The organism is Streptomyces sp. DT2A-34 (assembly GCF_030499515.1).
Classification (GTDB): domain Bacteria; phylum Actinomycetota; class Actinomycetes; order Streptomycetales; family Streptomycetaceae; genus Streptomyces.
In genome coordinates this window covers 1,365,761-1,481,103 of the sequence record NZ_JASTWJ010000001.1, presented here as the reverse complement: position 1 = coordinate 1,481,103, position 115,343 = coordinate 1,365,761, and the positions used below count along the sequence as shown (strand labels likewise).

At 71.2% G+C, this 115,343-nt stretch carries 93 protein-coding genes and 3 pseudogenes (2 of these 96 running past the window's edge); 50 read left to right on the top strand and 46 right to left on the bottom strand.

Going from position 1 to position 115,343, the window contains the following annotated elements; genetic code table 11:
• Positions 1–717 carry the 5' portion of a Gfo/Idh/MocA family oxidoreductase gene (locus tag QQM39_RS06405; protein ID WP_301995654.1) on the bottom strand. Its footprint begins 306 nt before the window's first position, so the window shows 717 of its 1,023 coding nt (coding positions 1–717); it begins with the start codon at positions 715–717; the stop codon falls past the left edge of the window.
• 129 nt (positions 718–846) lie between these two features.
• Between QQM39_RS06405 and QQM39_RS06400 the strand changes: the two genes are divergently transcribed.
• The 5 genes from QQM39_RS06400 (at position 847) to QQM39_RS06380 (ending at position 8,613) form a co-directional block, all read left to right on the top strand.
• A complete protein-coding gene (locus QQM39_RS06400; protein ID WP_302003498.1) occupies positions 847–1,584 on the top strand; it encodes a GntR family transcriptional regulator in 738 nt (245 codons plus the stop codon).
• Between the two features lie 180 nt (positions 1,585–1,764).
• Positions 1,765–2,919, top strand: coding sequence for an ROK family glucokinase (locus tag QQM39_RS06395; protein ID WP_301995653.1), 1,155 nt, complete (start codon positions 1,765–1,767; stop codon positions 2,917–2,919).
• Entirely contained in the window at positions 2,916–3,497 is a 582-nt protein-coding gene (locus tag QQM39_RS06390; protein WP_301995652.1) for a sugar kinase, read from the top strand. The genes QQM39_RS06395 and QQM39_RS06390 overlap by 4 nt, the downstream gene beginning before the upstream one ends.
• 110 nt (positions 3,498–3,607) lie before the next feature.
• Positions 3,608–6,430 carry a DEAD/DEAH box helicase gene (locus tag QQM39_RS06385; RefSeq protein ID WP_301995651.1) on the top strand — a complete coding sequence of 941 codons (2,823 nt, stop codon included), beginning with the start codon at positions 3,608–3,610 and terminating at the stop codon, positions 6,428–6,430.
• Complete coding sequence (locus tag QQM39_RS06380; RefSeq protein WP_301995650.1) at positions 6,427–8,613, top strand: SWIM zinc finger family protein; 2,187 nt, start codon at positions 6,427–6,429, stop codon at positions 8,611–8,613. Before QQM39_RS06385 ends, QQM39_RS06380 begins: the two co-directional genes overlap by 4 nt.
• A gap of 419 nt (positions 8,614–9,032) precedes the next feature.
• On the opposite strand, the gene QQM39_RS06375 is transcribed toward QQM39_RS06380, so the two are convergent.
• A complete protein-coding gene (locus QQM39_RS06375; protein ID WP_301995649.1) occupies positions 9,033–9,617 on the bottom strand; it encodes a DUF485 domain-containing protein in 585 nt (194 codons plus the stop codon).
• A gap of 79 nt (positions 9,618–9,696) precedes the next feature.
• Between QQM39_RS06375 and QQM39_RS06370 the strand changes: the two genes are divergently transcribed.
• Positions 9,697–9,825, top strand: coding sequence for a hypothetical protein (locus QQM39_RS06370; protein ID WP_301995648.1), 129 nt, complete (start codon positions 9,697–9,699; stop codon positions 9,823–9,825).
• Positions 9,826–10,052: 227 nt separating this feature from the next.
• On the opposite strand, the gene QQM39_RS06365 is transcribed toward QQM39_RS06370, so the two are convergent.
• The 8 genes from QQM39_RS06365 to QQM39_RS06330 form a co-directional block, all read right to left on the bottom strand.
• Positions 10,053–11,513: a cellulase family glycosylhydrolase gene (locus tag QQM39_RS06365; RefSeq protein WP_301995647.1), complete on the bottom strand. Its 1,461-nt coding sequence runs from the start codon at positions 11,511–11,513 to the stop codon at positions 10,053–10,055.
• A gap of 27 nt (positions 11,514–11,540) precedes the next feature.
• Positions 11,541–12,833: an IS256 family transposase gene (locus tag QQM39_RS06360; RefSeq protein WP_301994513.1), complete on the bottom strand. Its 1,293-nt coding sequence runs from the start codon at positions 12,831–12,833 to the stop codon at positions 11,541–11,543.
• Positions 12,834–13,259: 426 nt separating this feature from the next.
• Positions 13,260–13,751 (bottom strand): hypothetical protein, encoded by a 492-nt coding sequence (locus tag QQM39_RS06355; RefSeq protein ID WP_301995646.1) that lies wholly within the window; start codon positions 13,749–13,751, stop codon positions 13,260–13,262.
• A 206-nt stretch (positions 13,752–13,957) separates the two neighbouring features.
• Positions 13,958–16,219, bottom strand: coding sequence for a hypothetical protein (locus tag QQM39_RS06350; RefSeq protein ID WP_301995645.1), 2,262 nt, complete (start codon positions 16,217–16,219; stop codon positions 13,958–13,960).
• Between the two features lie 54 nt (positions 16,220–16,273).
• Complete coding sequence (locus QQM39_RS06345) at positions 16,274–17,035, bottom strand: hypothetical protein (protein ID WP_301995644.1); 762 nt, start codon at positions 17,033–17,035, stop codon at positions 16,274–16,276.
• A 156-nt stretch (positions 17,036–17,191) separates the two neighbouring features.
• Positions 17,192–17,851 carry a Crp/Fnr family transcriptional regulator gene (locus tag QQM39_RS06340; RefSeq protein WP_301995643.1) on the bottom strand — a complete coding sequence of 220 codons (660 nt, stop codon included), beginning with the start codon at positions 17,849–17,851 and terminating at the stop codon, positions 17,192–17,194.
• Between the two features lie 43 nt (positions 17,852–17,894).
• Positions 17,895–18,386: a hypothetical protein gene (locus QQM39_RS06335; RefSeq protein WP_301995642.1), complete on the bottom strand. Its 492-nt coding sequence runs from the start codon at positions 18,384–18,386 to the stop codon at positions 17,895–17,897.
• Between the two features lie 501 nt (positions 18,387–18,887).
• A complete protein-coding gene (locus QQM39_RS06330; protein ID WP_301995641.1) occupies positions 18,888–19,976 on the bottom strand; it encodes a hypothetical protein in 1,089 nt (362 codons plus the stop codon).
• A gap of 746 nt (positions 19,977–20,722) precedes the next feature.
• Here QQM39_RS06330 and QQM39_RS06325 point away from each other — a divergent pair.
• The 4 genes from QQM39_RS06325 (at position 20,723) to QQM39_RS06310 (ending at position 24,640) form a co-directional block, all read left to right on the top strand.
• Complete coding sequence (locus QQM39_RS06325; RefSeq protein WP_301995640.1) at positions 20,723–21,757, top strand: IS110 family transposase; 1,035 nt, start codon at positions 20,723–20,725, stop codon at positions 21,755–21,757.
• A 32-nt stretch (positions 21,758–21,789) separates the two neighbouring features.
• Positions 21,790–23,088, top strand: coding sequence for a 4-carboxymuconolactone decarboxylase (gene pcaC, locus QQM39_RS06320; RefSeq protein ID WP_301995639.1), 1,299 nt, complete (start codon positions 21,790–21,792; stop codon positions 23,086–23,088).
• A gap of 80 nt (positions 23,089–23,168) precedes the next feature.
• A complete protein-coding gene (locus QQM39_RS06315; protein ID WP_301995638.1) occupies positions 23,169–23,804 on the top strand; it encodes an MBL fold metallo-hydrolase in 636 nt (211 codons plus the stop codon).
• Between the two features lie 56 nt (positions 23,805–23,860).
• The gene (locus QQM39_RS06310; protein ID WP_301995637.1) at positions 23,861–24,640 is read left to right on the top strand and encodes an exodeoxyribonuclease III; all 780 of its coding nucleotides are present in this window, start codon (positions 23,861–23,863) and stop codon (positions 24,638–24,640) included.
• A 109-nt stretch (positions 24,641–24,749) separates the two neighbouring features.
• On the opposite strand, the gene QQM39_RS06305 is transcribed toward QQM39_RS06310, so the two are convergent.
• Entirely contained in the window at positions 24,750–26,516 is a 1,767-nt protein-coding gene (locus QQM39_RS06305; protein ID WP_301995636.1) for an SGNH/GDSL hydrolase family protein, read from the bottom strand.
• Between the two features lie 216 nt (positions 26,517–26,732).
• Here QQM39_RS06305 and QQM39_RS06300 point away from each other — a divergent pair, with 216 nt between their 5' ends.
• Both QQM39_RS06300 and QQM39_RS06295 read left to right on the top strand, forming a co-directional pair.
• Entirely contained in the window at positions 26,733–27,140 is a 408-nt protein-coding gene (locus QQM39_RS06300) for a DUF6278 family protein (RefSeq protein ID WP_301995635.1), read from the top strand.
• 137 nt (positions 27,141–27,277) lie between these two features.
• The gene (locus QQM39_RS06295; protein ID WP_301995634.1) at positions 27,278–28,021 is read left to right on the top strand and encodes an amino acid ABC transporter ATP-binding protein; all 744 of its coding nucleotides are present in this window, start codon (positions 27,278–27,280) and stop codon (positions 28,019–28,021) included.
• Positions 28,022–28,246: 225 nt separating this feature from the next.
• On the opposite strand, the gene QQM39_RS06290 is transcribed toward QQM39_RS06295, so the two are convergent.
• Both QQM39_RS06290 and QQM39_RS06285 read right to left on the bottom strand, forming a co-directional pair.
• Positions 28,247–29,815, bottom strand: a complete 1,569-nt coding sequence (locus QQM39_RS06290) for an alpha/beta fold hydrolase (RefSeq protein WP_301995633.1) — start codon at positions 29,813–29,815, stop codon at positions 28,247–28,249.
• Between the two features lie 116 nt (positions 29,816–29,931).
• Positions 29,932–30,690: a hypothetical protein gene (locus QQM39_RS06285; protein ID WP_301995632.1), complete on the bottom strand. Its 759-nt coding sequence runs from the start codon at positions 30,688–30,690 to the stop codon at positions 29,932–29,934.
• A 119-nt stretch (positions 30,691–30,809) separates the two neighbouring features.
• Between QQM39_RS06285 and ggt the strand changes: the two genes are divergently transcribed.
• A complete protein-coding gene (gene ggt / locus QQM39_RS06280; RefSeq protein ID WP_301995631.1) occupies positions 30,810–32,609 on the top strand; it encodes a gamma-glutamyltransferase in 1,800 nt (599 codons plus the stop codon).
• Positions 32,610–32,660: 51 nt separating this feature from the next.
• On the opposite strand, the gene QQM39_RS06275 is transcribed toward ggt, so the two are convergent.
• From QQM39_RS06275 to map, 7 genes are all read right to left on the bottom strand, one after another.
• Complete coding sequence (locus QQM39_RS06275; RefSeq protein WP_301995630.1) at positions 32,661–35,216, bottom strand: ATP-dependent Clp protease ATP-binding subunit; 2,556 nt, start codon at positions 35,214–35,216, stop codon at positions 32,661–32,663.
• A 140-nt stretch (positions 35,217–35,356) separates the two neighbouring features.
• A complete protein-coding gene (locus QQM39_RS06270) occupies positions 35,357–37,201 on the bottom strand; it encodes an ABC transporter ATP-binding protein (RefSeq protein ID WP_301995629.1) in 1,845 nt (614 codons plus the stop codon).
• Positions 37,198–37,623 carry a lasso peptide biosynthesis B2 protein gene (locus QQM39_RS06265; protein WP_301995628.1) on the bottom strand — a complete coding sequence of 142 codons (426 nt, stop codon included), beginning with the start codon at positions 37,621–37,623 and terminating at the stop codon, positions 37,198–37,200. Before QQM39_RS06265 ends, QQM39_RS06270 begins: the two co-directional genes overlap by 4 nt.
• Positions 37,620–37,874: a lasso peptide biosynthesis PqqD family chaperone gene (locus QQM39_RS06260; RefSeq protein ID WP_301995627.1), complete on the bottom strand. Its 255-nt coding sequence runs from the start codon at positions 37,872–37,874 to the stop codon at positions 37,620–37,622. The genes QQM39_RS06265 and QQM39_RS06260 overlap by 4 nt, the downstream gene beginning before the upstream one ends.
• Before the next feature lie 30 nt (positions 37,875–37,904).
• Positions 37,905–39,749: a lasso peptide isopeptide bond-forming cyclase gene (locus tag QQM39_RS06255; protein ID WP_301995626.1), complete on the bottom strand. Its 1,845-nt coding sequence runs from the start codon at positions 39,747–39,749 to the stop codon at positions 37,905–37,907.
• A 25-nt stretch (positions 39,750–39,774) separates the two neighbouring features.
• Positions 39,775–39,885: a keywimysin-related RiPP gene (locus QQM39_RS06250; protein ID WP_107102704.1), complete on the bottom strand. Its 111-nt coding sequence runs from the start codon at positions 39,883–39,885 to the stop codon at positions 39,775–39,777.
• A 343-nt stretch (positions 39,886–40,228) separates the two neighbouring features.
• Positions 40,229–41,005: a type I methionyl aminopeptidase gene (gene map, locus QQM39_RS06245; protein WP_301995624.1), complete on the bottom strand. Its 777-nt coding sequence runs from the start codon at positions 41,003–41,005 to the stop codon at positions 40,229–40,231.
• A gap of 65 nt (positions 41,006–41,070) precedes the next feature.
• Here map and QQM39_RS06240 point away from each other — a divergent pair, with 65 nt between their 5' ends.
• From QQM39_RS06240 to QQM39_RS06200, 9 genes are all read left to right on the top strand, one after another.
• A complete protein-coding gene (locus QQM39_RS06240; protein WP_062700034.1) occupies positions 41,071–41,331 on the top strand; it encodes a helix-turn-helix domain-containing protein in 261 nt (86 codons plus the stop codon).
• Between the two features lie 132 nt (positions 41,332–41,463).
• Positions 41,464–43,338 carry a hypothetical protein gene (locus QQM39_RS06235; protein ID WP_301995623.1) on the top strand — a complete coding sequence of 625 codons (1,875 nt, stop codon included), beginning with the start codon at positions 41,464–41,466 and terminating at the stop codon, positions 43,336–43,338.
• Positions 43,339–43,530: 192 nt separating this feature from the next.
• A complete protein-coding gene (locus QQM39_RS06230; RefSeq protein ID WP_301995622.1) occupies positions 43,531–44,373 on the top strand; it encodes a nitrilase-related carbon-nitrogen hydrolase in 843 nt (280 codons plus the stop codon).
• Complete coding sequence (locus QQM39_RS06225) at positions 44,370–45,653, top strand: aspartate aminotransferase family protein (RefSeq protein WP_301995620.1); 1,284 nt, start codon at positions 44,370–44,372, stop codon at positions 45,651–45,653. The genes QQM39_RS06230 and QQM39_RS06225 overlap by 4 nt, the downstream gene beginning before the upstream one ends.
• A 23-nt stretch (positions 45,654–45,676) precedes the next feature.
• Complete coding sequence (locus tag QQM39_RS06220; RefSeq protein ID WP_301995619.1) at positions 45,677–47,245, top strand: PucR family transcriptional regulator; 1,569 nt, start codon at positions 45,677–45,679, stop codon at positions 47,243–47,245.
• Positions 47,246–47,400: 155 nt separating this feature from the next.
• Positions 47,401–48,243 carry a nitrilase-related carbon-nitrogen hydrolase gene (locus tag QQM39_RS06215; protein ID WP_301995618.1) on the top strand — a complete coding sequence of 281 codons (843 nt, stop codon included), beginning with the start codon at positions 47,401–47,403 and terminating at the stop codon, positions 48,241–48,243.
• Between the two features lie 31 nt (positions 48,244–48,274).
• A complete protein-coding gene (gene hydA / locus QQM39_RS06210) occupies positions 48,275–49,678 on the top strand; it encodes a dihydropyrimidinase (RefSeq protein ID WP_301995617.1) in 1,404 nt (467 codons plus the stop codon).
• 11 nt (positions 49,679–49,689) lie between these two features.
• Positions 49,690–50,712, top strand: coding sequence for a TIGR03842 family LLM class F420-dependent oxidoreductase (locus tag QQM39_RS06205; RefSeq protein ID WP_301995616.1), 1,023 nt, complete (start codon positions 49,690–49,692; stop codon positions 50,710–50,712).
• Between the two features lie 155 nt (positions 50,713–50,867).
• Entirely contained in the window at positions 50,868–52,415 is a 1,548-nt protein-coding gene (locus QQM39_RS06200) for an NCS1 family nucleobase:cation symporter-1 (RefSeq protein WP_301995615.1), read from the top strand.
• Positions 52,416–52,445: 30 nt separating this feature from the next.
• Here QQM39_RS06200 and QQM39_RS06195 read toward each other — a convergent pair whose 3' ends face one another.
• Together QQM39_RS06195 and QQM39_RS06190 are read right to left on the bottom strand one after the other, a co-directional pair.
• Complete coding sequence (locus QQM39_RS06195) at positions 52,446–53,108, bottom strand: hypothetical protein (protein WP_301995614.1); 663 nt, start codon at positions 53,106–53,108, stop codon at positions 52,446–52,448.
• Positions 53,109–53,258: 150 nt separating this feature from the next.
• Positions 53,259–54,266 (bottom strand): carboxymuconolactone decarboxylase family protein, encoded by a 1,008-nt coding sequence (locus QQM39_RS06190; RefSeq protein WP_301995613.1) that lies wholly within the window; start codon positions 54,264–54,266, stop codon positions 53,259–53,261.
• A 167-nt stretch (positions 54,267–54,433) separates the two neighbouring features.
• On the opposite strand from QQM39_RS06190, the gene QQM39_RS06185 reads away from it, so the two are divergent.
• From QQM39_RS06185 to QQM39_RS06165, 5 genes and pseudogenes are all read left to right on the top strand, one after another.
• Complete coding sequence (locus QQM39_RS06185; protein WP_301995612.1) at positions 54,434–55,537, top strand: sensor histidine kinase; 1,104 nt, start codon at positions 54,434–54,436, stop codon at positions 55,535–55,537.
• Positions 55,534–56,223, top strand: coding sequence for a response regulator transcription factor (locus QQM39_RS06180; protein WP_301995611.1), 690 nt, complete (start codon positions 55,534–55,536; stop codon positions 56,221–56,223). Before QQM39_RS06185 ends, QQM39_RS06180 begins: the two co-directional genes overlap by 4 nt.
• A 25-nt stretch (positions 56,224–56,248) precedes the next feature.
• Positions 56,249–56,536 (top strand): annotated as a pseudogene (locus QQM39_RS06175) (Uma2 family endonuclease); the annotation flags it as partial.
• 82 nt (positions 56,537–56,618) lie between these two features.
• Positions 56,619–58,445, top strand: coding sequence for a gamma-glutamyltransferase family protein (locus QQM39_RS06170; protein WP_301995610.1), 1,827 nt, complete (start codon positions 56,619–56,621; stop codon positions 58,443–58,445).
• Positions 58,446–58,613: 168 nt separating this feature from the next.
• On the top strand, positions 58,614–59,459 hold the full coding sequence (locus QQM39_RS06165) for an inositol monophosphatase family protein (protein WP_301995609.1): 846 nt from the start codon (positions 58,614–58,616) through the stop codon (positions 59,457–59,459).
• Here the strand turns inward: QQM39_RS06165 and QQM39_RS06160 are convergent.
• Positions 59,395–59,997 (bottom strand): hypothetical protein, encoded by a 603-nt coding sequence (locus tag QQM39_RS06160; protein ID WP_301995608.1) that lies wholly within the window; start codon positions 59,995–59,997, stop codon positions 59,395–59,397. The genes QQM39_RS06165 and QQM39_RS06160 overlap by 65 nt on opposite strands.
• Positions 59,998–60,094: 97 nt before the next feature.
• Between QQM39_RS06160 and QQM39_RS06155 the strand changes: the two genes are divergently transcribed.
• From QQM39_RS06155 to QQM39_RS06100, 12 genes and pseudogenes are all read left to right on the top strand, one after another.
• On the top strand, positions 60,095–61,507 hold the full coding sequence (locus tag QQM39_RS06155; protein WP_302003497.1) for an NAD(P)/FAD-dependent oxidoreductase: 1,413 nt from the start codon (positions 60,095–60,097) through the stop codon (positions 61,505–61,507).
• A 162-nt stretch (positions 61,508–61,669) separates the two neighbouring features.
• Positions 61,670–62,788 (top strand): SCO3242 family prenyltransferase, encoded by a 1,119-nt coding sequence (locus tag QQM39_RS06150; protein ID WP_301995607.1) that lies wholly within the window; start codon positions 61,670–61,672, stop codon positions 62,786–62,788.
• Positions 62,789–62,823: 35 nt separating this feature from the next.
• Positions 62,824–63,684, top strand: a complete 861-nt coding sequence (locus tag QQM39_RS06145; protein WP_301995606.1) for a sugar phosphate isomerase/epimerase — start codon at positions 62,824–62,826, stop codon at positions 63,682–63,684.
• 63 nt (positions 63,685–63,747) lie between these two features.
• Complete coding sequence (locus tag QQM39_RS06140) at positions 63,748–64,455, top strand: EboA domain-containing protein (RefSeq protein WP_301995605.1); 708 nt, start codon at positions 63,748–63,750, stop codon at positions 64,453–64,455.
• 2 nt (positions 64,456–64,457) lie between these two features.
• A pseudogene (locus QQM39_RS06135) lies at positions 64,458–65,312 on the top strand (TatD family hydrolase).
• 7 nt (positions 65,313–65,319) lie between these two features.
• Positions 65,320–66,477, top strand: coding sequence for a metabolite traffic protein EboE (gene eboE, locus QQM39_RS06130; RefSeq protein ID WP_301995604.1), 1,158 nt, complete (start codon positions 65,320–65,322; stop codon positions 66,475–66,477).
• On the top strand, positions 66,474–67,895 hold the full coding sequence (locus QQM39_RS06125) for an alkaline phosphatase family protein (protein ID WP_301995603.1): 1,422 nt from the start codon (positions 66,474–66,476) through the stop codon (positions 67,893–67,895). Before eboE ends, QQM39_RS06125 begins: the two co-directional genes overlap by 4 nt.
• Entirely contained in the window at positions 67,892–69,079 is a 1,188-nt protein-coding gene (locus QQM39_RS06120; protein ID WP_301995602.1) for a cytochrome P450, read from the top strand. Before QQM39_RS06125 ends, QQM39_RS06120 begins: the two co-directional genes overlap by 4 nt.
• Positions 69,080–69,115: 36 nt before the next feature.
• On the top strand, positions 69,116–69,625 hold the full coding sequence (locus QQM39_RS06115) for an O-acetyl-ADP-ribose deacetylase (RefSeq protein WP_301995601.1): 510 nt from the start codon (positions 69,116–69,118) through the stop codon (positions 69,623–69,625).
• Between the two features lie 68 nt (positions 69,626–69,693).
• The gene (locus QQM39_RS06110; protein WP_301995600.1) at positions 69,694–77,835 is read left to right on the top strand and encodes a type I polyketide synthase; all 8,142 of its coding nucleotides are present in this window, start codon (positions 69,694–69,696) and stop codon (positions 77,833–77,835) included.
• Positions 77,832–79,373: an FAD-dependent monooxygenase gene (locus QQM39_RS06105; RefSeq protein ID WP_301995599.1), complete on the top strand. Its 1,542-nt coding sequence runs from the start codon at positions 77,832–77,834 to the stop codon at positions 79,371–79,373. Before QQM39_RS06110 ends, QQM39_RS06105 begins: the two co-directional genes overlap by 4 nt.
• A gap of 107 nt (positions 79,374–79,480) precedes the next feature.
• Positions 79,481–79,927, top strand: a complete 447-nt coding sequence (locus QQM39_RS06100) for a hypothetical protein (protein ID WP_302003496.1) — start codon at positions 79,481–79,483, stop codon at positions 79,925–79,927.
• Between the two features lie 42 nt (positions 79,928–79,969).
• On the opposite strand, the gene QQM39_RS06095 is transcribed toward QQM39_RS06100, so the two are convergent.
• Positions 79,970–80,332: a metalloregulator ArsR/SmtB family transcription factor gene (locus QQM39_RS06095; protein WP_301995598.1), complete on the bottom strand. Its 363-nt coding sequence runs from the start codon at positions 80,330–80,332 to the stop codon at positions 79,970–79,972.
• A 154-nt stretch (positions 80,333–80,486) separates the two neighbouring features.
• Here QQM39_RS06095 and QQM39_RS06090 point away from each other — a divergent pair, with 154 nt between their 5' ends.
• Positions 80,487–81,968 (top strand): DNA-3-methyladenine glycosylase 2 family protein, encoded by a 1,482-nt coding sequence (locus tag QQM39_RS06090; protein ID WP_301995597.1) that lies wholly within the window; start codon positions 80,487–80,489, stop codon positions 81,966–81,968.
• Positions 81,969–81,981: 13 nt separating this feature from the next.
• The gene (locus QQM39_RS06085) at positions 81,982–82,470 is read left to right on the top strand and encodes a methylated-DNA--[protein]-cysteine S-methyltransferase (RefSeq protein ID WP_301995596.1); all 489 of its coding nucleotides are present in this window, start codon (positions 81,982–81,984) and stop codon (positions 82,468–82,470) included.
• 10 nt (positions 82,471–82,480) lie between these two features.
• Here QQM39_RS06085 and QQM39_RS06080 read toward each other — a convergent pair whose 3' ends face one another.
• Together QQM39_RS06080 and QQM39_RS06075 are read right to left on the bottom strand one after the other, a co-directional pair.
• The gene (locus tag QQM39_RS06080) at positions 82,481–82,849 is read right to left on the bottom strand and encodes a VOC family protein (RefSeq protein ID WP_301995595.1); all 369 of its coding nucleotides are present in this window, start codon (positions 82,847–82,849) and stop codon (positions 82,481–82,483) included.
• A 44-nt stretch (positions 82,850–82,893) separates the two neighbouring features.
• The gene (locus tag QQM39_RS06075) at positions 82,894–83,619 is read right to left on the bottom strand and encodes a Sir2 family NAD-dependent protein deacetylase (RefSeq protein ID WP_301995594.1); all 726 of its coding nucleotides are present in this window, start codon (positions 83,617–83,619) and stop codon (positions 82,894–82,896) included.
• A 77-nt stretch (positions 83,620–83,696) separates the two neighbouring features.
• Between QQM39_RS06075 and QQM39_RS06070 the strand changes: the two genes are divergently transcribed.
• Positions 83,697–83,897, top strand: a complete 201-nt coding sequence (locus QQM39_RS06070; protein WP_302003495.1) for a DUF2191 domain-containing protein — start codon at positions 83,697–83,699, stop codon at positions 83,895–83,897.
• A gap of 13 nt (positions 83,898–83,910) precedes the next feature.
• Here the strand turns inward: QQM39_RS06070 and QQM39_RS06065 are convergent, their stop codons facing one another.
• On the bottom strand, positions 83,911–84,405 hold the full coding sequence (locus QQM39_RS06065; protein WP_301995593.1) for an NUDIX hydrolase: 495 nt from the start codon (positions 84,403–84,405) through the stop codon (positions 83,911–83,913).
• A gap of 79 nt (positions 84,406–84,484) precedes the next feature.
• Positions 84,485–85,564, bottom strand: coding sequence for an ADP-ribosylglycohydrolase family protein (locus QQM39_RS06060; RefSeq protein ID WP_301995592.1), 1,080 nt, complete (start codon positions 85,562–85,564; stop codon positions 84,485–84,487).
• Positions 85,565–85,799: 235 nt separating this feature from the next.
• Here QQM39_RS06060 and QQM39_RS06055 point away from each other — a divergent pair, with 235 nt between their 5' ends.
• Entirely contained in the window at positions 85,800–86,918 is a 1,119-nt protein-coding gene (locus QQM39_RS06055) for a glycerate kinase (protein WP_302003494.1), read from the top strand.
• A gap of 206 nt (positions 86,919–87,124) precedes the next feature.
• Here QQM39_RS06055 and pssA read toward each other — a convergent pair whose 3' ends face one another.
• The 8 genes from pssA to QQM39_RS06015 form a co-directional block, all read right to left on the bottom strand.
• Positions 87,125–87,940, bottom strand: a complete 816-nt coding sequence (pssA, locus tag QQM39_RS06050; RefSeq protein ID WP_062710457.1) for a CDP-diacylglycerol--serine O-phosphatidyltransferase — start codon at positions 87,938–87,940, stop codon at positions 87,125–87,127.
• Between the two features lie 22 nt (positions 87,941–87,962).
• Positions 87,963–88,622 carry a phosphatidylserine decarboxylase gene (locus QQM39_RS06045; RefSeq protein WP_301995591.1) on the bottom strand — a complete coding sequence of 220 codons (660 nt, stop codon included), beginning with the start codon at positions 88,620–88,622 and terminating at the stop codon, positions 87,963–87,965.
• Between the two features lie 170 nt (positions 88,623–88,792).
• Complete coding sequence (locus tag QQM39_RS06040; protein WP_031475707.1) at positions 88,793–89,998, bottom strand: acyl-CoA dehydrogenase family protein; 1,206 nt, start codon at positions 89,996–89,998, stop codon at positions 88,793–88,795.
• Positions 89,999–90,000: 2 nt separating this feature from the next.
• Entirely contained in the window at positions 90,001–90,528 is a 528-nt protein-coding gene (locus QQM39_RS06035; protein ID WP_301995590.1) for a MaoC family dehydratase, read from the bottom strand.
• Positions 90,529–90,533: 5 nt separating this feature from the next.
• Entirely contained in the window at positions 90,534–91,499 is a 966-nt protein-coding gene (locus QQM39_RS06030; RefSeq protein WP_007385825.1) for a CoA ester lyase, read from the bottom strand.
• Positions 91,496–93,544, bottom strand: a complete 2,049-nt coding sequence (locus QQM39_RS06025; RefSeq protein ID WP_301995588.1) for a protein meaA — start codon at positions 93,542–93,544, stop codon at positions 91,496–91,498. Before QQM39_RS06025 ends, QQM39_RS06030 begins: the two co-directional genes overlap by 4 nt.
• Before the next feature lie 17 nt (positions 93,545–93,561).
• Complete coding sequence (gene ccrA, locus QQM39_RS06020) at positions 93,562–94,899, bottom strand: crotonyl-CoA carboxylase/reductase (RefSeq protein WP_302003493.1); 1,338 nt, start codon at positions 94,897–94,899, stop codon at positions 93,562–93,564.
• 337 nt (positions 94,900–95,236) lie between these two features.
• A complete protein-coding gene (locus QQM39_RS06015; protein ID WP_301995587.1) occupies positions 95,237–95,752 on the bottom strand; it encodes a hypothetical protein in 516 nt (171 codons plus the stop codon).
• 152 nt (positions 95,753–95,904) lie between these two features.
• Here QQM39_RS06015 and QQM39_RS06010 point away from each other — a divergent pair, with 152 nt between their 5' ends.
• Positions 95,905–96,966, top strand: coding sequence for an FAD-dependent oxidoreductase (locus QQM39_RS06010; protein ID WP_301995586.1), 1,062 nt, complete (start codon positions 95,905–95,907; stop codon positions 96,964–96,966).
• A gap of 194 nt (positions 96,967–97,160) precedes the next feature.
• On the opposite strand, the gene QQM39_RS06005 is transcribed toward QQM39_RS06010, so the two are convergent.
• From QQM39_RS06005 to QQM39_RS05995, 3 genes are all read right to left on the bottom strand, one after another.
• Positions 97,161–97,379 (bottom strand): hypothetical protein, encoded by a 219-nt coding sequence (locus tag QQM39_RS06005; RefSeq protein WP_301995585.1) that lies wholly within the window; start codon positions 97,377–97,379, stop codon positions 97,161–97,163.
• 451 nt (positions 97,380–97,830) lie between these two features.
• Entirely contained in the window at positions 97,831–98,643 is an 813-nt protein-coding gene (locus tag QQM39_RS06000) for a TetR family transcriptional regulator (protein ID WP_301995584.1), read from the bottom strand.
• A gap of 208 nt (positions 98,644–98,851) precedes the next feature.
• On the bottom strand, positions 98,852–100,669 hold the full coding sequence (locus QQM39_RS05995) for a 3-hydroxyacyl-CoA dehydrogenase family protein (RefSeq protein WP_301995583.1): 1,818 nt from the start codon (positions 100,667–100,669) through the stop codon (positions 98,852–98,854).
• Positions 100,670–101,046: 377 nt separating this feature from the next.
• On the opposite strand from QQM39_RS05995, the gene QQM39_RS05990 reads away from it, so the two are divergent.
• Entirely contained in the window at positions 101,047–101,622 is a 576-nt protein-coding gene (locus QQM39_RS05990) for an adenylosuccinate lyase (RefSeq protein WP_301995582.1), read from the top strand.
• 85 nt (positions 101,623–101,707) lie between these two features.
• On the opposite strand, the gene QQM39_RS05985 is transcribed toward QQM39_RS05990, so the two are convergent.
• The 4 genes from QQM39_RS05985 to QQM39_RS05970 all read right to left on the bottom strand — a co-directional run bounded on the left by QQM39_RS05985 (position 101,708) and on the right by QQM39_RS05970 (position 105,509).
• Positions 101,708–102,241, bottom strand: coding sequence for a GNAT family N-acetyltransferase (locus QQM39_RS05985; protein ID WP_301995581.1), 534 nt, complete (start codon positions 102,239–102,241; stop codon positions 101,708–101,710).
• Between the two features lie 40 nt (positions 102,242–102,281).
• Entirely contained in the window at positions 102,282–102,680 is a 399-nt protein-coding gene (locus QQM39_RS05980) for a RidA family protein (RefSeq protein ID WP_301995580.1), read from the bottom strand.
• Positions 102,681–102,745: 65 nt separating this feature from the next.
• On the bottom strand, positions 102,746–104,323 hold the full coding sequence (locus tag QQM39_RS05975; RefSeq protein ID WP_301995579.1) for an alpha/beta hydrolase: 1,578 nt from the start codon (positions 104,321–104,323) through the stop codon (positions 102,746–102,748).
• 136 nt (positions 104,324–104,459) lie between these two features.
• Positions 104,460–105,509, bottom strand: coding sequence for an Rv2578c family radical SAM protein (locus QQM39_RS05970; protein WP_301995578.1), 1,050 nt, complete (start codon positions 105,507–105,509; stop codon positions 104,460–104,462).
• 231 nt (positions 105,510–105,740) lie between these two features.
• Between QQM39_RS05970 and QQM39_RS05965 the strand changes: the two genes are divergently transcribed.
• The 4 genes from QQM39_RS05965 to QQM39_RS05950 all read left to right on the top strand — a co-directional run bounded on the left by QQM39_RS05965 (position 105,741) and on the right by QQM39_RS05950 (position 112,259).
• Positions 105,741–106,184 (top strand): SRPBCC family protein, encoded by a 444-nt coding sequence (locus tag QQM39_RS05965; RefSeq protein WP_301995577.1) that lies wholly within the window; start codon positions 105,741–105,743, stop codon positions 106,182–106,184.
• 183 nt (positions 106,185–106,367) lie between these two features.
• Positions 106,368–108,755, top strand: a complete 2,388-nt coding sequence (locus tag QQM39_RS05960; protein WP_301995576.1) for an MFS transporter — start codon at positions 106,368–106,370, stop codon at positions 108,753–108,755.
• Positions 108,756–108,941: 186 nt separating this feature from the next.
• Positions 108,942–111,380, top strand: coding sequence for a SpoIIE family protein phosphatase (locus QQM39_RS05955; RefSeq protein WP_301995575.1), 2,439 nt, complete (start codon positions 108,942–108,944; stop codon positions 111,378–111,380).
• A gap of 153 nt (positions 111,381–111,533) precedes the next feature.
• Positions 111,534–112,259 (top strand): class I SAM-dependent methyltransferase, encoded by a 726-nt coding sequence (locus QQM39_RS05950; protein ID WP_301995574.1) that lies wholly within the window; start codon positions 111,534–111,536, stop codon positions 112,257–112,259.
• A gap of 90 nt (positions 112,260–112,349) precedes the next feature.
• Here QQM39_RS05950 and QQM39_RS05945 read toward each other — a convergent pair whose 3' ends face one another.
• The 3 genes from QQM39_RS05945 to QQM39_RS05935 form a co-directional block, all read right to left on the bottom strand.
• A complete protein-coding gene (locus tag QQM39_RS05945) occupies positions 112,350–114,215 on the bottom strand; it encodes a hypothetical protein (protein ID WP_301995573.1) in 1,866 nt (621 codons plus the stop codon).
• Positions 114,212–114,904 (bottom strand): hypothetical protein, encoded by a 693-nt coding sequence (locus QQM39_RS05940; protein WP_301995572.1) that lies wholly within the window; start codon positions 114,902–114,904, stop codon positions 114,212–114,214. The genes QQM39_RS05945 and QQM39_RS05940 overlap by 4 nt, the downstream gene beginning before the upstream one ends.
• 119 nt (positions 114,905–115,023) lie before the next feature.
• A complete protein-coding gene (locus QQM39_RS05935; protein ID WP_302003950.1) occupies positions 115,024–115,164 on the bottom strand; it encodes a hypothetical protein in 141 nt (46 codons plus the stop codon).
• Positions 115,165–115,198: 34 nt separating this feature from the next.
• Between QQM39_RS05935 and QQM39_RS05930 the strand changes: the two are divergent.
• Positions 115,199–115,343, top strand: a pseudogene (locus QQM39_RS05930) (ABC transporter substrate-binding protein); its annotated part runs 71 nt beyond the window's last position; the annotation flags it as partial.

The following is a 115,343-nucleotide window of genomic DNA, read 5'->3' as shown; positions in this document are numbered from 1 at the left end:
CAGCTCCATGCGTACGTCGTACCCGGCGCCGTTCAGCCGCGTCGCCGTGGCCGTGGCGAGTGTGCCGTCGTCCAGGGTCAGCACCACCGCGGCCGTGTCCACGTCGCCCGCTTCGCGGAACATCGCGGGCCCGGCGTCCGACCCGGCCGCGTACACGTCGACGACCTCGCGCCCGGTCACCCAGCGCAACACGTCGAAGTCATGGATCAGCGTGTCCCGGTACAGCCCGCCGGACAGCGGCAGCCACTCGACCGGCGGCGGCTTCTGGTCGCTGCTGAGCGCCCGCACGGTGTGCAACCGCCCGAGCCGCCCGGACCGCACCGCCTCGCGCGCGCCCACGTACCCCGGGTCGAAGCGGCGCTGGAAACCCATCTGCAGAATCGTCCCGGCCGTCTCCACCTCCCCGATCGCTTGCAGCGTGCCCGGCAGATCGAGCGCTATGGGCTTCTCGCAGAACACCGGAAGCCCCGCCCGTGCTGCCCGACCGATCAGTTCGGCGTGGGCCGACGTCGCCGTGGTGATCACCACCGCGTCCACGCCCCACCTGAAGATCTCGTCCACTCCGGGCGCCGCCGTCTCGCCCAGGCGCCGCGCCAGTTCCTGGGCCCGCGCGCCGTCCGCGTCCGTGAGGATCAGGGAGCCGACCTCGCGATGGCGGCTCAGCGTGTTGGCGTGAATCGTGCCGATGCGGCCCGTACCGATGACCCCGATGCGCATGGAAACAAAGTGGGGGTTCAGTGCGTACGCTGTCAATGAATATGTCAGGACAATCGAACTACACTACTTCCCGTCAACAACGCGTAGAGCTACGCTCGGCCCGTGCCGAAACCAGAAGTGGATCCGACCGTGGAACTCGAGCTCAGTGTGGACCGGAGCAGTCCGGTGCCCTTGTACTTCCAGCTTTCCCAGCAGCTCGAAGCCGCGATCGAGCACGGAGCGCTCACGCCCGGCAGCCTGCTGGGCAACGAGATCGAACTCGCCGCACGCCTCGGCCTGTCCCGGCCGACCGTCCGCCAGGCCATCCAGTCGCTGGTCGACAAGGGTCTGCTGGTGCGCCGCCGAGGCGTCGGGACGCAGGTCGTGCACAGCCAGGTCAAGCGCCCGCTGGAGCTCAGCAGCCTCTACGACGACCTGGAGTCGGCCGGCCAGCGCCCGGCAACCAAGGTGCTCGTCAACACCGTCGTTCCGGCGTCCGCCGAGGTCGCGGCGGCGCTCGGGGTGGCCGAGGACAGTGACGTACACCGGGTCGAGCGGCTGCGCCTGGCGCACGGCGAGCCGATGGCGTACCTGTGCAACTTCCTGCCGCCCGCCCTGATCGACCTGGACACCCCGCAGCTGGAGGCCACCGGCCTGTACCGCCTGATGCGCGCCGCCGGCATCACCCTGCACAGTGCCCGCCAGACCATCGGCGCCCGCGCGGCCACCGCCGTCGAGGCCGAGCGACTGGCCGAGGAGGAGGGCGCCCCGCTGCTCACGATGCAGCGGGTGACGTTCGACGACACGGGCAGAGCGGTCGAGTACGGCACGCATACGTACCGACCGAGCCGCTACTCCTTCGAGTTCCAGCTGCTCGTACGGTCATGAGCGCACGGTTGGTTGCAATGTCCGGACAATGCGACCCGGTGACGTGAGGTGAGGTGCCCTCCAAGGGCGCGGGGAACTGCGTGACAGGCCACATACGGCCTGCACACCGCAAACTTCGTGAACCAGCCCATTGTTTCCCCGTACGGCACCCATACCGACGGTGAGGCAGAATCGGGCCTGATGAGCACCTACCGCGACCTCACAGCCGCCCCGATCGGCTCCCGCCGCGCGCCAGCGCTCCGCACGGTCGGTACCCGGGAACGCCGCTCGCACCTGTCGGCACCCCGGGTGCCGACCGTGGGCATCGACATCGGCGGCACCAAGGTGATGGCGGGCGTCGTGGACGCCGACGGCAACATCCTGGAGAAGCTCCGCACGGAGACCCCGGACAAGTCCAAGAGCCCCAAGGTTGTCGAGGACACGATCGTCGAGCTGGTCCTGGACCTGTCCGACCGTCACGATGTGCACGCCGTCGGCATCGGCGCGGCCGGCTGGGTCGACGCCGACCGCAACCGCGTCCTGTTCGCGCCCCACCTGTCCTGGCGCAACGAGCCGCTGCGCGACCGCATCGCGGGCCGCCTCGCCGTGCCCGTCCTGGTCGACAACGACGCCAACACGGCCGCCTGGGCCGAGTGGCGCTTCGGCGCCGGCCGCGGCGAGGACCACCTCGTCATGATCACGCTGGGTACCGGCATCGGCGGCGCGATCCTGGAGGACGGGCAGGTCAAGCGCGGCAAGTACGGCGTCGCCGGCGAGTTCGGCCATATGCAGGTCGTGCCCGGCGGCCACCGCTGCCCGTGCGGCAACCGCGGCTGCTGGGAGCAGTACAGCTCCGGCAACGCGCTGGTCAGGGAGGCGCGCGAGCTGGCCGCCGCCGACTCGCCGGTGGCGTACGGGATCATCGAGCACGTCAAGGGCAACATCAACGACATCACCGGCCCGATGATCACCGAGCTGGCCCGCGAGGGCGACGCCATGTGCATCGAGCTGCTGCAGGACATCGGGCAGTGGCTCGGCGTCGGCATCGCCAACCTCGCGGCCGCCCTGGACCCGTCCTGCTTCGTGATCGGCGGTGGCGTGTCGGCCGCCGACGACCTGCTGATCGGCCCCGCCCGGGACGCCTTCAAGCGCCACCTCACCGGCCGCGGCTACCGCCCCGAGGCCCGCGTCACGCGGGCCCAGCTCGGCCCCGAGGCCGGCATGGTCGGCGCCGCCGACCTGGCCCGCCTGGTCGCCCGCCGCTTCCGCCGCGCCAACCGGCGCCGGGTGGAGCGCTACGAGCGCTATGCGCGGTTCACCGAGGCCCGCCGGTCGTCGTCCCAGGATTCGGCGTGACCGTGACCGTACCCCGCCAGCCGGACTCTCCCGACGAGCCGCAGCAGCCGGCCGAGGACCGCCGCCACATGATCCGCCGCAGGGCGATCACCCTGCTCATCATCGTGCTGCTCATCGGTGTACCGGCCGGCTATCTCGTGATCTCCGCCAACCAGAGCCGCGACAGCGGCAAGGACAAGGAGGCGAAGTACTCGGCGACCGGCCTCACCGCGGGCTGGCCGTCGAGGGTGCAGCGCCGGCTGTACCAGATCCCGGTCCCCGACCCGTCGTACCAGGTCGCGTACTACGAGACGAACAACTGGAAGACCAGCCGTCTCTACGTCCAGTTCCAGACGGCCGACAAGAACATGGACTGGTTCCTGAAGACCATCGGCGTCAGCCGGAGCGACCTGAAGCCGGACGCCATCACCATCAGCGCCCGCGACCAGAAGATCACCGGCTGGGACTTCAAGCGCCCCGGACCGTGGTACGGCTTCGTCCACAAGCAGAAGAACCCGGCGCCCACCCAGGACGTCGTCGTGAACATGTCCGACCCGGCCAATCCGTTCGTGTACGTCGTCTCGCGCACAGTCCCTTGATCACCCCATGAGGTCTCCGGCCCGCGCCGGGTGCCGGGGCCGATTGTCAGACCCCGCCCGTAGAGTCGAAGACGGTTGATCCGACTCATGGGCGGGAGGTGACAGGACGTATGGGCGACATGGCCGCGGTGGCCGAGCGTGCGGGGGAGGCCGTCCCCGTCCGACTCGCGGCTGTCTTCCTGCCCGCTCCCCTCCCGCGCGAGGGGCGGATGGCCTTCTGGGACCCGGAGGGCGGCCCGCTGCCCGCCGAGGACACGGAGCTCACCGTCGTACGGCGTCATGGAGCCGGAGTCCGCCGCAGGACCACCCCCGCGCTGTCCCTGCCGCTCGCCGACGCACTGCCACTGCTCGTGCGCGCCCGGCGCGACCCGGCCGCCCACCCCGCCACCGCCTGCTGGGGAGCCGCCGCGCTGCACGCGCTCCGGCTCACCGCCCGCGGCCGGCTGCTGCCCGGCCTCACATCCACCGGCCACGACGCCTGGCGGGCCGGCCCGCTCGACCCCGACGACATCGCACACCTGCGAGCGGTCGCCGCGGCCCTGCCGTACGAGGGCCACGCGGTGCCCCTGACCGGCCCGGGCCCGCTGCGGCTGCCCGAGCCGGAGGCGCTGATGCGCGCCTTCCTGGACGCGGTCGCGGACACCCTGCCCCGCACCCCCGCCGCACCGCACGCCTCGGGAAAGCCCTTCGCCGCGCGCGAGGCCCAGCGCCTGCCCGACGCCCACGACTGGGCGGCCGAGGTCGCCGCCGGCATGGACGCGGGCGTGCGCATCTCGCTCCGCCTCGACCTGTCGGCGTACGACCTCTTCGACGGCGGGGGCGACGGCGTGCGCAGCGCGGGCGCGGCGATCGTCCAGGTGCACAGCCTCGCCGACCCCACCCTGGTGGCCGACGCGGCTGCCCTGTGGTCGGGCGAGGCGGAGGCGGCGTTCGGGCCACGCGCGCGGGTGGACGCCGCGCTGGCGGTGCGGCGCGCGGCCCGGGTGTGGGCCCCGCTTGACCGGCTGTCCGAGCAGGACGTGCCCGATGTACTGGCCCTGTCCGACGAGGAGTTGGGCGACCTGCTGGGCGTGGCGGCGACCCGGCTCGCGGCGGCCGGGGTGGCGGTGCACTGGCCCCGGGACCTGGCGCAGGACCTGAGCGCCGCCGCGGTCGTGCGGCCGGCGCCGGGCTCGGCGACCGACGGCACCGGCTTCTTCGAGAGCGAGGAACTGCTCCAGTTCCGCTGGCAGTTGGCGATCGGCGGCGACCCGCTCACCGAGGGCGAGATGGACGCGCTCGCCGAGGCGCACCGCCCGGTCGTCCGGCTGCGGGACCGCTGGGTTCTGGTCGACCCGGCCCTCGTCCGCAAGGCCCGCAAGCGCGAACTGGGCCTGCTCGACCCGGTCGACGCGCTGTCCGTCGCCCTCACCGGCAGCGCCGAGGTCGACGGCGAGACGGTCGAGGCGGTACCGGCCGGCGCCCTGGCGGCCCTGCGCGACCGCCTGACGGCGGGTGTCCGCCCGGCCGAACCGCCGCCGGGACTGCGGGCGACCTTGCGGGACTACCAACTCCGGGGCCTGGCATGGCTGGACCTCATGACCTCCTTGGGGCTCGGCGGCTGCCTGGCCGACGACATGGGGCTCGGCAAGACGATCACGGTCATCGCCCTGCACCTGAAGCGCGCCCGGACGGCCCCGACCCTGGTGGTCTGCCCGGCCTCACTGCTCGGCAACTGGCAGCGGGAGATCACCCGTTTCGCACCCGGCGTCCCCGTCCGCCGCTTCCACGGCCCGGACCGCACCCTGGAGGACATGGACGGCGGCTTCGTCCTCACGACCTACGGCACGATGCGGTCGACGGCACCCACGCTGGCCCAGCACACCTGGGGCATGGTCGTCGCCGACGAGGCACAGCACGTCAAGAACCCGTACTCGGCGACGGCGAAGGCCCTGCGCACGATCCCGACTCCCGCGCGCGTGGCGCTGACCGGCACACCGGTCGAGAACAACCTCTCCGAGCTCTGGGCACTGCTCGACTGGACGACACCGGGCCTGCTCGGCCCGCTGAAGTCCTTCCGCGCCCGGCACGCGCGCGCGGTGGAGAACGGCGAGGACGAGGAGGCGGTGGCCCGGCTGGCCCGCCTGGTCCGCCCGTTCCTGCTGCGCCGCAAGAAGTCCGACCCAGGCATCGTCCCGGAGCTGCCACCCAAGACGGAGACGGACCACCCGGTCCCGCTCACCCGGGAACAGGCCGCGCTCTACGAGGCGGTGGTGCGCGAGTCGATGTACGCGATCGAGACGGCGGAGGGCATGGCGCGCAGGGGCATGGTGCTCAAGCTCCTGACGTCCCTGAAGCAGATCTGCGACCACCCGGCGCTGTACCTGAAGGAGACCGAGGCGGCGGCGACCGAGCGGCCGGCCGCCCGCTCCGGCAAGCTGGCCCTGCTGGACGAACTGCTGGACACCTTGCTGGCCGAGGACGGCTCGGCGTTGGTCTTCACGCAGTACGTGGGGATGGCCCGGCTGATCGCCTCCCACCTCGCCGCGCGGGCGGTCCCGGTGGACCTGCTCCACGGCGGCACGCCGGTCCCGGAACGCGAACGCATGGTGGACCGCTTCCAGAGCGGCGCGACGCCGGTCCTGGTCCTGTCCCTCAAGGCGGCGGGCACCGGCCTGAACCTGACCCGCGCGGGCCATGTCGTCCACTTCGACCGTTGGTGGAACCCGGCCGTCGAGGAACAGGCCACCGACCGCGCCTACCGCATCGGCCAGACCCAGCCCGTCCAGGTCCACCGCCTCATCACCGAGGGCACGGTCGAGGACCGCATCGCGGAGATGCTCGAGTCGAAGCGGGCCCTGGCCGACGCGATCCTCGGCTCCGGCGAATCGGCCCTGACGGAACTGACGGACCGTGACCTGTCCGACCTCGTGTCGCTGCGGAGGACGTCATGACGGGGCCGGTGGAGCGGGGGAGTGCGGCTGGCGGGGCGAGCCCTGAAGCTGCTCCGAGTGGCGCCGAGCGTTCGGATCCGGCGCGATCGTCCGAGGTCCGCCCGGCTGACGCGGCACGCCGGGCGCTGCGGGCCGCGCGGGAGCGACGCGAGGGGGCGGCGGGGGGTTCCTCCGAGGGCCGGGACCTGCCGCAGGTGGAGGCTGTCGGCGAGTCGGTTCCGGACAACGGCGAGCGGGATGAGCGCCCAAGGGCTCGGCCGGGTGACGCGGCCCGGGCGGCACTGCGCCGCGCCGGCGCCGAGACCGGCACGTCCGGCATGTCCGGCACATCTGGCACGACCGGTGCGGAAGCGGACCGCTCCGGCACCGAAGCACGGCCCGTCCCGCACACGCCCGACCCCGCATCCGATCGGCGTGGGGCGCGTCCCGCCGATGTCGCCCGTGAGGCGTTGCGGGCAGCCCTCGGGGAGAGGCGGCAGGCCCGGGCGGACGAAGAAGAGGGCGGGGACAAGGAGCGCACGCGTCGGCCGCGACGTCCGGCCCCGGTCGATCCCGGGGTTCGAAGGGGTTCCGCCGACGGGGCAGCCGCTCTCCGTGCGCGTGAGGTAAGGGAGTTCCTCGCCGAGGCCTTCCGGATGCCGCCCATGGACGAGTCGCATGCGGACGAGTCGCATGCGGACGAGTCGCATACGGACGAACCCTATGCGGACGAGCCGTATGCGGATGAATCGGCGACGCCCGATCCGGACACTCGGCACCGAAGCGACCCGGCTCGCCGCGCCCCCGACTCGCCCTCCACGCCGGCCCCGCAGTCCCCCACCTTCCCGGCACTCACCGACTCCGACTCAGCACAGGCGGGGCCACCCCCAGCACCCTCGGCGCAGTCCGTTCCCGCCACACCCCGGGTCCCCCGATCCATGGCAGCCCCGGTCCGGGACGGTGAACTCCGCCGTACCTTCCCGGCGTTCGCGCCCCGCCCGTCGGACGACGTCCGCTTCGCCGAGACCTGGTGGGGCGATGCCTGGGTGGCCGCCCTGGAAGAGGGTGCCCTCGATCCCAAGCGGCTCGCCCGCGGACGCGGCTACGCGCAGGAGGGGCACGTCGATGCCATCACCGTGACGCCGGGGCTCGTCCTGGCGTATGTGCGGGGCAGCCGTCCGCGGCCGTACCGCGTGCAGGTGCGGTTGCGGACGCTCGGTGACCGTGACTGGGCGCGGTTCCTGGACGCCGCGGCCGACCGGCCGGGACACATCGCGGCGTTGCTCGACAAGGAGATGCCCCACTCCCTCGCCGAGTGCGGGGTACCCCTCCTGCCGGGCCCCGGCGAGCTCGACCCCCAGTGCAGCTGCCCCGACCGCGGGCACCCCTGCAAGCACGCCGCCGCCCTCTGCTACCAGACCGCACGCCTGCTGGACGCCGACGCCTTCGTACTGCTCCTGCTGCGCGGCCGAGGTGAGCGCGAGCTGCTCGACGCCCTCTCACGCCTGAGCGCCGCCCGCGCGGCCCGTGCCGCACAGGAGCGGGAACCGGCGCCCCTCCCGGGCGTACGCGCCACCGACGTCCTGGCCCCGGACCGCCAACTCCCCCCGCTTCCAGCCCCCTTGCCGGCGCCGCCGCACCCCGAGCAGCCTCCCGTCTACCCGGCGGCACCGGGCGGCCCGGACCCCTTCGCGCTGGACCAGCTGGCGACGGACGCGGCCGTCCGCGCGCACGCTTTGCTCAGCACCGGCCGTGATCCGGTCGCCGAACTGACCCTGTGGCAGGACGCGGTACGACTCGCCGCGGCCCGCCCGGGCTCCGGCCTCACCGCTGCCACCCGTGCCCTGTACGCCTCCCTCGCCTCCGCAGCCGACCGCACTCCGGCAGAGCTGGCGCGTGCGGTCGCCGCCTGGCGCCAGGGCGGCCTCGAAGGCCTCGCCGTCCTCGAAGAGCCCTGGGACCCGCCGGCCGGCCGCTTCGACCGTGCCCGCCCGCTCCTCCTCGCTGCCGACCTCCCCGCCTTCCGCCCTTGGCGCAACCACCTCACGCACCCCCGCGGCCATGTCCAACTCCGCCTCGGCCGCGAGGGCCTCTGGTACCCGTACGAATCGGAACCGGGCCACGACGACTGGTGGCCGCGCGGCACACCGGACCTCGACCCGGTCGGTGCCCTGACCGGCCTGGGCGCTTCGCCGGAAGGCTGACACGGTCGACTGCCGCGGCCCGCAGCGGCAACCTCGGGGGGCCTCTCGGGCCGGAGGGCCCGCCGGCCGTCCAGTTCTGCTCGGTGCTGGGCGGGCTGCGGCGCAGACGGACCCGTTTCGGGGCCACTGTCCGCGGCTGAGCCGTACCGGCGTGACGTGAAGGCCATGTGAGGGTTTCTCGCTGATGTGCGGGAGCCAGGTGTGAGGACGTGGGGCCCAGTAGGGGCCCGGCGCTCAGAGAAGGCGGTTAGCGTGGAGCGGTGAGGGAGACGAAGACCCCTGCCCTCCAGTACCGCTTCGACGGCCCGGAAGACGCCCCGGTCCTCATCCTCGGCCCCTCGCTCGGTACGACGTGGCACAGGTTGTAGAGACCGTCCAGGGGCGTCTACGCCAGTCCAGCGCGGGCATGAAACCGCAGGTCAGGCCCTCCTGGTCCGGTAGGGGCCGCCCAGTTGGTGATGGCTGTGTGATAGGCGGGTGATACGGCGAGGCCCTGCCGAGGACCATCCTGGTGGGGTCTGTGTGCGAAGCCGTGAGACGACGAAGCCGCACCGGAGCTCTCCGGTGCAGCTTCGTCGTAGGCCGTCTGCTCCTGGCGTACGGGGTGCTGTCCGAGGCCGGCTGGAACCCGGGCGACTCCCCGCATGGACCTTCAGCTCCTGAGTGACGGGGTCGACGTGGGCGGCGCAGTAGCGGGTGTACCAGTGAACGGCTGCTGCGGTGGCTGCGCACAGCGCCAGGCCACCCGCGAGGCCGACGGACAGCCGGCCGATCAGGACCAGGCCCATGAACTCGGGTGCCAGGGCGGCGAGGACGGCGTTGAGCAGGAAGAGACCGAGGACAGCGCCCGTGACGGACCAAACCGGCCTGAGCCGTCTGGCGCGCAGCGCGAGCAGATCGGCCACGGGGTCGTCGACCCGCTCGTCCCGGAGGTTCCAGCCCTCTCCGCCTCGTTCGTGCCAGGGGTCGCGGCGGTCGGGATGCGGGGTAGCGCCATGTGTCATGAGGGCTACGTTTCCGTCTGGGGCGGCTGGCCTGCGGGTACCACGCATCCTGGGCGGGCCCGCGGACGCCGGGTGCCCGATGAGTCTCGCCCTCGAACTGGTCGCCGCCCCTTCCTTCCACGTCTTCACCGTCTTCGCGCCCTTCGTCTGCTGCGCGCTGTTCCTGGCCGTGCTGGTCAGGACAGCCTGTCTACGACGGCTGTCCTGACCTCGGGGCCTACGTGAACTGGCGAACCTGCCCACCCAGGCTGCATCGGACGTCTCACGACTCTTGATGCTCAAGCGACGCCCGATCTCACGGGCGATCGGAGTCGCCCTGGACCGAGCAGGAGGCGTGGGAGCCCCTTGGTCGAAAGCCGCCCGGGCCGAGTTGTGCCGTGGGGACATCCGGCCGGGGCGGCGTCGTGCGCAGCTGGGCAGCCGCTGGGTGGTCGGTCAGGGGGTCGCGTAGGGGTCCTGGCTGATCAGGTGCGCCTTCAGACCCTCGCCGACGCCGGGCTCCGGGGTGCCCGCCCAGTCCTTGATGAGCACGCCACCGGTGCTGCAGCCCCACGGGTTCCAGGTCCACGCGAGATAACCGATGCTGTGGGCGTCAGCCCAGTCCACCAACCGCTGCATGTAGTCGAAGCCGCAGTTGTCCTGGCCGAACTCACCGATGACGACCGGTACCTTTTGTGCGAGCGGCGCGACCTGACTGTCCCAGCAGGATGCGGTCGCACAGGCGTTGAAGCTGTACGCATGCCATGACGCGGCGATGTTGTTCAGCGGGTCGGTCGGCATGTGCGTCAGCCACTCGCGCATGTCGTTGGCCCACTCCAGGCCACCCAGGATGAGGATGTTGGTCGCGCCGGTGGCCCGGACCGCGTCGACCAGGTCCTGCATGCCGGCCGTCTCATACGGGAGGCCCGTGCAGGTACCGCCGTCTCGCCAACACCGCCAGCCGGCGGTCTTGTCCCAGTCGCCGGCGATCTCCGGGTACGGCTCGTTGAACAGATCGAAGACGACGGCGTCATTGCCCTTGAAGGCGTTGGCGACACCGGTCCAGAACTGGGGGGCGTACTGCGCGTCCGGCATCGGTTTCTGGCACGTCGCGGTGGTGTCCTTGCAATGCCAGTCCGGCCCATTGGTATAGGCGCCCCGCGTCCAGTGCAGGTCGAGGATCGGGGTGATGCCATTGGCCACCAGCAGGTCGACGTAGTCTCTGACGCCCTGCTGGTAAGTGGTTCCACTGGGCGAGCCGTTGATGCCGAGCCAGCATTCCTCGTTCAACGGCAGGCGTACCGCGTGGATGTTCCAGGTCTTCATCGCGTCGACGGAAGCCTGGTCGACCGGGGCGCCGTCCCACAGCCCCTTGCCCTGCACACAAGCGTATTCACCGCTGGAGCGGTCCACGCCCAGCAGCCGGTACGGCTTGCCGCTCGCGGTGACGATCTTGTTGCCGGAGACCTTCAGCTCCGGGGCCGGACCACTGGGGCCGCTGGTCGGAGTGGCGGTGGGGCTGGGGGACGGGGATGTCACCGAGCCGGTACAGGTCACGCCGTTGAGCGCAACCGATGCGGGTTCCGGATTGGCGCCCTTCCACGCACCGGTGAACCCGATGGAAGCCGACCTGCCCGTATCCAGCGCCCCGTTCCAGTCGAGGCTGGTGGCGGCCACGCGGGTTCCGGACTGTGTCCACGTGGCACTCCAGCCGTTGCTGACCTTCTGGTCGGAGTTCGGGAAGTCGAACGTCACGGTCCACCCTTGTACGGGGGAGCCGAGATTTGTGATGGCCAGGTCTGCGGTGAACCCTCCCGGCCATTCGCTCTGCACCTTGTACGCGACCGAGCAGCCGGTGGTGGCTGCCGATGCGGGCAGGGTGGCGATGGCAACGCCACCCAGGATCGGGTCTGTCAAACGAACGGTGTAACTGGGGTGGTTGGGTTAGTGGCGGGCCGCTGAGAGCCGGCCGTCGAAGGTGATGTCGAAGGCGTTCAACGCGGTCTTCCAGCGCATGGTCCATCGGGCTTGGCCCTTGCCGGTGGGATCGAGGGACATGATGGCCATGTAGACGCACTTCAAGGCGGCCTGCTCGTTCGGGAAGTGTCCGCGGGCCTTGACTGCCCGCCGGATGCGGGCGTTGACCGACTCGATCGCGTTCGTGGTGCAGACGATGCGGCGGATCTCGGTGTCGAAGCGCAGGAACGGAGTGAACTCCTCCCACGCGTTCTCCCAGAGTTTGACGATCGCCGGATACTTCCTGCCCCAGGCGTCGGCGAACTCCGCGAACCGGTCCAGGGCGGCCTCCTCGGTCGGCGCGGTGTAGACGGGCTTGAGGAGCCTGGCGATCTTGTCCCAGTCCTGGCGGGCGGCATAGCGGAAGGAGTTCCGCAGCAGGTGGACCACGCAGGTCTGCACGATGGTGCGGGGCCAGACCGTCTCCACCGCCTCGGGCAGTCCCTTGAGCCCGTCGCAGACGAGCATCAGCACGTCAGCGACGCCGCGGTTCTTGATCTCGGTGAGGATGTGCAGCCAGTGCTTGGCACCCTCCCCGCCGTCGCCGGCCCACAGGCCCAGAATCTCGCGCCGGCCCTCGACGGTCACGGCCAGGGCCACGTAGATGGGCCGGTTGGCGACTGCGCCGTCGCGGATCTTCACGTGGATGGCGTCGATGAAGACCACCGGGTAGACGGCGTCGAGTGGGCGGCTTTGCCATTCGGCCATGCCCTCGAGGACCTTGTCGGTGATGGTGGAGATGGTCTGCCGCGAGACCTCGGCGCCGTAGACCTCGGCCAGGTGGGCCTGGACCTCGCCGGTGGTCAGGCCCTTCGCGGCAAGCGAGATCACCATCTCGTCGACGCCGGTCAGGCGCTTCTGCCGCTTCTTGACGATCTTCGGCTCGAACGAGCCGTCCCGGTCTCGGGGCACGGCTATCTCCACCGGCCCAACCTCGGTCAGCACGGTCTTGGAGCGTTTGCCGTTGCGGGAGTTGCCGCCGTCCTTGCCCGCCGGATCGTGCTTGTCATAGCCGAGGTGGTCGGTGATCTCGCCCTCCAGGGCGGACTCCAGCAGCCGCTTGGTCAGCTGCTGGAGCAGCCCGCCCTCACCGGTCAGCTGCAGACCCTCTGCCTGCGCCCGGCTCACCAACTCGTCGATCAGCTGGTCGTCGACGGCCTTCGCCGACACAGCCGCCGCCGACTCGCCGACCTCGTGCTCGGCCACGTTCTCACTGGTCATCGGTGCATCTTCCATGATCGGGAGTTACACCGAACGATTTACAGTCCCTCCCGACGCGCATAAGGCTGTCCTCGGAGCCTGGGAGCGTCTTGACGCTGCGCTGACCATTGCCGCATGAACATCCCTTCGCCCTGTCCTCATGGACAGGGCGAAGACGTCTGTGTGCTTGTGGAAACCTTGGTCAGGGGCGTCGGTCGGTCGGCTCGTCCAGCCTGGGCGGGGCCAAGGGCGACTCAGCCCTGGATACCTGGTCGGGTGTGGTGGCTTGGTGGCCGTGGAGTCGATAGACCATTTCGTCGGGACAACGGTCCAGGCGGGCCTGGCGCCAGGCGACGTCGTAAGACAGAGGGGTTGCGCTGCGCCGTTGAATAAGCAGGGCTCGTAGGCTCGTCAGGGGGGCCAACAGTATCCGCCACAGGGCGAGCTTCATGGGTGCGCCCTTCGGGATGCTCCTTCAGACCCGGACCTGTCCACTGGCGCGATGCTGTTGGGGAGACTGCCGCCGTTGAGAGCCTTGAGGGAGTCGGACAGTACGAGCATGGCCTGCTGTCGCTTCTCGATGTCCGTGAACCCTTGGCCGACCTGCTCCCACTGCTGCAGGAGTGGGAACCACCAGCGGTCGCAGGAGCAGATCAGACGAGCAAGGCGCTGGAGTTCGGCAACGTGATCGTCGCCCAGCGCTCCTGGGGTGTGGTGCTCCAGTTGGTCCAGGACGACGAGGTCGGGGTGGTCGTAGAGGTTCTCCTTCAAAAAGCGGAGGCGGCGGATGCGTTGCTCGTCCGCCGTCCGCTGTGCCAGTAACTCCTGTGCTGCGGTGGGCAGACCGAGAGCCGCGTGGACGGCCAGCAGGCAGTAGTTCGGCGCACGGCGAGGCAACTGGCCGAGGGCGGCGTTGATGGCGTCCTGTGCGGCGGGCACGTCCGAGGCTCCCAGACGCGCCGCTGCCTCGGTGGCCGTGGCATGCACTGCGGCGCGTACTGTCTCCTCCACGTTGGGAGGTACGCGTCGGCGTGGTCGCCAGGTGATCGTGTACACGGCCTCCAACGAGATGCCGTCGGTGGCGCTGGGCAGGAGGCGCGGCTGGACGGATGTACTCGTACGGACGGCGCGGTGCCACGGCCGCCTCATGCGATGTTCTCTTCGAGCGGGAAGACCGTGCGCAGACGGCTGTCGACGAGGTGGTTGTAGAAGTCGTCAGCCACGCTGACGCCTTCAGCTGTGGAAATGCCACGCAGCTCGTTCATGAGCTTCATGCCGGCCTCGAACATGTTGTGGCCGCGTAGCGCCGGCAGAAGTTGTTCGCGCAACTGCGTGTAGGCGCCGGGGTCGCCGGCGCAGGAGCGGATCCAGTCCGTCAGACGCGAGATGACCTGGGCAGCGGTGTCCGCAGAGGAGAGCAGGTCGTGGACGGCTCGCTGTACGTCGATGTTTGGGGGAGGGGAGCACACGAGCCACGGCTTGCCGTCGCGGCGTACGGTCATCAATGCGAGGAAGGCCAGTCCGCCGCCACGTGCGGAGACCTTGCCCTGTTGCCAGCCGTGGACCTCACCGGCCAGTCGCTGGGCCACGGTGGGGTGCTGGACCAGAGCGTCAAAGGCATCCAGGACTTGGCTGACTACGGCGTGGTCGTTGTTCTTGTGCGCCACGCGGCGCAAGCGCACCATCGCCCGCTTGGCCAGAGATGTGTCGACGGAGGAGTCCTCCAGGATGCGTCGGCACAGTGCAACCACGGCGGGCGCGTAGCTTTTCTGCTCCGCCCACCCGTAGAGCGCCTCCCACGCCAGGCGTCCGACATGTTCGTTGCGCACGGCGCTTTCCATGACCGCACCGAGCACCTGTGGGTGACTGCCGCCGACGAGTTCGCCCAGTGTCGTGAGGTAGTCCACCGTTCCGTGCCGGACAGTGAGCTCGGCCAGCGCGGCCACTGCGTGGTCTTCCGAATCGGCGCTCTGGGCTGTCGCGACCAGCCAGGTTAGCAAGGGCTTGCGCATGAGGTCGTAGTTGTCCCAGACGTATTCCAGGATCGCGCGTCCGTAGGCGGGCCGGTCGAAGACCACCGTGTCCTGCATGTCGACTCGGCCCCCGACATCCTGGATACGCCGACGCATGCCCCGTCCGGCCAGGGCACTGACGGTTGGTGAGGATCCTGTTGCTGCGCCAGGAGCGTCGGTGCTGCGCCCGATGGCTTCCAGCAGAGCGGCTGCACTGTGCGCGACGACGGGCATGGGTGCGGACTGCTGCACGGCCAGGGCCAGCAGCAGACAACGGTCCTCCACGGTGAGTGAGGGGTTGTCGTGGGTGTGCAAGCTGTTCGTCTCGCCGAACAGGCTGTCGAGTTCACCGCGCCAATCGGTCAGCGCCGCGATAATGCGTTCTTCCAGAGTGCTCTGGGTTTCACTCTCGCCGTCGGCCTGTGCGAGCGACTGCTGGGAGGTGGTGTGGGTATGTTCCTTCCAGGCCATCGCGACGGTGTGTGCGGCTCGAACTGCGGCCACCGCCGTCAGTCCGCGCAAGGAGGCGGTGGCCTTGGGGAGGGACCGCAGGGATGTGACCAGCTGGCTGTAGCCGTAGCCGTTCAGATGCGCTTCGACCACGTCCTGGGCATCGGGCGCCTCATGTAGACGAACCACTTGGATGCCATCACGATCGCTGAGGCGGTGATCCTTCCACAGGTCCTGTGCCACGGTCAGTACCAGGTAGGAGCGGCAGTCGCGGAGGTGGGTGGCGTGTTGTGACAGCGCGTTCAGGAAGTCGGCCGATACCTGGTCGTTCTCGGGGTGTTTGAGGTCAAGCTGGTAGGCGTGCGCCTTCTCCAGCGGCAGGCGGCCCTTGGTGGGGGTCTGCCAGTCCGCGTCCAGCTTGACCACGGTGGTGTTGTTAGCGGTGTGCTCGGCCAGCAGCCGCAGAGCGAGGGTTGTTGAGCCGCATGAGCGGGGCGCCACAATGATCGTCACCGGTTGGCGAGGGCGGCTGGTGACAGGATTGATGATCTGCTGCCAGGCCGTGTCCCAGTGCGAGCTGCGAACGAACGGCTGATCGAGCAGCTGCTCGCGACTTTGTTCAACGCCTTCCAGTAAGTCGCGCTTTCGGGTCTCCAGGATCAGCTCTTCGATGACGTTGGCGACGACGTCGGCATCCCCGTACAGGTGTGTCGCTGCGCCGGCGGTTTCGTGCAGGCGCGGCGCGGCCTGGACGGCATCCGCCGATGGGTAAGCGGGGGACGGGCTTGGGCTGCCGAGGCCCGCTTCCGGCTGATCGGGAGCCCCGGTGGCGGGTCGCCACCGGCGCGGCAGCCAGCTGCCGGAGCCGTTGGACTGGTTCTCGCCGGCCTCGCTGGTCGGCGGGTTGGTGTCGGACCGGGTGGGGTCGAACGGTACGTCAGACATTCGGGAACTCCAGGGTGAGTGACGGAGGAGCGGCAGAGCGGGAGGCTGGGCGCCTCACCGCTGGCGACGGTCGATCCGCACGTTCTTGATGCGATTGGCGATCGTGGGGTCACTGACCTGACCGTGGAACTGGATGGTGCCGCCGCTACTGACAGCCGGTGTTGTCGGCGCATCGCTCAGCTGCGCGGTAGAGGGGGGAGTAGACGCCGGCGGCGCGGCATCGGTGAGGTAGGGACGTACGGCCGGGCCGGTCAGACCCGGCACATGAATCCGGCAGGGCTGCTCGAAGCCGGGCTTGTCGCTGACGCGGGCAACTGCCCCGAGGAAGTGGTGCTGACCCAGATCCGGCGTGCGTCCCGCGTGTACGGTGCGCTGGTAGACGACCTCGGAGAGCGCGGCCGCGAGGAAGGCACCGCTGTCCTTCGCGGCGGACAGTGCCTGGCGGGTTGCCTGACTGTCGAGCAGCCGGGCGGTCTCGTTGATGGCGTTACCGCGGTGGTCGGGGACGGACAGAGGGCCTACGTGCACGCTGGCCCGCAGTCGCAGGAGCGGACTACTGGCCAGCCGCTGCTGTTCGTAGCGCACCAACGCTGCGTTGAGTCGGCCCAGTAGCGGGTCCACGAGCCGTGCCAGCACCGAGGGCGGGAACAGCAGGATCGCCCCGTCGCCGCTGTCCTTGTAGCCGCCAGGAAGTTCCTTCGGGTCGGGCAGCTGACATTCGGCGAGCACGGTTGCCACGATGTCGTCCACGTCGCAACGGGCGGCGGCCATCTTCGCTTCGGCGATCTGGCTGTACTTCTCCATGTCGATCGCCACGAGGGCGAGTTCAGCGGGCACGTCCAAGGGCTCTGCATGCAGCGGCACATTCATCGGGCACCGTCCTTTCAGCGCAGGCGGTCGGGAGAGTGTCCATGCTGATCTGGAGGCGTGCCCACCGCTGCCCAGCAGTGGGCACGCACGAAGTGCGGCCTGTCACTCCTGCGTACGCGCGTGCGACTGAATCGAATGGATGTCGCGAACGAGGAGCCCTCCACCTGAAGTGGTGCGAACCCAGTCCTGCTCGCGCCAGGGCTTGAGGGCGTTGACCACCGCATTGCGGGAGGCGCCGATCATCTGAGACAGCTCTGTCTGTGTCAGCCGTACTGCGAGATCCGACGCTGAACTGGATGCGGCTTCGACCAGTCGGGACAGGGCTGATGCCAGGCGTAGTGGCACAGAGGCGGTGGCCAGTTCGAGCCGGACGGCTTCCGATTCCCTGACTCGGGCAATGGCATGGCGCAGCAGAGGGGCGAGCAGATCATGCTCCTCGACGAACGTGAGGAAGGCGCCAGCAGGGATGATGCGGATGTGGCAGGTCTCCGCGGCGATGACTGTGGCGGTGCGTGGCTGGGAGTCCAAAACGGCCAGCTCTCCGAGTAACTCGCCGGCGCCGCGCACGGCAAGGAGTGTTCTTCCCCCGCAGTCCCCGGCAAGAGTGATCAGCGTTGACCCGGATTCCAGCACGATCACGTGTGTTGCTGGATCCCCCTGGCGGAGTAGCACACTCCGAGCGGGCCTGATGCGCTGCGGCGCGAGCGCCTTCAGTTGTGCCCATAACTCGTCACCGATCACCGTGGCATGCGGCTGATACACACGTCCCCCTGCTGCGCGGCCCCGACATCCTTAGGTGATCGTCTCAACTAGCCAGAATGTTGCTCAATAGGCATATTCCAGCCATCGAGAGAGCTGCTAGGGCAAAATCCACGGCCAGGCGGGCCGCTCGCAGCTTCCTGTCCGCCAGCCAGGCAAGCACCTGCAGCCGGTGGGCCTCGACATGCCGTTCAAGCTCCCCACGCGCGGCAGCACTCACACCGACCCGGTCGCTGACGACCGCCTCGCTCATCAGCTCGGCGCGTAATCCCGACCTCGGGACTACGGGTCGCAGGGTGAGCAACGCAGCCCCAATCGCGGCAATCAGTAGCAGGCACATCAGTACTAGGGAGATGACCGCGAGCAGGGGCATGCCATCTGCGCTCGACAGCACGGCAACCCCTGCGGCCAGCAAACCACCGGCTATTCCACACAACGCCGTGGCTTTCGTATCCGCCCGCTGTACCTCGACAAGGGCACGCTCGGCATGCCCTTGGAGTCGTTGCACCTCCGACGCAAGTCCCCATGGCTCGTGCATACCGCCCACACCCTCCGCAGCCGTCGTGTGCTTGTCATGGCAGTGGCCAGCTTGCTCGCGGTCGCCAAGGCGTGTTGCCTACCGCAGGGCACGAGGAGCGCTGGGTTCCTCACTCCGACCATCTGAAGGTGGTAGCCATGGCAGTGTCGGTGTCGGCGAGTCGGCACAGACGTAGGAGCACACGGTCGAGTTCGATGTCAGCCGATAGGCGGGTGTCACGACGGGGAGGCCACGGAGAGCTCTGCCCCGGCGTGCCCGCGGGCTGAGCAGCGGCCCGCCTTGAGAGGTCCGGGCCCGGGCGGTAGTGACGCTCATTTGACGCTCGGCCCCGTGGAGCCCGTTCGGCGGGCCCAAAATGCGGGTTTGACCTGTAGGTCCTCTCTCGTTCTCCGATCCTGACATGCCTTCGATGACCCACCACGTCGGTGTGCCGCGATTGAACCGGTCGCGAAGAGCTCCTGAACTGCGGTTGCGTGTGCGCACACTGTGCGGTGCGGGCGTTCAGTAGGTGGGGCCGTAAGGGCTCCAGTGCCCGAGGAAGGGTTTCAGGTCGTCGGCTCGTGGCTTGGGAATGTCGGGCAGCCGGGGCGGTGTGTTCAATGGGTCGAGGCGCTCAACGGTGGCCGCTGCCCAGCTGATCCATTCCTCGGCTTCGGTTCTGGCTTGGCCCGGAGGCATGGCCTCGACTCGTGTGCGTACGGCGCTCACGTATTTGGTCAGTCGGGTGGCATGGCGCCATGCCGCTTCCTGAGCTTCTAGGTGCCGGACGCGGTACGCCTCCGCGTACCGGATGCGGGCTTGTTCCATGGCGGCTTCCCAGCGGATGCGCTTCTGGCGTGCCGCTTCGGCCTCGTCCTGGCGTCTGCGTTCGGCGGCTTCGCCGCGAAGCGTGACCTCTGGTGCGATCTCGACGAGCTGCTCTTCGAGGGCGTGGCCGGGAGCGTCGGCCCATTCGCTCGCCCGGTGTGGCTGGCCGCCGCTGAGGATGATGCGGAGGCGTTCGGATGGGGTGTAGTCGAAGCGGGGGATCCTTACCCAGGTGTTCTTCTTGGCGTCGGCGAGTTCCTTCTCGGTGGCGACGTGCTCGGTCCGGTCCTGCTCCTGGAGGACGAGAAACCCCACGGTCTGGCCCTGTGCGGTGATGGTGAAGTGGGGATTTGCCCTGCGGCGGCGATGAGGTGGGGGTGCGAAGCCGGTTTGGCCGGCCGAGCAGGTGTGTCCGTCGGCCTCGGCAACGGTGATCAATGCCTGGATAAGTCGGAGAGCGCGTATTTGGACGGGCTTGGTCAGGCCGAGCGGCTGGCGTTCGTTCTGCATGGCCCGGATTACGGCGTGCGGCCGAGTGAGCCGCGAGGGCACGGGGACGGGGGCGAGGACGGCAAGGCGCCAGGCGGGGATGTCGACGAGTTTGATCTCGTACCCGTCACGGCACCAGCTTCCGTACAGCTCCTTCGTCTCCGGAATCCTTCCGGATCTGCGTGCGGCGGCGACGCGGGACGGCCACTTTTCCAAGTCGGGACCGCTGCCGCTCTTGACGATCCTGCCGCCGACCTCCCCGAGCTCCTGTAATAGCTGCTCCGTGAACGTCACACGAGGCTGTGAGGGAGGGCCTGGCTTCCGCTCGCCGGCCGGAGTCGCCTGCGCTCGGGTGACCTGGGGGCGTGGAATGGCGGCCTGGGTCTTCCGCGGGCGTGATCCGCGGGGAGGGTATGTGCCGTGTGCCAGGTAGTGCTGGCCGGCGCTCGTCAGGGCGACGCTCCACTGCCCGCTTTTCCGGGAGACCGTCACCAGGCCCCGGTTGTGCAGTGCCTGACAGGTGGTCTTGTAGGAGCTGGTCTCCCATACGCCGGCAGGGCACCCGGTCCCCACCCACTGCAACACGGAGAGCTGCCGCTCATTGACCCGTCGTTCCAATGGTCCGCCTTCGACTCGAAGTGTCGTACGACGGCGGCATGGTGCCAGTTCTGTTCGTCGGCGACGGGCGGTTCGAGTCAATTCGCTCGAACGAGCGGGCTGACGTGGATGGAAGCCGGTTAGACGGAGAACAGTAGGCAGGTGCTGTTCTGCGGCGGGTCTGACTCCTGAGATGTCTGACCGGGGTGTCCTGATCACACTGTGTCGACCACCGACCGGGGACGGTGCGTTGCTGGTCTCGGGCTGACCGGGCGTGTCTCGATAGGGGCTTGCCGGAAAGGCGTCTTCACGATTCTGACCGTCCGCACGGCCCTGTGCTGGCTAGCGATAAGCCGTCGGCCTGAAAGGGAACAAGCGTGATCGGCACGCCCTCCGCTTCGCGTTCTCGTCGGCGCCGGCCGGCGAGGGAGGTGGTCCTGGGAGTGGACACGCACCGGGATGCCCATGTGGCCGCTGTGCTCTCCCTGGTGGGGGAAGTGATCGGCACCGAGGAGTTCCCGGCTACCGCGGCTGGATACCGAGACCTGCTGGGATGGGCCAGGGCGTCGGGTACGGTGCGCCGGGCCGGAGTGGAAGGGACCGGTTCCTTCGGGGCGGCCCTGTCCCGCTACCTGCTGGCCCAGGGCGGGGACGTTTTCGATGTGAATCGGTTCGACCGGGCCGACCGCCGTCGGCGCGGCAAGTCGGACCCGCTTGATGCCGAGAACGCGGCCCGGGCGGTGCTGAGCGGGCGGGCGCGCGCCCAGGCCAAGGCGGGCGATGGGCCAGTGGAGATCGCCCGGATGTACAAGCTGGCCAAGGACTCAGCGGTCAAGGCCCGCACCCAGGCGATCAACCAGCTCAAGGCCGTCCTCATCCGTGCCGATCCGCAGCTGAGGGAGGAACTGGCCGGGCTGGGCAACGCAGAGCTCTTGCGTACCTGTGCAGGGCTCGTCGACGACAGCCTGAACGACGAGGCCGACGAAGGGGCGGTGCTCCACGCTACGCACATCACCCTGTGTCTGCTGGCCCGGCGCATCGGGCAGCTCAGCGAAGAGGTCCGGGAGGTGGAAGGCCGCCTGACCCGGCTGGTGGAGCGCCACGCTCCGCAGTTGCTCGAGGTGGTGGGCATCGGTCCGGACACCGCCGTCACTTTGCTGATCACGATCGGGGACAACCCGGAGCGCCTGGGCAGTGAGGCGTCATTTGCGGCGCTGTGCGGTGTCAGCCCAGTCGAGCGTTCCTCGGGCAGTTGGCAGTACCGTCGCCTGAACCGGGGCGGCGACCGGCAAGCGAACGCGGCCCTGCACCGGATCGTGCAGACCCGCCTGCGCGTTGACCCGCGTACCCAGGACTACTACGAACGCCGCAGCAAGGAGGGCAAAACCCGGCGCGAGGTAGTCCGAAGCCTCAAGCGCTACGTGGCCAGGGAGGTCTTCCACCTGGTCAGACCTGTGCAGTCGCAACCCCCGTCATAGGGGCAGTCGTGATACGTGAGAGGGTCTGAGGCGTGAGTGAGACACCGTCGAACACCCTGCAATACCGCTTTGACGGGCCAGAAGAGGCTCCCGTCCTGATCTTGGGCCCCTCCCTGGGTACCACATGGCACATGTGGGACCGGCAGGTCCCCGAGCTGACACAGCAGTGGCGCGTCTTCCGGTTCGACATGCCGGGACACGGCGGCGCGCCCGCGTACCCGGCGGGCTCCGTCGCCGACCTCGCCGAACGGCTGCTCGCCACCCTCGACGGCCTCGGCGTACAGCGCTTCGGATACGCGGGCTGCGCGCTCGGCGGAGCTCTCGGCATCGAACTCGCGCTGCGCCACCCCGAGCGCCTCGCCTCGCTCGCCCTGATCGCCGCCTCGCCCCGCTTCGGCACGGCCGACGAGTTCCGGCAGCGGGGTGTGATCGTGCGCACGAACGGCCTCGACCCCATCGCCCGCACCTCTCCGGACCGCTGGTTCACCTCCGGGTTCGCCGCCGCCCAGCCCGCGATCACCGAGTGGGCCGTACAGATGGTGCGTACCACCGACCCCGGCTGCTACATCGCCGCCTGCGAGGCACTCGCCTCCTTCGACGTACGGTCACAACTCTCCGGCGTCGCCGTGCCCACTCTCGTCCTCGTCGGCTCGGACGACCAGGTCACCGGTCCCGCCGAGGCCCGCACCCTGGTCGCCGGCATACCGGACGCCCGTCTCGCCGTCGTCCCCGGCGCCTCCCACCTGGTGCCCGTCGAGCAGCCCGCGGCCGTCACCGACCTGCTGGTCCGGCACTTCTCCACCGCCTGGCAGCCCGCCTACGACTCCTCCACCGGCCAGATCGCCATCCTGGCCGCCCCCGTCAAGCCGGTCCTGGCCGCCGCGCCGCCGCAGCCCGCGCCCATCGCCGAGATAGCCCCGGCCGTCGTACAGCCGCAGACCGTAGGACGGCCGGACCCCTATGACGCGGGTATCAAGGTCCGTCGCGAGGTCCTCGGCGACGCGCACGTCGACCGGGCGCTGGCGCAGGCGGACGAGTTCTCGGGGGACTTCCAGGAGTTCATCACCCGGTACGCGTGGGGCGAGATCTGGGGCAGACCCGGCCTCGACCGGCGCTCGCGCAGCTGTGTCACCCTCACCGCTCTGGTCGCGGGCGGCCACATGGACGAACTCGCCTTCCACACCCGCGCCGCCCTGCGCAACGGACTGACCCCCGACGAGATCAAGGAAGTGCTGCTGCAGGCCGCCGTCTACTGCGGCGTACCGGCGGCGAACAGCGCGTTCAAGGTGGCGCAGCAGGTCATAAGGGAGGAGACCACTCCCACGGAGTGATCGAACGTGGGCGTCGGCCAGGCGCCGCAAGCACCCCCCTGAGCCGCCCTTCGGCCGGGCGGCGGGGGCAGGATGGTGCCATGAAGCTCACGAAGAAGTCGCACGCCTGCGTCCGCCTCGAGAAGGACGGGCGCACGCTCGTTCTCGACCCCGGAGGATTCAGCGAGGAGGACGCCGCGGTCGGCGCGGATGCGATCCTCGTCACCCACGAGCACCCCGACCACTTCGACGAGGCGCACCTGCGGGCGGCCATGGAGGCCAACCCCGCCGCCGAGATCTGGACGCTCGCCTCGGTGGCGGAGCAGATCTCGGCGGCGTTCCCGGGCCGCGTGCACACCGTCGGCCACGGCGACACCTTCACCGCGGCCGGCTTCGACGTCCAGGTCCACGGCGAACTGCACGCCGTCATCCACCCGGATATCCCGCGCATCACGAACGTCGGCTACCTCATCGACGGCGGCAAGGTGTTCCACCCCGGCGACGCCCTCACCGTGCCGGACCGCCCCGTCGAGACGCTGATGCTCCCGGTCATGGCGCCCTGGAGCAAGATCTCGGAGGTCATCGACTACGTCCGCGAGGTCAAGCCGCAGCGCGCCTACGACATCCACGACGCCCTGCTCACCGACCTGGCCCGCCCGATCTACGACCGTCAGATCGGCGGCCTGGGCGGCGCGGAGCACCTGCGTCTGACTCCGGGGGACTCGGCGCAGGTGTGAGCGGGCCCACCCCGGGCGGGGCCGGGTTGTCAGTCCCGCCCGGTAAGTTGTCAGGCATGCGCATCGCGACCTGGAACGTGAACTCGATCACCGCCCGCCTGCCCAGGCTGCTGACCTGGCTGGAGAGCAGCGGCACCGACGTGCTGTGCCTGCAGGAGGCCAAGGTCGCCGAGGAGCAGTTCCCGTTCGACCCGCTGCGCGACCTCGGCTACGAGGCGGCGGTCCACGCCACCGGCCGGTGGAACGGCGTGGCGGTGCTCTCCCGCGTAGGCCTCAAGGAGGTCGTCAAGGGACTCCCGGGCGACCCCGGCTTCGACGGCGCCGTGGAGCCCCGCGCCATCTCCGCCACCTGCGGCCCGGTCCGCGTCTGGTCGGTGTACGTGCCGAACGGCCGTGAGGTGGACCACCCGCACTACGCCTACAAGCTCCAGTGGTTCGAGGCCCTCAAGGCCGCCGTCGCGGGGGATGCGGGCGGCAGCCGCCCGTTCGCGGTGATGGGCGACTACAACGTGGCGCCGACGGACGACGACGTCTACGACGTGGCGGCCTTCGAGGGCCTCACTCACGTCACCCCCGCCGAGCGCGCCGCCCTCGCCTCCCTGCGCGAGTCCGGCCTGTCCGACGTGGTCCCGCGCCCCCTGAAGTACGACGCCCCGTTCACGTACTGGGACTACCGCCAGCTCTGCTTCCCCAAGAACCGCGGCATGCGCATCGACCTGGTGTACGGCAACGAGCCGTTCGCCAAGGCGGTCACCGACTCCTACGTGGACCGCGAGGAGCGCAAGGGCAAGGGCGCGTCGGACCATGCACCGGTGGTCGTGGACCTGGACGTGTAGCCAGGCCGGCCATTTCCAGCCTGTCCGGAGTTTGAGGACGAGGCGGTTCAGGCCGAAGGGGGGCCTGGGGGGCGCAGCCCCCAGACGGTCCCTGCGACGCCGGGCAACGTCACCGAAGCAGCCCCCGCAGATCCACCGACTCGGCCAGCGCAGCGAGCCCGGCGTCGCCCGGATGCAGATGGTCCCCGCTGTCGTACGCGGGCAGCATCCGGGACGGCCGCGCCGGGTCCCGTACCACGGCGTCGAAGTCGAGCACGCCGTCGAACGCGGGGCCGGTGCGGATCCAATGGTTCACCTTGAGCCGCTCCGCGTCGGCCGCCGCCGTGCAGCGCACTTCCCCCTCGCACGGCAGGATCGTCGCCGCCAGCATCCGCAGCCCCCGCGCGTGCCCCCGGTCGGCGATCGCGCGCAACCCGGCGATCACCTGTTCCGCGGTCGTGCCCCACCGCACATCGTTGACGCCCTCGAACACCACCACCGTGCGCGCCGACGTCTGGGCCAGGACATCCCGGTCGAACCGGTACAAGGCGCTCACCCCGGCCGTGTCCGTGGACACTCCGTCACCGGGATAGCGGTCGCTGACCACACGGTTGCCGGAGATCCCCTGGTTCAGCACCCCATAGCGCGGGACCACATGCTGGTTCAGCAGCCGTGTGGCCAACACATTGGGCCACCGCCGGTTGGCGTCCATCGTGGACCTGTCGCCGTCGGTGATCGAGTCCCCCAGCAGCACCACGGACCCCGGCCCACCGCCCACGTCGACACCTGTCAGCAACGGCCAGCTGGTCAGGACCGTGCCGTACGACGCCGCGGAGCCGTCCGCCGTATGGTCGCCGGGCCCGCTCACATACGACCGCTGCTGCGCGAGCCGGTGCACGGGCGCGGCCGGCACGCTCCCGGGCAGATGGAAGCTCACCAGCAGATTGGTGTCCGCGGGCACCTCGAAGCCGAGCGGATCGCTGTACGCCTGCGCCCCCGCCGGGATCTCGACGCCCGCCCTGCCCCGGAAGGACACCGGAACCGGCGTCCTGCGTGCCGCCGCGCCCGCCTCCTGCACCGCCACCGTGGCGCTCCCGATCCGCACCGGCGCCGCCGCGAAGGTGTTGTCGAACCGCAGCCGCACCCGCGGCCCGCCCGCCGAGGTGTGCACCACCAGCCGCAACGTCCGGTCGGTCCACGGCCCCACGGTCGGATAGCCACCCGTCGCGGTGGCCCAACTCCCCGTCCAGCCCGGGGGCGCGGCCCGCACCGCCAGCGCGAACACATGCAGCCCGGGCGCGAACGGCAGCCGTACCGAGGCGACCTCGCGCCCCATGACCAGCGGCACGGTCATGACGTACAGCCGCGCCCGCTCGGCGAGTTGGCCGCCGGGCGTGTTGATGTGCGGCAGGGCGACCGCCTTGGTGGCGAGCGGGCCGGTGCGCCAGTCGGAGGCGGTCAGGCTGTAGCCGGTCCGGGTGCCGTCGGCGTACGTCACCGTCCCCGTGCCACCGACGTCGTGCCCGTCCGTCCCCGCCACCAGAAAGGCGAGCGCGTCACCGCGGCCGCGCACCCGCACGTCCTGTCCGTTGGCCCGTACGTTGTCCGGCTCGCCCGGCCGCCGGTTCGGCCAGGTCAGCCGGGCGCCCTGCACGGTGAGCACGCGGCCGGGTGTCCAGCCCGCGGCCGAGAGGTCCTGCGCGGACAGGGAGCCGCCCACCCCGTCGAAGTCCGCCTCGGCGGGACGGGTGTTGTAGCTGACCGCCGTGTTGTCGAAGAGCCGCTCCAGTGGGAGCGGCCCGGCTCTGCGCTCGGTGGCCGCCTGCGCGGTGACACCCGGCACCAGGGCCGCGCTGAGAGCGAGGACGACCGCGGAACTCCACACACGTCGGCGCAACTCCGACTCCTCCCGTTCGCGACCGCTCAGGACCGCGTATGACTGCACATGACAAGTTCAGTGAGACGTTCAGGCGAGACGCAGGACGCACCGTGAAGTTAGAGAGGCGCCCGTGACCCGTCAACGAGCCATGCCCGAACTCGGCGTGAACTCGACCGGAATCGGTGGCCCGCGCGCCTGTGGTGCGTTCGGCAGTACGAATGACACGCTGGGGGTATGAAGATCCCTTTTCTGGGCGACCGGCCCGAGAAGCGCGGGGCTCCTGACCCCGAGGGCATCGCCGAACTCCTTTCCGAGTGCGAACTCCTGCGCTCCCACGCGTCGCGGGCCGGGGTCCAACTCGACGACAGCGCGGCCTCGTTGGAGGCGGTCGACCAGTTGGTGCCGCGTTGGCGGGACGACGAGGAGGTCCTGCCCTGGCTCGGCAACGACGCCGGTCTGTATCTGGGCACCGTCATCGTGCGCACCGTGCCCGGAGCCGCGTGGAAGATCCGGCCGGACGGTCAGCCGGTCGTCCGGCTCGCCTCCGGGCGTGAGTTCGATGTCGTGGCCTCGGGGCAGGAGTGGGCCGCGAGCGGGGTGCCCGAGCTGTCACAGCTGTACGCGGAAGTGGCGGAGGCGTAAGGCGCTGATCTCGGGACTTACATAAATTCGAGATAAATACGGCTTTTGTCTGAAAGATGCGTGTCGTTCACTAAGTCCCGTTTTGCGTGGATAGTTTGCGACTACCGCTACACAGCTGACATGGACTGGGGCTGGGCATGGCTGTCGATCCGTTGATCGAGCTGCGTGACGTCAACAAGCACTTCGGGGACCTGCATGTGCTGCAGGACATCAACCTCACCGTCGGCAAGGGGGAGGTGGTCGTCGTCATCGGCCCGTCGGGCTCGGGGAAGTCGACCCTGTGCCGGGCCATCAACCGGCTGGAGACCGTCGAGTCCGGCACGATCCTGCTGGACGGGCAGCCGCTGCCCGAGGAGGGCAAGGCCCTCGCGCGGCTGCGCGCCGAAGTCGGCATGGTCTTCCAGTCCTTCAACCTCTTCGCCCACAAGACGGTCCTGCAGAACGTCTCGCTGGGCCAGGTCAAGGTCCGCGGGAAGAAGAAGGAGGACGCCGAAAGGCGCTCCCGTGAACTCCTCGACCGCGTCGGCGTGGCCGACCAGGCGGACAAGTACCCGGCGCAGCTCTCCGGCGGCCAGCAGCAGCGCGTCGCCATCGCCCGCGCCCTCGCCATGGGGCCCAAGGTGATGCTGTTCGACGAGCCCACCTCCGCGCTCGACCCGGAGATGATCAACGAGGTTCTCGAGGTCATGCGCCAACTCGCCCGCGACGGCATGACGATGGTGGTCGTCACCCATGAGATGGGCTTCGCCCGCTCGGCCGCCAACCGCGTCGTGTTCATGGCCGACGGCCGCATCGTCGAGGACCGCAGCCCCGACGAGTTCTTCACCAACCCCAGCAGCGAGCGCGCCCGGGACTTCCTCTCGAAGATCCTCCATCACTGAGCGGGGAGTACCACCCATGCCGAGACGAACGGCGCATTTCACCGCCGGAATCCCCGCCGTGTCCGACCTCGACTACGATGTTCCGTCCGTCCCCAAGGTCGTGGCGGTGGCCCCGGTCACGACCAGGGACGCTGCTGCCGGGTGGGGATCCCCCCACAGCCCCTGGACCAGGGGCAGCAGGGGGCAGCAGTCACAGAGCCATACCCGCCCGGCGCCGGCCGGAGATCACTGCTCGCGCAGTGGGATCGACACGTACGACGGGTCGTTCGCCGGTGAGGAGAAGGTCAGCCGCGCGCCGGACGGGTTGTGCTCGATGTAGAGCGGGTCGACCGTGTCGACGACCAGGGCGAGTCGGTGCCCTGCCGGTACGTCGTAGGCCGTGGAGTACAGCTCCAGGTCGACGGTGAACGGCTTTCCGGGCGTACGCCCGTGGAAGGTGTACGGCGCGTTGCTGACCAGCTTGCCGAGGCCGAGCGGGCCCACGTCGTAGAGGTAGGCGACGAGGGTGCCGCTCTCCTTGGTCGGGGTGACCGTGGTGTGTACCTTCGCCGTGCCGCGTACGCGTTGGGCCGTGGCGTACTTCTCGGACTGCCAGACGCCCGCCCAGAGCCGGGGGATCAGCGGGATCGAGGCCATCGGGGGCAGTTGGGCCACCTGGTCGAGGATGCTGGACAGGAAGACGACTCCGCCGTCCGCGCCCGAGTTGACGTTCGTGTGGATGGTGGTCGTGCCGGCGAGGGCGATCTTCTTGTTCGTCGCGCCGACCGACTTCCAGTCCGGATAGCCCTCGTAGCCGCCCGTGGAGCGGGACTTGAGCTGGACCGGCAGCTCGCGGTCGATGCCGTTGTCCTCGCCCTTGAGGTAGTGGTCGAACCAGCGCTCGGTGTCCGTCCACACGTCGTTGGGCAGGCCGAACAGGCCGGTGATCTCGGGGGTGGCGTGGTCGCCGGGACGGAACTCCAGCCGCTTCGGGCCGGTCAGCTTCTCGTAGAAGTCCGCGTACTGGTTGGGCGGGAAGACCGTGTCGCCCCAGGCGTTGGCCATCATGACCGCGGCGCCGTTGCTGTTCAGTTGGTCCACATAGGTAGCGGCCGAACGTTTCTTCCCCCAATTGATCATGTCCTGTTCCTTGGACAGGTTGGAGGCGTAGAAGTCGTTGAAGATCTGCCGGAGTTCGGCGCTCTGGCGGCCGGTGACCAGGCTCGCGCCGTCCAGGAGCGCGCCGGCCTGGACGTGTTGGGTGCGGCCGGAGTAGATCGAGCCGATGAGGTCGGCCCAGCCGCTGAGGGCGGCGACCGCCCTGACCCGTTTGTCGTGCGCGGCGGTCAGCAGGCTGATGCCGGCGCCGTACGAGACGCCCGCCATGCCGATGTGCCCCGCGTCGGCCGGCGTGTTGGCGAGCGCCCAGTCGATCACCCTGGACGCGTCGGCTATGTCGGGCGGGCCCGCCACTTCTATCTCGCCGCCCGACTGCCAGAAGCCGCGCACGTTGTAACTGACCACGACATAGCCCGAGTCCGCGAGCTTCTGTGCCTGCGCGAAGTACTCGACCTGGGGCAGGCCCCAGCTCGTGGGCAGCACGAGCAGCGGGTAGCGGCGGCTGCCGTCGGCGCCGGCGGGCGTGATGACGTTCGCCTTGAGGGTGGTGCCGCCGTCGCCGGTGATGTCGACGAAGCGGACGCTGTTCGGGGCCGCCTGTGCGGCCGGGGCGAGCCCGAGGGCGCTACCGGCGATCAGGGTCGCGGAGACGGCACCTACGGCGGTCGTACGCAGGGCCTTGCGATGGTGTCCCACGGGTCACTCCTCACTCGTGTCAGTGCAAAGTGACCGAACGGTAACCGTGGCCCCTTACCGCAAGTAACCCGTCGGTAAGTTACGTGGCAGTAACGATTACTGGAATGTGATGAACTTCAGGAGGCCCGGTGGTTATTACGAGGAGCCGCCGGTGTCGGCAGTGGTGCCTGTGCCGCCCGCGTGACGTCCGCGACCAGCTCCACGACATCCGGGCCGTACGCCTGCGAGTTGACCACCTTCAGCAACAGGACGAAGGACCCGGTCCCGTGCTTGCGGGTGAGCCGCTCGTGGTTGCGGGCGAGGTAGCGGGTGGCGGCCTGGTTGGTGATCGCGGTCTGGCCGCAGAAGAGGAAGACGGGGCGGGTGCCGTGGCTCTGGTCGACGGTGAGCCGGGCGAGCAGCGCGTACTCCTCCTTGCCGACCTCCACCCGGTAGCGCTCGGAGCCGACCTGCAGGGCGCCCCGCTCCGGGCCGGGTTCGGCGTCGACGTTCACCCGCACCCCGGGCAGCAGCGAGGCCAGGTGCGCCGTCATGCGGCGGTTCGACGCCGGGCCGCCGACGCAGAACTCGGTGCGCTCGCCGAAGCCCTGGCGTGCCGCGTCGTGCGGGACGATCTGGGCGTGGGCGTTGCAGTCCTTGATGAGGGCGGCGAGTTCGAGGAGCGCGAACACGTCGTAGCGCATCACCGTCAGCTCGGGCCCGCCGGCGCCGCGGTTGACCACCAGCAAGGACTCGGCGTTGTCGGGCAGCCCGAAGAAGGCCTGCTTGCGGCGGAGCTTCCGCCTCCACAGGTAGGTACGGGCGAGCCAGCCCAGCGCGGCACTGATGCCCGCCGCGACCACGCCCAGCACGATGTTGCGCACGTCGTCATTCATGGGCGCGCATGGTAGCGGGCGAACGCAAACCCGTGTTCGAGCAAAGCCCGCGAGGCCAGGCTGACGAGGGCATGGGCGATCGAATAGGCTGCGCGAACGATCCCTCACTGGAGGTGCGGATGCGTCGCCCTGTCGCGCGGAAACTGTCGGTCCTGGCGGTCTCGGCCGCCGTGGTGTCGGTCGGGGCCGCAGCGCCACCCGCCGCCCAGAGCACGGCAGTCCAGAAGGTTCCGGTCGCCGTCGGCTACGGCGGCGCGGTGTCGAGCGTCGACGCGGACGCCTCCGCGGCCGGCATCGAGGTCCTGAGGAAGGGCGGCAACGCCGTCGACGCGGCCGTGGCCACGGCCGCCGCGCTCGGCGTGACCGAGCCCTACTCCGCCGGCATCGGCGGAGGCGGCTACTTCGTCTACTACGACGCCAAGTCCCGTACGGTGCAGACCATCGACGGCCGCGAGACCGCGCCGCTGTCCGCCGACTCCGACCTGTTCGTGGAGAACGGCGCGGCGATCCCGTTCGCCGAGGTCGTCAGCAGCGGACTGAGCGTCGGCACTCCGGGCACGCCCGCCACCTGGCAGAAGGCGCTGGACAAGTGGGGGAGCAGGGGGCTCGGCACCCTGCTGAAGCCCGCCGAGCGGCTCGCCCGGGACGGCTTCACCGTCGACGACACCTTCCGCGCGCAGACCGCCGCCAACGAGACCCGGTTCCGCTACTTCCCGGACACGGCGAAGCTGTTCCTGCCAGGCGGGGAGCTTCCGGTCGTCGGCTCCTCCTTCAAGAACCCCGATCTCGCCCGCACCTACGCGGAGTTGGCGAGGAACGGCGCCGGCGCGCTCTACCGGGGCGACCTCGCCGAGGACATCGTCGACACGGTCAACCACCCGCCCGTGGACCCGGGTTCCGGCTGGAAGGCCCGCCCCGGCGACCTGTCCGCCAAGGACCTGGCCGCCTACCGCGTCAAGTCCCAGGCGCCCACGAAGACTTCGTACCGCGGTCTCGGCGTCTACTCCATGGCGCCCTCCTCCTCCGGCGGCACCACGGTCGGCGAGGCCCTCAACATCCTGGAGAACACGGACCTGTCCAAGGCGAGCGAGGTCCAGTACCTGCACCGCTACATCGAGGCCAGCCGCATCGCCTTCGCCGACCGCGGGCGCTGGGTCGGCGACCCGGCCTTCGAGGACGTACCGACGAAGGAACTGCTGTCGCAGCGGTACGCCGACTCGCGGGCGTGCCTGATCAAGGACGACGCGGTGCTGACCAGCCCGGTCGCGCCGGGCGACCCGCGCGACCCGGCGTCCTGCGACGCGAGTGGCACGGCGGCGCCGACCACGTACGAGGGCGACAGCACCACCCACCTCACGGTGGCCGACAAGTGGGGCAACGTCGTCTCGTACACGCTGACCATCGAGCAGACCGGCGGCAGCGGCATCACGGTGCCGGGCCGGGGCTTCCTCCTCAACAACGAGCTGACGGACTTCTCCTTCACCCCGGCCAGTCCCGACGTCCATGACCCGAACCTGCCGGGCCCGGGCAAGCGACCGCGCTCCTCGATGTCCCCGACGATCGTCCTCGACCAGCACAACAAGCCGGTCGTGGCGCTCGGTTCGCCCGGTGGCGCGACCATCATCACGACCGTGCTGCAGACGCTGACCGGGTTCCTCGACCGCGGGCTGCCGCTCGTCGACGCGATCGCCGCGCCGCGCGCCAGCCAGCGCAACCAGACCACCACCGAGCTCGAACCGGGCCTGTGGAACAGCCCGTTGAAGGCCCAGCTGGAAGCGATCGGGCACGGCTTCCGGCAGAACGCCGAGATCGGCGCGGCGACCGGTGTACAGCGGTTGCCGAACGGGCAGTGGCTGGCCGCCGCCGAGAAGGTGCGGCGGGGCGGCGGCTCGGCGATGGTGGTGTGGCCCGCGTCGTAGCGCCTCATCACGTGGGGCCTCGCCACATAGGGCGTCACCCCATATGGCGCGTCACAACTCGGGGGCGGGCGGCAGCTCTTCCGTACGGAAGGCGAGCCGCCCGTCCTGCACGTCCACCGTCACCCGGCCGCCCTCGCCGATCCGGCCGTCCAGGAGCAGCCGGGAGAGCTGGTTGTCGACCTCCTTCTGGATGGTGCGACGCAGCGGACGGGCACCGTACTCGGGCTGGTAGCCGCGCTCGGAGAGCCAGTCGACGGCCGTGCCGGTGAACTCGACCGAGACGCCCTGCGCCCGGAGCAGCCGACGGGTCTGGTCCAGCAGCAGGTTGGTGATCCGCTCCAACTGGTCGTGGGTCAGCCGGCGGAAGACGACGATCTCGTCGATGCGGTTGAGGAACTCGGGCCGGAAGTGCTCGCGCAACGGCCGCAGGATCCGCTCGCGCCGCGCCTCCTCGTCGGCCTCCTCGTCACCCGCGCCGAACCCGATCCCGGTGCCGCCCCGGCTGATCGCCTCGGAGCCGAGGTTGCTGGTCATCACGATGACCGTGTTGGTGAAGTCGACAGTCCGGCCCTGGGAGTCGGTCAGCCGGCCGTCGTCCAGGACCTGGAGCAGGATGTTGAAGACGTCCGGGTGGGCCTTCTCGACCTCGTCGAGCAGGAGCAGCGAGTACGGATGCCGGCGCACCACCTCGGTGAGCTGGCCGGCCTCCTCGTGGCCCACATAGCCGGGCGGGGCGCCGATCAGACGGCTGACGGTGTGCCGTTCCTGGTACTCGCTCATGTCCAGGCGGACCATGCGCTCCTCGCTGCCGAACAGCGCCTCGGCGAGCGCCCGGGCCAGTTCGGTCTTGCCGACACCGGTCGGGCCGAGGAAGAGGAAGCTGCCGATCGGCCGGTCGGGGCTGGCGAGTCCGGCCCGCGAGCGCAGCACCGCGTCGGAGACGACGCGCACCGCCTCGTCCTGGCCGATCACCCGCTCGTGCAGGTGCTCCTCCAGGCCGAGCAGCCGGTCCTTCTCCTCCTCGGTGAGGCTGCTCACCGGGATGCCGGTCTGCCGCGACACGACCTCCGCGATCGCCTCGGTGGTGACCTCCAGGTGCTGGCCCTCGTCGACCTCCTCGTCGACGGACGCGTCCGCCATGCGCTGCTTCAACTCGACGATACGGTCGCGCAGTTGGGTCGCCTGTTCGTACTGCTCGTCGGCGACCGCCTGGTCCTTGTCCCGGTACAGCTGCTCGACCTCGCGCTCCATGGCCCGTACATCCGTGCCCTTCGTCCGCGCGCGCAGCCGTACCCGGGCGCCGGCCTGGTCGATCAGGTCGATCGCCTTGTCCGGCAGGCGGCGGTCGGTGAGATAGCGGTCCGACAGTTCGACGGCGGCGACGAGCGCCTCGTCGGTGTAGCGGACCTGGTGGTGGGCCTCGTAGCGGTCGCGCAGGCCGCGCAGGATCTCGATCGCGTCGGCGGTGGTCGGCTCGGGGACGAGGATCGGCTGGAAGCGGCGGGAGAGCGCCGCGTCCTTCTCGATCCTGCGGTACTCCTCCAGGGTGGTCGCGCCGACGACGTGCAGCTCGCCGCGGGCCAGGGCGGGCTTGAGGATGTTCCCGGCGTCCATGGACCCGCCCTCGCCGCCGCCTCCGGCGCCCACGACCGTGTGCAACTCGTCGATGAAGACGATCAGTTGGTCGGAGTGCGAACGGATCTCGCCCACGATGTTGTTGAGCCGCTCCTCGAAGTCGCCCCGGTAGCGGGTGCCCGCGACCACGCCCGTCAGATCCAGCGCGATCACCCGGCGGCCGCCGAGCACGTCGGGCACGTCGCCGTCCGCGATCCGCTGGGCCAGGCCCTCCACGATCGCGGTCTTGCCGACGCCCGCGTCGCCGATCAGCACCGGGTTGTTCTTGCCGCGCCGGGAGAGCACCTCGATGGTCTGCTCGATCTCCTCGTCCCGGCCGATCACCGGGTCGATACGGCCCCGGCGGGCGAGGTCGGTGAGGTCGCGGCCGTACTTGTCGAGCGTGGGCGTGCCGGTGTCGACGCGTGGCCGCTGATCGATGCGGGGCCGGGAATCGGAGGCGTCGGAGGATTCGGACGGTCCGGCGGAGGGGGCGAACCGGGCCGCGTTGAGTATGTGCCCCGCCGCGGAGTCGGGGTTCGCGGCGAGGGCGCTGAGCACGTGCTCCGGGCCGATGTAACCGGCGCCGCGCGCCCGGGCCAGGTCGTGCGCGTCCAGCAGGGCGCGTTTGGCGGCCGGCGTGAGGGAGAGCGACGTCGGCGGCGGGGCCTCGCCCGGCGGGTGCTGGGCCGGGCCCGACCGCTCGTCGATCTCCGTCGCCAGCGAGTCCGGGTCCGCGCCGGCCCGGCTGAGCAGACTCCGGGTCGGCTCGGCGGACAGCGCGGCGCGCAGCAGGTGCTGGGTGTCCAGGTCGCGGCTGCCGTGCTCGGCGGCGTACTGGGCGGCGCCCCGCACCAGCTCCCGGGCCGGCTGACTGAGCAGGCGGCCGATGTCGATCTGCCGGGGGCCGGGGCGCGGTCCGCCGAAGAAGCGGGCGAGGAATTCCCCGAAGGGGTCGTAGTCTTCCGGACCACCATTGAAGCCGCTGGTCATGGCGTTCCCATCCGGCGTCCCTGCGCGGGCAGGGTCGCCCTCGCTGATCGACGTGCCGGGGCCGGGTAACCCGAGTCGGGCACGCTCATGCCACGATGGCACGTTCTGGCTCAGGGGGCATGTGCAGGAACACCCGGGCTTCAGCCGCTTCCCATCGCTCGCGGCCCTCCGGGGCGCAGCATCTGGCTCGTGGCCAGATCGCGGTAGAGGGGGCTGCCGGTCAGCAGGTCCTCGTGGCGTCCGCAGGCGGCGGTACGGCCCTGGTGGAGCACGACGATGTGGTCGGCGTGCCGCACGGTGGACAGGCGGTGGGCGATGACCAGCAGGGCGCATTCCTGGGCGACGTCCTTCATCGCCGTCGTCAGTGCCGCTTCGTTGATCGCGTCGAGGTGGGAGGTGGGCTCGTCCAGCAGGAGCAGCGCGGGGCGGGCGAGCAGGGCCCGGGCCAGGGCGACGCGTTGGCGTTCGCCGCCCGAGAGGGTGCCGCCGCGTTCACCGATGACGGTGTCCAGACCGCCGGGCAGCCGGTCGACCAGCTCCTCGAGCCGGGCCAGCGCGAGGACCCGCCGGACCTCCGCCTCCGGGGCGTCGGGCACGGCGTAGGTGATGTTCTCCCGGAGGGTGCCGTGGACGACGTGGGTGTTCTGGTCCACCACGGCGATGCGCCGGCGGCAGGCGTCACGGCCGAGTTCCGCGGCGGGCCGGCCGTCGAACAGGACGGCTCCCGCGTCCGGCTCGTAGAACCCCGCCACCAGTGCGAAGACGGTGCTCTTGCCGGCTCCCGAGGGGCCCACCAGGGCCACGTGCCGGCGGTGGGGGACGGTGAAGGACACGCCGGACAGCACCGGCCGGGCGGGGTCGTAGCCGAACCGTACGTCGTGCAGCGCGAGCGCCGCCCGGTCGGCGGGGACGGACGGTACGGGCCGGGGCCGGGCCCGCGCGACCGACGGCCCCGTGCGTTCCACGGGAAGGCGCAGCGCCTGGTCGACGCGCCGGTAGGCGCCCATGCCGCGCTGGATGAGGCCCACCGCGTGGAACACGGAGGACAGCGGCAGGACCAGGTAGGAGGCGTACAGCAGGAACGCGACGAGGTCTCCGAGGGAGCCGGCGTGTCCGCCGACGCGCAGGCCCCCGACGACCAGGACGACGAGGAAGGAGCCCTGGACGGCGAGTTCGACGGCGGGGCTCATGACGGAGGCGAGCTTCGCGGTGCGTACTCCCGCGTCGTAGGCCTCCTCGACCCGTGCCCCGATGCGTGCCGCCTCGCGGTCCTCGGCGCGGTGCACCCGGACCATGGGCAGGGCGCCCAGGGCCCGTTCCAGATCCGCGGCGACGGCACCGACGGAGTCCTGCATGCGCTCGGAGGCGCGCCGGATGCCCTGGAGCAGCGAGGAGACCACGGCGGCCGCGACGGCCACGGTGAGCGCCACCAGAAGCAGCAGCAGCGGGTCGAGCCACAGCATCAGGACCAGCGCCCCGGCGGCGACGAGGCTTCCGGTCACCAGGTCGACGAGGGCCTGCGAGACGACCTCGCGCAGCAGGGTGGTGTCGGTGGTGACCCGGGAGATGAGGTCGCCGCCCCGGTGCCGCTCGTACTCCCGCATCTCCAGCCGGAGCAGACGCCCCACCAGGTCCGTCCGGAGTTGGCGTACGACGCCCTCGCCCATCCGCTCCAGCAGGTAGCGTCCCGCCGAGCCGATCGCCGCTTCGACGAGGAACAGCGCGCCGAGGAGCGCCAGCAGCGGCCAGGCGACCTGTCCGCGCCCGCTCGCGTCCACCGCGTGCCGGGCCACCAGCGGCTGGGCCAGCCCCAGGGCGGAGCCGGCCAGCGTCAGCAGGCCGGCCATGGTGACGGCGGCCCGGTGCCCGGCGGTGAGCCGGAACAACGTGACCACCGCCGCGCGGGTCGACCTGTCCTCGCGGGCGGGCTCCAGCGGCCTGTCCTGCGCGACCGTGGTGCCGCCCGCAGCCGCACCGCCGCTCATCGCTCGGTCGGCTCGACGGCCACCAGCCGCGCGAAGTAGCCGTCCGGTACGCCCTCGCCGACGGGGCGGCCCTCCGCCTCGATCCAGGCGTGCGCGGTGAACGGCGGGACGACCCGGGCCCCGGCGCACCACGTCGGCCACGCCCCCTGGAGCCGGCACAGCAACGCGGCCCCCAGGGAGCGCGGCAGGCACCCTTTCGGCCCGGTGCAGCGCAGGCTGACGGCGCACATGGCGTCCCGCGCGGCCTGGGCCTGCGCCGTGGTGGCGGGCGCGGCCCTGAGGCGCAGGACGCCGAGGACGGCGCGGATGCGGCGGGGCGGCAGCAGGGCGAGCGCGACGGCGGGAAGCAGCACGAGGCGTGCGGCCAGGCGGCGGCCGAGGGGCACGCCGGTGGGGCGTCGAAGCGCGCTGGGCGTCGTCATGAGGCCAGCCCCGCCTCGCGCAGGTGGCCGACGAGCGCCTCGACGTCCCGCTGGGCCTGCGCCCGGTCGATGTCGAACTCGCGGACCAGGGCGGCGGCCGCGTCCGCCTCCTCGCCGCCCTCCAGCAGCGTACGGACCACCAGGGTGGCGGTCGGGTTCAACTCCCAGTAGGTACCGGCCCGTTCGTCCAGCAGGACGGTGCCGTAGTCGGTCTCGGCCGTGGACACATGTGCGTCGAACCGCAAGGGCATGCGCTCGCCTTTCTGACGCGGTGGGGCTTCTCAGGGGGTACGGGCACGGCTGCGGGACAGCCCCCGCAGCCACACCTCGGCGGCGATCGTGGAGTAGAGGATGGCGTCGGACAGGCCGGGGGAGGCGGGCCGTAGGGCGAGGCGGCGCAGCTCGGCGCCGTCCACCAGGCCGAGTCGCGCCAGCCGGGAGTCCTCCCACAGCGCCAGCAGGTCGGCGCGGTGGGCGCGCAGCCCGTCGGAGGCGTCCATGGAGGCCGTGGCCTTGGTGGCGCGGCGCAGGCACTCCTCGGGAACCAGGCCGCTCATCGCGGCGGTCAGCACCGGCTTGTACGCCCACGGGGTGACGCGCTCGCCGGGGCGTACGGCCAGACATGCCTCGATGACGCGGTCGTCGAGGAAGGGGGAGGCCATCGGCAGACCGGCGCGGGCCGCCATCCGGTCCCACTGGCGGATGACGCGCGTGGTCGAGCGGATCTGCTCCAGGTCCGCGTGCATCCCCCGGTCCGGATGCAGCGGTGCCGCCGTCGCCGCGGCGTCGAGCAGCGCCCGGCGCGCCAGCCGCTCGGCGTCCGCGGTCACCCAGCCGAACAGCCGCGGTGCCATGCCCCAGCCGAGCCCGGTGGCCACGGAGGAGGGCGACGGATCGCGCAGCGTGCCCGCGGCGTCGGCGAGCCACCTGCCGTACGGCCGCGAGTCCGCGAGGGCGCGGACCGTGCCGCCGAGCGGCCACTGCCACAGGGCCCGGAACCCGCGCAACTGCCGCACGGCGAACAGCGGACGGGTGCGCAGCAGCCGGTGGTAGTAGGCCTCGGAGCACCAGGCCACGTGGTCGCCGCCGATGCCGGTCAGGTGCACCCGGCTGCCGCGTGCGGCGAGGGCGGGCAGGTGGTGCAGGACCCGGGAGCGGTCCATGACGCCGATGGTGGGCTCGTCGAGGAGGTCGTCGATGCCGAGCAGGTCGTCGTAGACCAGCGGTGAGGCGTCCGCGTCCCAGATGACGTGCTCGACGTCCGGGAGGTGCTCCGCGGCCCGCTCCGCCCACTGCAGGTCCGTGTCGGCCGGATCGCGGCCCGGCCAGGTACTGGCCACCACGCGGGCGGGGGAGCGGTCGGCGAGGAAGCAGACGGAGGTGGAGTCCAGCCCGCCGGACAGGTCGCAGCTCACCACGCCGCCCTGCCGGGTCCGCGCCTGAACGGCCTCCTCCAGAGCCGCCCGGATCACCGGCGCCGCCTCGGCGAGGGGCCGGACCGGCTCCGGCGGTGTCCACCAGCGGGTGTGCCGTACGGAGCGCCCGTCCGCGGCGACGATCACGGCGTCCTGCGGGGGCACGGCGGTGACCGCGCGCCACAGGGAGGTCTCGTACAGGGGGTGGGGGGCCGGCCACAGCAGCCGGACGGCCAGCTCCCGCGGGTCGGGTTCGAGGTCGAGGGCGGCGGCCAGCGTGTCGGCGCGGGTGGCGGCCACCCGTACGCCGTCGATCTCCGCGTGGAAGACCAGCCGCAGACCCGAGGCGGTGCCCTGCACCCGGACCTGTCCGTCGAGGGCGGCGACGAGGTGGAAGCTGCCGGGCAGGGAGCGGGCCAGCGCGTCGAGCTCCGCGAAGTCCCTCAGCCGTGCGGCCCTGCGCCGCAGTTCGTCCGCGTCGACCGGACAGCAGCCGACGACGGCGAGGGCCGTGGCTCCGGCGCTCGCCGTGACGAGGTCCCCGTCGTGCCAGCGGCCGACCAGCCAGGGCCGGCCCGACGCGTGGGTGAGGGTGCGGAGACCGGGCCGGGTGAAGGAGCGGGCCACGGCGGCCGCGTCCGCACGGTCGGTGAAGACCGCGAAGTCCGCGTCGCCGGGGCCCGTCCCCGCACTTTCGTGCAGTTCAGTCATGACGTCGGGTCAGCGCCGTCGCCCGTCAGTTCTTGCTCAGGATCAGCCGGTCGTTGCCGGAGCGTCCCAGGAGCCCCGTCTCCTTGCGGAACGTGCCGAGCCGGACGAGCGTCGGTGCTTCGTATGCCTTCTTCATGACCACTCCTCACTGCGGGTGTTGGCCCACTCCCCGGATGGGGAACGGGCGCAGCACACAGCTAGCTGCGGAACGTGAGGGTGGGGCAAGAGGTGGCACGAAAGTGTGACGGTATGAAAAGGCGGATGACTCTGGTCTGGTGTCGGCGCACATGTGCCTGGCATGAGGCATCGTGCCCGTCGAGATTTGCCGTGCGCATGCGCGAAGAAACGTTTCCAGGTCGCGCCTCTCCGTGGTCGCGCGTGCCGTGCGCGAAAGCCGGGGAGGGGAGCCGCCGGGGCGCACTGTTCGGCCGTCGGTACGCATCACGCTCGGCGGGCGCAGGGCGCGGCGGGCGGTGTTCTCAGAGGGCTTCCCGGCTGGTGAGAATGCGCGGTCCCGCGCCAGTGATCGCCACCGTGTGCTCCACGTGCGCCGCGCGGGAGCCGTCGTTCGTGCGCAGGGTCCAGCCGTCCGGGGCGGCGTGGTAGCCGTCCTCGCCGCTCGCGATGAGCATCGGCTCGATGGCGAGGACCAGGCCGTGCCGCAGCGGCATGCCCCGGCCCGGACGGCCCTCGTTCGGCACCGACGGATCCTCGTGCATCTTGCGGCCGATACCGTGCCCTCCGAAACCGTCCGGGATGCCGTACCCGGCGGCCCGGCAGACCGAGCCGATCGCGTGCGCGATGTCGCCGAGGCGATTGCCGACCACGGCCGCCTCGATGCCGGCCGCCAGCGCCCGTTCCGCCGTCTCGACCAGCCGTACGTCGGCGGGTCGCGCCCTGCCGACCGTGAAGCTGATCGCCGAGTCGCCCGCCCAGCCGCCCAGTTCGGCGCCGCAGTCGATGGAGACGAGGTCGCCGTCGCGCAGGCGGTAACCGGTCGGGATGCCGTGCACGATCGCGTCGTTCACCGAGGCGCAGATGACGGCGGGGAAGGGAACGGGGGCGAAGGAGGGCCGGTAGCCGAGGAAGGGGGAGGTCGCGCCCGCCGCGCGCAGCACCTCACGCGCCACCTCGTCCAGCTCCAGCAGGGAAACCCCCACGTCGGCCGCCTTGTGTACGGCCGTGAGGGCCTGGCCGACGACCTGCCCGGCCGCATACATCTCATCGATCGACGTGTCCGTCTTCAGTTCCACCATGCCAATTACTATACCGGTATTTGAATAGGGGTCGGTCGGGTGGGTGCGGTATTAGAATGGGCGCCATGGTGCGCACCCCTCTCACCCCCGAAGAGCGTGAACGCGGCGAGCGGCTCGGCCGGCTGCTCCGCGAGGCACGCGGCGGCCGCAGCATGGTCGAGGTCGCGGCGAGTGCCGGTATCTCGGCCGAGACGCTGCGGAAGATCGAGACCGGCCGGGCGCCGACCCCCGCCTTCTTCACGGTGGCCGCACTGGCGCACGCCCTCGGCCTGTCGATGGACGAACTCGCCGGGCGCTGCACACCGGTTGTGGAGGTCGCCGCCTGACGGACACGCACGTCACGTTCCGGCAGGTGCGGCGTACTCCGCGTCCATTCGGAAAACTTCCCGTAGCGCGTTCGTAACATGGCTGGTGTTGCCTAACGGACCGGAGTACTCCGGTCTGGCGGGAGTTGGGCGATGTCAGTGGATCAACTCCCGGCCCGGGTTCGGGAGTTCGTGAACTACCTGGACGGCCTTCTGGCGCGCCTGGATCAGGGCGGCGGCTGGTGCGGGGTGTTCTGGCAGCGCGACCCCGAGGGCATGCGGGCCTGCCTCGACGGACGGGAAGTGCCGCCCTGGGACGTGGTGGAGTCACTCCTGCACGATCTCGCCGGCCAGTACGGTCCCGGCGGCGCCGGCCCCGAGACGGAACGCGCCCGCGCCCTGCACGCCGCCGCCCTCGCCGCGTACGACTCCCGGCCCGGCGGCCGCGACGCCCTCGGCGACCGGCTCGACGTCATGCTCCGAGAGCAGCGGTACGCCGCCGAACGGCAGGCGGAACTGGGCCGATCGCTCGCCGCCGCCACCAGCCAGGAGGAGGCCGACACCATCCGTCTCGACCTCGCCTGGGCCCGCGACGACCACGAACGCGCCACCGCCCGGTGCGCCGAACTGCGCGCCCGGATGGCCGACCTGGACCGCCGTGCGGCGAGCGAACGGGGTCAGGCGATACGGCGGGACCGGGTGGGGGAGGGGTCCGTGTTCCGCGTCGACGCCGGGGTCGAGGGCGGGAGGTTGCGGGACGACGGGTTCGGGGACCTCGGGTCCGAGGACGTCGCGTCCGGGGCGGGCCGTAGGCAATCGAGCGGGACCGGCTCTTCCGGTGGCGGATTCCCGGGTGTGCCGCATCAGCGCGACGCGCGGTCGGCGGCCCAGGCTCCCGGCCGGTCCGAAGGGCGGGGGGCGGCCCCTGCCGGGACGGCCGCGGACCGGCACGAGGGGCGCCGAGCCGCCACCTCGGCCGCCGAAGCAGCCGAGTGGCGCGCAGCGCGGCGGCGCTCCGGTGCCGGGCCGGTGGAAGGCCACGGCTCCGTCCAGGGGCGGCCCGCGGACCCTTATGCGCCGGGAGGCATCGCCGGGCCGTCCGACTGGCCGGACACGCCGGGCGCGGGCGCCGATACGGACCGCCCCGCCGCGCATCCCACGCTCCGAACCGCCCCCTTCGGCGCCACCGCGGCGTCCGACTGGCCGGAAGTGCGGCACTCCGCCGACGCGACGCCCGAAGACCACGCCCAGGCCCCCTTCACCGCCCCCGGCCCCGCCCCCACCCCCAAACAACGCAAGCGCCGTCGAGGCAGCGCCCGCTTCGCCGGGATGGTCGAGGAGGAGGCGACCCCCCTCGTCGTACCGCCGGCCGCCGAACCCACCCTTCCCGCGCAGCCCGCCACCACCGGCCGCAGTCCACGCGGGGCCCGGTTCACCGGGGCCGCCGCCGAGAGAGCCGTGCACACGTCGCCGCAGCCGCAGGCCGAGCCGATGGACCCGGCGGGCCGGCGGGAGGTCGTCGGGACCGTGGAGACCCTGGTGCGGCTGCGTGGCGAGGGGCGCACCGGTGAGGCGCATGTGCTGCTCGTGGAGGCCGCGTACTGGCCCGCCGTACGCTTCCCCCTGCTCGCCGCCGAGATGCAGCGCGCCGGACTCGGCGCCGACTGGGCGAGCCTGCTCTGGGAGGCCGCCTCGCTGCCCGCCGAGCGGCTCGTGGCCGCGGCCGACGCGCTGACCGGGGCGGGGCGTGCCGACGACGGGGAGCAGATCCTGCGGCAGGGCGTGGCGCGGCCCGCGCACGAGATCGGGCAGGCCGTGGTGGGGCTGGTCGGCGAGGGGCGGCACCGTGAGGTCCGCGCGCTGCTCGACGCGTGCGTCCGCGTCCGCACCCCGGAGGAGGCCGCCCGCAGCGCAGCGCCCGACCCGAGGACGCTCGTACCGCTGCTGCTGGAGGCCGCCCGGGGTGTGTCGGACGAGCGTCACTGGGATCTTGTGCATGCCCTGCGGGTGGCCGGCTTCACGGCCTGACACCCACCCGCAGCCCGCGCCGCCCACCCGCCCCACCGGCCCCATCCGTCCCCCACTGGAGTGTGAAACGTGATCGACTCAGCGGGTTAACGACGATGGTCTTGGCAAGGCTGTTCCCGGGGCTTACTTTCAAGCCACTACGGCCACCTCTACGGGCGTAGAGGCTCTGAGGTCCCGTCGAAGGAGCAGCTCATGGCCAACGTCGTACGTGCCGCTCTGGTCCAGGCGACCTGGACCGGCGACACCGAGTCCATGGTGGCGAAACACGAGGAGCACGCCCGCGAGGCGGCCCGGCAGGGCGCCAAGATCATCGGGTTTCAGGAAGTCTTCAACGCTCCCTACTTCTGTCAGGTCCAGGAACCGGAGCACTACCGCTGGGCCGAGCCGGTACCCGACGGGCCGACCGTGCGCCGTATGCAGGAGCTCGCCCGCGAGACGGGCATGGTGGTCGTCGTGCCCGTCTTCGAGGTCGAGCAGTCCGGGTTCTACTACAACACCGCGGCCGTGATCGACGCCGACGGCACCTTCCTCGGCAAGTACCGCAAGCACCACATCCCGCAGGTGAAGGGCTTCTGGGAGAAGTACTACTTCAAGCCGGGCAACATCGGCTGGCCCGTCTTCGACACCGCCGTCGGCAAGGTCGGCGTCTACATCTGCTACGACCGCCACTTCCCCGAGGGCTGGCGCCAACTCGGGCTCAACGGCGCCCAGTTGGTGTACAACCCGTCGGCCACCTCGCGGGGTCTGTCCGCGTACCTCTGGCAGCTGGAGCAGCCCGCGGCGGCCGTCGCCAACGAGTACTTCGTCGCCGCGATCAACCGCGTCGGGCAGGAGCCGTACGGGGACAACGACTTCTACGGGACGTCGTACTTCGTCGACCCGCGCGGCCGGTTCGTCGGTGAGGTCGCCAGTGACAAGGGCGAGGAACTCGTCGTCCGGGACCTCGACTTCGACCTCATCGAGGAAGTGCGGCAGCAGTGGGCCTTCTATCGTGACCGCCGCCCCGACGCCTACGAAGGGCTGGTGCGGCCGTGACCAAGGACCTGCTGGGACGCCACCGTGCCGTCATGCCGGACTGGCTCGCCCTCTACTACGAGGAGCCGTTGGAGATCACCCACGGCGAGGGCCGGTACGTGTGGGACTCCGAGGGCAACCGGTACCTCGACTTCTTCGGCGGCATCCTGACGACGATGACCGCGCACGCGCTGCCCGAGGTCACCAAGGCGGTGAGCGAGCAGGCCGGGCGGATCATCCACTCCTCGACCCTGTACCTCAACCGGCCCATGGTCGAACTAGCCGAGCGCATCGCCCACTTGAGCGGCATCCCGGACGCCCGCGTCTTCTTCACCACCTCCGGCACCGAGGCCAACGACACCGCCCTGCTGCTCGCGACGACCTACCGGCAGAGCAACACGATTCTCGCGATGCGCAACAGCTACCACGGCCGCTCCTTCAGCGCGGTCGGCGTCACCGGCAACCGCGGCTGGTCGCCGACCTCGCTGTCGCCGCTGCAGACGCTGTACGTCCACGGCGGGGTGCGCACGCGTGGGCCGTACGCGCAGCTGAGCGACGACGACTTCATCGCGGCCTGCGTCGACGACCTGGTGGACGTCCTCGGCCACACCCGCCCGCCCGCGGCCCTCATCGCCGAGCCCATCCAGGGCGTCGGCGGCTTCACCTCGGGTCCTGACGGGCTGTACGCCGCGTTCCGCGAGGTGCTCGCCGAGCGCGGCGTCCTGTGGATCGCCGACGAGGTGCAGACCGGCTGGGGCCGCACCGGCGACCACTTCTGGGGCTGGCAGGCGCACGGGCGGTCCGGTCCGCCGGACATCATAACCTTCGCCAAGGGCATCGGCAACGGCATGTCCATCGGCGGTGTCGTCGCCCGCGCCGAGATCATGAACTGCCTGGACGCCAACAGCATCTCGACCTTCGGGGGCACCCAGATCACCATGGCGGCCGGCCTCGCCAACCTCAACTACCTGCTGGAACACGACCTCCAGGGCAACGCCCGGCGTGTCGGCGGACTGCTCGTCGAGCGGCTGCGGGCCGTCGCGGCGCAGGCACCGCACGTACGGGAGGTGCGCGGCCGGGGCCTGATGCTGGGCATCGAGATCACCAGGCCCGGCACGGACGAGGCCGACCCGGCCGCCGCGTCGGCCGTGCTGGAGGCGGCCCGCGAGGGCGGCCTCCTCATCGGCAGGGGCGGTGGTCACAACACCACTTCGCTGCGCGTCGCCCCGCCCCTGTCCCTCACCGTCGCGGAGGCCGAGGAAGGCGCCGAGATCCTCGAGAGCGCTCTGAGGAGCATCTGAACCGGCTGAGCAAGGGAACCACCATGACCACCACCGCGGAGACCTGGGAGCGCCTCGAACCGGTCCTGTCCGTCCGGCAGGTCCTCACCCTGGAGCGGGTGCTGGCCGGGGAGCCCGAGGTGGTGGCCGGTGCCGGTCAGCTCGACCGTCCGGTGCGCTGGGTGCATGTCGCCGAGGCGCCGGACGTCGGCGTGATGCTCAGCGGCGGCGAGATGGTGCTGACCACCGGGGTGCTGCTCGCGGGGGACGAGGACAAGCAGGCCGAGTACATCCGGTCCCTGCACCGGGCGGAGGCCGCGGCCGTCGTACTGGGCCTGGGCCGGGCGTTTCCCGCCCCGCCGGACGTGATGCGCCGCGTGGCCGAGCGGTGCGGGCTGCCCATGGTCGTCCTGCACCGTCCCTTCCCGTTCGCCGAGCTGACCGAAGAGGTGCAGTCCCGGCTCGTCCGGCGGAAGTTCGCCGCCGTCAGCCTCTCGGAGGCCGTACGGACCGCGCTCACCGGACTCATCACGGCGGGCGCCCCGCTCCAGCGGCTCCTCGACGAGGTCGCCACGCACAGCGCCTGCCCCGTCGTCGTCACCAACCTCGCCCACCGCGTCCTCGCCACGGCGGGGGAGCGCTCCGCGGTGGACGACGTGCTGCGCGACTGGGAGCGCATCGCCCGTCAGGCCGGCGGCAGCGAGGGCGACGGCTGGATCCGCGCCGAACTGGGCGGACGCGGCGAGCGGTGGGGTCAGATCGTGCTGTGCGGGCACCGCGGCGACACCGCCACCGGACGGCTCCTCGCCGAACGCGCCGCCGAGGCCCTCGTCCTGCACCGCATGCTCGGCGGCAACTCCGCGCACACCTGGGAGGAGCAGTCCGCGCAGAGCCTGCTGACCGACCTCGTCAGCAAAGTCGTACCGGCGCGGCAGCTGCTGCCACGCGCGCGTGCCGCCGGGCTGCCGGTCAACCGGCGCACCTTCGTGCCGCTGGTCGTGCGGGACGTCGAGCCCGCCCAACTCGACCGGGTGATACGGCTGCTGGGGCTGCCCGGGCTCGTCGCCGAGCTGGCCGACGGTGCCGTCGCGGTCCTGCTGAGTCTCGCCCGGGACCAGGACGCCTCGGTGCTGACGGCGAACTTCGCGGCGCGGGTGCGCTCGGAGGCTGCACGGACCGTCGTGGCCGCGGCCGATCCCCGTACCGCCTGGGACGATCTGCCGGCGGGCCTGCGTGAGGCGCAGCACGTCGCGGACGCGGTGGCGGACTCCTCGGCCGTCCTCGACCTGCCGGCCGTCGTACGCCTCAAGGACGTCCATCTGCGCGGCCTGGTCCGGCTGTTGCGCGACGATCCGCACGTCCAGTCGTTCGCGGAGCGGGAGCTGGACGGGCTGCTGTGCGGGTCCGGCGACGACCTGCTCGCCGTGCTGCGGACGTATCTCGCCACCGGCCGCAACAAGTCGCGCACGGCCCAGCTCCACCATGTCTCCCGGCCCGCCCTCTACCGGCGCCTGGAGGTGATACAGACCCGGCTCGGCGTGGACCTCGACGACTTCGAGCAGGCCGCCTCGGTGCACATCGCGCTCCTCGCGCACGATGCGCAACAGGGGTGAAACATGCGACGACCTGGGAAAACGGCGGTGAAACATGGGCCCACGACAGGGTGACACCGTGACACGCCGCACACCCGCAGACGTGACACCGTGCAACTCAAACCCCGCTTTCGGACTTCCTAGCCTTCTCGCACACCGAGCGACCGGAGGTCCCGATGAGCAGAGTGATCCGTGCCGCCCTCTTCCAGACCGCCTGGACCGGCGACAAGGAATCGATGATCCGGGTACACGAGCAGGCGGCCCGCGACGCGGCCGCGCAGGGTGCTCAGGTCCTGTGCTTCCAGGAGCTGTTCTACGGACCGTACTTCTGCCAGGTCCAGGACAAGGCGTTCTACGAGTACGCCGAGCAGATCCCCGAGGGCCCGATCGTCCAGCGCTTCCAGGCGCTCGCCAAGGAGTTGGGCATCGTCCTGATCCTGCCGATGTACGAGGAGGAGCAGCCCGGCGTCCTCTACAACACGGCCGCGGTGATCGACGCGGACGGCTCGTACCTCGGCAAGTACCGCAAGCACCACATTCCCCAAGTGCCGGGATTTTGGGAGAAGTTCTACTTCCGTCCGGGCAACCTGGGCTGGCCGGTCTTCGACACCAAGGTCGGGAAGATCGGCGTCTACATCTGCTACGACCGGCACTTCCCGGAGGGCTGGCGGGCGCTGGGGCTCGCGGGCGCCGAGATCGTGTTCAACCCGTCGGCCACCTCGCGGGGTCTGTCCGCCTACCTGTGGCAGCTGGAGCAGCCGGCCGCCGCGGTCGCCAACGAGTACTTCGTCGGTGCGATCAACAGGGTCGGCGTCGAGGAGTTGGGCGACAACGACTTCTACGGGACGACGTACTTCGTCGACCCGGAGGCCCAGTTCGTGGGCGAGGTGGCGAGCGACAAGGAGACCGAACTGGTCGTCCGCGACCTGGACATGGCCAAGCTGCGCGAGGTCCGCGACCGCTGGCAGTTCTACCGCGACCGCCGTCCCGACGCGTACCCGCCGCTGACCGCACCCTGACCGCATCATCCACCCTGGCAGGAGAGGGATCATGAGCAGCCGTACCGTCATCCGCGGTGGTCTCGTCATCACCGCGTCCGACGAGATCCACGCCGACGTGCTGATCGAGGACGGCCGCATCGCGGCCCTCGCCGCCTCCGGCACGCCGGCAGCCGAATCGTTCACTGCTGAGCAGATCATCGACGCCACCGGGAAGTACGTCATCCCCGGTGGCGTCGACGCCCACACCCACATGGAGCTGCCGTTCGGCGGCACCTTCGCCTCCGACACCTTCGAGACCGGCACCCGGGCCGCCGCCTGGGGCGGTACGACCACGATCATCGACTTCGCCGTGCAGAGCGTGGGCCACTCGCTGCGCGAGGGCCTGGACGCCTGGCACGCCAAGGCCGAGGGCAACTGCGCGATCGACTACGGCTTCCACATGATCGTCTCCGATGTGAACCAGGAGACGCTCAAGGAGATGGACCTGCTGGTCGAGGAGGGCGTGACCAGCTTCAAGCAGTTCATGGCCTACCCGGGGGTGTTCTACTCCGACGACGGCCAGATCCTGCGCGCCATGCAGCGCTCCGCCGAGAACGGCGGCCTGATCATGATGCACGCCGAGAACGGCATCGCGATCGACGTGCTGGTCGAGCAGGCGCTGGCGAGGGGGGAGACCGACCCGCGCTACCACGGGGAGGTGCGCAAGGCCCTGTTGGAGGCCGAGGCCACCCACCGTGCCATCAAGCTGGCCCAGGTGGCCGGGGCGCCCTTGTACGTCGTCCACGTCTCGGCGATGGAGGCAGTCGCCGAGCTGGCCAGGGCGCGCGACGAGGGACTCAACGTCTTCGGTGAGACCTGCCCGCAGTACCTGTTCCTGTCGACCGACAACCTCGCCGAGCCCGACTTCGAGGGCTCCAAGTACGTGTGCAGCACGCCCCTTCGCCCGAAGGAGCACCAGGCCAAGCTGTGGCAGGGGCTGCGGACGAACGATCTGCAGGTCGTCTCCACCGACCACTGCCCCTTCTGCTTCGTCGGCCAGAAGGAGCTGGGGCGAGGGGACTTCTCGAAGATCCCCAACGGCCTTCCCGGCGTGGAGAACCGGATGGACCTGCTCCACCAGGCCGTCGTCGACGGCCACATCTCGCGCCGCCGCTGGATCGAGATCGCCTGCGCGACACCGGCCCGGATGTTCGGCATGTACCCGAAGAAGGGCACGATCGCGCCGGGCGCGGACGCCGACGTCGTCATCTACGACCCGCAGGCCGAGCAGGTCATGTCCGCCGTCACGCACCACATGAACGTCGACTACTCGGCGTACGAGGGCAAGCGCACCACCGGCCGGGTCGAGACGGTCCTCTCGCGCGGCGAACTCGTCATCACCGAGCGGGAGTACACCGGGCACGCCGGGCACGGCGTCTACACCCCCCGCTCCACCTGTCAGTACCTCAACTAGGAGCGGAGCTCATGGACTTCGGACTCGTCCTGCAGACCGACCCGCCGGCCTCGCGGGTCGTCAGCCTGATGAAGCGCGCCGAGCGCAGCGGCTTCACCTACGGCTGGACCTTCGACTCCGCCGTGCTGTGGCAGGAGCCGTTCGTGATCTACAGCCAGATCCTCGCGAACACGCAGAAGCTGACGGTCGGCCCGATGGTGACCAACCCGGGCACCCGCACCTGGGAGGTCACCGCCTCCACCTTCGCCACCCTCAACGACATGTTCGGCAACCGCACGGTCTGCGGCATCGGCCGTGGCGACTCGGCGATGCGCGTCGCGGGCCGCAAACCCAACACGCTCGCCCGCATCAGCGATGCCATGAAGGTCATCCGGGCGCTGGGCCGCGGCGAGGAGGCCGACCTGGGCGGCGGCACGGTGGTCAGGTTCCCGTGGATCAAGGAGGGCGCCGAACTCCCCGTATGGATGGCGGCGTACGGGCCCAAGGCCCTGAAGATGACCGGTGAGGAGGCCGACGGTTTCATCCTGCAGCTCGCCGACCTGTATCTGACCGAGTACATGGTCAAGGCGGTGAAGGACGCGGCCGTCGCCGCCGGGCGCGACCCCGACGACGTCAAGATCTGCGTCGCCGCTCCCGCCTACGTCACCGAGGACGACTCGCCCGAGGCGCTCGCCCACGCGCGCGAGCAGTGCCGCTGGTTCGGCGGGATGGTCGGCAACCACGTCGCCGACCTGGTCGCCAAGTACGGGGAGCACTCCGCCGCCGTACCCGACGAACTCACCGACTACATCAAGGCGCGTGAGGGGTACGACTACTCCCACCACGGGCGCGCCGACAACCCGGACACCCAGTTCGTGCCCGACGAGATCGTCGACCGGTTCTGCCTCATCGGACCGGTCGAGAAACACATCGAGAAGCTGAACGCGCTGCGTGAGCTGGGCGTCGACCAGTTCGCCGTCTACGACATGCACGACGCGCAGGAAGCCGTCATCGACGCGTACGGCTCGAAGGTCATCCCCGCGGTCAACTCCTGACCGACGTCCCCGAGTTCGCGCACCCACGGTTCCACCCGACCCCCCACACCTTGTCTCCCTCCCCGCGATCCGGCCTCCCCGCCGTCCCGTCCCGGGGAGGGGCCCAAGGCCCCCGCACGGCCTTTCCCGTCCCGCCCTGATCGATTGGCCTGCCCATGACCGACACAGTCCCCACGGGGTCACCGATATCCCAGTCCGCCGACACCGGCGGACGCATCGAGCTCGCCCCCGAGGCATTCCCCGCCGACAGCCCCTTCGCCAACGAGGATCTGCGTCCCGTCCCGGTCTCCGAGCGCAAGTGGACGACGTACAACTTCGCGGCACTGTGGATCTCCATGGCCCACTGCATCCCGAGCTGGACCCTGGCCTCCGGGCTGGTCGCGCTCGGCATGGACTGGAAGCAGGCCGTCTTCACCATCGCGCTGGCCAACATCATCGTGCTGCTGCCGATGCTGGCGACCGGGCATGCCGGACCCAAGTACGGCATACCGTTCCCGGTGCTGGCGCGGGCCTCCTTCGGGCTGCGCGGTGCCAACATCCCGGCGTTGATCCGGGCGGCCGTGGCCTGTGGCTGGTTCGGCATCCAGACCTGGATCGGCGGCAGCGGCATCTTCGCCCTGGGCTCCAAGCTCACCGGCGGCGGGTGGGAGAACGCAAGCAAGGTCGCGGGCAATCCCTGGCCCCTGTGGCTGTGTTTCCTCCTCTTCTGGGCCGCGCAGATCGCCATCATCTACCGAGGCATGGACTTCCTGCGGCACTTCGAGAACTGGGCCGCGCCCTTCGTGATCGTCGGTGCCCTCGTGCTGCTGGTCTGGATCGCGGTCAAGGCGGACGGCTTCGGCGCGCTGCTCGACCAGCCCTCGAAGCTCGGCTGGGGCCCCGACTTCTGGCCGGTCTTCTTCCCGTCCCTCATGGGAATGATCGGCTTTTGGGCTACTTTGTCGCTGAATATTCCTGACTTCACCCGCTTCGGCGCCAGTCAGAAGGCGCAGACCTGGGGCCAGTCCCTCGGCCTGCCCACCACGATGACCCTCTTCGCGGTCCTCGCCGTGCTGGTCACCTCCGGCTCCGAGGTGGTCTACGGCGAGGCGATCTGGGACCCGGTCACCCTCGCCGCCAAGACGGACAGCGTCTTCGGTCTGCTCTTCGCCCTCATCGTCGTCCTGGTCGCCACGATCTCCGTGAACATCGCGGCGAACGTGGTCTCCCCGGCCTACGACCTCGCGAACCTGGCGCCGAAGCTCATCAACTTCCGTACGGGCGCGCTGATCACCGGAGTCATCGGCGTGCTGATCTTCCCGTGGAAGCTGATCTCCACCCCCGAGTTCTACATCTTCACCTGGCTCGGCGTGGTCGGCGGCCTGCTCGGCACGGTCGCGGGCATCCTGATCGCCGACTACTGGATCGTCCGCCGCACGGTCCTGCACCTCGCCGACCTGTACACGCCCGGCGGGCGCTACTGGTACTCGTCCGGCTGGAACTGGCGCGCGATCGCCGCCTTCCTGGTCGGCGGCGTCCTCGCGGTCGGCGGCTCGTACTCGGGCGTCGGCGCCGACGGCGCGAAGACCGGACCGTTCCCGGTGGACGGACTGATCCCGTTCCTCAAGCCGCTCGCCGACTACGGCTGGGCGGTGGGCCTGGGCGCCTCGCTGGTGCTGTACGTGGTGCTGATGGCCGGACACAAGGAACGCGTCGAGGCCTGAACCCGCAGCGGAAGGACGTGAGGAGGACGGTCAGCCCTGCTGGCCGTCCTCCAGCGCGGCCACCGCCTCCTTGGCCGCCTTGATGGCGCCCTTGTTGATCTCGTCCGTGCCGGGTGCCTTCTTCGACTCGAAGTCGCTTCCGCTGTAGGTGACGGAGACCAGCGCGTTGGACGCGCGGATCATCACCACGCCCTCGCGGGTCTGCTGCTTGTCCTCGGTGGTGAGGTTCACGACGGAGTACCCCGAGTCGCCGATGCCGGGGACGGCGCCGCCGCCGCTCTTGTTCGCGACGCGCTCCTTGTAGGACTTCTCCGCCGCGTCGTCCGACGCAGTGATCTCGAAGGACACGTCCAGCCACCGGTAGTCGTAGCCCTTGAGCGCGTTCCACGAGCAGGTACGGCGCAGCTTCGAGTCCGTCGAAGGGATCTCCTTGCCGGCCGTCTTGGCGCCCGGCACGAGTGACTTGACCGTTTTCGTACTCAGGCTGTCGCACGGTGCGGGAGCGGAGGCGTACGTCTTCGACACCGCCGCCGTCGCGGGGGCCGAGGGCGAATCGTCGCCGCTCTTCTGCGTCGCCGGCGCGTCGGCGGCCTGCGTCGCGGGTCCGGACGACAGTGACCAGCCCGCCACGGCGAGCACGACGACGGGCGACAGACGCGCGGTGAGAGCGAGCGGCAAGGGAAGAGAACGCACGGCGCACTTTTCGTGGGGGACGGTGCGGAGGGAGTCCGCACTGCGGACGGGACGCCAGTGTCACATGACTCCCTGTGGGGCGGAAGTGCCAACTCGCTCCGTGCCGACGCTGTTACGGGACGGTCGTAATTACGTGGTGCCTTGGGGGAATTACGTAGGCTGCCGGGTGATTTGGGCGGAAAGTGAGCTTTCGATGCGGTCCACGGCCACGAAGGCGCCGTACGCGACGAGATGCACCAGGCAGTGGTCGGTGTGCTCCGGCCGGCGCCAGGCCGCCACGTCCTCGTCCGTGATGCGGTACGGCGCGAGGGCGGCCAGCAGGGCCAGGCGCGCCGCCGGACGCTCCCTGCGGTCCGGGAACCCGTCCAGGGAGAGCGGGGGATGTGTCCCGTCCCAGTCCTGGAGGGTTTGCTCCACGATGTGGTGGTCGTCGGTGTCGAGCAGGCCCGCGCCGCTCATGGCCGCCCTGAGCAGCGCCGCGTACGCGAGGCCGACGGGTGTGCCGCCCGCCCATGCGGGGGCCTCGCCGGGGTCGACGTGGTCGAGCAGCGCGAGGGCGGTGCCGGGCCGGGCGGGGCGGCGCACGGTCCGGGCGAGCGTACGGCCCGTGAGGCTGCGTACCGCCCGGAAACGCTGGGCGCCCGCGGGGAGCAGGTTCTCGGTCAGCAGGGCCGACGCGATCCGGTTGATGAAGTGGAAGGTGAGCGCGGTGCCGAGATAGGCGGGGGCGTGCGCGCGGGGGAAGGGGTACGGCTCCAGGGCGGCGCCGGGCACGCGCGTGTACTGCCCCCAGGCGAGCAGGCGCGCGTGCTCCTCGTCGTGCGGCTGCTCCCCGCGGGCCAGGCGTTCGGCGAGCGCGTGGTCGCCGGTGGCGTGCAGCAGCACGGTGTGCGCGTCCACGCAGAACGGGCACTTGTTGGCGAGCGACACCCCGAGGGCCACCAGCTCCTTGCCGGTCCGGCCGCCGGCCCCGGCGATGAGCGACTCGCGCATCAAAGCCCAGGTGGGGGCGAGGAGTTCGGGCGCGGAGGACAGCACCACGAAGGTGACGGGCTCGGCGATGCCGAAGTCCAGGGCGATCTGGGTGTACACCTCGGCGACGGTGCCGGTGGCCGACTTCGCCGGGAGGGGTGCGGTGTATCGGAAGGGTGTGGGCATGGGCATCAGCGTGCGCCGCGGGTGCGGTCCGGGGCGTCGTACCGCCGAAGGCAGTCGGTGCTGCGACGGCGGGGCGGGCCGGTGCCCGGCCCTACTGCAGGGGGAGTAGTCGCAGAGCCGTCCACAGGGCTGACGTCGCTGTCGGTGGGGCCGTCTACTGTGCGTGCATGAGCGGGTATCGGATCACACGCGAGCGGCTCGCCGACATGACCGTCGCGGTCGTGGTCGGCGTGATCACCGTGCTCACCGCCGTGGCGGACGACCGGGCGGGGCTCGTGGACTGCGTGCTGATCGGGGCCGGTTCGCTGGCCCTGGCCGCGCATCGCGCCGCTCCTCGCGCGGTTCTCGCCGTCGCCGCCGGCTGCCTGCTCGCCGAGGTCGTCCACGCAGGGCCCGCCGCCAGTCTGGCCGTCCCCGTGGTGGGGGCGGTGCACACGGCGTCGCGGACCGGACACCGGGGCACGGTAGCAGCGGCCGCCGCCGTCTTCCTCGGCGGATACGTGGCGGCGGGCTCGGCGGGCTCGGACGTCACGCGGGAGGCGCTGCTGCTCGCCGGCTGGTTCCTGTGCGCGGTGGTGACCGGCCTGGCCGACCGCAACTGGCAGGCGTATCTGCGCCAGACCGAGCAGCGCGCCCTGGAGGCCGAACGCACCCGGGAGGAGGCGGCGTTGCGCCGAGCGGGCGAGGAACGACTGCGCATAGCACGGGAGTTGCACGACTCCCTCACCCACAGCATCTCGATCGTCAAGCTCCAGGCGGGCGTCGCCGTGCACCTGGCCCGCAAGCGCGGCGAGGAGGTGCCGCCCGCGCTGCTCGCCATCCAGGAGGCGAGCGGGGAGGCGATGCGCGAGCTGCGTGCCACGCTGGAGGTGCTGCGCACGGACGAGCCCACCGGCACACCCGCGCTGCTCGTGGAGCGGGCGCGGGCGGCGGGCCTCGCCGTCGAGTTGACGGTGACGGGACAGGAGCGGCCGCTGGCGGCGACGGTCGACCGGGCGATGTACCGCATCGTCCAGGAAGCCTTGACGAACGCGGCGCGGCACGCGGGACCGGCGAAGGTGACCGTGCAACTCGTCTACGGCGAGGGGGAGTTGACGATATGCGTCGAGGACGACGGCTCCGCCGACCCGGCCGGCCCACCCACCCCCGGCATCGGTCTGACCGGCATGCGTGAACGGGTCACCGCCCTCGGCGGCACCCTGGACGCCGCCCCGCGCGCGGAGGGCGGGTTCGCGGTGCGGGTATGGCTGCCGCTGGAGGAGACGGCATGACGGACGGCGTGATCAGGGTGGCGCTCGTCGTCGACCAGGCGCTGATGCGGGCGGGCTTCCGGGCCCTGCTGGACGCCGAGGACGGCATCGAGGTGGTCGGCGAGGCGGCGGACGGGGAGCGGGGCCTGGAGCTGATCCGCGCCCAGGTCCCCGACATCGCGCTGGTCGACGTACAGATGCCGGTGATGACGGGCATCGAGGCGACACGCCAGATCGCCGCGGATCCGGCACTGGCGGCGGTCCGTGTGGTGATCCTGACCAACTACGGCCACGACGAGTACGTCTTCGAGGCCCTGCGGGCCGGCGCGAGCGGCTTCCTCCTGAAGGACACCGAACCGGCCGACCTGCTCCAGGCGATCGAGGTGGTGGCACGCGGCGAGGCGCTGCTGTCCCCGTCGGTCACCCGCACCCTGATCGGCGAGTTCGTCTCCCGCCCACCCGACCGGGCCACCGCGCCCGGCCTGGAGTGCCTGACGCGCCGCGAACGCGAGGTGACGGCGTTGGCGGCGCGGGGTCTGACCAACGAGGAGATCGCCGAGCACATGGTGATCAGCCCGTTTACGGCGAAGACCCACATCAGCAGGGCGATGACGAAGTTGGGGGCGCGGGATCGGGCGCAGTTGGTGGTGTTCGCCTATGAGTCGGGGCTGGTGGCGGTGCGGGGCGGAGATCACCGGTTGGAGTGATCTGTCCTGCGAATCGTCCTGGAGTCGTGAGCAGCTGCGACCAGCGTTGCGCAGGCTGGGAGGCCGCGCCGGTTCCGGCGATCCGGACCTACCGGGGACGCCCGACTGGTATGTGCCGGACTTGGCCGTCGTGCCGAGGGACATCGCCGGAGCCCCGCTCCATCTGATGGTCGATCGTCAGGAGCGGTCCTGCACGCTCTCCTCCGCTCCCGGGCAGCTCGGCTACACCGAGGCCAAGGGCCCGTTGCCGTTCGGAACGCCCGTTCCGCTGCCGGATCCGTTCGACCTGGAGCTCGACACCTCGGACTTCTGACCTCTCTCGCTCATCCCGGCACGCGGATTCCGCCGCTGCGTACGATCGCAAGATCGGCCACCGCGCAGTGAGGAGTCCGCCCGTGTTCACCACCCGACCCACCCTCCAGGGCACTTTCGGCATGGTGTCCTCCACCCACTGGCTTGCCTCGCAGTCGGCGATGGCCGTGCTGGAGAGCGGCGGCAACGCGTACGACGCGGCCGTGGCGGGGGCGTTCGTGCTGCATGTCGTCGAGCCGCATCTCAACGGACCGGCCGGTGAGGTGCCGATCCTGCTCGCGCCGGCGGGCGGTGAGGTGCGGGTGCTGTGCGGGCAGGGCGTCGCACCCGCCGGGGCGACGGTCGCGCACTACAGAGGGCTCGGGCTGGAGCTCGTGCCGGGGACGGGGCCGCTCGCCGCCGCCGTACCCGGGGCGTTCGACGCCTGGATGCTGCTGCTGCGGGACTACGGCACCAGGTCGCTCGCCGAGGTGCTCGCGTACGCTATCGGGTACGCCGAACACGGGCACGCGCCCGTGGAGCGTGTCGGGGAGACCGTCGAGACCGTGCGGGAGCTGTTCGAGACGGAGTGGACCTCGTCGGCCGAGGTGTATCTGCCGGGTGGGGAGGCACCCCGGCCCGGGGAACTGCTGCGCAATCCCGCCCTCGCCGCCACCTGGAAGCGGCTGCTCGACGAGGTCGCAGGCGCCGGGGACCGGGTCGCGCAGATCGAGGCCGCGCGGGAGGTGTGGCGCACCGGGTTCATCGCCGAGGCCCTCGTACGGCAGGCCCGGCGGCCCACCCTGGACACCAGCGGTGAGCGGCACTCCGGCACCCTCACGGCAGCCGACCTCGCCGGCTGGTCCGCGACCTACGAGGCGCCGGCGACGTACGACTTCAACGGCTGGACCGTGTGCAAGGCCGGCGCCTGGAGCCAGGGCCCGGTCCTGCTCCAGCAGCTCGCGATGCTCCCGCCCGAGCTGCCGCGGTACGGGTCCGCCGAGTACGTCCATCTGCTGATCGAGGGCTGCAAGCTGGCGATGGCCGACCGGGAGGCCTGGTACGGCGACGCGGCCGAGGTACCGCTCGCCGAGCTGCTGTCGGAGCCGTACAACGCGGCCCGGCGGGAGCTGGTCGGCGAGAAGGCCTCCCACGAGCTGCGGCCCGGCAGCCCGGGCGGACGCGCCCCGCGGCTGTGCGCGCACGCGCGCGTGGTGGCCTCCGACGATCCCGGCTTCGACGTGCTGGGCGTCGGTGAGCCGACCGTCGCCCAGCGCCCGACGTCCCCGGTGCCGGGCGAACCCGACGTCGCCGCCGACGGGGGCACCCGCGGCGACACCTGCCATCTCGACGTCGTCGACCGCTGGGGCAACATGATCGCGGCCACGCCCAGCGGCGGCTGGCTCCAGTCCAACCCCGTCGTGCCCGAATTGGGCTTCCCGCTCGGCACCCGGCTGCAGATGACCTGGCTGGAGGAGGGCCTGCCGAACTCGCTCACCCCTGGGCGGCGGCCGCGTACGACGCTCACCCCCTCGATCGCCCTGCGCGACGGCGTGCCCGTCATGGCCTTCGGCACGCCCGGCGGGGACCAGCAGGACCAGTGGCAGCTGCACTTCTTCCTCGCGGTCGCCCTGCGGGACCGAGTCCGCGGCGGCCTCGACCTCCAGGGCGCCATCGACGCCCCGAACTGGCACAACGACAGCTTCCCCGGCTCCTTCTACCCGCGCGGGATGCGGCCGGGAAGCGTCACGGTGGAGTCACGGATGGACGCCGAGGTGGTGGCGGAGCTGCGGCGGCGCGGTCATGACGTGACCGTCGGTGACGCCTGGTCGGAGGGGCGGCTGTGCGCGGTCGCGAGGGATCCGGAGACCGGGGTCCTGTCGGCGGCGGCGAACCCGCGGGGGATGCAGGGGTACGCGGTCGGGCGCTGAGGGCCGGCCTCGGGCGTCGTGGGTGGGTCTTGGGCGCTGTGGGCGGGCCTCGGAGGGCCGCGGGAGCGCCTCTGACCTGCTGATACGTGCCCCTCCTATTCACGCCGACGCCATCCGGCGTCCATCGGGCGGGCGGGGTTTGTCAGTGGGGCGTGCTCTCATGGAGGAGTGATCGAAGACAACGAAACCATCGACGAGTTTCTCGCACAGCACTCGGCCGACGTGGCGGAAGCCGTCCGCAAGGCGGCCGCGGCCGAGATCATGCCGCGCTTCCGGCAGCTCGCCGCGCACGAGGTCGACCAGAAGGCCGGACCGCACGACCTGGTGACCGACGCCGACCGGTTCGCCGAGCAGTACCTCACCGAGGCGCTCGGCGCCCTCCTGCCCGGCTCGGTCGTGGTCGGCGAGGAGGCGGTGCACGCCAACCCGGCGTCGTACGACGCGCTCCAGGGCGACGCCCCCGTCTGGATCGTCGACCCCGTCGACGGCACCCGCCAGTTCGTGCACGGAGACTCCGGCTTCTGCACCCTGGTCGCGCTCGCACAGCGCGGCGTCCTGCTCGCCTCCTGGACCTACGCCCCCGCCCGTGACCAGCTGGCCACGGCGATACGGGGCCGGGGCGCCTTCCTCGACGGCGAGCGGCTGCACTCCGGCGCGCCGGAATCCGGCCGTGACCTGGAAGTCGCCACGTCCCACCCGGACTACACGACCGACGAGCAGAAGGAGGCCCTGCTCGGCCTGTGGACCGAGGGAGTCGCGCCGCGCGCCTGCGGTTCCGCGGGGCTGGAGTATCTCGCCGTAGCCCGGGGCGAGTTGGATGCGACAGCGTTCAGCTGGGAGGCCGCCTGGGACCATGCGGCGGGCATTCTCCTGGTCGAGGAGGCGGGCGGCGCCCACCTGACCCGGGCGGGCGAGCCGTTCCGCATCACCGGCGGCAACGTCCTGCCGTTCACGGCGGCCCGGGACGCGGCCACGGCTCGCCGGGTGCGGGCACTGCTGTCGGACGCAGCCTGATCTGGGGGCGGCCCCCGCCGACACGGAGGTCGACCACCTCGAACTCGGCGGGAGTGCCGTCCGCCGGCCACTCGCATTCCGCGCGCAGCAGCACCAAGGCGTCCACGAAGCCGGCGGCGGGCAGACCGACGTCGACGAACACCCCCGTGACACCGGGACCCCAGGGCGACACGGTGAACGTCCCCGACAGGCGTGTCCCGACCGGCAGGGGACCGGTGTCGTGACGGACGTGGCACCGGCGGAAGGACCGGGCACGGCCCCACGCCACATCGAACTCCCGCGAGTCGACCGACCGGGCGTCCGGCGGCTCCACGACCGGCTCCCGCACCGGCACCCCGTACACGGTCTCGTACAGCCGCACGCCCCACTCCCCGCACGCCTGCCGTGTCCGCGCCACCTCGACCGGTTCGGCGGCCACCACGGGCACCGAATCCGGCCCCCGGAAGGAGATCTGCCGCACCACCCGACCGGCGTCCCCCACCTCGAACCAGTGCCACAGACCGTCCTCGGGCACAGGGAAGCGGAAGCGGCGCGTCACCCGGCGGACTTTACCCGCGCCCCTGCGCTGTCAGTGGCCCGGCATATCCTGATCCTTCAAGGCCGTCGGCTGACGAAGGAGTCCGAAGGTGCCGTCGATGCTCGATGCGGTCGTGGTGGGTGCGGGGCCGAACGGGCTGACCGCTGCCGTGGAGCTGGCCCGGCGCGGCTTCTCCGTGGCCGTGTTCGAGGCGCGTGACACCGTCGGCGGGGGTGCCCGCACGGAAGAGCTGACCCTGCCCGGCTTCCGGCACGACCCGTGCTCCGCCGCGCACCCCCTGGGCATCAACTCGCCCGTGTTCCGGACCATGCCGCTCGACCGCTACGGCCTCGACTGGCTGCACGCCGAGCTGCCCATGGCGCACCCCTTCACCGACGGCACCGCCGCCGTGCTGTCCCGTTCCGTCGCCGAGACCGCCGCCTCCTTCGGCCCGCGCGACGCGGGGACGTACCGCAGGCTGGTCGAGCCGTTCCTGGCCAAGTGGGACACGCTCGCCCGCGACTTCATGTCCCTGCCCCTCACCGCCCTGCCCCGCGACCCCGTCACCCTCGCCCGGTTCGGCCTCGTCGGGCTGCCCCCGTCGACATGGCTGATGCGCCTCTTCCGCGACGAGCGGGCCAGGACCCTGTTCTCCGGCCTCGTCGCGCACGTCATGGCCCCGCTCAACGGCTTCGCCACCGGCGCCATCGGCCTGGTCTTCGCGCTCTCCGCCCACGCCCGCGGCTGGCCGGTGGCCCGCGGCGGCTCCCAGTCGATCTCCGACGCCCTCACCGCGTATCTGGAAGACCTCGGCGGCAGCGTCCACACCGACTACGAGGTCAAGCGGCTCGACGACCTGCCGCCCGCGCGCGCGTACGTCTTCGACACCTCACCCACCGCGCTGGCCCGCATCGCCGGCCTCGGCCGGTACTACGAGGGCTACCGCTACGGCCCCGGCGCCTTCAAGATCGACTACGCGCTGGACGGCCCGGTGCCGTGGACCGCGCCGGAGGCCCGCCGTGCCGGCACCGTGCAGATCGGCGCGGACCGCGCGGAGATCGGCACGGCGCTGCGGGAAGCGTCCCGAGAGGGCCGGGCGCCGGACAAGCCGTTCATGATCACGGTGCAGCCCAGCGTCGTCGACCCCAGCCGGGCTCCCGACGGCAAGCACGCCTTCTGGGCGTACGGGCATGTGCCGAACGGCTGGACCGGAGACCTCACGGACGCCATCGAGCGCCAACTGGAGCGCTTCGCCCCGGGGTTCCGCGACCGTGTCCTCGCCCGCGCCACGGCAGGCCCGGCCGAACTCGCCGTCCGCAACGCCAACTACGTCGGCGGGGACATCGCCTCCGGCGCGGCCTCCGGACTCCAACTCCTGCTGCGCCCCAAGCTGTCGCTCTTCCCCTACACCACCCCGCACCCGGCGGTCTACATCTGCTCGTCGGCCACCCCGCCCGGACCGGGCGTGCACGGCATGTCGGGGCACAACGCGGCCAAGGCGGTGTGGCGGCGGCTGCGTCAGGAGCCGTGAGTGCCGGGTGCGTTGAGTGCCGAGCGCGGTGAGTCTGCTCAAACGATCCACGTTTACCGGTAGTTCGGGCCGCACGGTAAGAGAAATCTGTGTCTTCTTTGTCACTCCCCTTACCGGAGGGTAGGTACCTGAATGCTCAACAGCCGCGAGTAAGGTGCCGCCATGAAAGATCGGAAAGCGGTTGCCCGCTTCGGATCCCGGTCTGCCGTGCGCCTCACCGACCTCGCCCTGCTCGTCAGAGCGCCGGCCGCGTTGAGTGTCCCGGGTGACGTGATCGCGGGAGCGGCCGCCGCCGGACGTCCGCTGGGCGCCCGCACCCTCGGAGTGATCGGTTCCTCCGTGTGCCTGTACTGGGCCGGCATGGCCCTCAACGACTATGCCGACGCCACGGTGGACTCCGTCGAGAGGCCGGACCGCCCTGTGCCCTCGGGGCGTGTTCAGCGTCGTACCGCGCTCGGTGTGGCCGGTGGGCTCACTGTGGCGGGGCTCGGTCTCGCCGCCGCCGCGGGGGGCCGACGCAGCGTTTGCGCCGCGCTTCCTCTGGCTGGGCTGGTGTGGGCGTATGACCTGAAGCTCAAGTCCACGCCGATGGGCGGAGTTGCCATGGCGGGGGCCCGGGTACTGGACGTCCTGGCTGGAGCGGTTGCCTCCGGCTCGGGCCCCGGTGCCGTGTCGGTCGGCGTCGCGCTGCGGCGTGCTGCGGTGCCGGCTGCGCTGGTCGGTGTTCATACCGGCACGTTGATGGCGCTCAGTCGGCATGAGATCGCCGGGGCGCCGGTGCGGGTTCCGGTTGCGACTCTTGCCGTGTCTACGGCGACGACCTTGGCTGCGGCCGTTCCGGTCAAAAGGGCCGCCGTAGGAAGTGCCACCGTGCGTCGTCGCGCGTCTGCTGCGCCGTCGTGGCTTGTCGCGCCCCGCGGCGGAGCCGCTGTTCGACACAGCCCCGCGCCCCTCAAAGGCGTTGCTGCCGCCGCCACTTCCAAGAAGCTCCGCATCGCCCCTTCTGAAAAACTCCGTACCGCCCCCTCCGACAAGCTCCGCATCGCCCTCACCGCCACCGCCGCCCTCGCCTACCTCGGTACCTACGGCACCGCCCAGGCCCGCGCCGTAAAGGAACCCTCGGGGGAGAACGTACGGCGGGCCGTCGGGGCCGGGATTCTCGGGCTGATGCCCCTTCAGGCGGCGCTCACCGCACGCGGCGGGGCGCCTGGTGTCGCCGCGGCGCTCGGTGTCGTCCATCCCCTCGCGCGACGGCTGGCCCGGCGCATATCGCCCACCTGAGACCCACCACACCCTCCGTGCGAGGAACCGGCACCATGAGACCTCCCCCCACCGATCTCAGATTCGGCTACGGCACCAACGGCTTCACCCACCACCGGCTGACCGACGTCCTGGCCGTTCTCGCCGACCTCGGCTACGACGGTGTCGCCCTCACCCTCGACCACGGCCACCTCGACCCGTACGCCGACGATCTGCCCCGGCGTGTCGCCGCCCTCGCCCGGCAACTCGCGCGGCACGGCCTGGACGTGACGGTGGAGACCGGTGCGCCGTACTTCCTCGACCCGTGGGGCAAGCACCTGCCCACGCTGATGTCGGACGGTTCCGAGCGCAGGGTCGACCTGCTGCGCCGCGCCCTGCGTATCGCGGCCGACCTCGGCTCGCCCACCGTCCATCTGTGCAGCGGCCCGGCGCCTGACGGGCTGCCGGAGCGGGACGCGTGGAAGCGGCTCGCGGCCGGTGTGGAGGCCGTGCTGGAGACGGCGGAGACGTACGGGGTGGCGCTGGCCTTCGAGCCGGAGCCGTACATGTTCGTCGACACCGTGGACCGGTGCCTGCACCTCGCCCAACTGGTCGACGGGCACGAGCTGTTCGCGATCACCCTGGACGTCGGCCACGCGCACTGCGTGGAGGAACGCCCCGTGCTCGACTGCGTGCGCCGGGCGGCACCGCTCCTGCGCAACGTGCAGATCGAGGACATGCGGCGCGGCATCCACCAGCACCTCGAATTCGGCGCGGGCGAGATCGACTTCCCGCCCGTTCTGGCCGCCTTGCGTGACCTCGGGCATCGCGGCCTGGTCTCCGTCGAGATCCAGGGCGGCTCGCTCGACGCGCCCGACGTCGCCCGCCGCTCGATCGAGTTCCTGCGCGCGGCCGTGAAGACCGCGGCGGGCCAGTAGACACCGCCCGGCCCTCCTGCTGGCTCGGCTCAACTCCTCCCACCCCTGCGAAGTTGTACCTCCATGGCTGTCACGACCGCCTCGCCCTCGGCTCCGCCCGATCCCCACCGCGCCCTGATCGCCGTACTGGACGGCACAGCCAGTACCTGGCTGGACGCGAGCGTCGCCAAGATCGCCGCCGATCCCGCCGCCGTACGACGGCTCTTCCCCGCCGCCCGTAGGCGTTGCGGACATGGGCGCCTCGACGGGTACTGGGCCGTCGACGAGGCCGCCCGGGCCGTCCTGCTCACCGCACTGCCCCTGCGCGGCCAGGCCCTCGCCGACGAGGTCACCCGCCTCCACCGCCACGGCGACCCCGCGGAACAGCGCGCCGTCCTGCGCACCCTGCCGCTGCTCGACCTGGACGACCTCGCCCTGCCCCTGGTGCGGGAGAGCCTGCGCGGCAACGACACCACCCTGATCGAGGCCGCCCTCGGCCCGTACGCCGCCGCGCACCTCCCGGACGCCGAGCACCGCCAGGCCGTACTGAAGTGCGTCTTCTACGAGATCCCGCTGGACCGCGTCACCGGCCTCGACGCTCGCGCCGACCGCGAACTGGCCCGTATGCTCGCCGACTTCGCCAGCGAGCGGATCGTGGCGGGACGGGACGTACCCCAGGACATCCTGCCCGTCGTCCGTGCCTTCCCGGACGTCGCCGGCGCAGAACTCGAGCACGCACCAACAGGCCGATCAACGGACCCACTCACGGACGTACTCAAGGAAGAGGGCTGACTGTGCGCATCTTCGACCCCCATATCCATATGACCTCCCGGACGACCGACGACTACGAGGCGATGTACGCGGCCGGGGTGCGCGCCGTCGTCGAGCCCGCCTTCTGGCTGGGCCAGCCTCGTACCTCGCCGGAGAGCTTCTACGACTACTTCGACGGGCTGCTGGGCTGGGAGCCGTACCGGGCCGCCCAGTTCGGCATCCAGCACTTCTGCACGATCGCGCTCAACCCGAAGGAGGCCAACGACCCCCGTTGCCTCCCGGTCCTCGACGAACTGGACCGCTATCTCGCCAAGGACCGGGTCGTCGCCGTCGGGGAGATCGGCTACGACTCGATGACGCCGGAGGAGGACGAGGCGCTCGCGCGCCAGCTCCAGCTGGCCATCGAGCACGAACTGCCCGCCCTCGTGCACACCCCGCACCGCGACAAGGCGGCCGGTACCCGGCGCACCCTGGACGTCGTACGGGAGTCGGGCATCGCCCCCGAACTCGTCGTCCTCGACCACCTCAACGAGCTCACCGTCGGCATGGTCCTGGACAGCGGCTGCTGGGCCGGGTTCTCGATCTACCCGAAGACCAAGATGAGCGAGGACCGGATGGTGGAGATCCTCAAGGAGCACGGGACGGAGCGGGTGCTCGTCAACTCGGCTGCCGACTAGGGACGTTCCGATCCGCTCAAGACCCGTAAGACGGCTGACGCGATGCTCGCCGCCGGGTTCGACGACGACGCCGTGGACGAGGTGCTGTGGCGCAACCCCGTCGCCTTCTACGGTCAGAGCGGGCGGCTGGAGCTGGAGGAGCCCAAGCCGGACGAGGAGGCCACCTTCCGGGGCAACTCCATACGTCGCGGGGGAGCGTGAGCGGTCCATGCGGTTTCTGCATCCGGACGGTACGACCGTCCACCTCGGCTACTGCAGCAACGTCCACCAGGCGGAGGATCTCCAGGGCGTGATCGCCCAGCTCGCCGAGTACGCCGAGCCCGTGCGCGAACGGCTCGGGACCGAACGGCTCGGCATCGGGCTGTGGCTGGCGCGCCCGGTCGTCACCGAACTCGCCGATGACGAAGGCAGGTTGACGCGTCTGAAGACCGAACTGCGGGCGCGCGGGCTGGAGACCGTCACCCTCAACGCCTTCCCGTACGCCGGCTTCCACCGCGAGGTCGTCAAGAAGGACGTGTACGAACCCGACTGGGCCGACGAGGCCCGGCTGAAGTACACCCTGGACTGCGCCCGCGTCCTCGCCGCCCTCCTCCCGGACGACGTCGGCCACGGCAGCGTCTCCACCCTCCCGCTCGCCTGGCGCACCCCGTGGACGCCCGTCTGTGCCGAGGAGGCCCGACACGCCCTGGACCGGCTGGCCACCGGGCTCGCCGCGCTGGAGGCGTGGACGGGCCGTCGTATCCGCGTCGGCTTCGAACCGGAGCCCGGGTGCGTCGTCGAGACCACCACGCAGGCGGTACGGGAACTGGGCGGACTGGACCCCGACCGGCTGGGCATCTGCCTCGACGCCTGCCATCTCGCCGTGCAGTTCGAGGAACCGGCCGAGGCGCTGCGGCGGCTCACGGAAGCCGGGCTGCCCGTCGTCAAGCTCCAGGCGTCCTGCGCCGTGGAGGCCCCGAACCCGGCCGACCCCGCCGCCCGCGCCGCCCTGCACCGGCTCGCCGAACCCCGGTTCCTGCACCAGACCCGGACGGCGACCGACGGCGACGTCCTCGGCGTCGACGACCTCCCGGACGCCCTCGACGGCGCCCTTCCCGCCGACGGCGGCCCCTGGCGCGTCCACTTCCACGCCCCGCTGCACACCGAGCCCGAAGCCCCGCTCCGCACCACCGCCGACCAGCTCGACCCGGTCCTCGCCGGGCTGCTGGGCGGGCCCTCGGCCGCCTGTGACCACATCGAGGTCGAGACCTACACCTGGTCCGTCCTCCCCGAACCGCCCGCCGACCTGCCCGGCGGCATCGCCGCCGAACTCGCCTGGGCCCGCGACCGGTTGACCGGCCTCGGCCTCAAGGAGGACCCGTCATGACGACCGACCACCCAGTGAACCGCGTTGTCGTCCTCGACATCGTCGGCCTCACCCCGAACCTCCTGAAGCACATGCCGGCCGTCGCCGCCCTCGGCGAACGCGGCTTCCAGGCCCGGCTCGACACCGTGCTGCCCGCCGTCACCTGCACCGTCCAGTCCACCCTCCTCACCGGCGAACCCCCGTCCACGCACGGCGCGGTGGCGAACGGCTGGTACTTCCGCGACCTCGGCGAAGTCATGCTGTGGCGCCAGCACAACGCGCTCGTCGGCGGCGAGAAGATCTGGGAGACGGCCAGAAAGACCAACCCCGACTACAAGGTCGCCAACATCTGCTGGTGGTACGCGATGGGCGTCGGCGTCGACTGGACGGTCACTCCGCGCCCCGTCTACTACTCCGACGGCCGCGGGGAACCCGACTGCTACACCTGGCCGCCGTCCCTGCACGACGAACTCACCGACCGGCTGGGCCCGTTCCCCCTGTTCACCTACTGGGGCCCGAACGCGGGCATGCCCTCCACCCAGTGGATCCTGGCCGCCGCCCGCCAGGTCTTCGACGAACACCGCCCCGACCTCACCCTCGTCTACATCCCGCAGATGGACTACGAGCCCCAGCGCTCCGGCCCGGATTCGCCGGAAACCATCCGCGCCGCCCGCCAACTCGACGATGCGCTACGCCCGTTGATCGACCACTTCCTGCGCGAGGGCGCCACCGTCGTCGCGCTCAGCGAGTACGGCATCACGCCGGTCTCCCGCCCGGTCGACATCAACCGCGCCCTGCGCCGGGCAGGGCTGCTGGAGGTGTACACGCAGGACGGCATGGAGTACCTGGACCCGTGGACCTCGCGCGCCTTCGCGGTCGCCGATCACCAGGTCGCCCACATCTACGTCCGCGACCCGGCCGACGTCGAGGCGGTCGCGAAGCTCGTCGCCGAACTCGACGGCGTGGAGCAGGTGCTGGACGCCGACGGCAAGTCCGCCCACGGCCTGGACCACGAGCGCTCCGGCGAACTCGTCGCACTCGCCGACCCCGACGCCTGGTTCACGTACTACTACTGGCTGGACGACGACCGCGCCCCCGACTTCGCCCGCCAGGTCGAGATCCACCGCAAGCCCGGCTACGACCCCGCCGAGCTCCTCTACGACGAGACCGTCCCCGCGGTGAAGCTGCGCGCCGTCGGCCAGGTCGCCCGCAAGAAGCTCGGCTTCCGCTACCGCCTCAAGACCGTCCCCCTGGACCCGTCCGGCGTCCGCGGCAGCCACGGCCGCCTGCCCGCCGACCCCGACCACGGCCCCGTACTGCTGTGTTCGCAGCCGGAGCGGGCCCGGGAAGCCTACGCGGCCACCGAGGTCAAGTCCCTGCTGCTGGGCCTCGCCGGCCTGCACGAGACGCCCGATGCGACGGAAGGCACGCAGAAGTGACGACCCACCCGCCCCTCCCCACGATCCGCCCCCTGCTCGACCCGGCCCCCGAGTACGCCAAGTGGCAGTCCGAGGAACCGATCCGCCGGGTGACGATCTGGGGCGACAACAGCCCCTGGCTGATCACCCGGCACGAGGACGCCCGCACGGTCCTGGCCGACCCGCGCTTCAGCGCCGACGCCAACCACCCCGCCTTCCCCCACACCCGCCCCGGAGCCCCACCCCAAGCCCCCGGTCTCTTCCACCAGATGGACCCGCCGGACCACACCCGGCTGCGCCGCATGCTGATCCCCGACTTCACCTTCCGGCGCATCGAGCAGCTGGAGGGCGCCGTCCAGCGGATCTGCGACGACCTGCTGGACGCGATGACGGACGGCGACGCGACGCAGGCGGACCTGGTGGCGTCGTACGCGCTGCCCCTCCCCACCCTCGCCATCTGCGAACTGCTCGGCGTCCCCTACGAGGACCACGGTTTCTTCCGCGAGAAGTCCAACGCCCTCACCAGCGTCGCCGGCGACCCGGCCGAGGCGATGGCGGCCCGCATGGCGCTCTACGGCTATCTGCGCGCCCTGATCGAGCGCCGCACGCACGACCCCGCCGACGACCTCGTCTCCCGCCTGGCCGCCGAGCGCGTCGCGACCGGCGAGGCCACGCTCGACGAAGCCACGGGCATGGTCTCCCTGCTCCTCCTGGCGGGCCACGAGACCACGGCGAACATGTTCCCCCTCGCCGTGATCGCCCTGCTCCAGAGCCCGGCCCAACTGGCCGCGCTGCGCGCCGACGACTCCCTGTGGCCGGGGGCGGTGGAGGAACTCCTGCGCCATCTGACCGTCATCCACTCCGGCATACGGCGGATCGCCACGGAGGACGTCGAGCTGTCCGGCGTCCGCATCCGAGCGGGGGAGGGCGTGGTGGTGGCGTTGCAGGCCGCCAACCGCGACCCGGCCGTGTACGCCGACCCCGACGCCCTCGACGTCCGCCGCGACGCCGCCGGCCACCTCGCCTTCGGGCACGGCCTGCACCAGTGCCTCGGCCAGTCGCTGGCCCGCACCGAACTCCGCCTGGGCCTGTCCACCCTGTTCCGCAGGCTCCCGTCCCTGCGCATGACGGCCCCGCTCGATTCGCTGGCCCTGTCGACCAGCACGGTCCACGGAGTGCGCTCGCTGCCGGTCGCCTGGAAATAGCCGGTCATCGGTGGCAGGGCTGCTATAGAGGCGGTCATGACCACCATCAGGCTCGTCCAGGGCGACATCACGCGGGAGACCGCCGACGCGATCGTCAACGCCGCGAACTCCTCCCTCCTCGGCGGGGGAGGAGTCGACGGCGCGATCCACCGCCGGGGCGGCCCCGCGATCCTCGACGAGTGCCGCAAGCTGCGCGCCTCCCGCTACGGCAAGGGTCTGCCCACGGGAGAGGCGGTCGCCACGACGGCGGGGGAGCTGGACGCGCGGTACGTGATCCATACGGTGGGCCCGGTCTGGTCGTCCACCGAGGACCGCTCGGACCTGCTGGCCTCCTGCTACCGGGAGTCCCTGCGGGTGGCCGAGGAGCTGGGTGCGCGGACGGTCGCGTTCCCGGCGATCTCCACCGGTGTGTACCGGTGGCCGATGGAGGATGCGGCGCGCATCGCGGTGGAGGCGGTGCGGGACGCGCGGACAGTGGTCGAAGAGGTGCGCTTCGTCCTCTTCGACGACCGGGCCTACGACACGTTCGCCCGACGACTCGGCTGACGGAGCGACGCCGGAACTCAAGTCCCACAGCGGTTGGATCATGGGGGTTGGAACATGGGGGTTGGAACATGCTGAGCAAGGAAAAAGTTCTGCCGCTGTACGAGCTGCTTCAAGCGCATGCCGGCCGCACACCGGACCACACGGTGTTCTCCGACTCCGCGCGCCGCGTCTCCTACGCCGACCTGGAGCGGCGCACCGCCAGACTGGCGGCGCATCTCGCCCGGGTGGGCGTCGGCCGGGGCGACCGGGTGGCCTTCTGCGTCGGTACGTCCGTGGACACGGTGGAGAGTTGTCTGGCCGTTCTCCGGGCGAGCGCGGTCGGCGTCCCGCTGAACCCGCGTACCTCCGATGCGGAACTCGCTCATTTCATCGCGGACAGCGGGGCGTCGGTCGTCATCACCGACCCCGCACGCCTGGCGCGCGTCAAGCGGCTGCCGCCCGAGTGCCGACCGTCCCACGTGCTGCTGACCGGCGAAGGCCCGGTCCCCGCCAACGCCCCTGCCTCGACGGTGCTGTTCGGCGACGTGGCCGACACGGACAGCGCCGAACCCCCTCGGGACGATCTCGCACTCGACGAGACGGCGTGGCTGCTCTACACCTCCGGCACCACGGGCCGACCCAAAGGGGTGATGTCCACGCAGCGCGGCGCGTTGTGGTCGGTCGCCGCCTGCTACGTCCCGCTCCTCGGGTTCTCCGCCGAGGACAGGCTGCTGTGGCCGCTTCCGCTGTTCCACAGCTTCGGGCACTCGCTCGCGATCCTGGGAACCGTCGCCGTCGGCGCGAGCACGCACATCACCGGTGAGCTGCTCGCGCCCGGAGAACTGCTGCGTACGGTGCGCGCTTCGAGCGAACACGCCGGCGGGCCGTTCACCGTGCTGGCGGGAGTGCCCACGACCTACCGCCAACTGGCGTCGGCCGCCGCGGACTTCGAGGACCAGGGACCGCCGCGATCGGGGCTGCGGTTGGCCGTCGTGGCCGGTGCCCCGAGTTCCGTGCGGTTGCGGCAGTCGGTCGAACGCCTGCTGGGAGCGCCGCTCCTCGACTACTACGGCAGCACCGAGACGTGCGGCGCGATCGCCGTGAACCGGCTGAACGGGACGCATGCCGAAGGCTCCTGCGGACAGCCCGTGCCGGGACTCGACGTACGGCTGGTCGACCCGGAGTCCGGCGAGCCCGCCCCGGCGGACGGCGAAGGGGAAGTGTGGGTCCGCAGCCCCGGGATCATGACGGGCTACCACAACCAGCCCGAGGCCACGGCCGCGGCCATGAGGGAGGGCTGGTACCGCACCGGCGACATGGGCCGCTGGACGGAACACCGAAGCCTCACGCTCACCGGCCGGGTCAGCGAGGTGATCATCCGGGGTGGCGAGAACATCCATCCCGCGGAGATCGAGGACGTGCTGCTGAGCTGTCCGGGCGTGGCCGACGCCGTCGTGACGGGCGCCGCGCACCCTGTCCTGGGTGAGGTTCCGGTCGCCGGCGTGGTGCCCGGTCCGCAAGACCTCGACATGGATCAGGTGCTGGCCCACTGCCGGGCCCTGCTCGCCGAGCACAAGGTCCCGGTGGCGATTCAGCGGATCGCGGCTGTGCCCCGTACCGCATCCGGCAAGGTCGCCCGTACGGCCGTCGTCCTCGACGTGGCGCGACCGGACGCACCGTCCGGTGCGGACCTCGACGCCCCGACCGCGGTCGAGCCGCCCGCCTCGCCGGACGCCCTGCGGGAGAGGGTCCTGAGCGAGACGGCCGCACTGTGCGGGGCGGAACCCGGTGAACGGCCGGACGCCGACCGTGCGTTCACCGACTTGGGGCTCACCTCCCTGGGCGCTGCCAGGCTGGTCGAGCGGCTGGGCGAGCTGACCGGACTGCGCCTTCCGGCCACGCTGGTCTTCGACCACCCCACGCCCGCCGCGGTCTCCCGGCACTTGTGGACCACGCTCACCGCACCGGAACCACAGCAACCGCACCTCCGCGCCGACCCGGCCGACCGGCGTGCGGGGAGCGACCCGGCCGACGATCCGGTGGCGATCGTCGCGATGAGCTGCCGCTACCCCGGCGACGTCCAGTCGCCGGAGGATCTCTGGCAGCTGGTGTCGCGGGAAGGCGACGCGATCTCCGGCTTCCCGGTCGACCGGGGATGGGACCTGGAAGCCCTCCACGACCCCGATCCGGACCGCCTCGGCACCTCCTACACCCGCCACGGCGGCTTCCTGCACGGCGCCGCCGAGTTCGACACGAGCCTGTTCGGGATCTCGCCGCGCGAGGCCCTGGCCACCGACCCCCAGCACCGGTTGCTGCTGGAGACCTCCTGGGAGGCACTGGAACGCGCCGGAATCGACCCCCTGTCGCTGCGCGGGACCGACACGGGCGTGTTCGTCGGCGTGATGTTCAACGACTACGCCGGCCGGTTCAACGGCCCTCACGAGCTGGAAGCCCACCTGGGCATCGGCTCGGCCGGCAGTGTGGCCTCCGGCCGGATCTCCTACACGTTCGGACTGCGCGGGCCCGCCGTCACGGTCGACACCGCGTGCTCGTCCTCGCTGGTCTCGATGCACTCGGCCGTCGAAGCGCTGCGCTCGGGCACCTGCTCGCTCGCCCTGGCCGGAGGCGTCACCGTCATGGCGACTGCGCAGTCCTTCGTGATGTTCAGCCGGCAACGAGGTCTGTCCCCCGACGGCCGGTGCAAGTCGTTCTCCTCTTCGGCGGACGGCACCGGATGGAGCGAGGGAGCCGGCATGGTGCTCCTGGAGCGGCTCTCCGACGCCCGGCGCAACGGCCATCCCGTCCTGGCGGTGCTGCGCGGGTGCGCCGTCAACTCCGACGGCGCCTCCAACGGCCTCACCGCGCCCAGCGGCCCGGCCCAACAGCGGCTGATCGAGCAGGCGCTGGACACCACAGGACTGCGGCCGAGCGACGTGGACGTGGTCGAGGCGCACGGCACCGGCACCACACTCGGTGACCCGATCGAGGCGCAAGCGCTGCTGGCCACCTACGGGCAGGGACGCTCTCCGGATCAACCGCCGCTGTGGCTCGGGTCGGTCAAGTCCAACCTCGGTCACACACAGGCGGCCGCGGGTGTCGCCGGCGTCATCAAGATGGTGATGGCCATGCGGCACGGCGTCCTGCCGCGCACCCTGCACGTCGAGGCGCCGTCGCCGCACGTGGACTGGTCCTCGGGCCGAGTGGAGCTGCTGACGTCCGCCCGCCCGTGGCCGGAGACCGGACGCCCGCGCAGGGCCGGTGTCTCCGCGTTCGGCATCGGCGGGACCAACGCGCACGTCATCATCGAGCAGGCCCCGGAGCCGACCGCCGAGCACACCCGGCCCGACGCCGAGCACACCCGGCCCGAGGCCGAGCCGTCTGCCGTGCCCGCGGTGCCCTGGCTGCTCTCCGGAGCCGACGAGGCCGCACTGCGCGCCCAGGCGCATCGGCTGGCCGCCTGGGTGACGGCCCGGCCCGACGTGCCGCCGACCGACGTCGGCTTCTCACTGGCCGTGTCGAGGACCGCGCTGACGCACCGGGCAGCGGTGCCGGCCGGTGACCTCGACGGCGTACTGGCGGGGCTGCGAGCCCTCGCCCGCGGCGAGCACAGCGGCACGACCTTCCAGGGCGTCGCGGACGACGCCGGCATCCGTACGGCGTTCCTCTTCACCGGCCAAGGCGCTCAGCGCGTGGGCATGGGCAGGGAACTGTGCGCGGCGTTCCCGGCCTTCGCCGCCGCCTTCGACGACGTGTGCCGGGCGCTGGACCGCCATCTGGAACACCCGTTGCGCACGGTGATGTTCGCGCAAGCCGGTTCGCCGCATGCCGCTCTGCTCGACCGTACGGACTTCACCCAGACCGCTCTGTTCGCCTACGAGGTGGCCCTGTTCCGCCTGCTGGAGTCCTGGGGCGTGCGGCCGGACCACCTCGCGGGACACTCGGTCGGAGAGCTGGCGGCGGCGCATGTCGCCGGTGTGCTGGACCTCGCCGACGCCGCGGAGCTCGTCGCCGCCCGGGGCCGCCTGATGCGGGCACTGCCGGAAGGCGGGTGCATGGTGGCGCTGCACGCGGCGGAGGACGAGGTCGCGCCGCTCCTGGCGGAGTCCGGGCTCGCGGGACGGGTCGCGATCGCCTCGGTGAACGGGCCGCGCTCCGTCGTCATCTCCGGGGCGGGCGAGGACGTGCGATCCGTGGCCGACCGGTTCGCCGGGCAGGGACGACGAGTTGTGCGGCTGCGGGTGAGCCACGCCTTCCACTCACCGCTCATGGAGCCGATGCTCGACGAGTTCCGCCGCGTCGCCGAGCGGTTGACGTTCCGGCCACCGCGAATCCCGGTCGTCAGCGCGGTTGCGGCGGGCGTGGGCGAGGACCTGTGCTCCGCGGAGTACTGGGTGCGGCACGCGCGTCTGCCGGTCCGGTTCGCGGACACCGTGCGTTGGCTGCACGAGGCGAATGTCGCGGCCTTCATGGAGTTGGGGCCGCACCCTGTCCTGACCGCGGCGACCGCGGACTGCCTGCCGGCGGACGGACGCCCGCGGCCGGTGCTCGCCGCGAGCGCCCGGTCGGGCGAGCCCGAGGCTCAGACCCTGCTGTCCGCCTTGGCGCGGCTCCATGTGCGCGGGGTGGGCATCGACTGGTCCGCCGTGTTCGCCGGGAGCGGGGCGCGCCGCGTGGACCTGCCGACGTACGCCTTCCAGCGCCGGAGGTACTGGCTGGACGCCCCGAGCACGTCGGTCCACGCGACCGCGGTGACCCGCGCCCAGGGCCATCCGCTGCTGGGCCCGGCATTCACCTTGCCGGACACGGGGGACACGGTGCTGTCCGGGCTGCTCTCCGCCGAAACCCAGCCCTGGCTCGCGGATCACGTCGTCGCCGGCGTGCATCTGGTGCCCGCGACGGCATTCGTGGAGATGGCGGTCCGCGCCGGTGACCAGGTGGGGTGCGGGGCGGTGGACGACCTCGTCGCCCTGGCACCGCTCACGCTGCCCGCGGGCGCGGCTGTGTGCGTACAGGTCGTGGTCGGCGCAGCCGATGCCGTGGGCCGACGGTCGTTCGACATCCACTCCCGCCCCGGGGATGCGCAATCGGCTGCGGACGACTCCGGGACAGCGTGGACCCGGCATGTCACCGGGTCACTGGTGAGCGTGCCGGCAGCGCAGGAACAGGACTTCTCCGAGAGCGGCCCGACGGAGTGGCCGCCCCCGGACGCCGTCGAAGTGGACCTCACGGACGGCTACGACAGGGCGGCGGACGACGGCTTCGCCTACGGGCCGGCGTTCCAGGGCGTCCGGGCGATGTGGCGCCGCGGCACCGAACTGTTCGCCGACGTGCGACTGCCGGAGGCACAGGCCGCGCAGGCAGCTCGGTTCGCGATCCATCCGGCGCTGCTGGACGCCGCTGTGCACGCCGCCCTGCTGGCGGCATCCTCCGATTTCCGCTCGGAACCGGCTCCCGTGCGGCTGCCGTTCGCCTGGAGCGGAGTGCGCCTGTACGCCGACGGGGCCACGGCACTACGGGTGAGGCTGACCGAAGTGGGCGCGGACCGCGTCTCGTTGACGATGACCGACCCGACGGGCAGGCCGGTGGCCTCGGTCGGCTCCCTGACCACCCGAGAACTCCCCGACACCCAGCGGGATCCCGCCGAGGACGTCGTTCGGCGTGCACTGCTGTGCCCCGGCCGGGTGCCCGTCGAGACACCCGACAGCGTCGAGGGCGGGCAGCGCTGGACCACTCTGGGCCCCGACGACCTGGACCTCGCGGCACACCTACCCGCCCTCGTCGACCCGGCTGGCGACGCCGAGGCCGGCCCCGACATCGTGGTGGTCACGGCCGTAGGGGCCGCGGCGGACCCCGACCCCGTGTCCGCGACACACGCCCTGACGGCCAGGGTGCTCAAGACGTTGCAGGACTGGCAGGACGACCCCGCCTCTGTGGGGGCACGGTTGCTGGTCGTGACGCGGAACGCCACCGCGGCCGTACCCGACATGGCCGGGGCCGCCGTCTGGGGACTGGTGCGCACGGCGCAGTCGGAGATGCCCGGACAGGTCGTCCTCGTCGACGTGGACGGGCACCCGCAGTCCCTCCAACGGCTTCCCGCGGCCGTGGCCACCGGCGAGCCCCAGCTGTCCATCCAGGCCGGCCGGACAACGGCGCCCAGGCTGGTGAGAACCGGCCCTGGTACCGGCGGCAGCGGATTCGGCGCGCAGGGCACCGTGCTGATCACCGGTGGTACCGGCGCCCTCGGCGCGGAACTGGCCCGGCACCTGGTCCGCGCCCACGGCGTACGGCACCTGCTGCTCACCGGGCGCCGGGGCCCGACGGCGCCCGGCGCACAGGAACTGCGCGCCGCCCTGGAGGAGTTGGGGGCCGAGGTCAGGATCGTCGCCTGCGACGCGGCCGACCGCGCCGCGCTGGCGGACGTGATCAACAGCAGCGAGCCACCGCTGTCCGCCGTGGTCCATGCGGCCGGCGAACTCGATGACGGTGTCCTGGCGAGGCTGACCCCCGGCCGTCTGGCGACCGTGCTCCGGCCGAAGGCCGACGCGGCCTGGAACCTGCACGAGCTGACCCGGGACCTGGACCTCACGGCATTTGTGATCTTCTCCTCGGCCTCGGGTCTGGTGGGCCGCCCCGGTCAAGGCAACTACGCCGCCGCGAACTCCTTCCTGGACGCCCTGGCCCGCCACCGTGCCGCGCAAGGGCTGCCCGCGCTGTCGCTGGCGTGGGGCCTGTGGGAACACACCGACGGCATGGCCGCCCAACTGCGCCGCAGCGTACGGCCCCAGGTCGCCGACGACGGTTTCCCCGCACTCTCTCCCGAGCAGGGCCTGGCACTCCTCGACGCGGCCCTGCGGCACGGGGAACCGGTACTGGCACCCTTCCTCCTGGACCGAGCCGCCCTGCGGTCCGCCCCCACGCCCCTGCCGCCACTGCTGCGGGAGCTGATACCCACCGGCCGGCCTACCGTCACCTCCGGGCAACGCGCCCAGGCCGGGGCGCAGCCCGACGCCTGGCGCACACTGCTGGCCGACCTGCCCGCCCACGAACGGGAGGGAACCCTTTCCAGGCTCATCCGCCAGACGATCGCCGATGTCCTCGGCTACCCCGACGCCGACGCGCTGCCCTCCGAAAGAGCCTTCACCGACCTGGGATTCGACTCCCTGATGGCGGTTCAGGTCCGCAACCTGGTGGGCGCCGCCTGCGGGCTCCGGCTGCCCGCCGCCGTCGTGTTCGAGCACCCCACGACGCCGTCCCTCACCCGGCACCTCCTCGACCTGCTCGGCGACCTGCCCGAAACGGCAACGGCAACGGCAACGGAAACGGCAGCGGAAACGGCAGCGGAAACGGCAGCGGAAACGGCCGCAGAGCGGCGCGACCGCCCCACGCAGAGCCTTGCCGCCCTCTACCGGAAGCTCTGCGCGGCCGGCCACGTCGTACCGGCGATGCACATGCTGCTCGGCGCCTCCTGGGCGGTGCCGACGTTCGACGCCTCCGAGAGCCGGGCCCGAGCCCTGCCGCCGCTGCGCCGGACCAGCGGCAGCACGGGCCCGCTGCTCGTCTTCTTCCCCGGGCTCCAGCCCCCGCTCGACTTCCCCGGCGGAGAGTTCGCGCGATTCCAGCGCTTCTTCGACGGCGAGTCGGAGATCATCGAACTCCCGCATCCGGGACTGGGCGAAGGCGACGCGGTACCGGCCGACCGGGAGGTGCTGGCCCGCACGCAGGCCGAGACCGTACTCCGCCACGTCGGAGACCGGCCCTTCGTCGTCGTCGGCGCGTCCAGCGGCGGTGCCGTCGCCCATTGCGTGACCCGGTACCTGGAGGGACACGGTGCTCCGCCACGAGCCCAAGTCCTCCTCGACACCTACCTCATCAACGACGAGAACCGGAACAAGGACTGGCTGTCGGCCCTGCCGGCCACGGTCGCGCCCCTGCTGGGAACGGGCCGGTACTCGGGGGACGAGGACACAGCGGTGGCCGCGATGGGCGCGTACACGCGGATGTTCCTCGACTGGGTTCCGGAACCGGTGACCACCCCGACGCTGCTGGTGCGCGCCGCGCGGCCCACACCGGAGATGGCGGCCGGACCCGACGCCGACGACTGGCAGACCTCCTGGCCACTGCCGCACGACCGCGTCGATGTCGTCGGGGATCACCGCGCCCTCCTCAAGGAGCACGCCCGGACCACCTCCGAGGCCGTGCGCACCTGGATCAGCTCTACCGTGAAGCCATGACGGCACCGCTGGATGTCCTGGTGGTCGGCGCCGGGCCGACGGGGCTCGCGCTCGCCGCGCAGTTGCGCGCCCACGGGATCACGTTCCGCCTCGTCGACCGTTCCCCGGACCGGGTGCGCGAGTCCCGGGCACTCGGCATCCAGCCCCGCACCTTGGAGGCGCTGGCGGGCTTCGGCGTGACCGAGCGGCTGGTGGCCCGCGGCAACCCCGCGATGCGGCTGCGCCTGCACCTGAAGCGGCGCACGGTGTCGGTACCGCTCTTCGACATCGGACTCACGGACACCCCCTACCCCTTCCTGCTGTTCCTCTCGCAGGCCGAGACGGAGAACGTCCTCGGTGAGCACCTGGCCACGCGCGGCGTCCCGATCGAACGCGGCACCGAGCTGCTCCTGCTGGACCGACGGGATCCCCACGTCGTCTGCCGACTGCGTGGCCGCGACGGCACGGAGGAAGACGTGGTGGCGCGCTACGTCGTCGGCTGCGACGGCGCCCACAGCACCGTGCGAGCCCAGGCGGGCATCGACTTCGAGGGCTACGCCTATCCGCAGACGTACCTGCTCGCCGACCTGGACGTCGACGGGCTGGAGCCGGGCGCCGTGCACTCGTACATGACCGGGGCCGGGATGCTGATCTTCTTCCCGCTCGGCTCACCGGCACCCTGGCGGATGCTGGCCATCCGGCCGCCCGACGCCCCCGACGGCGAGGTGACGCTGCCGCTCCTGCGACAGATCGCCGACCGGTACGGGGCTCAGGGGCTGACGCTGCGGGATCCGGTCTGGATGACCGACTTCCGGCTCCACAACCGCGGTGCCGCCCGATACCGGTCCGGGCCCTGCTTCCTGGCCGGCGACGCCGCCCACATCCACAGCCCGGCCGGGGCACAGGGCATGAACACCGGCATCCAGGACGCCCTCAACCTGGGCTGGAAGCTCGCCCTCGTGTGCCGGGGCGCCGCACCGGAGGAACTGCTTCAGACGTACGGCATCGAACGCGCCCCCGTCGGCCGCGAGGTACGACGGTTCACCGACCGCGCGTTCACCGTCGGCACCAGCCCTCATCCCCTCCTCCGCTTCGCCCGTGCCCGGCTCGTCCCGCACCTCGCCCCCCTGGCGGTGCGTGCCAGGGCGCCCCGCCGGTGGGTCTTCCGTACCGTCTCCGAACTGGGCATCCACTACCGGCGCAGCCCGGCCTCCACGACGGGCGGACGACCGCCCCGCCACGGCCCGCGAGCCGGTGACCGGCTGCCGGACCTGCCCCGGGGCATCCAGGCCCGGACCGCCGCCCCCGGCTGGCACCTGCTCCTGACCGGCCCGCCGCACCTCTGGCCGGACCAGCGGCTCGCCCCGGTCCTGGCCGGCCGCGCCGACCTGATCACCGTGCACCGCCTCGACGACCGCGGTCCCTGGCCGGGCGTCGCCCAGGGGCTCGTACGGCCCGACGGCCACGTCGGTTACGTCGCACGCGGTGCCGAACTGGAGGGACTGCGGGCCTATGCCGCCCGCTGGCTGCCGACCGACACCACGGGACACACGGGGTGAACGGCTCCCGGCGTTGATCCGTACCACTTTTCGTGCAGTCACAGCGAGGAATCAACCGAGGAAGCGACCGATGAATCGACCGAGGCAGCATCGGCCGTAGCGCGACCATCGTCCGTACCGCGACGGCGACCGGCAGTCTGGTTCTTCTGCTCCTGGCCACCGCGTGCGGCGGGAGTGAGGACGAGGGCACCGCCGCGAAGAGCAGCCCGACGAACGTCTCCGCCACCGCGGTCGGCGTCGTGGCGCCGGCGAAGGTCGAGGTGATCGCCGACCTGACGGGCTGCGAGGTCAAGATCCGGACCGAGGCGGACGAACTGCGCGAAGGCGTCTGCCGGACGAAGCGGGGCGACTACCTCATCACGACGTTCCCGCAGGAGAAGTTCAAGCTGACCTGGCTGGACGCCGCCGCCGTCTACGGCGGCAAGTACCTCGTCGGCACCCGCTGGGTGGTCAGCGCGAAACCGGAGGTGCTGGAGCGGCTCCGGCCCCAACTGGGCGGAAAGATCCATCAGTTGCGGGGTGTGGGCCCGACCCCCGCCCCGACCGCGTCGTAAGGCGGCCAGGTCGGCCGACGCGGCTCACTCGACCGACGCGGCTCACTCGGCCGCGTCGCTGATGCCCAGCCGCAGATGCTCCACGTGGTACACGGCCTGGTCGAGCAGCTCGGCGACATGGTGGTCGTGCAGCGCGTACACGACCGACCGGCCGCGCCGCTCACCCACCACCAGGCCCAGATTGCGCAGCAGCCGCAGCTGGTGGGAGCAGGCGGACTGCTCCATGCCCACCTCGGCGGCCAACTCCGTGGCGGGCAGCGGACCTTCCCGCAGCCGCGCCAGGATCAGCAGGCGGGAGGGGGTGGAGAGGGCCTGGAGGGTGGTGGCCACCTTGGCTACGTTGGCCGCGTCCAGACGTACGCGCTCGGTGGCGTCCTGCGCGGTGGTGACGGCTCCATGACCCATGTCGGGTATCTTACTCATCGTACCTGAACACATGAATGCTTCTTCATGTGTCTCCGGGTTCTTCGGCCCGGGTAATCCGCCAGCTCCCAGCCCAGCCGAGGCTGATGTCGGATTCTCGCCAGCCTCGTCGCCCCCGCTGGTCGATGCTGGACGCATGCAGAAGGGGATGCACATCGACACGGAGCGCTGCGTGCGCGCCGTCCAGTCCAAGGACGCCCGCTTCGACGGCTGGTTCTTCACGGCGGTCGTGACGACCGGGATCTACTGCCGGCCCAGCTGCCCGGTGGTCCCGCCCAAGCCGGAGAACATGCGTTTCCACCCGAGCGCGGCCGCCTGCCAGCAGGCCGGGTTCCGGGCGTGCAAGCGCTGCCGCCCGGACACCAGCCCCGGCTCCCCGGAGTGGAACCAGCGCGCCGACCTCGTGGCCCGCGCGATGCGGCTGATCGCCGACGGCGTGGTGGACCGCGAGGGGGTGCCCGGCCTCGCCGCCCGGCTCGGTTACAGCACCCGGCAGATCGAACGCCAGCTTCTCGCCGAACTGGGCGCCGGCCCGCTCGCCCTGGCCCGCGCCCAGCGCGCCCAGGCGGCCCGCCTCCTGATCGAGACGACGTCCCTGCCCATGGCCGACATCGCCTTCGCGGCCGGTTTCGCCTCCATCCGCACCTTCAACGACACCGTGCGCGAGGTCTTCGCCCTCGCCCCGACCGACCTGCGCGCCCGCGCGCCCCACAGCAGTCCGGGCAACGCCACTGGCGCACTCACCCTGCGCCTGCCGTTCCGCGCCCCCCTCAACCCCGACAACCTCTTCGGCCACCTCGCGGCGACCGCCGTCCCGGGAGTCGAGGAGTGGCGGGACGGCGCGTACCGGCGCACGCTCAGGCTGCCGTACGGCCACGGCATCGTGGCCCTGACCCCCCAGCCCGACCACATCGCCTGCCGCCTCACCCTCAGCGACCTGCGCGATCTGACCGTCGCGATCAGCCGGTGCCGCCGGATGCTCGACCTGGACGCCGATCCGGTCGCCATCGACGACCAGTTGCGCACGGATCCGCTCCTGGCTCCGCTGGTCGACAAGGCGCCCGGCCGCCGGGTGCCGCGCACGGTCGACGAGGCGGAGTTCGCCGTACGGGCCGTGCTCGGCCAGCAGGTCTCCACGGCCGCCGCCCGCACCCACGCGGCCCGCCTGGTCACCGCCCACGGCGAGCGGGCCGACGACCCCGGGGGCGGCCTCACCCACCTCTTCCCGTCCCCCGAGGCACTGGCCTGCGTGGACCCGGAGTCACTGGCGATGCCCCGCACCCGCCGTACGACGTTCACGACGCTGGTGCGTCAGCTCGCCGCCGGCAAGGTACGCCTGGGCCCGGACAGCGACTGGCAGGAGACCCGGGCCCGGCTCCTGGCCCTCCCCGGCTTCGGCCCCTGGACAGTCGACGTCATCGCGATGCGCGCCCTCGGTGACCCCGACGCCTTCCTCCCCACCGACCTCGGAATCCGGCGCGCCGCCCAGGAGCTGGGCCTCCCGTCGACCCCGGCGGCCCTCACGGCCCGGGCAGCCGCGTGGCGCCCCTGGCGGGCGTACGCCGTCCAGTACCTGTGGGCGACGGACAGCCACCCGATCAACTTCCTCCCCGTATAAGGACCTCAAGGACATGCCGACGAAGCAGCACACCGTCATCGACAGCCCGTACGGCCCCCTGACCCTCGTCGCCGAGGACGGCGTCCTGAGCGGCCTCTACATGACCGAACAGCGCCACCGACCACCCGAGGAGACCTTCGGCGAGCGAGACGAGAGGCCCTTCGGTGCGGCGATCGACCAGCTGGAGGCCTACTTCGCGGGCGAGTTGAAGGAGTTCACCCTCGAACTGCGGCTGAACGGAACCGAGTTCCAGCGCCGCGTCTGGGACCGGCTGCGCCACATCCCCTATGGCGAGACCCGCTCCTACGGCCAACTGGCCGACGCCCTCGGCAACCCCGCCGCCTCCCGCGCGGTCGGCCTCGCCAACGGCAGGAACCCGATCGGCATCATCGTCCCCTGCCACCGCGTCGTCGGCGCGAGCGGCAGCCTCACCGGGTACGGCGGCGGCCTGGACCGCAAGAAGCGGCTGCTGGACTTCGAGAGCGGAGCGGCGCTGTTCTGAACCCGTCGGCTCAGCCGGCCCGCTCCGCCGCACCGCGTTCCACGCAGAACTCGTTGCCCTCCGGATCGGCGAGGACCGCCCAGCCCCTGCCGTCCGGGGTGCGGCGGTCGTCGACCAGCGTGGCGCCGATGGCCACAAGCCGCTCGACCTCCTCGTCACGGGTGCGGTCCTGCGGCTGAAGGTCCACATGCACCCGGTTCTTGACCGTCTTGGGCTCCGGGACGGTGACGAACAGCAGACCCGCGCCCTCGATCAGCACGTCCTCGTCGCCGGGCTTGTCGTCCTCGTGGACGGGCAGGCCCAGCACCTGGGACCAGAAGCCGGCCAGGCGGTAGGCGTCGGCGGAGTCGATCGTCACATGGCGGATCGCAGAAGTCATGGCACGGATTCTGATCTACTCAGCGAATTCCCGCACCGGCTTTTCTACCCGGCGAGTTCGCGCAGCAGCTTCGGCAGCGCCGTGCCGATGGGTTCCCGTACGACGTCGTCGGCGCGGTCGTCGTACGGCGTCGGCTCGGCGTTGACGATGATCAGCCGGGCCCCGTGGTCGGCGGCGACGCCGGCGAGCCCGGCGGCGGGCTGGACCTGCAGGCTGCTGCCGACGGCGATGAACACCTGGCACGCCTTGGTGATCGCGACCGCCTCACCGAGGACCACCGGATCGAGCCGCTCGCCGAACATGACGGTCGCCGACTTGAGGATGCCACCGCACTCCAGGCACGCCGGATCCTCCTCACCGGCCTCGACCCGCGCGAGGGCGTCCTCCATCGGACCGCGCGCATGGCACTTCGTGCAGAGCACACCGCGCGCGCTGCCGTGCAGTTCGAGCACCTTGCGGGCGGGCATCCCGGCGAGCTGGTGCAGCCCGTCCACGTTCTGCGTGATCACCCGCACCGGCACCCCGGCCCGCTCCAGCTCGGCCACCGCCCGGTGCGCCGCGTTGGGCTCGGCCTTGAGCGTCCGGTTCTGCCGCCGCATCTGCCAGGAGCGCCGCCGGATCTCCGGATCGCCCATGTAGTACTCGTACGTCACGAGCTTCTCGGCCTCCGGATCCCGCCGCCACAGCCCGTTCGGCCCGCGATAGTCAGGGATCCCGGAATCCGTGGAGATGCCTGCGCCGCTGAGGATGGCTACGAGGGGCCTGTTCATGGGCCGAGAGTAAGGCGGTGGACCGCCGTGCGGCGAAGGGATATTCGACCTGGCCGGTGTGGTGCTGGCGTCCCGCCATGGCCAAGGTCGCCGTGTCACTCGATGCCGAACTCGTCGTGGAAGTCATGGTCCTCGCGGGCGTCGGCAATCCCCAGGACGCCGTCGAGCTCGTCGTCCGCGACTACATCGAGCGCGGCCACCGCACGGAGGCCCGGCTCGCCCAACGCGACGAGGCGCTGCGCGCGGTGGATACGAAGCCCCGGGACGTCGAGGGCTGAACCCGCCCTCAGGTCAGCCCACCCGGTGACCGTTCTCCAGCTCCACCGTCCCCGCGCCGTCCGCGAGGACGTCCAGGGCGGCCAGGACACGGCGGCCCAGGGAGCCGGGCAGATGAGCCGTGATCTCCTCGCGCGGAACCAGCCGCCAGGACAGCAGCTCCTCCTCCTGCAACCGGATCGCCTTGAAGTCGTCCTCGCCGAGGACTCCGCCGTCGTACAGATACGCCACCACCGGCGGCCGACCCGTGCCGTGCGACCAGTCCACCGCCAGCAGCCGGCCCAGCTCGCGGTCGAGGCCGATCTCCTCGGCCGTCTCACGGCGTGCGCCCTGCCGCGGGGTCTCACCGTCGTCGGACTCGATCGTGCCGCCCGGAAGCGCCCAGCCCTCACGGTAGTTGGGCTCCACGAGCAGCACCCGGCCCTCCGCGTCACGGAAGAGCGCGGCGGCGCCGGCGAGGACACGGGGGAGACTCGCGATGTACGTGGCGAAGTCCGGCGTGGTGGTCATTGAGGAAGGGTAACCAGCCTGCCCAGCCGTGCCTCGGCCGCACGCCCCGCGCAGGGAAGCGCCCCCCGGCGCACCGTCGCTAGACCTCCGCCTCCGCCTCCACCAGCCGCACCGTCCGCTCCGCCAGCTCGCTGATCCGCACCCCGTCGAACCCGAACACCGCGCTGCGCACCGTGTCCTCCAGCGGCTCGGTCCACTGGTCCGGGATCGCCGCCGCCCCCGTCAGCACACCCGCCACCGAACCGGCCGTCGCCCCGTTCGAGTCGGTGTCCAGCCCGCCGCGCACGGTGAGGGTGATGGTGCGGGTGAAGTCGCCGTCGCCGTACAGGAGCCCGGCGGTGAGCACGGCGGCGTTCGGGACGGTGTGGATCCAGCCGAGCCCGGCGGTCTCCTCGGCGACCGTGGTGAGCGTGTCCTCCCAGGTCATCCGGGTGTCGTGGAGCGAGACAACCCGGCGTACGGTGCGGGCGAGGCGGCTGCTCGCCGGGATGACGGCGAGTGCCCGGTCGACGGCCTGCCGGACCGTGGGCGCCGTGAACGCCGCCGCGACGAGCGCCGCCGCCCACATCGCCCCGTACACGCCGTTGCCGGTGTGCGACAGCACCGCGTCCCGGCGGGCGAGGGAGGCGGCGCGGCGCGGGGCGCCCGGGCAGGTCCAGCCGTAGATGTCGGCGCGGATGAGGGCGCCGATCCACTCCTGGTACGGGTTCTCGTACGTCGCGGTGAGCGGCGGTTTCAGACCGTTGGCGAGGTTGCGGTACGCGGCCCGCTCCGCCGTGAAGGTCTGCAGATACGGCAGCCGCAGCAGCCACAGGTCGCCGACCTGCTCGGTGCTGAAGCCGAAGCCGTGGGTCTCCAGCAGGTCGAGGCCGAGGATCGCGTAGTCGACGTCGTCGTCGCGGCAGCTGCCGTGGATCCGGCCGCGCACGCACTGGCGCCACTCGGGGCGCAGCTCGAAGCCGTCGTCCTCGCTGATCGGCTCGGGAAGATAGTCGGTGAGGGGCAGGGCGGCGGCCTGCCGCAGATACTGATCGATACGGTCCCGCGTCCACAGGTCGCCCTGCTCGACCGGCTTGCCGAGCATGTTGCCCGCGATCCGGCCCAGCCAGCCCCCGAGGACGCGGTCGGCGAGCTCTGGCTCAGTGCCCACAGGGGTCATAGGACCGGTTTACCCAATTCCGGGGGCGTTCGCGCGGGGTCCGGCCGTCCGCACAGCGGGCGCGCAGGACGTCCGTAGGGCGCTCGTACGGCGTTCTCAGGGTCCGGTCGGCGCATGACGGCGGGGGCGTCCTCCGGTTAAGGTCGCAGCGGCGCGACTGGCCCCCACCTGTGCGGGGCCCGGAGAGCAAGGGGAAGACAAGGTGGCGGACGCTGCAGTGAACGGTGCCCACAGGGTGCTCATCGCCGCGGACAAGTTCAAGGGCTCGCTCACGGCCGTGCAGGTCGCCGAGCGGGTGACGGCCGGTCTGCGCCGGGTGGTGCCGGGCCTGGCGGTCGAGGCCATGCCCGTGGCCGACGGCGGCGACGGGACCGTGGACGCGGCGGTCGCGGCCGGCTTCGAGCGGCGGGAGGTACGCGTCGCCGGGCCCCTCGGGCACGAGGTGACGGCGGCGTTCGCGCTGCGCGGCGACACGGCGGTCGTGGAGATGGCGGAGGCGAGCGGCCTGCAACGGCTGCCCGCCGGCGTCTTCGCGCCGCTCACCGCATCCACGTACGGCTCCGGCGAACTCCTGCGGGCCGCGCTGGACGCCGGCGCCCGCACGATCGTGTTCGGCGTCGGCGGCAGCGCCACCACGGACGGCGGCGCCGGCATGCTGACCGCGCTGGGCGCGCGCTTCCTGGACGCCGACGGGGAGCCGGTGGCGCCGGGCGGCGGGGGCCTGGGTGACCTGGCCACCGCGGACCTCTCCGGCCTGGATCCGAGGCTGGCCTCGGTCGAGCTGGTACTCGCCAGCGACGTCGACAACCCGCTGACCGGCCCGAAGGGCGCACCGGCGGTGTACGGCCCGCAGAAGGGGGCTTCGCCGGACGACGTGGCGACGCTGGACGCGGCCCTCGCGCACTACGCGAAGATCCTGGAGGAGTCGGTCGGCCCCAAGGCCGCCGAGCATGCCGCCGCGCCCGGGGCCGGTGCCGCGGGCGGCATCGGCTACGGCGCGCTCCTCCTCGGCGCCCGTTTCCGCGCCGGCATCGAGGTCATGCTGGACGTCCTGGGCTTCGCGCCCGCGCTGGAGCGGGCCGATCTGGTCATCACCGGCGAGGGCTCCCTGGACGAGCAGACACTGCACGGCAAGGCCCCGGCCGGCGTCGCTGCCGCCGCCCGCGCGGCCGGCAAGGAGGTCGTCGCCGTATGCGGGCGTCTGGCCCTTCCGCCGGAGGCGCTGGGCCGGGCAGGGATCCGCCGGGCGTACCCGCTGACGGAGGTCGAGCCCGACGTCGCGAAGTGCATCGCGGAGGCGGGGCCGATCCTGGAGCGCTCGGCGGAGCGGATCGCACGGGACTTCCTGGCCTAGCCCACGTTCTCTCGCCCCATCCTGGCTCCTCAAAACGCCGGAGGGACTGGTTATAGCCTGTCCGGCGTTTGAGGACGAGGCCCGTTCAGGGCCGAAGCGGGGGTCTGGGGGCGGCAGGCCTCCAGGGATGGGACGGGTAGGGGCGGCGGGGGCGACATGCGAAGGGCCCCGAACCAACCCGGTCCGGGGCCCCACCCAGCGGAGCGCTACGGCAGCTGCGCCGCCCGCGCCTCACGCCGGTTGTCGCGGAAGTTGTTCACCCGGCGGGCCGTGGCGAACAGGGGGATCACCGCGCCCATGACCAGCTGCAGCGCGCAGCCCGTCTGGAGGAGGAGCTGGCCGCTCGGGGCGTCGAAGGCCCAGGCCGCCAGCAGGCCCATCGACACGACGATCCAGGACAGCATCGCCACCGCGAGTCGGCCCCGCGGCTTCGGGTACTCCACGCGGCTCACCATCAGCCAGGCCGTGCCCAGGATCGCCAGCAGCGTCGCCACGAAGGGCAGCTCGAGAAGCACGATCGAGACCACGGTCAGCGCCCCGAACGGCGAGGGCATGCCCTGGAACATGCCGTTCGGGACGGTCACGCACGAGAAGCGCGCGAGTCTCAGCACCACCGCCAGCAGAACCACGATCGCCCCGACCGCCGCCACCCGCTGGTGCGCGTCGTTGGCGACCATGCCGTAGACGAGGACGAAGTACGCCGGCGCCAGCCCGAAGCTGATCAGGTCGGAGAGGTTGTCCAGCTCCGCGCCCATGGGGGAGGAGCGCAGCTTCCTCGCCACCAGGCCGTCGAACAGGTCGAAGACAGCCGCGCACAGCATCAGTATTACGGCCGTGGCCGCGCTGTTGCGGGCCATGCCCGAATAGTCACCCGAGAGGTGCGGGATCAGGATGCCGGTGGTGGTGAAGTACACCGCCATGAAGCCGCACGTGGCGTTGCCGAGGGTGAGAGTGTCCGCTATCGACAGGCGGAGAGAGAGGGGCATCTCCTCTTCTTCGTCCACCTCGTCGGCCTCGGGCACCCACCCCGCCTGGGTATCAGGATCAATCACGGTCAATGCGAGTCACCCCAGCCACGGTCTTCTGCCCCACCTCGACCGCGACCTCCACGCCCTCGGGCAGGTAGATGTCGACACGCGAGCCGAAGCGGATCAGACCGATGCGGTCGCCCTGCTCGACCTTCGTGCCCTGCGGGATGTAGGGGACGATGCGACGGGCCACCGCGCCGGCGATCTGGACCATCTCGATGTCGCCGAGTTCGGTGTCGAAGTGCCAGACAACGCGCTCGTTGTTCTCGCTCTCCTTGTTGAACGCCGGAACGAACCCGCCGGGGATGTGCTCCACGGACGTGACCGTGCCGGAGAGCGGCGCGCGGTTCACGTGGACGTTGAGCGGGCTCATGAAGATCGCGACGCGGGTGCGGCCGTCCTTCCACGGCATGATGCTCTGCACCACACCGTCGGCGGGCGAGATGACCCGGCCCTGGGCGATCTCGCGCTCGGGGTCGCGGAAGAACCACAGCATGCCCGCCGCGAGAGCGGTGGCGGGCACGGCGACGGCCTTGGCGACGCCGGAGCGGCGTGCGCGCAGCAGGCTGACGGCTGCGGTGGCGACGGTCGGGAGAAGCCACGGCGATGCTCCGCGCGCGAGGCGTACGCCGCCGACCTGGCTGTCGCGTGGTGCAGAGGTTTGGCTGTGGGGCATGGATGACCTTCGTAGCGGATGATGCCGCGCGGTATCAGGGGACGGCGGCTTTCCCGGGATCGTACCGGTCGCGGGCCACAACTGGGCAAGCCAGGAAGTCGAGTCGGCGACTGAAGAGTGCTGACGGGGTGTGATCTTCTTCTCCAAGAAAACACCCCGCATGCGGACAATCAGCCTTGGAACCGATACTCTTCGAGCAACCTGCGACCGATGATCATTTTCTGGATCTCGGCGGTACCTTCACCGATAAGCAGCATCGGAGCCTCACGGTAGAGGCGCTCGATCTCGTACTCCTTGGAGAAGCCGTAGCCGCCGTGGATCCGGAAGGCATCCTCCACGACCTCCTTGCAGTACTCGGAGGCGAGGTACTTCGCCATCCCAGCCTCAAGGTCGTTTCGTTCCCCTGAATCCTTTTTGCGTGCCGCGTTCACCATCATGGCATGCGCGGCCTCGACCTTGGTAGCCATCTCGGCCAGCTTGAACTGGATCGCCTGGTGCTGGGCGATCGGTTTGCCGAAGGTGTGCCGCTGCTGGGCGTACTGGACGCCGAGTTCGAACGCACGCTGAGCGACGCCACAGCCACGCGCCGCCACATTGACGCGCCCGACTTCGACGCCGTCCATCATCTGGTAAAAACCTCGGCCCGTTACGCCACCGAGTACCCGATTGGCCGGAATTCGCAGGCCGTCCATGATGAGCTCGGTCGTGTCGACGCCCTTGTAGCCCATCTTGTCGATCTTGCCCGGGATGGTGAGGCCGGGGCGGACCTCTCCGAAGCCGGGCTCCTTCTCCACCAGGAAGGTCGTCATCGACTTGTGGGGCGCGGTGCCCTCGGGGTGTCCTTCGTCACTTCGGACGAGTACGGCGACCAGAGACGACGTTCCGCCGTTCGTCAGCCACATCTTCTGGCCGTTCAGGACGTACTCCTCGCCGTCCTTCACCGCCTTCGACGTGATGGCCGACACGTCGGAGCCCAGGCCCGGCTCCGACATCGAGAAGGCGCCGCGGATGTCGCCGGCCGCCATGCGCGGCAGGAAGTGGTCCTTCTGCTCCTGCGTGCCGTGCTGCTTGAGCATGTACGCCACGATGAAGTGCGTGTTGATGATGCCGGAGACCGACATCCAGCCGCGGGCGATCTCCTCGACGCACAGCGCGTACGTCAGGAGCGACTCGCCCAGACCGCCGTACTCCTCGGGGATCATCAGGCCGAAGAGGCCCAGTTCCTTGAGGCCGTCGACGATCTGCTGCGGGTACTCGTCGCGGTGCTCCAGCTCGGTCGCGACCGGGATGATCTCCTTGTCCACGAAGTCGCGGACGGTGGAGAGGATCTCCTGCTGAATGTCGGTCAGACCGGCGGTCTGGGCGAGTCGCGCCATGACTACTTCTCCTGCTCTCGCTTTGAAATGTCCAGCAGCTCCGGGCGGCCGGGCTGCTCGCCACCGCGCTCCTTGATGTAGGTCTCGGTGGGGACCATGACCTTGCGGCGGAAGACACAGACCAGCGTGCCGTCCTGCTTGTAGCCCTTGGTCTCGACGTAGACGATGCCGCGGTCGTTCTTCGACTTCGACGGCCACTTGTCGAGCACGGTCGTCTGGCCGTAGATCGTGTCGCCGTGGAAGGTCGGCGCCACGTGCTTGAGCGACTCGATCTCCAGGTTGGCGATCGCCTTGCCGGAGATGTCCGGCACGCTCATGCCGAGCAGGAGGGAGTAGATGTAGTTGCCGACGACGACGTTCTTGCCGAAGTCCGTCGTCTTCTCCGCATAGTTCGTGTCCATGTGGAGCGGGTGGTGGTTCATGGTGAGGAGACAGAACAGGTGGTCGTCGTACTCCGTGACCGTCTTGCCCGGCCAGTGCTTGTACGTCGCCCCGACCTCGAACTCCTCGTAGGTGCGTCCGAACTGCATGGCGGTCAGGCCTCCGGGATCTCGAACTTGCTGGTGCGCTGCATGCCGGCGGCGCGGCCCTTGCCGGAGATGACCAGGGCCATCTTGCGGCTGGCCTCGTCGATCATCTCGTCGCCGAGCATCGCGGAGCCCTTCTTGCCGCCCGCCTCGGACGTGTAGTAGTCGTACGCGTCCAGGATCAGCTCGGCGTGGTCGTAGTCCTCCTGAGAGGGCGAGAAGATCTCGTTGGACGCCTCGACCTGGCCCGGGTGCAGCACCCACTTGCCGTCGAAGCCGAGGGCGGCGGCGCGCTGGGCGACCTCGCGGTAGCCGTCGATGTTGCGGATCTGGAGGTAGGGGCCGTCGATCGCCTGGAGGTTGTTGGCGCGGGCGGCCATCAGGATCTTCATCAGGATGTAGTGGTAGGCGTCCGCCGGGTAGCCGGGCGGCTGCTCGCCCACGACGAGCGACTTCATGTTGATCGACGCCATGAAGTCGGCCGGGCCGAAGATGATCGTCTCGACGCGCTGGGAGGCCGTCGCGATCTCGTTGACGTTGTTCAGACCCTGGGCGTTCTCGATCTGGGCTTCGATGCCGATCTTGCCGACCTCGAAGCCCATCGTCTTCTCGATCTGGGTCAGCAGGAGGTCGAGGGCGACGATCTGCTCAGCCGTCTGCACCTTCGGCAGCATGATGCAGTCGAGGTTCTGGCCGGCACCCTCGACGACCGTGACGACATCGCGGTACGTCCACTCGGTCGTCCAGTCGTTGACGCGCACGACCCTCGTCTTGCCCGTCCAGTCGCCCTCGTTGAGGAACTTGACGATGGTGTGCCGCGCCTCGGGCTTGGCGAGCGGCGCGCACGCGTCCTCCAGGTCGAGGAAGACCTGGTCGGCCGGGAGGCCCTGCGCCTTCTCCAGGAAGCGGGGATTGCTTCCCGGGACCGCGAGGCAGGAGCGCCGCGGACGCAGACGGTTGACGGGCGTGGTCATGCGGGGACCTCCAGGGGGTCGAGCTTGTTCGCTTTCCGGATCTCGTCGACGATGCGGCCGATGATGCCGGTGATGTCGAAGTCCTTCGGGGTGAAGACCGCGGCCACGCCCGCAGCCCTGAGCTGCTCGGCGTCGCCATTGGGGATGATCCCACCGGCGATGACGGGTATATCTGTGGCACCGGCCACACGGAGCCGTTCCAGCACGTCCGGCACCAGCTGCGCGTGCGAGCCGGAGAGGATCGACAGGCCGACCGCGTGCACGTCCTCCGCGAGGGCCGCGTCCACGATCTGCCCGGGCGTCAGGCGGATGCCCTGGTAGACCACCTCGAACCCGGCGTCACGGGCCCGCACGGCGATCTGCTCGGCGCCGTTGGAGTGCCCGTCCAGGCCGGGCTTGCCGACGAGGAAGCGGAGCTTGCCGACGCCGAGGTCCTTGGCCGTCAGGTCGACCTTGCGGCGCACCTCGGACATGGCCGAGCCCTCCTCGGCGGGGACCGCCACCGGGGCCGACGACACGCCGGTCGGCGCCCGGAACTCGCCGAACACCTCGCGCAGGGCCCCGGCCCACTCGCCGGTCGTGACACCGGCGCGGGCGCACTCCAGGGTGGCCTCCATGAGGTTGGCGGTGCCCTTCGCGGCCTCCTTCAGCTTCTCCAGCGCCTTGCACGGGCGCGGGTGGTTGAAGGGCGGCTGGTAGCGGGTGTCACGCCAGTGCTGGAGCGAGGCGATGACACGGGCCTCGACGGCCGGGTCGACCGTCTGGATGGCCGTGTCGAGATCCGCCGTCAGGGGATTCGGCTCCGTCGTCTCGAAGATGTTGACGCCGATGATCTTCTCCTGCCCGGACTCGATACGAGCCCGGCGCTCGGCGTGCGAGGAGACGAGCTGCGACTTGAGGTAGCCGGACTCGACGGCGGCCATCGCGCCGCCCATCTTCTGGATCCGCTCGATCTCCGCGAGGGACTCCTCGACCAGCCCCGCGACCTTCGCCTCGATGACGTGCGAGCCCTCGAAGATGTCCTCGTACTCCAGCAGGTCGCTCTCGTGCGCCAGGACCTGCTGGATGCGCAGCGACCACTGCTGGTCCCAGGGCCGGGGGAGGCCCAGGGCCTCGTTCCAGGCGGGCAGCTGCACGGCACGCGCGCGTGCGTCCTTCGACAGGGTCACGGCCAGCATCTCGAGGACGATCCGCTGGACGTTGTTCTCCGGCTGCGCCTCGGTCAGACCGAGGGAGTTGACCTGGACGCCGTACCGGAAGCGGCGCTGCTTGGGGTTCTCGATGCCGTACCGCTCGCGCGTGACCTGGTCCCAGATCCGCCCGAACGCCCGCATCTTGCACATCTCCTCGATGAAGCGGACGCCCGCGTTCACGAAGAAGGAGATACGGGCCACGACGTCCCCGAACTTCTCGGCGGGGACCTGCCCCGAGTCGCGTACGGCATCGAGAACCGCGATCGCGGTGGACATCGCGTACGCGATCTCCTGGACCGGCGTGGCGCCCGCCTCCTGCAGGTGGTAGCTGCAGATGTTGATCGGGTTCCACTTCGGGATGTGGGAGACCGTGTACGCGATCATGTCCGTCGTCAGCCGGAGTGAGGGCCCCGGCGGGAAGACATGGGTCCCCCGCGACAGGTACTCCTTGACGATGTCGTTCTGGGTCGTGCCCTGGAGCTTGGTGATGTCCGCGCCCTGCTCCTCGGCGACGACCTGGTAGAGCGCCAGCAGCCACATGGCGGTGGCGTTGATCGTCATCGAGGTGTTCATCTGCTCCAGGGGGATGTCCTGGAACAGCCGGCGCATGTCACCGAGGTGCGCGACCGGCACACCGACCCGGCCGACCTCGCCGCGGGCGAGGATGTGGTCGGAGTCGTAGCCGGTCTGCGTCGGCAGGTCGAACGCCACCGACAGGCCGGTCTGGCCCTTGGCGAGGTTGCGCCGGTACAGCTCGTTGGACGCCTCGGCCGTGGAGTGACCGGCGTAGGTCCGCATGAGCCACGGCCGGTCCTTCTCCCGCTTGCCTTCGGCGGGCTGACGCTCAGTCATCTATGACCTCGGGTGTCTCAGATGTTGCGGAAGCGGTTGATGCCGTCGATGTGCTTGGCGCGCATCTCCTCGTCGCGCACGCCCAGGCCCTCCTCGGGGGCCAGGCAGAGCACGCCGACCTTGCCCTGGTGGAGGTTGCGGTGCACGTCGTAGGCCGCCTGGCCGGTGTCCTCCAGGGAGTACACCTTCGACAGGGTGGGGTGGATCTTGCCCTTCGCGATGAGCCGGTTGGCCTCCCAGGCCTCGCGGTAGTTGGCGAAGTGCGAGCCGATGATCCGCTTCAGGGACATCCACAGGTAGCGGTTGTCGTACTCGTGCATGTAGCCCGAGGTCGAGGCGCAGGTGGTGATGGTGCCGCCCTTGCGGGTGACGAACACGGAGGCGCCGAAGGTCTCGCGGCCGGGGTGCTCGAAGACGATGTCGATGTCCTCGCCGCCGGTCAGCTCGCGGATGCGCTTGCCGAAGCGCTTCCACTCCTTCGGGTCCTGGGTGTTCTCGTCCTTCCAGAACTTGTAGTCCTCGGCGTTGCGGTCGATGATCGCCTCGGCGCCCATCGAGCGGCAGATGTCCGCCTTCTGCGGCGAGGACACGACACAGATGGGGTTGGCGCCGCCGGCCAGCGCGAACTGCGTGGCGTACGAACCGAGTCCACCGCTCGCGCCCCAGATCAGGACGTTGTCGCCCTGCTTCATGCCGGCGCCGTTGCGGGAGACCAGCTGGCGGTAGGCGGTGGAGTTGACCAGACCCGGGGCGGCGGCCTCCTCCCAGCTCAGGTGGCCGGGCTTCGGCATCAGCTGGTTGGACTTGACCAGCGCGATCTCGGCGAGGCCGCCGAAGTTGGTCTCGAAGCCCCAGATGCGCTGCTCGGGGTCGAGCATCGTGTCGTTGTGGCCGTCGGACGACTCCAGCTCCACGCTCAGGCAGTGCGCGACGACCTCGTCACCGGGCTTCCAGGCGTTGACGCCCGGGCCGGTGCGCAGGACGACGCCCGCGAGGTCGGAGCCGATGATGTGGTACGGCAGGTCGTGGCGCTTGGCCAGCTCGTTGGTGCGGCCGTAGCGCTCCAGGAAGCCGAAGGTCGACAGCGGCTCGAAGATCGACGTCCACACCGAGTTGTAGTTGACCGAGGAGGCCATCACGGCCACCAGGGCCTCGCCCGGGCCGAGCTCGGGCAGCGGCACGTCGTCGAGGTGGATCGACTTGCGCGGGTCCTTGTCGCGGGTCTCCAGGCCCGCGAACATCTCCGTCTCGTCCTTGTGCACGGTGATCGCGCGGTACGACTCGGGGAGCGGCAGGGCGGCGAAGTCGGCCGGCGTCGATTTTGGCGACTGGATCGCGTCCAGAATGTCCTTCACGGTCACGGTATTGCCTCCGGCGGTGAGCACCCTGAGGGAGGGGCGCTGAGGGTTACGTCGGTGCTGCTGAGGATTTGTGGTGGTTGCCGTCGGTTCGGCGGGTGGTGCTGTTCGGCAGCGCTTTGTGGCGCGGGAGGTTGCCTGTGACGCAGGCGTCCGGGCGCGCAGGCCCGGGAGGGGGCTTGCGGGGACAGCCGGCGTACGAATGGTCTCTGCACGCCGGCCGCCCGGACTCTTTCAACGTATGGCACGGCGTGTCACCTGGCAAGGCACCGAGTGCCAGAACTTGCTCTCAGATGAAATCTTTACGTAACAAATGAGCGATGATCGATCAAAGCTACCGGTGAGTAGGTACGAATCGGTTGTTAAAGGGCGTGGATCGGTCAGGCCAGGTGCAGCGCCATCGCCGTCCGCGGCTCCCGCACCCCGCACCCCGCGGCCCGTGAGCTCCTCGATCTTCGTCAGCCGGTACAGCAGCGTGGTCCGGATGGATGGCGAGCCGGTCGGCGGTCCGTACGAGCTGGAAGCCGCACTCCGCCCACGCGACCAGCGTCTCCCGCAGCTCGGCGGCCGCGAAGACGCGCCGGCCGGGCTCCAGCCGGGTCCCGGCACGCAGTGCCAGTGGCGCGTCCCGGTACGAGTCGTGCGTCCCGGCGACGCTCCGGCCCGGCTCGCCGATCCCGCACCGCTCGTCGGCCCCGTGCCGCTCGCGGAGGCGCTCGACCGAGGCGGAGCACCGCTCGACGAGCCGCTCGGGGCGTCCGGTCGAGGCGTGCAGAACGGCGTACCGGCCGGCGGCGAGTTCCCCCGTCACGTCCCGGGCGGAGCCCAAGACCTCCCGTACCGTCCGCACCAGAGGCATCTGTGCTGCCCCGCCCGCCCGGACGTCCCGGCTCGCCCCGGAGACCAGCGGCAAGAGCCTCGCGGAGTCGAGCGGGGACGGGAGCGTTCCGCCGGCCGACCTGCCCGCTGTGAAGGAGCTTTCGCGACCTGGACGGAGCTTTCGTGAGCCCGTCGCCCTCCTCGGTCCTCGTCGTCGGCGGTGGCGTCGTGGGCCTGGCCTGCGCGCACACCTCGGCCGGGCCGGCCTCACGGGTCACCGTCCTGGAACGGGACCGGCTCGGCAGCGGGGCCTCGCGCGGCAACGCCGGCGAGATCTGTTCCGACCTCGTCGAGCCGCTCGGCGCCCCGGGCGTCGCGGCCAAGGCGCTGACCGGCGTGTTCCGCCCGGACTGCCCGCTGTGGACCAACCCCGTGCCGAGCATCCCGCTGCGCTTCCTGGCCGCTCTGGGCCTGCGCAGCACCGTCCGGCACCACAGCGCCGGGGCCGCCGCGCTCGCCGCCCTCGCCGAGGACACGTTCGCGCTGTTCGAGGAGCTGGAGGTGCTCGGCGTGGACGGCGGGGCCTGGAAGGACGGCTTGCTGTTCGCGTACCCGTCGTACGAGGACGCGGCGCATGGGCCGGCGGGCTCCCGCCGGCTCGGCGCGCCGGTCTCGCCGGGGGGGTGCTGCAGGGCGCGGCGCTTGCCGGGACGGAGCCCGCCCTCGGGCCCGCCGCCCGGGCCGGGTTCCTGGTGGAGCGTCAATGGGCCGTGGAACCCGGGCAGTTCGTGGACACGCCGATCGAGCGGCTGCGGGGCGACGGGGCCGAGCTGGTGGAGGGGGGCGCGGGTGACGGCGGTGTGGGACGGCGCGGATGGCGTCGAGGCCCGTACGAGCGCGGGGACCTTCCACGCGGACGCGGTGGTGATCGGCGCGGGCATCTGGTCCCGGCAGGTGTGCGCCTCGCTGGGCGTACGGATCGACCTGGCCGCCGGGAAGGGCTACAGCTTCTCGGTGCCGGCCGAGTCACTGCCGAGGCGGCTGGTCCACCTGGGCTCGGCGAAGGCGGTGCTGGCGCCGCTGGGCAAGGGGGTGCGGGTCGCCGGGACGATGGAGTTCGACCGGGAGACCCGGACCGCTTCCGGCAGGGCCGCGTGGAGGCGCTGGTGGCGGCCGCGCGGCCGTATCTGCCGGGGGCCGACTGGGAGCGGTGGGAGCAGGAGTGGATGGGGCCGCGCCCGATGACACCGGACGGGCTCCTCCTGATCGGCCCGCTCCCGAGCCGCCCCCGGGTACTGCTCGCCACCGGCCACAACATGCTGGGCCTGAGGCCCCGGCGACGGGGCGGCTGGTGGCCGGGCTGTTGACGGGGAGGCGGACGCGGGGCTGGCGGCCCGGTTCGCGCCGGGCCGCTCCGTCCGGCGTCTTCAGCGTCGGTGCTAGGCGCCCAGGCCGAGCAGCGCCACCTGCAGGGGGAGCGCCGGCTCCTCGGGGAGGGCGGGTGGCTCCTCCCCGCGGCCCGTGTGGGTGGGCGGGACGGCGCGCAGGCCCTTTATGCCGTCGGCGGCCCACTTCGCGTCCGTCGAGGGGAGGGACAGGGTCATGCGCCGTCCGTCGGCCAGCGTGGCTTCGAGCTTGGTCGGGTCGTTCGTCTGCATGGCAACTCACTTCCGTCACGGCCCATGAAGATCGTGCTTCGACATGGAGGACGGATGAGCCGACGTGATGGTTCCCCTGAGGGAGCCATCATGAGCCCCCTGCGTAGCGGCTTGGGCCCGCCCGCCCAGGCCCTGTCGTTTGGATCATCCCGGCGTCGCGGGGTCTGGCACGCGCATCTGCGGCGTTGTCGTCACTCGCCGACGCTCCGCGTCGACTCCCTCCTCCGCCTCGCAGCTGCCCCGGCGTCGCGGGGTCTGGCACGCGCATCTGCGGCGTTGTCGTCACTCGCCGACGCTCCGCGTCGACTCCCTCCTCCGCCTCGCAGCTGCACGCCCACTCACGCTCGAACCGGCTTCGCCCGGCTCGCGGGGCACCCCCATCGCCCCGGCTCGGGTCGGCCGGAAGGCACCGCATCTCACAGCCGGCCTGATCCGAACGAAACGGCCTGGTTCAGACCCGCTCCTTCAGCGCCTGCTCGATGGTCCGCATCACCTCGTCGAGCGGCGCGTCGGTCCTGGCCACCGTCACCAGCACCTCACCCTGCGCCGCCACGGAGGCCGGCGCCGTGCGCGGTGCGGTCTCCCGGCCGGCCCCGATCCCCGTCCCGAACGTCCGCCGTACGATCGCGAAGGCGTGGTCGAGCTGTGCCTCCACCTCACCCTGGCCGCCCGCGCGCAGCCAGCGCCGCAGGACGTGGTTGTGCGCGGTGACCACGGCCGACGCGGCGACCTCCGCCAGCAGCGGGTCGTCGTTGGCGTCGTCGTCGTGGGCGTGCTCGTCGAAGTGGCCGAGGAGGTAGCGGGTGAAGAGGCGTTCGTAGCGGGCCACCGACGCGATCTCGGCCTCGCGCAGGGTGGGTACCTCGCGTGTGAGCTTGTAGCGGGCGACCGAGATCTCCGGCCGGGCCGCGTACATCCGCATGACTTCCTTGATGCCGCGGCACACCGTGTCGAGCGGGTGCTCATGGGCCGGTGCGGCGTTGAGCACCGCCTCGGCGCGGATCAGGGTGTCGTCGTGGTCCGGGAAGATCGCCTCTTCCTTGGAGCGGAAGTGGCGGAAGAACGTGCGGCGGGCGACCCCGGCCGCGGCGGCGATCTCGTCGACGGTGGTCGCCTCGTACCCCTTGGTCGCGAACAGCTCCATCGCCGCGGCCGCCAGTTCGCGGCGCATCTTGAGCCGTTGGGCGGCCGCGCGACTGCCGGCGGCACTTTCCGGTGCGTCGGGCGTGGCTGGTGTACGTGAGGACTTGGCGGGCTGGGGCATGACCCGAACGTACTGCATGTGCGCAGCTTGATGCGCATGCACGGGGTTTCCCCCGCCCTGGGCGGGCGGGGGAGTACCGGGTCGGACGGATGGCGGCGAGCTGCTTCGGTCGGCCGGGGGAGAGCTGCGCGGGGCGGGCGGGGGCGGGCTGCCGGGGTCCAGCAGCCCACCCCACTCCTGACCGCTTCTGAACCAGTCGCCGGGCCGCTCAGCGCCGGGCATATTCGCGGAAGCCGCGGCCCGTCTTGCGGCCGAGGCAGCCCGCGGCCACCAAATGCTCCAGGAGCGGCGCCGGAGCGAGACCCGGGTCGCGGAACTCGCGGTGCAGGACCTTCTCGATCGCCAGGGAGACATCGAGCCCGACGACGTCCAGCAGCTCGAACGGACCCATCGGGTAGCCGCCGCCCAGCTTCATCGCCGCGTCGATGTCGTCCAGCGTCGCGTAGTGCTCCTGCACCATCTTGATCGCGTTGTTCAGGTACGGGAACAGCAGCGCGTTGACGATGAATCCGGCACGGTCGCCGCAGTCCACGGCGTGCTTCTTGATCCGGCCGCAGACCTCGCGGACCGTGGAGTGCACGTCGTCGGCCGTGAGCACCGTACGGACGACCTCGACCAGCTTCATCGCCGGCGCCGGGTTGAAGAAGTGCATGCCGATCACGTCCTGCGGACGCGAGGTGGCGCGGGCACAGGCGACGACGGGCAGCGAGGAGGTGGTGGTGGCCAGCACCGCGCCCGGCTTGCAGACCTTGTCCAGCGCCGCGAACAGCTGCTGCTTGATCTCCAGGTCCTCGGCGACCGCCTCGACGGCGAGGTCGACGTCGGCGAACGCGTCGTACGAACCCGCCGCGGTGATCAGGTCCAGGGTCCGCGCGGCGGCCTCGGCGGTCATCCGCCCCTTGTCGACAGAGCGGGAAAGCGACTTGCCGATACGGGCCTTGGCGGCCTGCGCCTTCTCCTCGCTGCGGGCGGCGAGGACGACCTCGTACCCGGCCTTGGCGAAGACCTCGGCGATCCCGAACGCCATGGTGCCGGAGCCCGCGACACCGACCGACCGGACCGTACGGCCGGGGGCCAGGGCGGCGCCGTCCAGCGGCGTCAGTCCGTCCCGCACGACGGTGGCGCTGCCCGGCGCCTCGTACGTGTAGAAGCCGCGGCCCGACTTGCGGCCCGTCAGGCCTGCCTCGCTGAGCTGCTTGAGGATCGGCGCGGGGGCGTGCAGCCGGTCGCCGGACTCGGCGTACATGGCCTCCAGGACCCTGCGCGCGGTGTCGATGCCGATCAGGTCGAGCAGGGCCAGCGGGCCCATCGGCAGCCCGCAGCCCAGCCGCATCGCGGCGTCGATGTCCTCGCGGGAGGCGTACTTCGCCTCGTACATCGCGGCGGCCTGGTTGAGGTAGCCGAACAGCAGCCCGTCGGCGACGAACCCGGGCCGGTCACCGACCGCGACGGGCTCCTTGCCGAGATCGAGGGCGAGGTTCGTGACCGCGGTGACGGCCGTCGGCGCGGTCAGCACGGAGGAGACGACCTCGACCAGGCGCATCGCAGGCGCCGGGTTGAAGAAGTGCAGCCCGAGCACGCGCTCGGGGCGGGCCGAGTCGGCGGCCAGCCGCGTGACGGACAGGGCGTTGGTGCCGGTCGCCAGGATCGTCTCGGGGCGCACGATCCCGTCCAGCTCGCGGAAGATCTGCTGCTTGATCTCGTACGACTCCGGCGCCACCTCGATGACCAGGTCCGCGTCGGCCGCGGCCCGCAGGTCGGTGGAGGTGCGGACGCGGGCGAGGGCCTCCGTGCGCTCCACCTCGGTCAGCCGGCCGCGCTCCAGGGCACGGGCGGTCGAGGACTCCAGGGCGGCGACGGCCTTGGTGGCCGCGGCCTCGCTGATGTCGATGCCGATGACCTCGCGACCGGCCTTGGCCAGGACCTCGGCGATGCCGGTGCCCATGGTGCCGAGGCCGACGACGGCAACGGTCTTGAGCGGGGACAGAGGGGTGTCGGACGCGGTGTCGGACAGGGGAGTGGCCATCGCGGGACTCCAGGAATGAGGGTGACGACTGGAAGCGCGCCCGGGTGCGCCGAGGAGGCGCACCGGGTGCGAAAGGAGTGAGTGCGGGTGTTGCCGGGCTACTGGCGCACACGCCCGGTGCCGTCACCGGGAGCGTGCACACGCCCCGGGGAACGGCGGATCCGACCGGCCCTGTCCCGGAGCCGGGTCGTACTGAGAGGTACGTGATGTACCGAACCGACCAGCACTCGCGGCGGCTGCGTCACCAGGCCGCTGCAAGCAAATCTGCGAGTGGGTGACTCGCTCGTATGAGCTTAACCCGTGGGTAACGAGCGCGCCAGACCTCGTCTTTGTGATGTAGGTCCCGCGAGGCGCGCCGCTTGCATACGCTCGGCTTCATGGACGAAGAGTTGCGATCACTCACGGAGCGCTTACGGCAGGAGTCCGGAGCGTCGGCCGCGTACGACCGCCTCGTGGCGACCCAGGACCTCGACGAACTCGCCGAGGTGCTCACCGCGCCCGGACAGCCGCTGTGGGCCAGGGAGTTGGCCGCCTTCCGGCTGGGCCTCGCCGGGGACCGCCGGGCCTTCGAGTCCCTCGTCCTGCTCCTGAACCACCGTGACCCGCAGCGCTGTGTCTCCGCCTCCCACGCCCTCGCCCGGCTCGGCGACCCGCGCACGGCCCGCGCGGCGGCCGCCCTCGCCACCAACGAACTCCGCGTCGCCTACGCCCTGCACCCCGTCCGGCTCCTGGTCGAGCTACGCGCCCCCGAGGCCGTGCCTGCCCTCATCACCACCTTGGAGCGCCGCCTGCGCCCGCACGACCCCTACCGCCGCGTGGCCCTCGCCTGCGTGGAGGGCCTCGGCGCACTCGGCGACGCCCGGGCCAGACGCGTCCTGAACGAGGCACTGGCCCACCCGGTACTCGCGGAGGCGGCGGTGCGTGCGCTGGCACGGATCCCTCGTCAGCGGTGACATTCCGGCCGGCCGACGTCGGCGACCGGAGGCCCAGGCGGGCCCGCGCCAGCAGCTCGTGCCCGTCTACCGCGGCGCCGGCCGGTCAGCCCGGCGCCAGCTCCCGCGCGTACCGCACCTCGGGCACCTCCACGCCGTCCACGTCGAAGGGCTCCGCGGCGCCGTCCGGGCGGAAACCCGCCCGCTCGTAGAAGCGGCGGGCACGGGTGTTGTGCTCGAGGACCCAGAGCAGCATGCGCGCGTGCCCGGCGGCCGTGCACCGGCGTAGCGATTCCTGGAGCAGGGCGTGCCCGATGCCGCCGCCGTACCGCCCGGGGTCCACATAGAGGGCGTACAACTCGGCGTCCTCGGTGCGCACTTCGCCGTCGCGGTACGGTCCGTGGCAGGCCCAGCCGACGACCTCGCCGTCCTGCTCGGCGACCAGGTTCACCACATCCCCGTCGGCCCGCGCGAAGTGGGCGCGGCGGCGCTCGGCGTCCTGGGCCACGTCGAGGGCGTCCAGGTGGGACTGCGGCATGAGGCCCTTGTAGGCGCTCTGCCAGCCGCCGATGCGGATCTCGGCGACGCGCGCGCAGTCGGCCAGGGTCATGGGGCGGATCAGTATGCCGTCGTCATTCATGACGGCACCGTAGACACCGCCCACCCGGGCTCGCCTGCCATTAACCCGGCACCACCGCGAACGCCTCGACCTCCATCAGGAACTCCGGCCGCACCAGCCCGGCGACCTGTACCGCCGACGCGGCCGGCAGCCGGTCGTCGGGTATGTGCTCGGCGCGGGCCGCGCGGATCGCGGGCATGTGCGCCATGTCCGTGACGAAGTAGGTGAGTTTGACGACGTCGTCGAAGGTCGCTCCGGCCGCGGCCAGGCAGCGCCGCAGGTTCTCGAAGACCTGGCGGGCCTGGGCCGCCGGGTCGCCCTCGCCGACCAGCTCGCCGTCCTCGTCCAGGGCGAGCTGGCCGGAGACGGCGACGAAACGGCCGGAGCCGAGCACGACATGCGTGTACTGGGCGGCGGGCGCGACACCGTCGGGGGCGGCAATCCTGGTCAGCTCACTCATGCGTCCATGGTGGACCATGGGTCTGACAACGCCCCCGACGGACCGTCAGGCGCTCAGAGCCTGCTCTAGCGGCGGAAGCCGAGCAGCCCGTGCAGTTCGGCGCCACGCGACGACGTGGACGCGATCTTGGAACCCACCGGCTTCGGGTCGGGCAGCGCCTCGCACACCGCGTCGACCCCACCCCGGCCGCGCGGCGCCGTGCCGTCGGTCAGGTACGCCGCGAGGCGCTTGTCCAGGCAGGCGTTCCCGCTCAGCGTGATGCCGTGGTTACCGCCGCCCCGCTCGACCACCAGGCTGGAGCGCGCCAGCAGCCGGCGCACGGTGACGGCGCCCTCGTATGGGGTGGCCGCGTCCTCGGTCGCCTGGAACAGCAGCACCGGGGGGACCTTGCCGTTGGCGACGTTCACCGGGGCGAGCGAGCTCGTCGGCCAGAATGCGCACGGCGCGTTGTACCAGGCGTTGTTCCAGGTCATGAACGGTGCTTTCGCGTACGTGGCCCAGTTGTCCGTCCGCCACTCGCGCCAGTCGCGCGGCCAGGCGGCGTCACGGCACTGCACCGAGGTGTAGATGCTGTAGCCGTTGTCGTCGGACTCGTCGGCGGCGCCGAACTTCTCGTACGCCTCGACCAACGGGTCGGCGTCCCTGCCGTTCACGTACGCCGCGAACGCCTCGGCGAGGTAGGGCCAGTAGCCGTTGTAGTAGCCGCCGGGGATGAAGGTGTCCTCCAGCTCGGAGGCGCCCACCTTGCCGCCGGCCGCCTTCCTGGCCAGGGCCGCCCGCATCGCGTACCACTTGGCCTCGACGTTCGCCGGATCGCTGCCGAGCCTGTAGATCGTGTCGTGCTTGGCGATCCACGCCATGAACGCGCGGTGCCGGTCGTTGAAGGCGTGGTCCTGCGCGAGGTTGTCGTCGTACCAGACACCGGTGGGGTCGACGACCGAGTCCAGGACCGCGCGCCGCACCCGCTCCGGGAAGAGCTTCGCGTAGACCGCGCCGAGATAGGTGCCGTACGAGTAACCGAAGTAGTTGATCTGCCGTGCGCCGAGTGCCGCACGGATCCGGTCCAGGTCCCGCACGGCGCTGATCGTGTCGATGTACGGCAGTACGTCCCCGTACTTCTCACCGCAGGCCCGCGCGAAGGCCTTGGCGCGCGTGAGGTTGGCCTGCTCGAGCTGCGCTGTGCTCGGCACGGCGTCCCGGCGGACCGCGGCGAAGTGGCCGGGCCTGCAGTCGAGGGCCGGCCTGCTCTTGCCGACTCCGCGCGGGTCGAAGCCGATGACGTCGTACTGCGCCGCCACCGCGTTGGGCAGTGCGGCGGCCACGAATCCGGCGAGCGTCAGGCCGCTGGCGCCGGGTCCGCCCGGGTTGACCAGGAGAGGGCCCTGGTACTTCTTCGCGGTGTGCGGGACGCGGGACAGCGCGAGCGTGATCTGCCGTCCCCGCGGACGGGAGTGGTCGAGCGGCACCTCCAGGGACGCGCACTGGAGCGTCGGGTACTTCTTGGTGCCGCACTTCTTCCAGGTGAGGGGTGCGGCGTGAGCGGTGTCCGCGGTGGGCGGGGGGCTCGCCTCGGCGGGGACGGCCGTCAGGGCCCCGGCCACGACGGCGGCGGCGCCGCACAGTACGGCTGCGCGTTCTCTCATGGGGTCCTTCCAGGACGGAGGGGCACGGACCGCGAGTGTCGCGGTTCCTGCCGCATTCGTCCCGGAAAGGGCGCCCGGAAGAACTCGTTCCGGCGGGACTTGACCCGATTGGGCCGAGGGATGCGCTCCAATGCCCTCAGATGAGTGAGAGTTGGGTCGGTTCGGATCCCGTGGGCTCGGCGGGCTCCGGCTCCGGCTCGGGCTCACGGATCCGCCGGGGCATGCCCGCGCGCGTGGGGCCGATGCCGTACTCCTGCGCGAGGTCGTGGACCTGGCGGGTGATCCGGCGCTGGTACCACTTCGGCGCGTAGGCGCCGTCCGCGTACAGCCGCTCGTAGCGGCGGACCAGATACGGGTGCTCGCGGCCGAGCCAGGCCATGAACCACTCGCGGGCCCCCGGCCGCAGATGCAGCACCAGCGGAGTGACGGAGGTGGCCCCGGCGGCGGCGATCGCCCGCACGGTGGCCCGCAGTTGTGCCGGGCTGTCGCTCAGGAACGGAATCACCGGCGCCATCAGCACACCGCACCCGAGGCCGTGCTCGGTCAGGGTCCGTACGACGTCGAGGCGGCGCTCGGGGGCGGGCGTGCCCGGCTCCACGGTGCGCCACAGCTCGGGGTCGACGAAGCCGACCGAGACGGAGACACCGACGTCCGTCACCTCGGCGGACTGCTTCAGCAGGTCGAGGTCGCGCAGGATCAGCGTGCCCTTGGTCAGGATCGAGTAGGGGTTGGCGTGGTCGCGCAGGGCGGCGAGGATGCCCGGCATCAGGCGGTAGCGGCCCTCGGCGCGCTGATAGCAGTCCACATTCGTGCCCATCGCTATGTGCTCGCCCTGCCAGCGGCGCGAGGAGAGCTGGCGGCGCAGCAGCTCCGGGGCGTTCACCTTGACCACGATCTGGGAGTCGAAGCCGAGGCCCGTGTCGAGGTCCAGATAGCTGTGGGTCTTGCGGGCGAAGCAGTACACGCACGCGTGCGTGCAGCCCCGGTAGGGGTTGACCGTCCATTCGAAGGGCATCCGCGAGGCGCCCGGCACCCGGTTGATGATCGAGCGCGCCCGGATCTCGTGGAACGTGATGCCGGCGAACTCGGGCGTGTCGAAGGTGCGGGTGACTACGGCGTCCGCGCCGAACAGCGCGGAGTCGGCCCGGCTGTGGTCGGACTCCAGGGTGAGGTTCTCCCAGCGCATGACGCCTCCTCGGTAGCACTGCCCCCAGAATAGAACACATGTTCCCTTGATCGTGCGACCCATATCCCTGGCTTCTGTCGCGGCTTCTGTCCCGGGCCTCTGTCCCTGGCTTCGTTTTCGATCGATGTGTGATCGCTTCGGGGAGCTGAGCGGGCCCCCGATTTGGGCGGTCCGGGAGCGGGGTGGTTGGCTTGCCCCAACCCCCGAGAATTCTGGTCCTGGAGGAAGTCAATGGCGCAGGTCGAGGCCACTACGGAGCGGGTCGTCGCGGCGGACGCGGAGAAGGTGTTCGACGCCCTCGCCGACTACAGCGGCACGCGCGCGAATCTGCTCCCCGAGCACTTCAGCGAGTACGAGGTGCGCGAGGGCGGCGACGGCGAGGGCACCCTCGTCCACTGGAAGCTCCAGGCCACCAGCAAGCGCGTACGCGACTGCCTCCTGGAGGTCACCGAGCCGACCGACGGCGAACTCGTCGAGAAGGACCGCAACTCCTCCATGGTCACCACCTGGCGGGTCACCCCGGCCGGCGAGGGCCGGTCCCGGGTCGTCGTCACCACCACCTGGCAGGGCGCCGGCGGCATCGGCGGCTTCTTCGAGAGGACCTTCGCGCCCAAGGGCCTCGGCCGGATCTACGACGTGGTGCTCGCCAAGCTCGCCACCGAGGTCGAGAAGTAACCCCGAACGCCCGCCTCGCGGATCTTGCGTGGGCCAACGCGCTGATCCCCGGCGGGCGTTGGCTCTCTCACCGGATCGGGTGGATCTTTCCGTCACCCGGTCCGCTGCCGTAACTCGTCGTGCTTGCTCGCAGTTGTCGCTATACGCGGCAATTGTGCGGCAGCGCGACGAGGGGAGCGGCACATGGGCGGAATCACTCTGGTACAGGACGAACAGGCCGCCGCGCCCCCGGACGTCCCCACCCCCGCACAGACCCAGGCGGCCGAACTCGGCCCGCGCCGGGTGCGGTTGGTCTTCTTCGCGCTCCTGCTCGCGCTGCTGCTGGCGGCGCTGGAGCAGATGATCGTCGCCACCGCGTTGCCGAAGATCGTCGGTGAGCTGCACGGCCTGGACAAGATGTCCTGGGTGATCACCGCCTATCTGCTCACCGCCACCGTCGGACTGCCCGTCTACGGCAAGCTCGGCGATCTCCTCGGCCGCAAGGGCGTCTTCCAGTTCGCGATCGTCGTCTTCGTCGTCGGCTCCGCGCTCGCCGGACGGGCCGAGACCATGGACCAGCTCATCGCCTACCGCGCGATCCAGGGCGTCGGAGCGGGCGGGCTCATGATCGGCGTCCAGGCGATCGTCGCGGACATCGTGCCGCCCCGGGAGCGCGGCCGCTTCATGGGCCTGATCGGCGCCGCGTTCGGCCTCGCCTCGGTCGCCGGACCCCTGCTGGGCGGCTACTTCACGGACCACCTCTCCTGGCGGTGGTGCTTCTACATCAACGTCCCCTTCGGCCTCGTCACCCTGGCCGTCGTCACCGTCGTCCTGAAACTGCCGAAGCCCAAGACCAAGGCCCGGCTCGACATCCTCGGCTCCCTGCTGCTCGCCGCCGCCTCCACCTGCCTGGTCCTGCTGACCAGTTGGGGCGGCACCGAGTACGCCTGGGACTCACGTGTCATCCTCGGCCTCGGCGCGGGAGCGGTCGTCTCCACCGTCCTGTTCCTCGTCGTCGAGCACTTCGCCGTCGAACCCCTCATCCCGCTACGGCTGTTCAGGGACCCCGTCTTCAACATCACCAGCCTGGTCGGCCTCGTGATCGGCGTCGCCCTCTTCGGCGCCGCCGGCTATCTGCCGACCTTCCTGCAGATGGTCGACGGGGCCACGGCCACCGAGTCGGGCCTGCTGATGCTGCCGATGATGGCCGGCATCGTCGGCACCTCGATCGTCGCCGGTCAACTCATCAGCCACACCGGCCGCTACAAGATCTACCCCGTGCTCGGCAGCGCGCTCTCAGTCGTCGGCATGTGGCTGCTGTCCCGCCTCGAAGTCGACACGCCCCGGCTGCACTACAGCATCTGGATGGCCGTCCTCGGCGCCGGCATCGGCATGGTGATGCCGGTCCTGATCCTCGCCGTGCAGAACTCCGTGCGCCCCGCCGACCTCTCCACCGCGACCAGCGCCAACAACTACTTCCGGCAGATCGGCGGCAGCGTCGGCGCGGCGATCTTCGGCACCCTCTTCGCCGACCGGCTCGCCGACGCCCTGGCCGAACGCCTGCCCACGCGCGCGGGCGGTGAACTGCCCGACCCCGAGTCCATCACCCCGCAGCTCGTGCACGCCATGCCCGCGGCACTGCGCGACGGTTACGTCCGGGCCTACGCCGACGCCATGCCGAGGATCTTCCTCTACCTCGTGCCGGTGCTCGTGCTCGGCCTGCTCATCGCCTTCTTCCTCAAGGAAAAGCCCCTGGTCTCCCACAACGTCCCGGCCCCGGAGACGGATGCGGCGCCCGTGGACGCCCAGCTCCCGTCGGCCCGGTCCCCGTACGCCGGCGGGGTCCCCGTCTGCGGCACGGTTCAGCACCCGGACGGGACAGGCGTACCGCGCGCGGCGCTCACGCTCATCGACGTGGCCGGGCAGCAGGTCGGGCGCGGCGCGAGTGGCGAGGACGGGCGGTACGCGCTGGCGACGCCCGCCCCGGGGCCGTACGTGCTGATCGCGTCGGCGGGCGGCCATCAGCCGCAGGCCGTCTCCGTGACCGTCGGCGAGCACCCCGTGGAGCTGAACATCGTCCTCGGCGGCGCCGGACGCCTCGCCGGGAGCGTGCGCACCCCGGACGGCACACCCGTGGACGCCACCGTCACACTCACCGACGTGTACGGCGAGGTCGTCGCCACGACCCGCAGCGGGTGCGACGGCGGTTATGTCATCACCGAGTTGGTGGCAGGCCAGTACACCCTCGCGGCGAGCTCGCCCGCCTTCCGCCCGGCCGCCGTCCCCGTCACCGTCCAGGTGGCCCGTGAGACACGCCAGGACATCGAACTCGCCGGCGGCGCCACACTGCGCGGCACCGTGCGGGCCGGCGGTGGGCGGCCCGTCGAGGACGCGCGCGTGACGCTGCTCGACCCGGCCGGCAACGTCAGGGACACGCTCACCACCGGCCCCGACGGAACCTTCCGGTTCGTCGACCTGTCCAGCGGCGAGTACACCGTCATCGCCGCGGGTTACCCGCCGGTCGCCACCGTGCTCCAAGTCGCCGGAGGAGGCCGAACGGAACGCGACCTTCAGCTCGGGCACGACGACTGAGCCGACGACCGGCACCGTTGCTGTCCTGCGCGGACATGGCGCGGGCCGGTCCCTGGATCCCGTCATGGGCGGGCGTGATCCCGTCACACCAATTCCCGTATTGCCGCACATCATCTCCGCCGAGAGCCGTACGGTGGACCAGGCGGCACAGATCTTGCGGAGCCGTGGGGAGAGAGGGCCTGGGCCATGGACCGTGGCACCGAGAGGGACGGCGCGGGAACGGAACACGCCGCGGCCGGCTGTATCCCGCTGGCCGTTGTCGTCGTGGACCGCGAGGGCCTCGTCTCCCACTGGAGCTCCGGCGCGCGCCGTCTGTTCGGTGCCGCCAAGGAGGAGGCGATCGGACGCCCGGCCGTCGATCTGCTGCCCGTCTCCGGGGCGCTGCCCGAGGAGGACGACCTCACGCCGTACGGCGCCTACGGGGCGTACGACGGTCTCGGTCACGATCTCGAATCGTCCCTCGACGGGCGGCTGTTCTACCCTGCGGCGGGCCGCGCCCGCCTCACCGTGCCCGAGCGTGACCGGGTCGACGTCCTGTGGTGGGCGTACCCCTTGGTGGGGCCCGGGCCGGAGCGGCTGCTGGTGCTCGGCGCCGATGTGGGCGCACTCCAGCAGGGCAGCGAGCCCGACGAGCCCACCGGCTTCGAGCGCGTCGCCCCCGGCTTCGCCCTGCACACCGACTTCCCCGGCGCCGAGGAACTCGCCCGCCGGCTCCCCGAGATCCTGCCCAGCATGAGCGTCGAGGAGGGCGCCCGCATCGTCGGGCAGGTCCTCGAACTCGGCTATCCGGTACTGGAGTTCAGCCAGAACGACCGGGTGCCCGTCACCCCCGACTGGGGTGTTCCCCGGCGCGTGGAGCGCAGGGCACGCCGGGAGCGGGCCGCACGGGCCGCCGCTGAGGGCCTGCCGTTAGCGCAGGAGTACGCCGACGAGGCCGAGGACCTCGAGTACGCCGCCGTACGCGAACGCCTGGAGTTCCTCAACGAGGTCAGCGGACGCATCGGCACCTCCCTCGACCTGGCCCGGACCATCATCGAGGTCAGCAAGGCCGTCGTGCCCCGGTTCACCGATGTCGCCGGTACCTATCTGCGCGAACAGGTCGTGGCCGGCGAGGGGTTCCCCGAGGGCGTGCCGGACACGACCACCATGTGGCACCGGGTCGCCCTTGAGCACACCGACGAACCCGGCCGCTGGGACGACGTCGTGCCGGTCGGCGAAGCCATGCCGTTCCCGGCGCACACGCCGTTCTTCCAGTGCATGACCAGCGGCGAGCCCGTCCTGGTGCCGCGCATCAGCGAGCAGATGGGGCACGCCATCGCCTCGCAGTTCGAGAAGCGCGACATCCGGCCGCTGATCACGGGCCGTTCGATGCTGGTCGTGCCGCTCAAGGCCCGCAATGTCGTCCTCGGCTTCATGATCCTGCTACGCCACCCGGAGCGCGTCGAGTTCAACGACATGGACCGGGTCACCGGCGCCGAACTCGCCGCCCGCGCGGGTCTCGTGCTCGACAACGCGCGGATGTACACGTACCAGGAGAGCGTCGCCGAGACCCTCCAGGACAGCATGCTGCCGCACATCCCGCCGCGCATGGCGGGCTGCGACATCGCCACCCGCTATCTGCCCGGCACCCTGCTCGGCCGGGTCGGCGGCGACTGGTTCGACTCCGTGAAACTGCCCGGCGCCCGCACCGCCCTCGTCGTCGGCGACGTCATGGGCCACGGCCTCAACTCGGCCGCCATGATGGGACAGTTGCGTACGGCCGTCCAGACCATGGCCGCCCTCGATCTGCCGCCCGCCCAACTGCTGCGCAACCTCGACGACCTCGCCCAGCGCCTCGGCGACACCTACCTCGCGACCTGTCTGTACGCCGTCTACGACCCGATCGCGAGCGAACTGCACCTCGCCAACGCCGGCCACATCCCGCCCGTCCTGGTCCGCGCCGAGAACGGGCGCAGTGAGCTGCTCGACCTGCCCACGGGTGCGCCGATCGGCGTCGGTGGGGTGCCCTTCGAGGCGGTACGCGTGCGCGTGGAGCCCGGCGACCGGATCGTGATGTGCACCGACGGCCTCGTCGAGGTACGCGGCGAGGACATCGGTGTCGGTCTCGCGACCCTGTGCGAATCCGCCGCCCACCCGGCCGCGTCCATGGACGACGCCTGCGACACCATCATCCGCGCCCTGAACACGCGGGGCGGCCGCAAGGACGACGTCGCCCTGCTGATGGCCCGCCTCAACGGCATCGAGCCGGACGACGTCGCCGAGTGGCGCATCGACCTCGACCCGAGACAGGTCGGCCGGGCCCGCGCCGTCGTCCGGGAACAGCTGCACGCCTGGGGCCTGTCCCGCCTCGTCCACACCGCCGAACTGCTGGTCGGCGAGCTCGTCACCAACGCCGTACGGCACTCCCACAGCCGTCCCGTCGCACTGCGCCTCGTCCACGGCGACACACTGCTGTGCGAAGTGGACGACGACGATCACGAACTGCCGACGCTGCTCAACGCCGGGCCCGGCGACGACTCCGGGCGTGGGCTGCGGGTGGTGAGCACGCTGGCGCGCGAGTGGGGCACGAGCCGTACGAGCGTCGGAAAGACCGTCTGGTTCGAACTCACGCTCCCGCGCCGCTGATCACTTGTACCCCGAGGGGCGTACGACGGCGTATCGGTCTCGAATGCGGAGTGAAGGAATGCGCCGCGCGCTTGTAGCGGCGCCCAGGCCGCGATACACCGTATTCGTCCGTCACTCGACGACGGGTCGGCGTCGCACCCTGGGGAGTTGGGCATGAGCGTGACCAGTCGATACCGGGAGGCCTGGGAGGGTTTCTGGCGTGCGGCCCCCACCGCAGAGGGGGCGGTGTTCTGGGATGCGGAGCCGGCCCTGACCGCAGGCCGTCATCTGGCCCTCTTCGACGCGCACCTGGCCGATCCCGGCCTGCCGATGGTGGACCTCGGCTGCGGCAACGGCACCCAGACCCGTTTCCTCGCCGACCGCTTCCGGCACGTTCTCGGCGCGGACCTGTCCGCCGCGGCCCTCGACCACGCCCGGCAGGCGGATCCCGCCGGGCAGGCGACGTACCGGCTGTTCGACGCCGGGGAGAAGTCCGAGGCCGAGACGCTGCACGCCGAACTCGGCGACGCCAACGTCTACATGCGGGGTGTGCTCCACCAAGCCGAGCCCGACGACCGGCAGCCCATGGTGGACGGCATCGCCACGCTGGTCGGCGAGCGGGGCCGGGCCTTCCTCGTCGAACTCTCCGAGTCCGCCAAGCCCGTCCTGATGGGCCTCGCCCAGCACCCGGCGGGACCGCCGCCCAAGCTCGCACCCATCTTCCGGCACGGCATCGCCCCGGGCGAGGTCGCCGACGACGCGGTGCCCGAGTATCTGCGCGCGGCCGGGCTCACCGTCCTCGCGAGCGGCGAACTGCCGCTGGTCACCACCGAGTACGGGCCCGACGGCACGCGGATCGAGCTGCCGTCGAAGTGGCTGGTGGCGGGGCGTACGGCGTGACGGCACCAAGGCACCACCGCGGTCCGGCGCGGGTCTGAGCCGGTGGTTCGCCCTCCGGCTCAGGCGACCGGAGGGCGAACCACCTTGAGATCACTCGGCCCTGCGGCCGCGGCGGTACGCCACCCAGCCCGTGGCCATCAGCGCGGCCGCGAGCGCGGCGGCGGAGACCACGGTGACGCCGGTGGAGGCGAGGCTGCCGCCCGTGGTGGACGTGCCGGTGCCGCCGGTGGCCGAACCGGTGGTGCTGCCGCCGGTGGTGTCCGCTCCACCGCCCGTCGTGCCGCCCGAGGAGCCGGAGCCGCCCGTGCCGCCGCCGCTGTCATCGGTCTCGGGGTCGGTGTCCACCGGGTCCTGGCCGACGAAGCTGACCGGGACCTTCACGTCCTGGGAGCGGTCGCCCGAGAGGGTGTGGTCGGCGCGGGTGGCGAGGACGCACTTGGCCTTGAAGCAGTCCGTGAACTCGTCCTTGGCGTCGACGGTGAGCTCGACCTCGAAGGAGCCGCCGTCGCCGTACGGGGTCGCGAGATCCTGGCCGTAGTCCGGCGGATCGGAGGAGATCCAGGCCGAGGAGTGGGACTCGCCGCTCATGTCGACGCCGCCTATGCACGGCGTGGGCAGTTCGCCGTCGCCGTTGTCGACGCACAGGGCGACGTAGATGCCCTTGTCGACGTCGTAGCCGGAGCCGGTGACCTTGAGCGTCTGGTTCTCGGTGGCCAGGTTGTTGACCGGGGTGACCGTGAGCTGCTGGCCCTCGGGGCCGGTCTCGGTCCTGGTGCCGGACGGCTCGGTGGCCTCGCCGTCGCCGCCTCCGGTGCCGCCGTCGCCGGAGGAATCCTTGACGGTCAGGGTGATCGGCGACGTACGGGTCGTGCCCACGGAGTTCGCGAACTCGGCGCGGTACTGGTAGCCGTCCTGCGCCGCCTTCGCGGTGAAGGAGTACGCGTTCTTCGTCGCGCCCTCGACCGTCGACCAGGTCTGGCCGCCGTCCGGGCTGACCTGCCAGCTCACGGTCGGCTCCGGGGTGCCCTCGGCCGCCGCGACGAACGTGACCTCGTCGCCGGGGGCGACGGTCCGGTCGGTGGGGGACTGGGTCACCTTCGGGGACATGCGCAGGTCGAGCTTGACGACCTCGTTCGTCGTGTACTTGGTGACGTACACGGATGTGGCGCCGGGAGCGACGGCGATGCCCGCGTAGGTGCTCGAGTCGCTGCCCGCAAGGGTGACCGGCGCGGCCGCCTGCTGGAAGGTCGCGCTGTCCAGGATCTCCAGGGAGCCGTCGTCGTCGTCCGACGCGCTGCCGGCGATGTCCCCGCGCAGCACGAAGGCCCGCCCGGTGGTCTGGTCGAAGGCCGCCGCCACGGGCCGGTCCGTGCCGGTCAGCGTGGTCAGCTGCTTGCCGTCCGTGTCGAGGACGAGCACTGACGTGCTGTCGCCCAGCCAGACGTTGCCGGTCGCCGGGTCCGTCTCGACGAAGTAGGAGGAGTCCGCGGGGATTTCGGTCGTGGCGGTGACCTGGAAGGTGGTGGTGTCCACCCGGCGCAGCACCTGCTTGTCCTCGGCGGTGCCGATGGACCAGGCCACGCCCCGGGCGGCGTCCACACCGAGCTGGTTGCCGCCTTCGAGCGTGACCGTCTTCTTCACGGTGCCGGTGGCGAGGTCGACACGGCGCAGTTCGGGGCCGGCCGCCACCAGCACGGAGGAGGTGTCGGTGTCCTGCCCGACGCCGGTGAAGGATGCGCCGTCGTACCAGTGGCCCTGTGCGGCCGTGTCGCCGTCCTTGGCGGTGCCGATGCCGCGCAGCGGGTAGTGGAAGACCACGCCCTCACCGGCGAGCGGGCCGATGATCCGGCGGACCGCACGGGCGGCCATCGCGCCGTTCAGGCCGGGGGCCTGGGAGATGTGGCTGAGGACCTTGCCGTCCTTGGGATCGAGGACGTACAGGCCCCGCTCGGTCACGTCGGCGGTGTCGGCGATCTCGTCCGAACCGACGTACAGCTTCCCGGAGTCGGGTGCAGCAGCAGGTCCAGGGGGCGTCCGGCGGTGGTGAACGCGGCGGACTGGACGTAGCCGACCGTGCCGGGCGGCACGTCCACGCCGTCACCGTCACCGTCGTCGCCGCCACCGGTGTCCTGGCCCTCCCAGGTGACGGGCACGCGCACGTCCTGGGAGCGGTCGCCGGCGTTGCGGTGGTCGACGCGGGTGACGACCGAGCAGGCGTACCTGAGGCAGTCGACGCTCGCGTCCTTGGCCCGCACCTTGATCTCGACGTCGAAGGTGCCGCCCGCGCCCCAGTGGAGGGCGAGATCGCTTGCGTACTCGTCGCCCTCGGGGACGATCCACTGCGACGAGCTGCCGCTGCCGTCCTCGTCGGCGCCGCCGATGCAGGGGCTCGGTATCTTGCCGTCGCCGTTGTCCCGGCACAGGGCGACGTAGATGGCCTTGGCGGTGTCGTAGCCCTCGCCGGTGACGTGGAGCGTCTCGCCGTCGGGGTCCAGGTTCGCGGTGGCGGAGACGGAGAGTTTCTGGCCGCCCGCGCCGATTCCGGTCTTCGGTGTGTCGGAGGCCTGCGCGGCCGGGCCCGCGGCGACGGACGCGGTCATGAGCACGGCGGAGCCGAGGAGCGCCGCCGGGCGTCTGAGTTGCATGGAGGATTCCTCACTCGTCCGGTGGGGCCCGGCCGGATGGATGGGGTGCTCGGTCGACGGACGTGCCGGAACGGGCCGGCCGGAGGGCCGGCCCGTGGACCGGTCGGAGCTACCCGCCCTTACTGGAAGGTGATCGGGACGTGCACGTCGTAGTTGCGGTCGCTGCTGTCGAAGTGGTCGGCACGCGTGACGATCGCGCAGTCGACGTCCTGGCCGCAGACGGAGCCGTCGTCGAGGGTGGCCTTGACGTAGATGTTCACGTCGAAGGTGCCGCCGGAGCCGAACTTGGAGCCCCTGGTGCGGGCGCGGCCGGATGTGATCCTGATGATGACCAAGGGGTTGGAATCGGTCGGCGGCATCGACGGGCTGGTCGACATTCCGGGGATCGGCCAGACGCCGGCGGGGATGAACCGGCGGGTCGTGGACCTGGAGGACGGGG

Bases quoted from the DNA above. Each gene is read 5' to 3' on its own strand.
- QQM39_RS06180 (WP_301995611.1), top strand. From the start codon at position 55,534: ATGACGGACGGCGTGATCAGGGTGGCGCTCGTCGTCGACCAGGCGCTG.
- QQM39_RS05995 (WP_301995583.1), bottom strand. From the start codon at position 100,669: ATGGCCACTCCCCTGTCCGACACCGCGTCCGACACCCCTCTGTCCCCG.
- QQM39_RS06080 (WP_301995595.1), bottom strand. From the start codon at position 82,849: ATGACTTCTGCGATCCGCCATGTGACGATCGACTCCGCCGACGCCTAC.
- QQM39_RS06075 (WP_301995594.1), bottom strand. From the start codon at position 83,619: ATGAACAGGCCCCTCGTAGCCATCCTCAGCGGCGCAGGCATCTCCACG.
- QQM39_RS06385 (WP_301995651.1), top strand. From the start codon at position 3,608: ATGGGCGACATGGCCGCGGTGGCCGAGCGTGCGGGGGAGGCCGTCCCC.
- QQM39_RS06105 (WP_301995599.1), top strand. From the start codon at position 77,832: ATGACGGCACCGCTGGATGTCCTGGTGGTCGGCGCCGGGCCGACGGGG.
- QQM39_RS06065 (WP_301995593.1), bottom strand. From the start codon at position 84,405: ATGACCACCACGCCGGACTTCGCCACGTACATCGCGAGTCTCCCCCGT.
- QQM39_RS06350 (WP_301995645.1), bottom strand. From the start codon at position 16,219: ATGTCTGACGTACCGTTCGACCCCACCCGGTCCGACACCAACCCGCCG.
- QQM39_RS06265 (WP_301995628.1), bottom strand. From the start codon at position 37,623: ATGACGACGCCCAGCGCGCTTCGACGCCCCACCGGCGTGCCCCTCGGC.
- QQM39_RS06255 (WP_301995626.1), bottom strand. From the start codon at position 39,749: ATGACTGAACTGCACGAAAGTGCGGGGACGGGCCCCGGCGACGCGGAC.
- QQM39_RS06045 (WP_301995591.1), bottom strand. From the start codon at position 88,622: ATGCCCCACAGCCAAACCTCTGCACCACGCGACAGCCAGGTCGGCGGC.
- QQM39_RS06220 (WP_301995619.1), top strand. From the start codon at position 45,677: ATGACCACCACCGCGGAGACCTGGGAGCGCCTCGAACCGGTCCTGTCC.
- QQM39_RS06200 (WP_301995615.1), top strand. From the start codon at position 50,868: ATGACCGACACAGTCCCCACGGGGTCACCGATATCCCAGTCCGCCGAC.
- QQM39_RS05975 (WP_301995579.1), bottom strand. From the start codon at position 104,323: ATGAGAGAACGCGCAGCCGTACTGTGCGGCGCCGCCGCCGTCGTGGCC.
- QQM39_RS06095 (WP_301995598.1), bottom strand. From the start codon at position 80,332: ATGGGTCATGGAGCCGTCACCACCGCGCAGGACGCCACCGAGCGCGTA.
- QQM39_RS05980 (WP_301995580.1), bottom strand. From the start codon at position 102,680: ATGAGTGAGCTGACCAGGATTGCCGCCCCCGACGGTGTCGCGCCCGCC.
- QQM39_RS06310 (WP_301995637.1), top strand. From the start codon at position 23,861: ATGCGCATCGCGACCTGGAACGTGAACTCGATCACCGCCCGCCTGCCC.
- QQM39_RS06335 (WP_301995642.1), bottom strand. From the start codon at position 18,386: ATGCACGAGCCATGGGGACTTGCGTCGGAGGTGCAACGACTCCAAGGG.
- QQM39_RS06215 (WP_301995618.1), top strand. From the start codon at position 47,401: ATGAGCAGAGTGATCCGTGCCGCCCTCTTCCAGACCGCCTGGACCGGC.
- QQM39_RS06300 (WP_301995635.1), top strand. From the start codon at position 26,733: ATGAAGATCCCTTTTCTGGGCGACCGGCCCGAGAAGCGCGGGGCTCCT.
- QQM39_RS06145 (WP_301995606.1), top strand. From the start codon at position 62,824: ATGAGACCTCCCCCCACCGATCTCAGATTCGGCTACGGCACCAACGGC.
- QQM39_RS06140 (WP_301995605.1), top strand. From the start codon at position 63,748: ATGGCTGTCACGACCGCCTCGCCCTCGGCTCCGCCCGATCCCCACCGC.
- QQM39_RS06260 (WP_301995627.1), bottom strand. From the start codon at position 37,874: ATGCCCTTGCGGTTCGACGCACATGTGTCCACGGCCGAGACCGACTAC.
- QQM39_RS06360 (WP_301994513.1), bottom strand. From the start codon at position 12,833: ATGACCAGTGAGAACGTGGCCGAGCACGAGGTCGGCGAGTCGGCGGCG.
- hydA (WP_301995617.1), top strand. From the start codon at position 48,275: ATGAGCAGCCGTACCGTCATCCGCGGTGGTCTCGTCATCACCGCGTCC.
- QQM39_RS06295 (WP_301995634.1), top strand. From the start codon at position 27,278: ATGGCTGTCGATCCGTTGATCGAGCTGCGTGACGTCAACAAGCACTTC.
- QQM39_RS06040 (WP_031475707.1), bottom strand. From the start codon at position 89,998: ATGGCGCGACTCGCCCAGACCGCCGGTCTGACCGACATTCAGCAGGAG.
- QQM39_RS05940 (WP_301995572.1), bottom strand. From the start codon at position 114,904: ATGCAACTCAGACGCCCGGCGGCGCTCCTCGGCTCCGCCGTGCTCATG.
- QQM39_RS06185 (WP_301995612.1), top strand. From the start codon at position 54,434: ATGAGCGGGTATCGGATCACACGCGAGCGGCTCGCCGACATGACCGTC.
- map (WP_301995624.1), bottom strand. From the start codon at position 41,005: ATGGTGGAACTGAAGACGGACACGTCGATCGATGAGATGTATGCGGCC.
- QQM39_RS06250 (WP_107102704.1), bottom strand. From the start codon at position 39,885: ATGAAGAAGGCATACGAAGCACCGACGCTCGTCCGGCTCGGCACGTTC.
- ggt (WP_301995631.1), top strand. From the start codon at position 30,810: ATGCGTCGCCCTGTCGCGCGGAAACTGTCGGTCCTGGCGGTCTCGGCC.
- QQM39_RS06230 (WP_301995622.1), top strand. From the start codon at position 43,531: ATGGCCAACGTCGTACGTGCCGCTCTGGTCCAGGCGACCTGGACCGGC.
- eboE (WP_301995604.1), top strand. From the start codon at position 65,320: ATGCGGTTTCTGCATCCGGACGGTACGACCGTCCACCTCGGCTACTGC.
- QQM39_RS05965 (WP_301995577.1), top strand. From the start codon at position 105,741: ATGGCGCAGGTCGAGGCCACTACGGAGCGGGTCGTCGCGGCGGACGCG.
- QQM39_RS05955 (WP_301995575.1), top strand. From the start codon at position 108,942: ATGGACCGTGGCACCGAGAGGGACGGCGCGGGAACGGAACACGCCGCG.
- QQM39_RS05990 (WP_301995582.1), top strand. From the start codon at position 101,047: ATGGACGAAGAGTTGCGATCACTCACGGAGCGCTTACGGCAGGAGTCC.
- QQM39_RS06000 (WP_301995584.1), bottom strand. From the start codon at position 98,643: ATGCCCCAGCCCGCCAAGTCCTCACGTACACCAGCCACGCCCGACGCA.
- QQM39_RS06155 (WP_302003497.1), top strand. From the start codon at position 60,095: ATGCTCGATGCGGTCGTGGTGGGTGCGGGGCCGAACGGGCTGACCGCT.
- QQM39_RS06150 (WP_301995607.1), top strand. From the start codon at position 61,670: ATGAAAGATCGGAAAGCGGTTGCCCGCTTCGGATCCCGGTCTGCCGTG.
- QQM39_RS06270 (WP_301995629.1), bottom strand. From the start codon at position 37,201: ATGAGCGGCGGTGCGGCTGCGGGCGGCACCACGGTCGCGCAGGACAGG.
- QQM39_RS05985 (WP_301995581.1), bottom strand. From the start codon at position 102,241: ATGAATGACGACGGCATACTGATCCGCCCCATGACCCTGGCCGACTGC.
- QQM39_RS06110 (WP_301995600.1), top strand. From the start codon at position 69,694: ATGCTGAGCAAGGAAAAAGTTCTGCCGCTGTACGAGCTGCTTCAAGCG.
- QQM39_RS06025 (WP_301995588.1), bottom strand. From the start codon at position 93,544: ATGACTGAGCGTCAGCCCGCCGAAGGCAAGCGGGAGAAGGACCGGCCG.
- QQM39_RS06125 (WP_301995603.1), top strand. From the start codon at position 66,474: ATGACGACCGACCACCCAGTGAACCGCGTTGTCGTCCTCGACATCGTC.
- QQM39_RS06375 (WP_301995649.1), bottom strand. From the start codon at position 9,617: ATGACACATGGCGCTACCCCGCATCCCGACCGCCGCGACCCCTGGCAC.
- QQM39_RS05960 (WP_301995576.1), top strand. From the start codon at position 106,368: ATGGGCGGAATCACTCTGGTACAGGACGAACAGGCCGCCGCGCCCCCG.
- QQM39_RS06090 (WP_301995597.1), top strand. From the start codon at position 80,487: ATGCAGAAGGGGATGCACATCGACACGGAGCGCTGCGTGCGCGCCGTC.
- QQM39_RS06060 (WP_301995592.1), bottom strand. From the start codon at position 85,564: ATGACCCCTGTGGGCACTGAGCCAGAGCTCGCCGACCGCGTCCTCGGG.
- QQM39_RS06380 (WP_301995650.1), top strand. From the start codon at position 6,427: ATGACGGGGCCGGTGGAGCGGGGGAGTGCGGCTGGCGGGGCGAGCCCT.
- QQM39_RS06005 (WP_301995585.1), bottom strand. From the start codon at position 97,379: ATGCAGACGAACGACCCGACCAAGCTCGAAGCCACGCTGGCCGACGGA.
- QQM39_RS06115 (WP_301995601.1), top strand. From the start codon at position 69,116: ATGACCACCATCAGGCTCGTCCAGGGCGACATCACGCGGGAGACCGCC.
- QQM39_RS06030 (WP_007385825.1), bottom strand. From the start codon at position 91,499: ATGACCACGCCCGTCAACCGTCTGCGTCCGCGGCGCTCCTGCCTCGCG.
- QQM39_RS06275 (WP_301995630.1), bottom strand. From the start codon at position 35,216: ATGACCAGCGGCTTCAATGGTGGTCCGGAAGACTACGACCCCTTCGGG.
- QQM39_RS05970 (WP_301995578.1), bottom strand. From the start codon at position 105,509: ATGCGCTGGGAGAACCTCACCCTGGAGTCCGACCACAGCCGGGCCGAC.
- QQM39_RS06190 (WP_301995613.1), bottom strand. From the start codon at position 54,266: ATGCCCACACCCTTCCGATACACCGCACCCCTCCCGGCGAAGTCGGCC.
- QQM39_RS06240 (WP_062700034.1), top strand. From the start codon at position 41,071: ATGGTGCGCACCCCTCTCACCCCCGAAGAGCGTGAACGCGGCGAGCGG.
- QQM39_RS06285 (WP_301995632.1), bottom strand. From the start codon at position 30,690: ATGAATGACGACGTGCGCAACATCGTGCTGGGCGTGGTCGCGGCGGGC.
- QQM39_RS06035 (WP_301995590.1), bottom strand. From the start codon at position 90,528: ATGCAGTTCGGACGCACCTACGAGGAGTTCGAGGTCGGGGCGACGTAC.
- QQM39_RS06235 (WP_301995623.1), top strand. From the start codon at position 41,464: ATGTCAGTGGATCAACTCCCGGCCCGGGTTCGGGAGTTCGTGAACTAC.
- QQM39_RS06315 (WP_301995638.1), top strand. From the start codon at position 23,169: ATGAAGCTCACGAAGAAGTCGCACGCCTGCGTCCGCCTCGAGAAGGAC.
- QQM39_RS06370 (WP_301995648.1), top strand. From the start codon at position 9,697: ATGAGTCTCGCCCTCGAACTGGTCGCCGCCCCTTCCTTCCACGTCTTC.
- QQM39_RS06205 (WP_301995616.1), top strand. From the start codon at position 49,690: ATGGACTTCGGACTCGTCCTGCAGACCGACCCGCCGGCCTCGCGGGTC.
- QQM39_RS06395 (WP_301995653.1), top strand. From the start codon at position 1,765: ATGAGCACCTACCGCGACCTCACAGCCGCCCCGATCGGCTCCCGCCGC.
- QQM39_RS06085 (WP_301995596.1), top strand. From the start codon at position 81,982: ATGCCGACGAAGCAGCACACCGTCATCGACAGCCCGTACGGCCCCCTG.
- QQM39_RS06070 (WP_302003495.1), top strand. From the start codon at position 83,697: ATGGCCAAGGTCGCCGTGTCACTCGATGCCGAACTCGTCGTGGAAGTC.
- QQM39_RS05950 (WP_301995574.1), top strand. From the start codon at position 111,534: ATGAGCGTGACCAGTCGATACCGGGAGGCCTGGGAGGGTTTCTGGCGT.